This window comes from Macrococcus equipercicus (genome assembly GCF_004359525.2).
GTDB classification, from domain to species: domain Bacteria; phylum Bacillota; class Bacilli; order Staphylococcales; family Staphylococcaceae; genus Macrococcus; species Macrococcus equipercicus.
On sequence record NZ_SCWC02000003.1, the window covers coordinates 57,672 to 173,014 of the forward strand.

Genomic DNA, 115,343 nt, shown 5'->3' on the forward strand with positions numbered 1-115,343 from the left:
CGGAGAACGTCGACAAGAAGATTGAGTCGCTATCAAAAGGTAATCAGCAGAAAATCCAGCTGATCGGTGCTATTATCCACCGGCCGAAATTGCTGATTCTTGATGAGCCGTTCAGCGGCCTTGATCCAGTTAATGTAGAACTTTTGAAAGCAGCGGTTAAAGAAATGAATGACAACGGTACGACTATCGTTTTCAGCTCACACCGGATGGAGCATGTGGAAGAAATGTGTGACCGCGTCTGCATATTAAATAAAGGCAGAACGGTTGTCTCGGGAAATATTAAGCAGGTGAAACACGACTTCGCACGCAAAGAAATCATCATTGCAGGCGAGCATGACTTCAGTCAGCTGCAGAATATTGAAGGAGTGATCAGCTGCAGACAGAACCGTCATGATGTCCGGCTGACGATTGCTGACCAGTCTGTTGCGCCGCTTGTCTTTGAAGCGGTTAAACAACTCGGCTATGTGTCGAAGTTTGAAGTGGCAGAGCCGTCTTTGAACGATATCTTTATTGCAAAGGTGGGGCATCATGAATAAATTCTTTCCGACATTCTGGCTGACTTACTGGAAGAAACTATCGAGCCGCTCGTTTATTTTTACGACTGTCTTATTAATGGCGATACTGCTTGCGCTGAGCAATGCCGACAAAATTATCGCGTTCTTCGATAAGAGTGAGAATGAAGTCACCGCTATTTCCAGTGATGATCAAGCGCTGCAGCATGCATTTGCCACGGCTTATAAGCAGACGAACAAAGCTATGAAGATTAAAGAACTGAACTTTCAAGAAGGCAAAAAAGGAGTCGAAGATGAAACGTATAAGCAGCTGATTGAGCTTACTAGAGACAGAGACCAGCTGAAAGCGAAAGTTTTTACGAAAGATTCGGCAAGTGATGACACGGTAGCGGGCGTCCAGGCGACTCTGACCGCTCTGCAGAGCAGTGAAGCGGCAAAAACGTTGAAACTCTCTCCTGATGACGTACAGAAGCTTACAGCCCAGGCTGACGTTAAAAATGAAGTGCTGGCAGCAGACGACAGTAAAACAGTGAAAGAGGATGTAAAACCACTGAATATAGGAATTGTCTATGTCGGTGTCTTCCTCATTTTCTTTATTACCATCAATTATGGGTCACAGGCTGCGACTGAGATCGCGATGGAAAAATCATCCCGCGTTATTGAGATGATTGTCACGAGCATATCGCCCGTCAATCACATCATGGCTAAAATCGCCGGGATAATAGCAGTGGCACTTACACAAATCGCTATTCTCGTGTTAACAATTCTTGCCTGCATCTACTTCTTTGATTTGAAAGAGAGTCTCGCTGATATGGGGCTTAAATTTACGAACGACTCGTCCCGTATTGTGATTTACGCTGTTATTTTCCTGCTGCTTGGCCTGCTTATCAATATCAGCATATCTGCGATTATTGGCGCGCTGACCAACCGGGTTGAAGACATCGGCCAGGCTGTCATGCCTGTGACGTTTATGAATATTGCAGCCTTTTATATTGTTATTTTCAGTCTGACGAACCCGGATACAACACTTGTCAAAGTGACAAGTTATATTCCGTTTTTCACGCCTATGGTCATGCTGCTGCGCACGTTGTCTCAAGAGACGAGCGATCTGCAGATTATTATTGGTATTATCATTTGTCTTGTTACGGTCATTTTACTGCTTATGCTGGCGGCCCGTGTCTATAAAGGCAGCGTCTTCAGCTACGGCAAAGGACTGATTAAAAACTTCAGACAGGCGCTGCAGATGAAATAGCATTGTCACAGAATAGTAATGATTAAATAGTGGTTTATTGAACCAAGATAGTATAAAATTTATACTATCTTGGTTTTATTATCACTAATTATCTGTAAGGAGAATACAATGAAAAACAGAGGAAATATGATATTTGCAATGATACTTGCACTTATTGTTATCGCAGCTGTTGTACTGATGGTCATCTTCGGTCAGAAGAATAATGATTCGACTGATACGCCAGCTGCAGCAGACAAAGAGATTAAGACAAGTTCTGACTACAGCAAGATTGATACAACAGGGCAGCCGATGCTCGGCGATAAGGATGCACCGGTGACATTAGTCGAGTTCGGTGATTTTAAATGTCCTGCATGTAAATACTTTGATATGAATATCCAGCCTGAACTCGTTAAAAAATATGTGGATAAAGGCGAGCTGAAAATGTACTTTATCAACACACCATTTCACGGCGGAGAATCGCTGACAGGGGCGCATGCTGCTGAAGCGGTACTGAAAAATGAACCGACCAAATACTGGGCATTCCATAATGCACTGTTTGAAGCACAGCCGAATACGAACACATCAACTACCGACGAATGGCTGACATCAGCTGTTGTCAAAGCTGCAGCAAAAAAAGCGGGTGTTAAAGACATCACTAAAATCGTCAAGGCAGCTGAGAATAAAACAGAGACAGCAGCTGTAGAGAAAGATATTGAACTTTATCAAACTTATATGATCAACGAAACACCGACGATTATTGTGAACGGCAAAAAAGTCAGTGACCAGCTGAAAATCAATGCTGTTGAAAAAGCGATTGAGGATGCTAAAAAATAATGGAGCGAAATAATAAACTGTTTTTTATTGCCTGGGTAATAGCTATCATAGCTATGCTTGGCAGCCTTTATTTCTCAGAAATCAGACACTTTGTGCCATGTGAGATGTGCTGGTATCAAAGAATACTCATGTATCCGCTCGTCGTGATTATCGGGTTTGCAGCCCTCAATGACTTTTATCCCTTTAAATACTTAGTGATGACCTTCTCAATCATCGGCCTCGGCTTTTCGGTTTATCACTATATGGAACAGAAAATACCTGGCTTTTCCCCGGTGAAAGCGTGTGTCGGCGGCGTACCGTGTAACGTGCAGTACATTAACTGGGCAGGTTTCATCACGATCCCGTTTCTTGCAGGTACAGCTTTTCTGCTCATTACTATATTGATGTTCCTGATTAGAAAACCAGTTGAATATAAAGCGTAGAAACAGATGGATGAACTGCCATCTGTTTTTTTTATCGGGCTTATTTTTCGCTTGATTAATCCGCTGAAATCAAGGCTTGTGACGTCTTGAAATATAAGTTTGAGTTATATGACTGAATAGGCGGTTTTTTAGTTCAATAACATGCTTTTTTGTGTAAAAAAAGGTATAATTAAATGATGACTGAGACGGATAGGAGTGAACCTGAGATGGTAAAGACAGTACGGTTTAACAATGAAATTACCCTTGGCCAGTTTCTTAAAGCTGAAGGGATTATAAGTACTGGTGGCCAGGCGAAATGGTATTTACAGGATAACCCTGTGCTGTTGAATGGTGAGGAAGAAGCACGACGCGGCAAAAAACTGCATGAAGACGATATTCTTGAAATTGAAGGGGAAGGTAAGTATAAGATTTCTTATCTTTCTGCCCGATGAAGCTGAAAACATTAAAGCTTCTCCATTACCGCAACTATGAGCAGGTGGCTTTATCATTCCATGATGAAGTCAACGTGCTTATCGGTGCGAATGCACAGGGGAAGACCAATCTGCTTGAAGCGATCTATTGTCTGGCACTCGCCAAGAGTCATCGTGCCACACATGATAAAGAGCTCATTAACTGGGACGCTGATTTTGCGTTAATTGAAGGGGAACTTGAGTATAAACATGGCACGATGCCGCTTTCTCTCCAAATATCTTCAAAAGGCAAGAAAGCGAAAGCTAATCACCTGGAACAAAGCAAACTAACCCAGTATATCGGCCATATGAATGTGGTGCTCTTTGCGCCCGAGGACTTAAATCTGGTCAAAGGGAGCCCGCAGATCAGACGCCGTTTTATAGATATAGAAATCGGTCAGATTTCCGCTGTCTACCTCAATGACCTCTCTAATTTCCAGCGTATCCTCAAACAGAAAAATCATTATTTAAAGCAGTTGAAGCAGAACCCGCAAGGCGACCGCACAATGCTTGATGTATTGAATCAGCAGTTTAGTGAATACGCAGCAAGACTGACGCTTAGACGCCATCAGTTTATCAGTCAGCTGGAAGAGAAAGCTATTGATATCCACAGCGGTATTACCAAGACAGCGGAAATGCTGACTATTCATTACCAGGCCAGCCTGCAGCTGCAGGACAATTTGGAAGCCATGATAGCAGCGACTTACAGCAAGCTGTCTGAATCAATGGATAAGGAGATTGATCGGATGGCGAGCCTGTACGGTCCGCATCGCGATGATCTGACCTTCTCCATCAATGGTATAGATGTCCAGACTTACGGCTCACAAGGGCAGCAGCGTACGACAGCACTGTCACTGAAACTCGCTGAAATTGAACTGATTAACGAAGAAATAGGGGAATATCCTATTCTGCTGCTGGATGATGTGCTCAGCGAACTGGACGATACAAGACAGACACATCTTCTGACGACGATTCAACATAAAGTACAAACGTTTGTGACGACGACCTCTGTCGAAGGAATAGAACATGAAACGATTGAACAGGCGAAGCTGTTCTACGTCGATCACGGGCATATTCAAACTAATAAAGAGTAGGTGACCATCTTTGGAAAATAATTTAGAGCAGTACGGAGCGGATCAGATACAAGTACTTGAAGGACTGGAAGCAGTACGTAAACGCCCGGGTATGTATATCGGTTCTACTGCATCAAAAGGTCTGCATCACCTTGTATGGGAAATCGTTGATAACAGTATTGACGAAGCACTGGCAGGATTTGCAGATCATATTAAAGTCATCATCGAGCAAGATAACTGGATTAAAGTCATTGACAATGGACGTGGTATCCCGGTTGATATGCATGAAAAGATGGGACGTCCAGCGGTAGAAGTTATATTGACGGTGCTTCATGCCGGCGGTAAGTTCGGCGGCGGCGGCTATAAAGTATCCGGCGGCCTTCACGGTGTCGGTTCATCAGTTGTTAATGCATTGTCATCAACATTGGAAGTATACGTCCATAAAGACGGAAAAATTCATCATCAGGCTTATCATAAAGGAACACCGGCCTTTGACCTGAAAGTAGTTGGAGACACAGATTACACAGGAACGACAATCCGCTTCAAGGCAGATACTGAAATTTTCACAGAAACAACAGAATATGAATATGAGATTTTACAGAAACGTATTAGAGAACTTGCTTTCCTGAATAAAGGTATTCGTATTGAAATCATCGACGAACGCGATGAAGAAAACATCGTCAGTGATGATTATTTTTATGAGGGCGGTATTAAATCATACGTCGAGCTGCTGAACAAATCGAAGGAAGTATTATTTCCAGAACCGATTTACATTCATGCATCACGGACGGATGTAGAAGTAGAAATTTCCATTCAGTACAATACAGGTTATGCGACTAACTTACTGTCATATGCTAACAATATTCATACATATGAAGGTGGAACGCATGAAGATGGCTTTAAGCGTGCATTGACACGTGTCATTAACAATTATGCAGTGAAAAATAAGCTCATTAAAGAGAGCGAAGAAAAACTGATCGGTGAAGATGTCCGTGAAGGGATGGTCGCAGTCGTATCCATCAAGCACGGTGAACCTCAGTTTGAAGGACAGACAAAGACAAAGCTCGGCAACACAGAAGTGCGTCAAATTACAGATAACTTGTTCTCAGAACATTTTGAGCGCTTCTTGTACGAAAATCCACAAGTCGCGAGAATTATTGTGGAAAAAGGGATTATGGCATCACGTGCACGTCTTGCTGCGAAAAAAGCGCGGGAAGTGACACGTCGTAAAACAGCACTCGATGTCGCAAGTCTGCCCGGTAAACTTGCCGACTGTTCAAGTAAATCGCCGGAAGAGAGCGAACTTTATATTGTCGAGGGTGACTCAGCAGGCGGTTCAGCAAAATCCGGCCGTGACTCTAAAACACAGGCGATTCTGCCGCTGCGCGGAAAGATTCTGAACGTAGAGAAAGCAAGACTGGATAAAATTCTTGGTAATAATGAAGTCCGGGCGATGATCACAGCGATGGGTACAGGTATCGGCGGCGAGTTTGATATTTCAAAAGCACGTTATCACAAAATCGTCATTATGACTGATGCCGACGTCGATGGTGCACATATTCGCGCACTGCTTTTGACGTTCTTCTACCGCTTTATGAGACCGCTGATTGAAGCGGGATATATTTATATTGCCCAGCCGCCGTTATACAAAGTAGAACAGAGCAAGAAAGTCTACTATGTCTATAACGACCGTGAGCTTGATAAGCTAAGAGCAGAACTGAGCCCGACACCAAAGATCCAGCTTTCCCGTTATAAAGGTCTCGGTGAAATGAACGCTGACCAGCTGTGGGAAACAACAATGAATCCGGAAAACAGAAGCATGCTGCAGGTAACCTTGACAGATGCGATTGAAGCAGATGAGACCTTTGAAATGTTGATGGGTGATGTTGTAGAACATCGTCGTCAGTTTATCGAGGAGAATGCTGAATACGCGACATTAGATGTATAGGAGGCGCCTTGATGGCAGAAAATACAGAACGATTAAAAGATAGAAATATCAGTACAGAAATGCGTGAATCATTTCTTGATTACGCCATGAGTGTTATCGTATCGCGTGCACTGCCGGATGTTAGAGATGGCATGAAGCCGGTTCACCGCCGTATATTATATGGTATGAACGATCAGGGGATGACCTCTGATAAACCGTACAAGAAATCAGCTCGTATCGTCGGGGACGTCATGGGTAAATATCACCCGCATGGTGACTCTTCAATTTACGAAGCGATGGTACGGATGGCTCAGGACTTCAGTTACCGCTATCCGCTGGTGGATGGTCAAGGTAACTTCGGTTCAATGGACGGTGACGGCGCAGCGGCAATGCGTTATACAGAAGCCCGCATGTCCAAGATCGCTATGGAATTGATGCGTGATATTAATAAAGATACGATTGACTTCGCTGACAACTATGACGGAAATGAGCGAGAGCCGGAAGTTCTTCCTGCCCGTTTCCCGAACCTGCTTGTCAACGGGGCATCAGGTATCGCAGTCGGGATGGCGACTAACATTCCGCCGCATAACTTGAATGAAGTTATTGACGGCGTGCTGGCACTGAGCTATAACCCTGATATTACAGTGTCAGAACTGATGGATCATATTCATGGTCCTGACTTTCCAACTTCCGGGCTGATTTTAGGGCGCAGTGGTATTCGCCGTGCCTATGAAACGGGACGCGGTTCAGTGATGATGCGTGCGAAAACAATCATCGAAACCCGTCCAAACGGGAAAGAGACCATTATCGTCACAGAAATTCCTTATCAGGTCAATAAAGCGAAACTCGTCGAGAAGATTGCTGAACTTGTCCGTGACAAAAAAGTAGATGGGATTACAGATCTTCGTGATGAGACAAGTCTTAAAGAAGGGGTCCGCATCGTTATTGATATCCGCCGTGATGCCAATGCTAACGTCATTTTAAACAATCTTTACAAGCAAACACCACTGCAGACTTCGTTCGGGATGAACATGCTGTCACTTGTAGAAGGCAAGCCAAGAGTGCTGAACTTGAAGCAGATGGTCTACTATTATCTTGAACATCAAAAAGTAGTCATCCGTCGTCGTACGGCCTACAATTTGAAAAAAGCAGAAGACCGGGCGCATTTACTGGAAGGTCTGCGCATAGCGCTTGATCATATCGATGAAATCATTGCGTTGATCCGTGCAGCGGAGAACGACCACCAGGCAATGGAAAGTTTAATGACGAACTATAGTCTGTCTGAACGTCAGGCACAGGCTATTATGGATATGCGTCTTCGTCGTCTGACAGGTCTTGAACGCGACAAGATTGAAGCGGAATACCAGGACTTGATCGCTTATATTTCGGAATTGAAAGCGATTCTTGCAGACGAGGAAAAAATTCTTGAGATCATCCGCGAGGAATTGACGGATATTAAAGAACGTTTCGGTGATCACAGACGCACTGAAATTACGACAGGCGGCTTCGACCACCTGGAAGACGAAGATCTGATTCCAGAAGACCACATCGTTATTACGCTCAGCCATAATAACTATATTAAACGTCTGCCGGTTTCTACGTATCGTGCCCAGCACCGCGGTGGTCGCGGCATTCAAGGGATGAACACGATTGAAGATGACTTTGTCAGCCAAATCGTGACGACTTCTACACATGATCATGTTCTGTTTTTTACGAATAAAGGGCGTGTGTATAAGCTGAAAGGCTACGAAATACCTGAACTGTCACGTCAGTCTAAAGGGATTCCGATCGTTAACGCCTTGTCCCTGGAAAAAGACGAGACAATCAGTACGATGATTGCTGTGAAAGACTTGGATCGTGAAGATGCCTTTATTATCTTTGCGACGAAAAAAGGTCTGATCAAGCGTTCAAGCCTCGCTAACTTTGCCCGGATCAATAAAAACGGTAAAATTGCGATCAGCTTCCGTGAAGATGACGAACTGATTGCGGTCCGTCTGACTGATGGAACGAAACAGCTGATCATCGGCACTAAAAATGCGTCTCTTATTCGTTTTGAAGAGAGCACACTGCGCCCACTCGGCCGTACAGCAGCGGGCGTGAAAGGTATTTCCCTGCGCGAAGGTGACGCTGTTATCGGACTGGATGTCATCAACTCCAATGATGAGCATGAAGTGCTGATTGTCACTGAGAAGGGTTATGGTAAGCGGACGAAAGAAAGCGACTACCGTATTTCCAACCGCGGCGGTAAAGGGATAAAGACCGCGACGATTACAGAGAAAAATGGTGAGCTGGTCTATATTTCAACTGTAACGGGTGAAGAAGATCTGATGGTCGTGACAAATCAAGGTGTCATCATTCGTCTTGATGTCAATGATATTTCTCAGAACGGGCGCGGCGCACAAGGCGTGAAGCTGATTCGTCTTGGTGAAGGGCAGCATGTCGCAACTGTCGCTAAAGTTGAGAAAGACTTTGACAGGGAAGAAGAAATCATTGAGCCTGAAGATGGTCATTTAGTCGGAACAGTTGATACTGTCGACGAAGAGCCTGAAGAAGATATTTTCGTAGATAGCGGAGATGTTGAGACGATAGATCACTTAAAAGAAGACTATTAATGCTATACAGCAAACGAGCCCGGATAATTATCCGGACTCGTTTTTTAGTTCATAAAGCAGTTATTCTTCCAGCTGCTTCATCATATAAGGAATTTCATCGATAATTTTTGAAGCCGGGATAACATACATGTCCTGTGCCAGCTTATCACCGATTTTACTATGAATATATACGGCGTTCTTAATAGCATCCTCGATTTCAAACTGACCGACGAAGCTTGCGAGAATACCTGCTAATGTATCTCCCATGCCGCCTGAGGCCATAGCGGGGTTCCCCTTTTCGATGCGATAGTCACCGGAAGTCAAGTAAAGCTCTGTATTATGCTTCTTGAGTACGACTTGAGCGCCGAGCGCATCTGCAGCCGCTCTATTACGCTCAGGTGTCTGCTCGTCAATTTGAATACCGCTCAGCCGTTCCCATTCTTTCTGATGCGGCGTGAAGATGACATTGCAGTCGGGCAGCGGATGGCGCAGTTTGCTCAAGATAGTAATGGCATCCCCGTCAATGATGACGGTCTGGTGATTTTGAATATGCTGGAAGAGGAAAGTCAGCGTATTATTGCCCTGGAAATCAAGCCCGAGCCCTGGCCCGATTAAAATACAGTCGGCGTCCGCGACAAGTTTACTGAGGCGCTTAATATCTGCCAGATCACTGACCATCGCTTCCGGACAGCGAGAATGAAGTGCTGTATGGTTCGTCTGATGGGTAACGACCGTCGTTAATCCGCCGCCGCTGTAGACACAGGCACGAGCACTCAGCATAATAGAGCCGCCCATGTTCTGATTACCACCGATTAATAGAATACGGCCGTAGTCTCCTTTATGTGACTCATTTTCTCTTTGCGGAATGCTGATCTGTGAAATAGTTTCCATGATTGTCTCCTTTGGTCTGAATACAGATAGTCTAACAGATTCAGTTGCACATCTAAAGGTGATTTGATAAGATAAGGTTAATTACATAGTCTATTACCCTGGAATAAGTAATTTCTAACGTATTTCAAAGAGAGTCAGTGGCTGGTGAAAACTGATGAATACAGGAGATGAAATCTATCCGGATGAAGCGGGTAATCGGTCTAACCGTTATGTTAATGGAGTGAACAGCTTAGGCTGTTAATTAGGGTGGCAACGCGTAAATACCACGTCCCTTGTACAGGGACGTGGTATTTTTTTGTTCCCGAAAATACACATTAGGAGGCACTATTATGTTAGATATTAAATTATTTAGAACAGAACCAGATTTAGTTAAACAGAAGCTGGAAATGCGGAGCTTCGATGCGGCGGTCGTCGACGAGATTCTTGAGCTCGACAAACAATCACGCGACTTAACAGTTCAAACGGAAGAACTGAAAGCAAAGCGTAATAAAGCAAGTGAAGACATTGCACTGAAAAAACGTAATAAGGAAAATGCAGATGAAGCGATTGCAGCGATGCGTCAAGTCGGCGAAGACATTAAAGCTATCGATGACCAGTTGAACAGCGTGAGCGCAGAACTGCGTGACCGCTTAGTGAGACTACCGAACTTAGTAAGCGATGAAACGCCGGCAGGAAAAGACGAAGATGACAACGTAGAAGTCCGTAAATGGGGCGAACCGCGTGCCTTTGACTTTGAGGCGAAAGCACACTGGGATATTATTGATGACTTGAAAATGGCTGATTTTGAACGAGCAGCGAAAGTATCCGGCGCACGCTTTGTCTTCCTGACTAAAGACGGAGCAAGACTTGAACGTGCCTTAATGAACTTCATGCTTGATATGCATACGACACAGCACGGTTATCAGGAAATGGTGACACCGCAGCTTGTGAATGCAGCATCTATGTTCGGCACAGGTCAGCTGCCTAAGTTTGAGGAAGATCTGTTCAAAGTAGAAAAAGAAGGCTTCTATACGATTCCGACTTCAGAAGTACCACTCACGAACTATTATCGTGATGAAATAATGGATGCTGAATTGTTCCCGGTAAAGTTCACAGCACAGACTGCATGTTTCCGATCTGAAGCAGGGTCAGCCGGTCGTGACACACGTGGTTTAATTCGTATGCACCAGTTCAACAAAGTGGAGATGGTCCGCTATGAATTGCCTGAGAACTCTTATGCAGCGCTTGAAGAGATGACGCAGCATGCAGAGAAAGTACTGCAGACATTGAACATTCCTTATCGTACGATTGCCTTATGTGCCGGCGATATCGGTTTCGGTGCTGCCAAAACGTATGACATTGAAGTATGGCTGCCGAGCTATAATGCATATAAAGAAATCAGCTCATGCTCTAACATGACAGATTTTCAGGCAAGACGTGCCAACATCCGCTTCAAGCGCGACAAAAACAGCAAAACAGCATATGTTCATACATTGAATGGTTCAGGACTTGCAGTCGGCCGGACATTTGCAGCGATTGTCGAGAACTATCAAAATGCAGACGGTACTATTACAGTTCCTGAAGCATTAGTGCCTTATATGGGCGGCCAGACAGTGATTAAATAAACAATTCTTATATTAAAAGAACGTGTACAGAGATAATATCTTCTGTATACGTTTTTTGTTAAGATTGTAAAAAACATATTAATATATTATTTATACTTTACTATATTAATTATATCTGATATATTAATTATATAAAATAAAAATTTATCTTAGAAAGAGGTTATGAAGCAATGACAAACTTTAAATTAGATCCGAATCACAGCTCTATTGAGTTCTCTATCAAACATTTAATGGTTTCAAAAGTAAAAGGGGAGTTCACTGATTACGACGTTCAGGCGACTGGAGATATTAACGACTTATCTACTGTTCAAGTGACAGCAGCAGTGACAGTAGATTCTATCGATACGAATAACAGCGACCGTGATGGTCACTTAAAATCAGCTGATTTCTTCGATATCGAGCAGTATCCTGAAATTAAATTCGTTTCTTCTGCTGTTTCAGAAACATCTGTAACCGGTGAATTAACGATTAAAGATGTGACACACACTGAAACATTCGATGTTGAATTCAACGGTGTTCAAAAAAATCCGATGACTGGTGGAAATGTGACCGGCTTCATCGTATCAGGGAAAATCAACCGCGAGAAATACGGCATTACTTGGAATCAGGCGCTTGAATCAGGCGGCGTAATGGTCGGTAAAGACGTTAAGTTTGAAGCAGGTATTGAACTTGCTATCGAAGAATAAATACTGATGATTAACGACTAACACATTGTCTCGTCTGACAATGTGTTTTTTGTCGTTCAGTGTATTCAATTAACATACATTGAGGTATTGGCTCATAAGTTGTAAAATAGAAACGTTATGAAATTTATATGAGAAAGAGTGTTCAGATTTGAAATTGGATTTAATTAAAACGTTGGCGATAAGTGCTATTATGCTGTTGATCGCTCTACTAATGAACGCGTTGCCTGCACTTATTCTCATCACTGCCCCTTTTCTGTTGATTCCAGGAGTCTATTTATACTACAAAGATAAACTCGGCTTTTATGTGATGAGCGGCATTGTGCTGATTATCTCACTCGTTATGCTGAAGTTATTTGCGCTGCAGGTCATTATAGGTGTTCTGCTCTCGAGCTATTTAATCGGTCAGCTGCTTGAAACGCGTGCATCAAAGGAAACTATGCTGTTTGCGCTGACAGCATTGCTCAGCTTTTACACACTGCTGTCTATTATATCCATGCAGCTATTGAATTTACTGCCGACGACTAAACAATGGTTTGCAGCCGTTAAAGATTCTTACATGACAATGGTTGAAACTGAATTATCAAAAGATAATATTTCTTGGGAAAACATCGCGTTGTTTAATTCGGCGCTGGATCAAATGCAGCTTCAAGTACCGGGGCTTATAGTTTTGCTGATTTTCCTGCTCAGTCTTGTCAGTCTGCTGATTGCACTTCCGTTGTTACGGAGTTTTAAAATTGCGACGCCTAATTTCCGGCCGCTTTACTTCTGGCGGGTACCGAAAATTGCCCTCTATATTTATGTCATCGCTGTTGTCATCAAGCTGTTTCTGACACCAGAGGATGTGGTTCTGCTCGGCATAGTCACAAACTTACAGTATGTGTTAGAATGGATTATATTTATTCAGGGAATTTCATTGATCAGTTTCTATGTTAAAGTGAAACGCACGCCGCTGATCATTAATCTATTGATGTTTATCTTCGCCTTTATTATGGCGCCGATTACACAGCTATTAGGAATGCTGGATCTCATCATCAATTTAAAAGCAAGAATTAAACTATAATGAATAGTGAGGTGTCTTGATGAATCGTAAATATAATAGGCAGACGCTCATATTTCCGTTTGTGGTAATGTGTCTGGCTGCCTTGATTCTCGTTGGTCTGCTATTTACTGTTCATCGGCTGATGGCATTGCTTGCAGGAAGTATCATTATAGCGATTATTATTATTTGTGCTTTTGTGCTGCATAGTAGTATTCAGCGCAATGAACGGTATTTTCAGGAGCTGGCTACCCGGGTTGACAAAGGGAAGTCATATGCAATCACTGAACTGCCGATTGGTGTCGTATTACTGGATGACTTTGACCATGTGGAATGGCATAACCAGTTTATCCACGAGAAGGTTGACCGGCCGATATTGAGCGATTCGATTAACGAAATTTTCCCGAATTTGCTGAATCAGTTGAAAGTGACAGGTATTGATGAAGTGCAGACGCAGTATAAAGAACATCGGTTCAAAGTGCGCTATGCCGAGAAGACGAAAGTGCTTTATTTTCAGGATATTAGCGATAAAGTAGAGATTGACAAGTTATTTGAAGAATCAAAGCCGGTCATCGGTACGATTTTCCTTGATAACTATGACGAACTCACACAAAATATGAGCGATGCCAACAGAACTGAGATGAACAGTATGATGACGGCAGCAATCAACAGCTGGGCTGAAGAGAACAGTGTTTATGTCAAACGTTATTCATCAGATCAGTTCATCATTTTCTTGAACAATCATATTTTAAGCCAGATTGAACAGACGAAGTTTAATTTGCTTGATATCATCCGTGAAAAAAGCCGTGAGAAAAAAACTCAGATTACATTGAGTATTGGTATCGGTGAAGGTGCTGATAACTTAATTGAGCTCGGCGAACTGGCGCAATCAAGTCTGGATCTTGCGCTCGGCCGCGGCGGTGACCAGGTAGCCATCAAAAACTCAGCGGGCGGTGTGCGTTTCTTCGGCGGTAAGACAGACCCGATGGAAAAACGGACCCGCGTGCGAGCACGAGTCATTTCCCATGCTTTAAAAGATATTCTAGCGGAAGGCGACAATGTTATTATTATGGGTCATAAACGGCCGGACATGGATGCGATCGGCGCAGCTGTTGGAGTAGCACGATTTGCTAAGATGAATAATCTGAAAGCCTACATCGTCTTGAATGACTATGATATTGATGACACATTGAGCCGGGTAATGAGTGAAATTGCTGCCAAGCCCGAACTGAATGAGACATTTATCACGTCAGATGAAGCATGGTCGCTCATGACCAACCGGACGACGCTTGTCATAGTGGATACGCATAAACCTGCTATGGTGATAGATGAGAACATATTGAACAAAGCATCGCGTAAAGTCGTCATCGACCATCATCGCCGCGGTGAAGAGTTTATTTCCAATCCGCTGTTAGTCTATATGGAGTCTTATGCAAGTTCGACAGCAGAACTGGTCACGGAACTGCTGGAATACCAGCCGGAGGAACATAAATTGACGCGTCTTGAATCGACAGTTATGCTTGCAGGTATTATCGTAGATACAAGAAACTTCACATTGCGGACGGGATCCCGGACATTTGACGCTGCGAGTTATTTAAGAAGCCACGGTGCGGATACGATTCTCTGTCAGCATTTCTTAAAAGATGATATTACAACATATTTAAAACGAAGCGAACTGATAAAGACGGTTGAACTTGGCCGTGACGGAGTCGCTATAGCATTCGGTAGAGACGATGAAATCTATCATCCGGTTGTCGTCGCACAGGCTGCAGATGAACTGCTCAGTCTTGAAGGCGTTGAGGCCTCATTTGTTGTCGCGAGACGCAGTGAAGATATGATAGGCATCTCTGCGCGGTCGTTAGGTGAAATTAATGTTCAGCTGGTCATGGAAGCGATGGGCGGCGGCGGCCACCTGTCTAATGCTGCAACTCAGCTGGGCAATATCACAGTAGGCGCAGCAATTGACCAGCTTGAAGAAGTTATCGCAGAACAATTCTCAAGGAGTGAAGGATAATGAAAGTAATTTTTACACAAGATGTTAAAGGTAAAGGCAAAAAAGGTGAAGTTAAAGAAGTGCCGGTCGGCTATGCAAATAACTTCCTGCTTAAAAATAACTATGCAGTTGAAGCGACACCAGGCAACTTAAAACAACTTAAAGCGCAGAACTTACGCGTGGAAAAAGACAAAGAACAGGCGCTGATTGACGCGGAACAGCTGAAAGAACGCATTGAAGCACTTGAAGTAGATGTGACAGCTAAAGCTGGAGACGGCGGCCGGCTGTTCGGCTCTGTAAGTACAAAGCAGATTGTTGAAGCATTGAAGCAGCAGCATGACATAAAAGTAGATAAAAGAAAAATGGATTTACCGGACGGAATTAGAAGCCTCGGGTACACGAGCGTACCGGTAAAACTTCACCATCAAGTATCTGCAACACTGAAAGTCCATGTAACAGAAGCATAATATTGAAGGAGGCGCACCGATGGAAGACTACAATCAATCATTGCAGATGCCCCATCATTTAGAAGCGGAGCAGTCTGTCCTTGGTGCGATTCTAATTGATCCGGAGCTGTTGATGCCGGCGCTTGAGCGTTTAATGCCGCATCACTTCTACCGGAAGAACCATCAGCATATCTTCCAGGCAATGCTGTCGCTTGCAGAAAAAAACACAGAAGTAGATGTCGTGACTATTACGAATCAGATGACCGCAGAAGGGACGCTCGATGAAGCAGGCGGTCCCGGCTATCTGCTGGAACTGTCCAATATAGTGCCGACGACCCGGAATATCGATTTCTATACAGAGATTGTCTTCCGTGATGCCGTTAAACGACAGCTGATTACGGTTGCCGACTCTATTGCAAAAGACGGCTACAACAATGAACTTGAACTAGAGTCACTGCTCAGCGATGCTGAAAAACGCATTATGGAAATTTCAGCATCCCGCGGTACAGATGGCTTTAAATATATTAAAGAAATTCTTCAGACGGTATTCGAGAATGCTGAGGAGCTCGACCGCAATCAAGGTCAGACACCCGGCATACCGACTGGTTACCGCGATCTTGACAAGATGACTGCAGGATTTAACCGCAATGACTTAATTATTATCGCAGCGCGTCCATCTGTCGGTAAGACGGCGTTTGCGCTTAATATTGCCCAGCAGGTCGCAACGCATGACAATAGTTATTCTGTCGCTATTTTTTCTCTGGAGATGGGTGCTGACCAGCTCGCCACCCGTATGATCTGCAGCACAGGTAATGTAGACTCTAACCGGCTGCGGACAGGAACGATGGAAAATGAGGACTGGAACCGGTTCACGGTGGCAATCGGTAAACTTGCTAAAACAAATATTTATATCGATGATACGCCGGGCATCCGAATTACAGATATTCGTGCAAAATGCCGCCGGCTCAAGCAGGAACATGGTCTTGATATGATATTGATTGACTACTTACAGCTTATCCAAGGATCGGGCTCACGCAGTTCAGATAACCGTCAGCAGGAAGTTTCTGAAATTTCACGGATGCTGAAAGCACTGGCACGGGAACTGGAATGCCCGGTCATCGCATTAAGCCAGCTGTCACGGGGCGTCGAGCAGCGTCAGGATAAACGGCCGATGATGAGTGATATTCGTGAATCGGGGTCGATTGAGCAGGATGCGGATATTGTCGCTTTTCTTTACCGGGATGATTATTACAATCGCGGGAACGGAGAAGACGGTGAAGAAGGAGAAATTGATGCGGGCGTACAGGATGAGAACGGTGAGATTGAAATCATCATCGCCAAGCAGCGTAACGGCCCGACAGGTACTGTAAAGCTTAATTTTATGAAGCAGTATAATAAGTTCACAGACATCAGCTATGAATATTCAGGATTAGAAGGCTGAGCAATCAATAATCGTCATAAAATAATCACAATTATAAAAAACGTACATTTTTTAGCATAAAATAAAAAACGTACGTTTTTTAATATAGAATACTTGTATTTAAACGGCGGATGTTTGTATAACTTGTTCGGTTAGAATACCTTTAAATCATTGATATATCAATATTTATAGCATGTTTCCATAACACATGAATAAATCGGTCAGCGCTATAAATTTACATTTGAAACGTTCGGTTTTTGTTTGATTTTTATGTCATTCATTGATAGAATAACAAAGGTTGATTAAATTTGGAGGTGCAAGGATGTCATCTATCGTAGTAGTTGGAACACAATGGGGAGACGAAGGTAAAGGTAAGATTACAGACTTCTTGTCAGAACAGGCAAACGTCATCGCACGTTTTTCAGGCGGCAACAACGCGGGTCATACGATTAAATTCGGCGGCGAAACTTATAAATTACATTTAGTACCATCTGGTATTTTTTATTCAGATAAATTATCAGTGATCGGTAACGGGGTTGTTGTAGATCCTGTTGCCCTGCTGAAAGAATTAGATGCATTAAACGAGCGCGGTATCAACACGGATAATTTACGTATTTCAAACCGTGCGCAAGTGATTCTTCCTTACCATTTAAAGCAGGACGAACTGGAAGAAGAAAAACGCGGCGACAACAAGATTGGTACAACAAAAAAAGGTATCGGTCCGGCTTATGTTGATAAAGTACAGCGTATTGGTATCCGTATGGCGGATTTACTGGACGAAGAAACATTCCGTAAATTATTGACGCAGAACTTAGCAGCGAAAAATGAACTGTTCGAAAAAATGTTCAATGCTGAAGGCTTTACGTTCGAAGAAATTTTTGAGCCATACTTCGCAGCAGGACAACGTTTGAAATCATTTGTAACAGATACAGCTAAAGTGCTGGATGATGCTTTCCATGCAGATGAAAAAGTATTGTTTGAAGGCGCACAAGGGGTTATGCTTGATATCGACCACGGAACATATCCGTTCGTCACATCAAGCAATCCGATTGCTGGTAACGTAACAGTCGGTACAGGCGTCGGACCGACGTTCGTTGACCGCGTCATCGGTGTATGTAAAGCTTATACATCACGTGTCGGTGACGGTCCATTCCCGACAGAATTATTCGATGAAGATGGTCATCATATCCGTGAAGTCGGCCGTGAATATGGTACAACAACAGGACGCCCGCGCCGCGTCGGCTGGTTCGACTCAGTCGTGCTGCGTCACTCACGCCGCGTAAGTGGTATTACAGACTTATCTATCAACTCAATTGACGTACTGACAGGTCTTGATACTGTTAAAATCTGTACAGCATATGAGCTGGACGGCAAAGAAATTACAGAGTATCCAGCAAACTTAAATGAACTGAACCGCTGTCAGCCGATCTTCGAAGAGCTGCCAGGCTGGACAGAAGACGTGACAGCATGCAAGACGATGGCAGAACTGCCTGACAATGCCCGCCGTTACTTAGAGCGCATTTCTGAACTGTGTGACGTGAAAATCTCTATCTTCTCTGTAGGTCCTGACCGTACACAGACGAATCTGCTTGAAGATTTATGGCAGAATTAAAAAAATAAACTTCATAAACGAACCCCAAAAGTCAGACTTTTGGGGTTCGTTTCATGTATTTTTAGTGGATATCGCGCTTCTTGAAGCGGCCGCCTTTAACTTCAGAAACGTTACCGATAGCGACGAACGCTGAGTCATCAAAATGATTGATGATATCTTTGAGCTTATACTCTTCCAGCCGTGTAATAACGACAAAAATAATCTTCTTGTTTTCTCCTGTATATGCACCTTCACCTGATAAATAAGTGACACCACGACCTAGTCGATTAGTGATAGCGTCACCGATCTCTTCGTACTGGTCGCTGATGATCCAGGCCGACTTCGATTCATCGAGTCCGAGCTGCACGATATCAATCGCTTTAAAGGCGATGAAGTAAGCAATGACAGAATACATGGCAGATTCCCACGTGAACACAAACCCTGCAGCGATAAAGATGAAGAAGTTGACGACCATAACGATTTCACCGACAGAGAACGGTGATTTCGAGCTGATAAGTATGGCGAGTATTTCAGAGCCGTCAAGCGAACCGCCATAACGGATGACAAGGCCGACACCGATACCAAGGATGGCACCACCAAAAATAGTGACGAGAAACTTCTCATCGATGAACGCAGGCACTGGATGCAGAATGGCTGTCGCAATAGACAGCACCATAATTCCATAAACAGTAGACATGGCGAATGATTTACCAATTTGCTTATAGCCTAGAAAGAAAAAAGGCAGGTTGAGGACGAAGATAAAGAGGCCGAGCGGCAGATGAAGCAGGTGACTGAACATAATGGATATACCGACGATACCGCCGTCTAGTATTTGATTCGGCACTAAAAATAATTCAAGCGCAACCGCCATGAGAATAGCACCGATCGTAATCATGATAAGCCGCTTGATCTTTTCTGTCAGCGGCAATTTTTTATGTGATTTCTCGGATGAAATATCGATCATAAATCTACCTCGCTCTCATTAATAATATTTTGATAGTATACATTTATTATACTAAAAATTTTTAAAATATGCTTGCCAGCTGAATTATACTCATGCTATAATCAATCTTGTGCTGAAAAAACCAAGGCCCCTTGGTCAAGCGGTTAAGACACCGCCCTTTCACGGCGGTAACACGGGTTCGAATCCCGTAGGGGTCACCATTTAAATATAAGGTCCCGTGGTGTAGCGGTTAACATGCCTGCCTGTCACGCAGGAGATCGCCGGTTCGATCCCGGTCGGGACCGCTTGTAAAAGATATGCATTTAATGCATATCTTTTTTTGTGTTAAGAACGGGAGATAGAAAAATTCCCGAAATAATGTTAAATTAAAAGATAGCATATAATGATAGACTCTACTATGAAAAGAGGTTACGCCATGTCTAGGAAAATCGTTGTTGTAGATGATGAAAAACCTATTGCCGATATATTAGAATTCAACTTGAAAAAAGAAGGTTATGAAGTGTCTGTAGCCTACGATGGCGATGACGCCGTCGAACTGATTTATGAAGTGCAGCCGGACATCGTGCTGCTTGATATTATGCTGCCGGGCCGTGACGGTATGGAAGTGTGCCGTGAAGTGAGAAAGAAATATGATATGCCGATCATCATGCTGACTGCAAAAGATTCAGAAATTGATAAAGTGCTTGGTCTGGAACTCGGAGCAGATGACTATGTTACAAAGCCGTTCAGCACGAGAGAACTGATTGCCCGTGTCAAAGCCAATCTTCGTCGCCATTATACACAGGCACAGTCTGAAGAAAAAGAAGAGACGAATGATATTGTCATTAAAGATATCACGGTTTATCCGGATGCTTATTCTATTAAAAAACGGAGCAAGGACATTGAACTGACACATCGTGAATTCGAACTGTTCCATTATCTGGCGAAACATATCGGTCAGGTGATGACGCGTGAACATTTACTGCAGACGGTATGGGGTTATGATTACTTCGGCGATGTCCGCACAGTGGACGTCACAATCCGCAGATTACGGGAAAAGATTGAGGATGATGCTTCTCACCCGGAATATATCGTCACACGGCGCGGTGTCGGTTACTTCTTGCAGTCACAGGAATAATCAATGAAGAAGTTTTTGAAGAATTTACAATCCCTCCATATTAAATTAGTGTTAATTTATGTGCTGCTTATTATCATCGGTATGCAGATCATCGGTCTTTATTTCACGAATAACCTCGAAAAAGAGCTGACAGAGAACTTCAAAGGTAATGTTACACGTCAAGTGAAGCAGATTGACTACGACATACAGAAGGCATATCAGGACAGCGGCAGCGCTGAAAATACTCAAAGTGAGATACAAAACATCGTCGATGAATATTCCTCGCGCTCCGGTATCGGTGAATCACGGTCAGATATCGACGACATAAGAGTAGTCAACAGCGATGAACTGGTCATAGTGTCCAGTAAGAATAATGGCAATTCTCCTTCCATCCAGAAAAATAAAGATACACAAATACAAAAAGCACTGTCATTAGGTACAGGTAATGACCGTATTCAGCTGAGAAATATCGGCAGCTCGAAAGAACGAGTCTGGGTGTTGAACGAACCGATTACGGTCAATGACAGACTTGTCGGCGTTATCCATGTCGAATCAACAATAGAAACGATTTACCAGCAGCTGGATAAGATCAACCAGATTTTCATTATCGGGACAGGATTATCACTCCTCATCACTGGTATCCTCGGATTCTTTATTGCGAGAACCATTACAAAACCGATTGCTGATATGCGTAATCAGGCGTTAGAGATGTCAAAAGGGAACTATACGAACCGCGTTAAAGTATATGGCGGTGACGAAATCGGAGAGCTCGCGCTGACGTTCAACAATCTCGCGAAACGGGTGCAGGAAGCCCAGGCTAACACTGAAAGTGAGAAGCGGCGGCTTGATTCTGTCATCACGCATATGAGTGATGGCGTTATTGCGACAGACAGACGAGGACGGGTGCGTATCGTCAATGATATGGCACTTAAAATGCTCGATATGAACCGCGATGAAATAGAAGGACGTCATGTACTAGATGTCCTTAAAATTGAAGAGCACTATTCCATGGAAGAACTGCAGGATAACTCCGGCGGCATCATTATGGATATCAATGAAAAAGAACAGTTGATTGTGCGGGCGAGCTTTTCTACTATTATTCAGGACACCGGATTTATCAATGGCTATATCGCTGTTCTGCATGACGTCACAGAGCAGCACCACGTTGAAAATGAACGTCGCGAATTCGTCGCGAACGTTTCTCATGAGCTCCGGACACCGCTCACATCGATGCGCAGTTATATTGAGGCGCTGGAAGAAGGGGCATGGCAGAATCCTGAACTTGCACCGCAATTTCTTACAGTCACACGTGAAGAGACAGACCGGATGATTCGTCTCGTCAATGACCTGCTGCAGTTATCTAAAATGGACAACTCCGGCGAAGTATTAAGCAAAGAACTGATTGATTTCAATATGTTCATCCATAAAATCATCAACCGCTTTGAAATGACAGAAGGAAAGAACGCGACATTCGTCAGAGATATTCCGAAGGCGGGTATATTTGTTGAGATTGATCCCGATAAAATGACCCAAGTATTTGACAATGTCATTTCCAATGCATTGAAATACTCAAAAGGTAAGAAAAAAGTAGAATTCCACGTGAAACAGAATATGCTATTCAACCGGATGACGATTCAGATTAAAGATAACGGTATCGGTATTCCACTTAATAAGGTGGATAAAATCTTTGACCGCTTCTTCCGTGTAGATAAAGCAAGAACCCGCAATATGGGTGGTACAGGACTTGGACTTGCGATTAGTAAAGAGATTGTAGAAGCGCATGACGGCCGTATATGGGCTAACAGTAAAGAAGGTCAGGGCACTTCAGTTTACATTACACTTCCTTGTGAAGTGCTGGATGATGGTGATTGGGATGTTTAAAGATGTGATGAAAAGCCTCCTGCTTTTCAGTTTGATTATTTCAAGTGTGATTCTGACTTATAAAATCTGGAATTATACACCTGAACTGACCAATGTAGAAACATCACCAGACGAAAAAACACCGACGATTGGTCCACGAAATAACGATAATATTAGAAGTATATTTATGCCTTTTCAAATGATTTCCTACGAGGAGCAGAATGTGAAAGGGACTTCTGATGTCGATGCCATCATGGATTTCACGGACAAGATTGCCGGCAGTAAAGTGAAGAAGACAACACTGCTCGCTAACAATCTGACATCAGAAATCGGGAAGAAATACATTATTTTTGATTTTACTGTCAATATGCCGAACGATATGTATTTAACAAGTGTGCTGAATTTAAACAATAAGTTTGTCGATAAACATCAGTTCAACCGGCTGATTATCGATAGTGACAGCGGACCGGAACTGACGCTTTACTTATTATCAGCTGATAAAATGCTGAGAGTGGAAACGACCGCTAAAAGTGCGTCGTTCAACAAACTGCTTAAAACATATGACGGCCGTATGATTAAATACAGCGGCATTATTACTAATGAAAAGACAACGGATGAGAAAACAAATGTGTATGCACCGTTCAGTTCGGACCATGCCAAGACTTACCGCTATATGGCTGATAGAATTAATGTTGAGGATATCAATAATGCCGTGCTTGACGAAAAGGAGCACGTGATTGAACGGACGCGTAAAAATGGACCGACGACATATTTCGGCAATACTGGAGTCGTCTCCATTACACAGAATTCGATTTACAAGTACAATAACTTATCAGAAACAGACAGCGTTAAACCGGATCCAGAGGAGAACTTAGTAAATTCGTTCAGCTTTATTAGTAAGCACGGCGGATTCACTGATGATTATCGTCTATTCTCTATACGGCAGGATAATCATGCCATCAACTACCAGATGTTTTTAAGCGGACTTCCAGTCTTCAATCAAAGCGGGTTATCTGAGATCAACGTCACCTGGGGAGAGAATGAAGTCTATGAATATCGACGAGGCCTCTTCTCTACAAGTGTCGCAGTACCTTCGACAAGCACTACTAAAAACTTGCCGACTGCAGAACAGGTGCGCTTTGCGTTAGCTTCTAATAGACGCTATAACTATGAGGACATTACGCATATGATCATCGGCTATGAAATGAAGACATCAGCACCGAATGACCTGCAGCTGCAGACGACACTGCTCTTTGAACCGAGCTGGTATATTGAATATCAAGGTGAATGGAAGAAATACGAAGACGGGAGGCTGAAATAGTGGATTGGAAACATGCAAGTTCACTCTTCATCTTTGTCTTTCTTGTGATGAATATTTGTCTCGGCTACATTTACTATAATAAAGTGCAGCAGTCTCATAAAATTGATACACAAGACGAAAAAACATTGTCATTCACAAAAGAAAACATTAAACTGCCGAAAATGCTGCCGACTAAAGATGTGGAATTAAATTATGTCTCTGGAACAAGCAAAGTATTTTATACGGACGACAAAGATAAGAAGAAAGCGACTGTTGTCTCTACAGCCGTCAACAAAACCATCTATCTTCCTAAAATAGAGGCACCCGTTATAGCTAAAGCACTGGACAGCTATATCGACGACGAAATCTATGAAGGGTCCGAGTATATACTCAGCGGTATTGACCGTAAAAACAAACGCATCTATTATGAGCAGATGTTTGAGAACTATCCGATTTTAAGCAATGAAACGGCACAAATCATGTTTGAATATGACAGCAATAATATGATTAAAAGCTATAAACAGACATATTTAGATGACTTGCAGATTGGACTTGGGAAAAACAATGAGAAGAAGCAGGTCATTGAACCGAGACAAGCACTGGAAACATTGTACTATCAGAATGTCCTTCATTCAGGAGATGAAGTAGAAGCTGTCAGACTAGGCTATTATTCCGTAAGCCCGAATATCGAAGGGCAAGTGCTGAAACCTACATGGCAAGTAGCCATTATTCATAACAGCGGCAAACATGAAACAGTGTATGTCGATGCGCTGCAGCCTGAAGAAACTATATTGAAGTAACGAAGTGAGTGATAATCTTGATAAAAATGTCCGTACTGGCAAGCGGCTCGACCGGTAATGCAACATATGTCGAAAGTGATAAAGGCGCACTGCTGGTAGATGTCGGCCTGACCGGTAAAAAAATGGAAGCACTGTTCAATCAGATTGACCGCGATATTAAAGACTTGAAAGGGATACTTGTGACGCATGAACATGTGGATCACATTAAAGGACTAGGTGTTCTAGCGAGAAAGTATAAACTACCGGTGTATGCCAATGAGAACACGTGGAAGGCAATTGAGCGGAAAGACGGGAATATACCGTCCGATCAGAAGTTTATCTTCAACCCTTATGAGACAAAGTCTATCGCGGGATTTGACATTGAATCGTTCAACGTCTCGCATGACGCCATCGATCCGCAGTTCTACATCTTCCACAACGACTATAAGAAATTGTCTCTTATTACTGATACAGGCTACGTCTCAGACCGCATGAAAGGGATGATTCACGGCAGTGACTGCTTCGTCTTTGAGAGCAATCATGATGTCGACATGCTGCGCATGGGCAGATATCCGTGGAAGACAAAGCAGCGGATATTGAGCGATGAAGGCCACGTGTCCAATGAAGATGCGGCGTATGCGATGCGTGAAGTGATCACCGGGTCGACGAAGCGGATCTACTTATCGCATTTATCGCGGGATAACAATATGAAAGATTTAGCGCGGATGAGTGTGGAGCAGGTGCTGAATGAGCATGATATCGATACGCAAAACGATGTCGTGCTGTATGATACGGATAAAGACTTTGCGACGATGATTTATGAACTGTAGTTAAATATATTTACAATACTTCACATAAGATAGTGGATAACTCTGTGGGTAAGTATCGAGTTATCCACAATGTATAAAGATGTCCGGTAAAATGGGCATCTTTTTTATGTTTATGCAAAGATAACGTTAATAAAAATGACATTAAAGTGATTAAACAGTGTAAAATAAGGGTTGTGAAATGTGAATAACTGAATAACTTGTGGATAACTAGGATAAGTTATGTAAAAAGGATGAATATATATGAAAATAACGATCATTACTGTGGGTAAGTTAAAAGAGAAGTATTGGAAGCAGGCTGTGGATGAGTATGTGAAGCGGTTAGGTGCGTATACGAAAATAGAACTGATAGAAGTACAGGATGAGAAAGACACGGATCATATGAGTGACAAGGATATTGAAATCGCGAAGAAGAAAGAAGCGGAGCGTATATTGAGTAAAGTGAAAGACGACAGCTATGTCTATACACTGGAAATACAAGGGAAGCAGCTGGATTCAGTTGAACTCTCGAATCATATCGAAAACAATATGAATATGGGCAAAAGCCATCTCACCTTCATCATCGGTGGCTCGAACGGCCTGCATAGTAGTGTCAGCGCCAGATCCAATTATAAACTCTCCTTCAGCAAAATGACCTTTCCTCATCAGATGATGAAAGTGATACTGCTGGAGCAAGTGTATCGGAGTTTTAGGATTATGAAAGGGCAGGCGTATCATAAGTGATGAGGTTTTTAACAATCTTCAATAACGTTTTTTGAGTACACTTTACATAAATTATTGAAATAGAGAGTGTGATTTTTATGACGATACTAGAAACAGAACGTTTGATTTTAAGAGAATTACGAACAGAAGATAAATACTCTCTTTCTAAAGTATTGTCTGATTATGACTCTATGCAATACTATGATCATCCGTTTAATGAGCATGAGGTTGAAGAATGGATTAAGTGGAATATCGAAAATTATGCTACATATAATTGCGGTTTATGGGCGGTTATTCTGAAGGAGGATGGGACTTTTTTAGGTGGTTGTGGTATAACGATGCAAAATATTGATGGAGAAGTACTACCTGAGATTGGATTTCATATTATTAAAGGATACTGTAATAAAGGTTATGCAACTGAAGCAGCAAATGCATGTATGGAATATGCTTTTGATGTTTTGGGATTTGAACAAATATATTCATATTCAACTATAGATAATCTACCTTCTCAAAAGGTAGCTGCAAAAATAGGAATGAAGCAACATAATTTATTTGAAAAGAATGGTGTGCATCATATTGTTCAAAGAGCCAGTAGAGAATAGAAAGGGTTTGTAAGTAATGTCATAATAAATTATTTTTGAAACATACGATGAATTTATAGACATAATATTTCTAATAGTGGGGTGAGAATTTATGGATAAATTAAATGAACTTTTAAAAAGTAAAGATGTACCTAGAAATACAAAAGAAATGGTACTATCTATGAATACAGATGGTTTACAATTATTAAATGACTGTTATGATGTAAATTCTAAATTTTATAGAAGTGTACAACCAGAAATAATTGCTCGTCAATTTTATGCTGATCCAAAAGTGGTAAAAAACTTATACCATTATACTAATGTTGAAGCATTTGAAAAAATTATAGTATCTAAGCAATTCTTAATTGGATCTATACACTATATGAATGATACTAATGAAGTGAAATATGTTTATGAGTTAATGGAAAGTGAATTAAAAAACTTGAATGCCCCGGAAGATGTTGTTTCCATGATAAAAAGGTTAAACACCGAGTTACCTTATGATACTTACGTTTGGAGTTTTAGTGAAAATAATTATTCACAGGCATTGTCAAACTATGGTGAACTTGCCTTAGGTTTTGAAAATTCAGAAATAATGCGAAATCTTGGTGAATATTATTCGAGAGGACGATCGACACTTGATGAATATACAATTGGAAATGCTTATGTATTTCCTTTAAAAGTAGAATATAATCTTCAAATACAACTCGATTATATTAAAGAATTAGCTAGAGCATGGATTGTTGCACATGACAATATTAAGTATGATTCACCAGACATGTCGGAAGTGATTTTAGGGATAGTACAAGCATTATATTTCTTCTCTCTATTTTTTAAAAATCCATATTTAAGACAGGAGGAAGAAATTCGTTATATTATACAAAATATAAATAGTGATAGTTCTTTAAATCCTGAAACTCAAATGAACGATAAACCATTTGCAGTTTGTAAAATGAAACCAGAAATGCTCAAGGAAGTAATTGTAAATCGAGCTAAAGCTGATAACAAAAAAGAATTTGAATTACTATTGAAAAATCATATGTTTGAAGGTACAAAGGTTAGTATCACAAAATTACCATATTAATATCATTTCGTTTGTCAAAATAAGCTAGACAACTTCTCATCTTCGATGAAACTCATAAATACTTCCAATGGTGTCCTGTAACCAAGAGATTTTCTAGGTCGATTATTTAGCGAATGTGCAACTTGGATAATATAGTCATCCGTAACTGTGTTGAAATCCATATCTTTGTCCAGGCCATTTCTCCTGAGCATTCCATTTGAATGTTCATTTAGACCACGCTGCGAAAGTGTCCCTGGATCAGCAAAAAAGATAGATATATCGTGTTGGTTACTGATTGACTTCCAGCTGGAAAACTTTTTACCGCAGTCGAATGTAATGGATTTAAAGAGACGATAAGGTAAAGCCGAGAACATACTGTTTAATGCTTTTTCAATGTCGGATGCCTTGCGACCTTCCAGTCGTAGGGTGATGATCATCTTAGAAACTCGTTCAACAAGGGTGATGACTGCGCTACCATGACGACGACCAACAATCGTATCGCCTTCAAGATGACCGAACTCTCTATCAAAGTCGGGAAATTCAACTGTTCTTTCTGAAATGTGACGTTTGAAAGTCTGACGACCTCTTTTCTCATGATGACCGTTAGGTTTTCTTTTCCCTTTCATCGGAAGTGATTGAACAGGAAGAATATCTTCCCTGAACATTCTGTACAGAGTTTTGACAGAACAGCTGATAGGTTCTTCATTTCTGCCTATGATAGTGTCAGGTGTCCAGCCGTCGGCTATTCTTTCTCGAATATAACTGATCTGACGATTAGGAAGGACGATTTTATGTCTTCCACAAAGGGATTTTCTTTTCTTATAGTTTTGATAGAACTCTAGTGCAGATACTCCTTTTTTGAAAGCATTAATCACATTATAGACGGTCTGTCTTGAACGCTTAATTCTTCGGCAAATCTCACTGACCGGAAGATTCTGGTGATAATATGATTCTATGAACGCAAGTTCATCCGTGGTAAGACATGTATAGGTCATTTGTGCTAACTCCTTATGTTTTCTTTGGTCGGAAATACATATTGAGTTTAGCTCAGAAGGCTTTTTTAGTTGTCTAGCTTAATTTTACAATCGGCGAACAGTCTCTTTTTTGCATTTAAAAACGGAAATTCCAATTTGGAATTTCCGTTTTTTATTAAAGTACGTCCTAAATCAAAGAATTAGTTATTTTTATCCCAGATTCTTTCATTTGATAATAACCTATAAAACTGCTACTTGCTCTTGTAGGAGTTCATGGGTTGGATCTGTCTAGTTTTTTAACTTGAAAATTGTTCTGACCGTTCAGAAGTTCGCATACGTATTAGCGACTGAGACATCTCAGTATAGTTGGAGACAAACGCATCAGGTTCTTCGTTCTATTATTTGTTTTTCTATTTAATCACGGGAACGAGTAAATGCGAATCGTAGTGTTTACCTGTATGAATGTGATAGCGTCCATTGTTTACGGTTTCTGTATGTTCGTAACGTGTTTTAGCACCAAATGTACTGCTTCCTTTAATCACTTCGCTTGCTTTGATAACCACTTGAATACTTTCGCCTACTTTAAACAAAGTCCCTGATGGTAAAATCTCTACTTCTGCTGAAACGATTTCGCCAGGTTTCATTAATTGTCGTTCCTCATGTTTCAACCATGGTTGCAATGGAGTGGATCTTTCTGTATCAAGTGCTCTGTGAGATACACGTAGCCAGCCTGCAGCCACCTGTCCTTTTTCAATGTGGTTAAAGTCAGGGAAATGAACTTCAGCACCATTTCTGTCAAGTTTTTTAATACCGATAAATAAATCCATATCATCAGCTTCTTCAGAAGATACCCACAGTTTCAACTTCATATTGCCTGTGAGCTCTGTTTTCTGGTCAAATGTTTTTGTAAAGCGTACTTCATCATTTTCTGATGAGCTATCATATGAAATAACTGCTTCTTCAGCTGGACACTGCTGTTCCATCATTAAGCTGTCAGCATTTAAGTAATAAGCTTCTGCTGTAGTTTCAGGCAGTGGCCATGCTTTAGCTTCTTTTCGTGTTCCTTTATAGAATTTGTCTCGTAATTCATAGCTGACGGCAGGTGTTTCAGTCCAGTCATTCTCTATGCCTTTAAGGAAATAATCAAAGAAAGCTTTCTGCATTTCTAATGCTTCACGTGTATAATATGTTTCCCATTCTTTTCTGCCATGAACATACAGCCATTTTTGGTGAGAAGCTGCCTGCTTAAATCCTTCGAAGCTGCCTCTGTTGTGAAGACCTTGCGTTGACCAGCTAGCACATGCAAGGATAGGGATGTGAATGGCACTTAAATCAGCTTGTTTACCTTTCCAGTAATCATCGAACAATGGGTGATTCTGCTGTTGGGCCGGCAAGTTTTCAATCTGTTGATTGTCCGGCCATCTCATCATAAGCCCTTGATGCCAGAAGCGATAAAATCCGGTATCAGGAATTCCGCCGTGGAAGGCGATTTCACGGTACATATCATTGAGACCTTCCCATGGAATCATTGCTTTTAAATGTTTCGGTTGAAGTGAAGCAACCCACCACTGTGTGACAGCAAGATAAGATACACCGTTCGTACCGACATTGCCATTACTCCACTGCTGACGGCCGGCCCATTCAATCACTTCGGCGTAATCTTTCGCTTCGTCTAATCCCCATGGTTTTAATGCGCCCAGCGAACCTGCGCTGCCGCGAAGTGCAACTTTTACAACGACATAATCATTAGGAACCCAGAAACCTGGATCAGGCGACTCTTCAGGAGTGAAACTAGAAGTTGGGATAGGACCGAGTGTCGGCCATACCGGTCCCATATTTGTTATTTTAGGTTTATTGTCTTTACCGTATGTATCTGCTGAGATAACAACGGGAAATTGTCCGGCTTTATTTGGTCGGAAGACATTCACATATAATACGTGGCCGTCTACCATCGTAACAGGAAGATCTTTCTCCATGATCATTTCCTGATAGCCGTACTGGATGCTATCTACTACGATATGATTAAGTCCTTCATGCAATTCTGCTGCATCAGTTACAGTGAGTTCAGGATTGCCCATTAATTGCTGGTTCATGATAATCATTCCTTTCTTTACCTTATGTTGATGTCATCATCATAAGACTTAAGCAAACGTGTTACAATCATCAATATCAGGTGTATTGTAGGTTTTCCAACAGATTGACTATCATTGTAGGACAATGAAATGAAATATATACTCTGCAGGAGGCGTAATGAAACAAGACAGAAGAATTAATAAATCACAGGAAGCGATTAAACAAGCATTTTTCGAAATTTCCTCTACTAAACAATTCGAACAAGTTACTGTGCAGGCCATCGCAGATCAAGCAAATATTAATCGAAGTACATTTTATGCGCATTATTATGATAAATACGATCTGCTTGATAAGATTGAAGATGATTATATCAAGTTGATTCATCACGCTATCGGACATACAGCCGTTCAAAGCACCTACGCTGTTGTAGATGTAATCGACGGGCTGGTAAATCATATAGATGAGCACATGGATTATTATTACTTTGCTTTTAATTTAAAGGATAGTAATATCGAAGATAAACTTTATCGGCTGATCAATGTGCATTTGAGTCTATTTAGAAAGAAAGATGATACGATAGGTGCTATTCCCTTTGATTACTTTATGAGTTATGTATCCGGGGCAGGGATTGCACTTATTAAGCACTGGGTGCAGGATACAGATAGAATGAGCAGTGAAGATTTAGCGCAGCATTTCTATAAATTGATTACGCATGGCCCGGCAGGCATTATTGAGGAAGAAGTTGAAATGAAAGGAAGAAGATGATGGGCTATTATATCGTAGCAATTTATACACTAATCAGTACGAATGAAGAGGTGGTTTTAAATGTATCGGCTGGCAGAAGTGAAAGATTTAGATGAGATTATGATTATCGTCCATCATACTGTCAATGAGATGAAAGATTCCTATAATCCTCAATGGGATGAGCATTATCCGTTGAGAGAAGACTTTCTAAAAGATATTCGGGAGCGGACGCTGTATATATTGGAAGACAGAGAAGAAATTAAAGGATTTATTGTGCTTAACCAAGAAACCCCTGAAGAATATGATGAACTTGATTGGCATAAAAGAGATTATCTGGTTATACATCGGCTGGCTGTTAATCCCGCTGATCGTCAGGGAGGATATGCGACACAATTAATACAGTTTGCTGAACAATCAGCTGTTGATCAGCATATTACAGTTATAAGATCTGATACTTCATCAATGAATATCGAAATGAATAAGATCTTTCAGCGTTTAGATTATCAATTGAAAGGACAGATTAATTTTCACGGAAAACCGTTTAAGTTTAACTGTTATGAAAAGCTGCTGAATAAGTAAAAATACACACGCTGTGGCGTGTGTATTTTCATTTGCATGTATTAAAGTTTAAGCAGTCTTTCAGCATTACGGAAAGCAATACGTTCCTGGTCTTCATAAGTTAAATCGAGACTTTCAAGGAACGATGCCATATTATCTGGACGAATATATGGATAATCAGCTGCATAGAGAATACGTTCAATACCAAATGCTTCCCTTACCATATCAAATTGCGGACGAGTTAACATGCCACTCGGTGTAATATAGAAATTGTTTTTAAAATAATAGCTAATAGGGTGTTCTAAGTGATCTGCCATCAAAGCTTCGTCCATTCTTTCAAGGAAGAATGGAGTGAATTCTCCCCAGTGTCCGATAATCATCTGCAGATTTGGATGACGGTCAAAGAGTCCGCTGAGGACGAGGCGGATGGCATGCAGTCCAACTTCAACATGCCAGCCATAACCGAATGACGCAAATGATGCAGCTGTTTCATCAGAATAGGCATCACTTTTATAATAATGTTGGTAAGGCAGAGAACCGATTGGTGCTGGATGCAGATAGATAGGGATGTCAAGTGCTTCAGCTTTAGCAAATATACCTGCATATTGTGGTTGTTCAAGAAAACCGTCTGCAGGATGTCCTGCAATAAGGACACCTTTAAATCCTAGTTCTTTAATGGCACGTTCCATTTCCTGGACTGCAGCTTCAGGTTCATTGATAGGCAGGACTGCGAAACCTAAGAAACGATCAGGGTGCTGCTGAATATATTCAGCAAGCCGGTCGTTTGACAATCTGCATAGCTCAACGGCTTGTTGTCCTGTCAGACCGGATGGGGCACGGTTACCATAAGAGAGGACTTGAACACCGATTGATTGTTCATCCATGAACTGCAGTCGTTCTTGATGATGGCTTGTTAATTCATCCTGGTCAGTAAAACCTGTCTTAAATTCCAGTGCTTTCAACATCTTACCTAACGGCACACCATCAGCATCTGGTTTAATATCGGGCCATGCATCCTGCACTTCCTGTAAAGTAAAATGTTCTTCAAATGTAATAGATTTCATGAATAACACCCCTATTCAAATAATAAAAAATATAATTTTAAAGCTTTGTGGAGTTTTCTTATAAACTTACTATCATTAGAAAACGTAGATATTATCGATGTTTATTATTGATTTTTCAAAATTAATAGATAGTAGTGATATCCTCCTGGAATTGAACTTTATATTTCAATCTGGGGGGTGACAAAGTAAATACTTTTTTATTGCCATAGCTCTTTGAGAGTGGCTGCAAAGCCACTAGTTTTTTGAATATATCCTAAATGTCCGCCCGGGATATCTACTAACTTTAATCCTGCTTCTTTCTCCAAATAGAAGTTAACATCTTGTGGAAAAGAACCTGTTGAATCCGTACCGTTGAGTAGCGTGATTCGCTCTTTATATTGTTTTAAATCATCGACAGTTATATCAGATGTTGTATATTGTCTGATTTCGTATTTCATCCAGTTCTTCATCTCTTCGCGTCGGATTTTTTCCTCTTCAGGTGTAGGTGCTGGCGCAGCCATCATTTCTTCATCAATAGGAGCGATATGTAATGTCTCTCCGAAGAGTTGCATCGCGCCAGGCATATCACCGGATAATCCCATATCAACGATTTCGTTATTTTTCTGCTGCCAGTGAACTTTATCAGGTAAGAATGAATTGATTGGTGGCTCATGAAACGCAATTTTCTTCACGATTTCCGGATGATTTTTTAAAACGTGCATAGCAACAATAGAGCCCGAGCTTGAACCCATGATGTAGACGGGCTCATCGCTAAGCTCTTCCGCAAGTGCTGCGATATCTGCTGCATCACGTGTCACACGGTAATCATCTACTGCATTTTCAGCAGATGCAGGTAGTGGTTCAGTCAGTTCACTTGCACCATACCCTCTGCGGTCTACTGCAACGATCGCAAAATCATTTGCTAGTTCTTTAGCCAGTGGTAAAAAGATATCACCTGTGCCATTTGCACCCGGTATACAGATGAGGACTGGACCATGACCCATCTTATGATAATTTAAATTTGCGCCTTTTAACTTTAATGTTTCCATTTATATTCCTCCTATATTTAATTTACCAGGACATAGTGCCATGTTGATTTTCAAAAGTGCCTGTGGGGCCATTGGCATCTATAGTTGCTAATCTGATGATTGGAATGATTCCCTCAGATGCAGGTTTAGCATTATTGCTGGCATCTCCGACTAAATCAGTATTAGTAGCACCAGGGTCGGCTGAGTTAATCTGTATATGTGGAAGTCCTTTTGCGTACTGAAGTGTCAGCATATTAACGGCTGACTTCGATGAACAATAAGCAAGTGAATTAACTTTAGATTCCATCGTTTCAGGGTTTGTAACCATATCGAAGGAACCAAGGCCACTACTGACATTAACGACAACAGGCTGTGCAGATTGTTCAAGTAATGGGATGAAATGTCTCATCATACGAACAATACCGAAGACATTTGTGTTATAGACAGCTGTCATCGTTTCGACAGTGATATCACGGGGCGGGTTAAACCCACCAGAAATGCCTGCATTGTTAATTAAAATATCAACTTTACCTTCTATCTGATTAAGCCGATCAGCTGCTTTTTGAACAGATATCTCATCAGTTACATCTACTTGTATGGCGTATGCTCCGATTGTTTGAGCGGTCTCTTTACCACGAACTAAATCGCGGGAGCCGATATAGACTTTATAACCTTTCGTTACAAGTTGCTTCGCAGCTTCATAACCTAATCCTTTATTACCGCCTGTTATAAAAACAACTCTCAATGTTAATCCTCCTCATGCATAAATAAATTTATAAGCTGCTCGCGAAATCCTTCATTTGTTAAATGACGTTTTTCTTTCTGATAATGATAGCTTTGTGTAGTCATGGCAGTCATCAGCATATCTGCCTTGAATGTAGCTGCTTCATTAAATAGTTCAAAGAAATAGCCGTAGAGTTGACTATAAATTTCAGTCTCCCTAAAATCATTTTTTTTCTCATCCTGTTCCACGCATCTAAGCAGTTCGATGTGATCTGATTTGAATGTGAGGAAGAGGTCGATGTAACGTTGCAATTTAACTTTGTTACTTAAGGATGATTGCTGTATCTTGTCAAACTGTTCAAACAAGTCACTGAAATCATTGACAATCAACTGGTAGCAGAGAGCTGCTTTATCGGAAAAGTTACGATAAAGAGTTGCCATACCAATATTTAATTCCTGTGAAATACGATTCATACTCACTGCGTCTACACCATTTTCGTGAAACAGCATCACCGCCTTTTCTTCAATTCGTTTTCTATTTTCCAAAGCATCTTTTCTCAAATTAGAAACTCCTATACTAATAAAATTGACAAGTGGATAACTATCCGTTTATTATATACAAGAAATTTAGAAAGTTCAAATGTTTGAACGCAATTAAAGGAGCATACTATGACAACAGAAAAAGTACTAGTCACAGGTGGATCAGGATTTCTCGCAATGCATACCATACTGCAGTTACTAAATAAGGGATATCACGTTAAGACCACTCTTAGAAATCTGAAAAAACAAGACGAAGTCATTCAGACGATGTAGGCAAATGGTGTAAAGGATGTAAGTCATCTCGAATTTGCTGCAGCAGATTTATCAAAGGATGACAATTGGGAAGAGATTATTCAGGACTGTGATTATGTATTAAGTATTGGATCACCAGTCTTCTTTCATCATCCTAAGAATGAAGAAGAAATCATTAAGCCTTCTCAAGAGGGGATTATCCGGATTTTAAAAGCCGCAAAAAATACACATGTGAAGCGAGTGGTCATGACTTCGAACTTTGGGGCGGTTGGTTTTAGTAAGAAAACAGGTGAAACAACTGAAGAAGACTGGACAGATGTTAATGAGCCGGGAATTTCTGTCTATGAGAAGTCGAAATTACTTGCTGAGCAGCGTGCATGGGCATATGTTAAAGAGCATGATATTGAACTTGTAACAATCAATCCGGTCGCTATTTTAGGACCATTCTTGGGTGAACATGTAACAGGAAGCTTTGGACTTGTTAAGAACCTACTAAACGGCAGTATGTCAAGAGTTCCTAATATTCCACTTAACGTTGTTGATGTACGAGATGTGGCTGACTTGCATATCCGTGCTATGATAACTCCAGCTGCTAAGAATGAACGATTTATAGCTTCAAGTGACGGCGCTATTTCAATGCCTGAGATTGCACAACTGTTAAAACGTGATCGCCCTGAAATAGCTGATAAAATCTCTGATTAAAGTGTGCCGGACTGGATTTTGAATGTGATGGGTAGAGTGGTTCCTAGTGCAAAAGAAGGAAGGCTACTACTAAACATGAATAGAAATGTCAGCAATCAGCATGCTAAAGAAATACTCGGCTGGACACCGGTATCTACTAAAGAAGAAGCGATTCTACATGCAGCAGATAGTCTAGTAAAGTATCAGCTGCTCGAGGAAAAGTAACATGTAAATAGACAGGAAACTGAAGATACGAAATTTGAACTGCAGGAGATTTCATTCGTCTCGGTTATTCAGAAGAACAAGTAGCAAGTGAAATGTCCGTGACGATAGCGCAGCTGCAACAGGTGCTTTCTATGGACTCACCTAACCCTGCTCATGTATGGATGCTAAGAGAATACTTGGAGGACGAACTCAAAGAGCATCACCTACCCATGCGCCCCTTTACAAAACTGGCGGATGTCAAATCAAATCGATGGTTTTCATATGAAACACCTTGGAGAAACTGAAGAAATGAAAAAAGCTTTCTGTATTTATTACAGAAGGTTTTTTCCTGTTTGATGAGATTAATCTTTAATGCTCCAAACACCAAATATGACATCTCTGACAAATGAAGCATTGGTACTACTTAATTCCAGGTCCATTTCTTTCTCCAGTAAGTCTAGATTCAATTGTTCATCAATGACATGATGCTCGAGCATACGTGCATGCATCACCTGAGTTAACCAGAATAAATCGCTGCCAGAAGATGAGGATTGAATAATGACTTCTGACATGACTTTGGGCTCATCGTAACCCGACTCAACAAATTTACTATATAGCTGCTGGCCGATATTGATATTGCCACCCTCACATTCTATTGTCTTCAAAACACGTTTTAGCGCAAGGGGAGATGGAGGGGAAAGGAATCTGCTCCTATGCCGGAAGCTAATGCATCACTTTCCTGAAAAGCAATGACTCCACCAGTTTTGAGATGCTTGTTTAATTCACGCAGTACTTTAACTGCATCAGGCAAGTACATTAAGATTCTGCGACCGACTATGGCATCGTACTGATCTAGCTCGTCTAGCTGCTATATATCCATTTGATGATATGAAACGTTATTGAAGTGATTATTTGCTTCTGCCATTGTTAGTAGCTGCTCGTTCATATCAATGCAGTTACACTGCCTGATTTACCAACCAGTTCCAGAATCACCTGAGTGACTTCACCATGCCCACATCCAACATCTAATACATGCATGCCCTCTGAAATACCAGCTTGTTGTAATAATCTTAATGTAAAATCATTTCTCATGTTATTCATCCTTTGTCGTTAAATCATTTAAAATTTGATTAGTCTTATGAATATATAGTTCATTATTGATGGAGAAAAATCAATTCATATCATTATAACAACTGAACCCGTACTTTATAGATAAGGTGCAGCAACTTTATTTATATCTCCATTAATTCTTTTGTATCAACTGTTAATTCTTTGCGTAAACTGTAGACAATTACTATAGCGAGTAATGCAATAAGTGTTTCTGCGACGAGTAATGACCAGATGACGCCGTGCAAATTAAAAAAGTGATTCAATACGTATAAAGTTGGGATAATAATGACGCCCTGCGCAATGGCCATCACCATCGATGCCTTTCCTTGCCCTGTTGCTTGTAACATTCCAATCAACATAAAACCTACGCCGTTCAAAAAGAGTGAAGTAACTGTTACACGCAGCATATAAACTGTCAAATTAATAATTGCTGAATCTGTTGTAAACAGTCCGACTAAAGAGTGTCCAAATATAAATACAACAGCAATGCTAACAACGACTAATGCTAAAATCATCACAATAATTGTTTTCACTGTTTGATTCATTCGTTTCTTATTAGACATAAAGTTATAAGCGATAAGCGGTACAACACCTTCACACAATCCCATCACAATTAATTCAGGGAACTGAACTAGACGAAATTGAATGCCGTATGACGCTACTGCTTCGTTACCGTAGTTGACTAGGAACAGATTAAATACTAACCCTACAAACCCCATTAAAACACTCATTACGAAAGCTGGAATACCTATTTTAAAGATTTCAGTCAACACTTCTTTACTCACCTTTAAGTCTTTCCATTTTACAGATAAAGTTGTACTCTTCGTCATAATATATCCGATGTAATAAGCACTACCTATCAAGTTGGCAAGTAACGTGCCTAATGCTGCTCCGGTTACGCCCATATCAAATTGAAAAATGAGTAATGGATCCAAAATTATATTGAGTATGACGCTTGCAATCATACCTATCATACTGATAATGGGTGATCCCACTGCTCGAACAAGTTGTTCCAGTGCAAAGAACAGTAAGACAAAGGGAGCACTGATGAGCATGATATTCATATATTCATTCGTATACGTCAGTGTCATCCCTGTTGCCCCTAAATAGGTTGAAATTTGATTGACGAAAGGGAGGGACGCTATGATAATAACAATTCCTAGTAACAGGGCCCCGTAAAATGCAATGCTGGACACTTGTTGGCTCTTAGTATAGTTCTTCTCTCCCATTAAACGTGAAATATATGTTCCTCCTCCTACACCAAACAAATTACCAAGGCCCATAAATAGAGCGAATATAGGCGTTGTTAAAGTAAGTGCTGAAATCATATGACTATCGTTTAAAAAACCGATAAAATATATATTGAGAATGCTGTAAATAACGCTAAGTAATGTTCCTATAATCATCGGTAATGAGAAATGCATAATTGATTTTGTAATTGGTGCTTCTTCGAAATAATATAAACTTTTATCTTCCATTGATATAATCTCCTTAAAATTAATTAGATATCTAAATTAAATATGTGTAAAAATGAGATGGCCATACAGCCATCATTTTAAATTATCAATCATTTGATTAAGTAGTTCTTCAAGCATTGCTTGTTGGCCAGGTGTCATGTTTTTGGTAAGAGTCGTTTCCATCTCCTCAAAAACCGAATTAAAATCTTCTACCAGTGCTTTTCCTTCGTTAGTAATAAACAGTAATTTACGTCTTTCATCACTTGGATCTGTCTCTCTATATATTAGATGCTTCTTCTCGAGGTTCTTTAATATACTACTGATGGTCGATCCTCTTCTTCCGAAACGTTGTTGCAGTTCATTTTGTGTCAATCCCTCTTGTTGTCGATCATTGATAAAACCTAGTGCATGCCCTTGTTCTCCGGTAATATCATATTCCAAAAGTTTTTGATTACCCTTTTGAATTTGTAAGTGACCTAAAGTACGCAAGAGCATTTGAAATTTAAGTTCCATCCATAACACCTCTTATTTAATTAGAATTCTATTAGTTCGGTATCTAAATAAATAATAGCACATATTTACAGCGTGTCAACAATAATAATTAGATACGCCGATGGTAAAATTAAGCTAGACAACTAATAAAGCCTTCTGTGCTAAACTCAATATGTATTTCCGTCCAAAGAAAACATAAGGAGTTAGCACAAATGGCCTATACACATCTTACCACGGATGAACTTGCGTTCATAGAATCATATTACCACCAGAAAATTTCGGTCAGTGAGATCTGCCGGAGAATTAAGCGTTCAAGACAGACCGTCTATAATGTAATTAATACATTTAAAGCGGGTATATCTGCACTGGAGTTCTATTTTTCTGACACTTATATTATAATGGGATGATAATCATCTGCCGCGCTTTAAAGGATGATATTGAATTTTTCAATAACCAGATAATTGAATACACCTTAGGAGTAATATCTATGAAAACAAAACTAACTTTTAAAGAAAACCTTTTTATCGGTTCGATGTTATTTGGTCTGTTTTTTGGGGCGGGGAACTTGATTTTTCCCATCCACCTTGGTCAGACCGCAGGCTCAAATGTCTTTATTGCTAATCTCGGCTTCCTGATTACAGCGATTGGTCTGCCGTTCCTCGGTATTATTGCAATTGGAATCTCAAAGACAAATGGTCTATTCGATATTGCGAATCGCGTCAATAAAACATATGCCTATATATTCACCATTCTGCTCTACTTAGTTATCGGGCCATTCTTCGCATTACCGAGACTGGCGACGACTTCTTTTGAGATTGCGTTCGGCGCGTCTTTACCAAAAGGATCAGCGGGCTTATATTTAAGTTTATTCAGTGCAATATTCTTCTTAACAGCATGGTTCTTCGCACGTCGTCCATCGAAAATTCTAGATTATATCGGTAAGTTTCTGAATCCAGTCTTTCTGATTCTCTTAGGACTTCTCATTCTGCTGGCTATGATTCATCCGATGGGTGGCGTGACAACCGCAGCAGTGTCCGCTGATTATCAGGATTCTGTTCTTTTGAAGGGCTTTGTGGATGGTTATAACACGCTGGATGCACTCGCGTCACTGGCATTCGGTATCATCATCGTGACAACGATTAAGAAACTCGGCATCACGGAGCCGAGAATCATTGCGAAAGAAACCGTCAAGTCAGGTCTTATAACGGTTATTCTAATGGGGCTTATCTATACATTACTCGCAGTCATGGGGACGATGAGTCTAGGGAAGTTTGCAGTGAGTGATAACGGTGGAATTGCGCTGGCACAGATTGCTCAGTACTACTTAGGTGGTTATGGTATCATTCTCTTATCATTAATTATTATCGTTGCCTGTCTGAAAACAGCTATCGGCTTAATCACTGCCTTCTCGGAGACATTCGTTGAGCTATTCCCGAGTCAGAAGTATATTATGTTCGCGACAGTTGTGAGCTTCGCTGCTTTCATTATCGCAAATTTCGGCCTAACTCAGATTATCGCCTATTCTGTGCCGGTCTTAATGTTCCTCTATCCGTTATCGATTGTACTGATTCTGCTGACTTTATTCGGCGGGTTTTATCACCATTCAAGAACTGTTTATCAGACAACCATTTACTTCACATTGATTGCAGCACTGATTGATGGTATTAAAGCCAGTCCTGCATTTCTCAGTCAGACAAGATTCGCCGAAAGTATTATAAATTTCGGAAATCACTATTTGCCATTCTTCTCGATCGGCATGGGCTGGGTGCTGCCGGCATTGATTGGCTTTATTATCGGATATATTATCTATAAAGTGCGCAAACAGGATGACAGAATATCTTAACAGTTTCTTGTGAAACGTCTCATCCATTGATGGGTCGTTTTTTTATTTCAATAGCATCTTAATTATCATCTCTGGACGATTGATAATATTTTGGTATCGACATGCGTCTAAATATAGGTTGATGTACTGATGTTCATAATGACCGTCGGCAGAGCAGACATACTATAGGAAAACAATGAAAAATAGTAATCAGTGGTTACACAGAATAGAATATAAGTAAGCCTCATAACAATGGTATTACAATTGAAAGCACCCTGGACGTTAGATTTAAATCTAACGTCCAGGGTGTATTTTAAGGAGAAGATAATTTTATGCAGGTACTTCAGCACGTTTGTCGCTATGCTTGCGCAGTACAGCAGCGAGTAACGTAATCACCATACCGAATGTTGCAAGGCCGGTCATGACAATGATCGGTGTATTGAGTGTCAGATCTTTATGGAGATATATCAGTTCACGTAAACCATCGACATAGAAACCAAAAGGAATCCAAGTCAGGACATAGGTCTGGTAGAAATCATTCAGCATTTGTTTAGGTAACGTCAGCATCTGCATGCTGAAGAATAACAGCAGCACAAATAGCGGAATGGCTTTCATGCCGAGCCATGACATGACTCCAAGGATCAGCATAATGAAGCCGAACATTGAAATTGCGATGAATATCGTTGTCTGCGTGATGTTTGGCATATAGAAGTCGAGAACTTGCGTGATAAACCATACGCCAAGCACACTTGAGACGATGGCCGCTGAAGCCGCCATCGCAAACTGCATGAATGTCGCTTTCAGACGTTCACCTTGTGTCACAAGATGTGAAGTACGGAAAGCAAAGAATAACACAACTGCTGATACAAGTGAACCCATCCAGATAGGTGTGAAGAGCAGCATGCCGCCCATACCATTTCCCTGATGGTCGTGAATTTTATTCATTGTTGTATGTTTCACTGTCACAGGATTCATCAGTTGGTCCATGTGATCAGCTGATACTTTAATTTGATTGTCGGACAGATTTTTTACAGCCTGTTTGCTTAACATGATATTGATATTGTTACCCATACTAGACAGCATTTTGTCACTAATCTGTGCCGCCTGTACTGAGGCACCTTGATTGATAATAACTTCCAGCTGACCTTTTTCAACAATGATCGGTTTTAGCAGGTCAGCGTTCTTTTTCTGCATTTCTTTCATTTTCGCCTGCATCTGCTGGACGATGATTTGTGCCTGCTGCGGCGAGATGACGCCACTTGCGACTTTAGCTTTTAAATCAGTCTGAGATTTTTTCGCCTGCGCCGCTGCTTCAGCTTTTTTCGCAGTCTGTATTTCGTGACGCATAGCGCTTGTGGCATTCTCAGTGAAGTTCGCTGGAATTACAAGAGCACTGTAATATTTGTTGTTGTCAAAACCGTCTTTCAAATCTTTCTCGCTCTTTATAGTGACAAAATCAACTGTTTCATTTAAGTCTTTGTTATCTTTAATTTTATCGGTAAAAGTCTCGCCGATGTTCATCTGCTTGCCTTGAATCAGCAGTCCTTTATCCATATTGACGATAGCAATCGGCAGATCTTTTGGCTTCGGATTGAAAGCTGGGGAAAAAGCTAATGACATAATCCAGATGAGCAGTGAGCCGGTAATAAGCGGTAAGTAAAATAGTTTATTTTTTAAAATATTCATATGTTTTCTCCTTATTGAATATAATGTTGATTAATGATTACGATGTATATTATAATTCGAATAATAAAGAACACAATAACCAATAATATATAATGTGATGATTAATGAACACATAATTATTATATGTTCATCATTTCTGGAAAGAAGGAAAAATAATGGAGGATAGACGCGTCAGAAAAACAAAAGAAAGTATTAAATATGCTTACTTCAGCTTATTAGCGGAGAAACCATTCAAAGATATCACGATCAATCAGATTACAGAGAAAGCAGACATCAACCGCGGTACTTTCTATCTGCATTATCTCGATAAGTTTGATTTACGTGATCAGCTGGAAGATGAAGTCATGCGTGAACTGGAAGAAGCCTTGCAGGACCGCAAATATCCTCAAGTTGATGTTAATCTGGAGCAGCACTCAACACAGCTGATTGAGATCATATTGCAGGTCATCATCAATCATAAAGAATTTTTCAATGTGACGTTAATCAATCAAGATGCAGGACTGCCGCAGAAATTTTCACGTATCATCAGAAGTTATGTACAGAGTAACATTGATTTGCCTGAGCAATTGAACATCGTGCCGATTGAATATTACTTTGCTTTTATCGTCAACGCACAGACAGGGCTGATTAAAGAATGGGTGAAAAATGGCATGCAGGAATCAAAAGAGAATATAGCCAAGTACGCATTCACACTCGCTTATAATGGTCCGCTTAAACTTATGTACCAGCACTTAAAGGAACAACAGCACTAAAATAATTGCAGTTTATCATTGCTTGATGTTGATATAAGGAGGACTTTATGAACAATATATTGATTACGGGTGTCAGTCGTAACGGTGGAATCGGTGCGAATTTAGTCCGTCGTTTCTTAAAGGAAGGCTACAAAGTTTATGCCCATGGTTCAAGTGAATATGACCAGGAGAGGGGTTATGCTGATGCTGGAGATGTGTATCAGGGTCAGTTTGTTCGCCTGAAAGATTGTGATTTATCGATAGCGGACAACGTACAGTCGCTCATTAATGAATTAGCGCCATACGAAATATCACACATGATTATTTGTCATGCTTATAGTACACAATGTGGGCTTGACGACTGGAATGCAGAAGAGATTAATAAACATCTGACAGTGAATGTAACAGCTGCTATGCTGCTGATTAAACACTTCAAGGCACAATTACAAGCAGAAAAAGGATGCATTACTTTGTTCACGTCAGGTCAACACCTAGGACCGATGACTTCTGAGATTCCTTATGCGGTATCAAAAGCAGCTGTCACAAACTTAGGCATGCAAAGCTCATATGCACTGGCACAACGGAATATCAGAGTGAATGTTGTTAATCCAGGGCCGACAGATACAGGTTATATCGAGCAGAACAGTGAAGTCTATCATCAGATTTCGAATCAATTCAATGACAAACGCTGGGGGCAGCCTGACGATATTGCTAACTTAGTATTATTCCTGCACAGTGATAAAGGCCAGTGGATTACTGGTCAGCTGATTAACAGCGAAGGCGGGTTTAATAGGTATCTTGAATAAGAAAGAAGTGCACTGAATTTATAGCTCGGTTAAATTTTCCTCTGTAATATTTTTAATCATCGTTATTGCTACCAATGCACCTCTATAGTTTAATCCAATAAAAAGTAAATTATTATAAAATTAATAATTTGCTTCCAATTCCAGACGTTACATATTATGATGTAATTATATATAAAAAATTAGAATATTGTAATATTTCTGTGAAATTAAATAATGGAGCTGTGGTGATTAATGAAGAGATTAGTTGTCATCATCATATTACTGATAGTTATAACAGGTTGCAGCCAGCATAGGGAACATGCCAAAGTTCAAAAACAACAAGAAGAGGTAACAACTGAGCAGGCCAAAAAAGCAGAGGAAACTCCTGCAGTTAATAAAGCATTAACAGTAGAAGACTTATTTATTCAGCCGCACTTTATGATTAAAGATTTTAATGTTAAAACAGCAAATAACAATGTGCAGTACATTATTAAATATGTTATAGATCCAAGTGCTAGTAGTTACATAGAAAAACATCATCCAGTGCTATATATAAATATTTTGTATCCGGATGAAATACTAAAATCCGGTCATAAAAGCACGTCGAAAACGCTTAAACTAACGCCTGCTGCCGGTGATGTGCTGGACAAGGAAATGATTATAAATGATACGTTTAAACCGGACTTTAATGTTAAATCATTAACAGATCCTTCTCATCAGCTGCAGTTACAAATCTTTAAAGAAAACAAACAACTGATGCATGTGTTCGAGAATCTAAATGATTATAGACGTCACTAGTATTCTGAGTGGATCCATATGAAAGATACACGATTCATTTCATCGATAGTTGTGATTAATCATATATTTTTTAAATAAAATATTAGAGGTGACGAGATGATGATAAAAACAGCATGTAAAATAAAAACTTTTAATTTTAGAATGGTTAACTTTCCAGGTGAGTTAATATTAGATACAACGAACCAATTAATTATTTTTAACCCATTATTAGAAGCAGCAGTTAATTCTCACAGCATTCCGATTGATGAGATTGAAACATATCGATTTAAAAAAGGCATGTTAAAAAGCAAATTTGAAATATATTATCGTTCAGAGTGGTATATATTTACAGATTTTACTGACGAAAATTATTTACAGATTGTTAGTTATTTAGAAGAAATAAAAGATGAAAGACATTTGAGGATAACATAACAGGAGTGGATATACATGCTTTCATACAAAATTGATGATGAACTAGAACTTGCTCTCCCTCGTCCGGAAATAGATGGACCGGTCGTCTATCGTTTAATTGAGAGACAGCGTGATTATTTGAAAGAATTTCTGCCATGGCTTGATCATCTTCAAAACGAAGATGAGGAGATCATTACTTTTAAAGAAATGATGAAAAATTTCGGCGCTGGAAAGTCGGTGACTCTCGTTATCCGCTACCAGCAGATGGTAGCTGGAATGATTGATTTTCATAATATTAACCAATCTAATCGGTCTGCTGATATCGGTTACTGGTTGTCTGAAGACCTGCAGGGCAACGGGATTATGACTAGAGCCGTGACTGGTATATGCAGTCTTGGTTTTAACAGCTTTAATTTCAACAGAATTACTCTGATAATAGAGTGCGATAATATTCCAAGTCAAAAAGTAGCTGAGAGAAGCGGGTTTACGCTGGAAGGAAAGCTGAGAAGTTATTTGAAAAATAGAGATGACTATAAGGATGCTTATATTTATTCCTTGTTAAAACATGATGGTCAGTCCAGTTAATGGGCTGGCTTTTTAATTGATAATAGAAGAAGAGGGAAAGGATCACCTAAAGTTAATTCTCATGAGTGTCAATCGTAGCAGCTTCGTTTATAATGGTAAGCAGTGGAAAGAACGTACTCATAAGATAATAAGGAAGATGGATAGTAAGGTAAGTTCCATTAAAAAGGTGGCTATATGAATAAAAGTTTAGAAGAAATTAATGGCACTGTTTCCTTTGATGCGCAGACGACTGGATTGAAAAAACTGCTGATGTACATTGGTCCGGGCCTGCTTGTAGCGGTAGGTTATATGGATCCCGGCAACTGGATCACGTCGATGACGGGCGGCGCACGATATGGTTATATTCTGCTGTTCGTGATTCTGCTGTCTAGTCTGTCAGCGATGCTGCTGCAGGCGATGAGCGCGCGGCTCGGCATCGCAAGTGGCATGGATCTCGCTCAGGTGACAAGGCAGATGACAGGGAAAAAATTAAGTGTATTCGCGTGGTTAATTACCGAGCTCGCGATTATGGCAACTGATATTGCGGAGATTATCGGCAGTGCGATTGCGCTGAATCTGCTCTTTGGTCTGCCGTTAGCAGTTGGCGTTGCGATTACGATTCTCGATGTTTTCTTATTGCTGATGATTATGCATCTCGGCTTCAGAAAGATAGAGGCGATTGTCGGTGTCCTTATCTTTTCAGTGCTTCTCATCTTTACTTACGAAGTGATAATGGCATCACCAGATATGGGTGCTGTTCTCAAAGGATTCATCCCGCACAAAGCAGTGGTCACTGATCAGGGCGCTCTGTACATAGCACTTGGAATTATCGGTGCAACGATTATGCCGCATAACTTGTATCTTCATTCGTCGTTAGTGCAGTCGCGTAACTATGAACGAAATGATGAAGGGAAACGTCAGGCTATTAAGTATGCCATGATAGACTCCAACATTCAGCTGTCTGTTGCATTTGTTGTCAATTGTCTATTGCTAGTTTTAGGTGCTGCCCTGTTTTATGGCAGCCAGCAGTCACTTGGACGTTTTTATGAGCTTTATAACGCACTCCTTCATTCACATGTCGGCGGAGCTGCAGGCGGTGCCGCGATGAGTACGCTGTTTGCTGTTGCACTACTGGCAAGCGGGCAGAACTCGACGATTACCGGGACACTGTCTGGTCAGATTGTCATGGAAGGTTATCTGCACATTCGGCTGCCGCAGTGGGCAAGACGCCTGATCACTAGAGTAATAGCTGTTGTTCCTATATTTGTCTGCCTGCTGTTCTACGGCTCTAGTCATGATAAGATTGAAGACTTGCTGATATTCACACAAGTTTTTCTTAGCTTAGCTTTACCGTTCAGTATTATCCCGCTTGTCATCGCGACAAGCAGAAAAGAAATCATGGGGGAGTTCATCAGCTCTAAACTTGTAACAGCTGCTGCCTGGCTCTTGGCAGTGGTTCTCAGTCTATTGAACGTTTACCTGCTGGCTGCCACTGTAAGAGAATTCATTGGTTAAGCTTGAATATATTAATAAATACTCACTTTACTCACCTTACCATTTAATAAGCAAAATGAATTAATAGCACGGTCATCACATGACCGAAAGGACGTATATAATGAACAGAAGAAATGGCCGTGACGCCGCATGGGAAGTACACGAAGCAACAGAACTACTCAAGTTTTTATTTGAAGTAATGCCGGAGAGAAGTAAGAAGACAGTGAAGACAATGCTCGGTAGAGGCCATGTCTTTATTAACAATGAATCAACGAGTCAGTTCAATGCACCACTCGCACAAGGTGATATCGTGGAAATCCGTACAAGCGCACCGAACAAAAAAGCGAAAATCAAGGGGATTGAAATACTGCATGAAGATACAGATGTCATCGTAGTGAACAAAGAAGCGGGGCTGTTATCTATTGCATCAGAAAAAGATAACGAAAACACAGCATTCCGCCTGCTGTCAGACTATGTTAAAAGAGCACATCCACAAAACCGTATATATGTAGTCCACCGGCTCGACCGCGAGACGTCCGGTGTCATGATGTATGCGAAAAACAAAAAAGCGCAGCAAGTGCTGCAGCACAACTGGAAGCAGTTAGTAAGTGAACGGACTTATATCGCACTTGTAGAAGGCCGCATGACAGAAGATGGCACTATTACAACTTGGCTCACTGAAGATAAAACGTTGACCATGCATTCCAGCAAAACTCCGAACAACGGCAAAAAGGCTGTGACGCATTATAAAGTGCTGAACACTAATCGCACGCAGACATTATTAAAAGTCAATCTGGAGACAGGACGTAAAAACCAGATACGGATTCATATGAAAGAGCTTGGGCATCCGATTGTCGGTGACAAAAAATACGGAGCTGTAACAAACCCGTTCAGACGTATCGGCTTGCATGCAAACGTTCTGGCATTCACACATCCGACGACCAATAAAGCAATGCGCTTTGAGGCAGAACTGCCGAAAGTATTTAAGATGTCATTTAAATAAATAGATGGTCTATGATATCATCCGAGGAGGAATAGTAATGGCATATGAAGTAAGAGAACTAGCAGAGACACGGGTCATCGGAGAGAAAAGAAGCTACGACAGTATAGAAGAAGCACAGGAAAAAATACAGCAGTTCTGGACTGACTTTAAGCAGTCAGACCAACGCGCGCGCTTAACGCTTGAAGCAGATGAACAGTTTCAAGGATTTTTCGGTATATATTTTCCGACGGACAACGGTGTCGATTATATGATCGGAGTAAGTTCTGACCGGGAAACGTCAGAATGGGCTTCTCATAACATCCCGGCAGGTAAATATATAGTATTTGAGGCAGGACGCCCCGTTTCGCGTGAAATTCAGCGTGTCACTAATGAAGCTTATGAAGTCATTATACCTGCTTCCCAGCATGACTTAAGACAGGCTCCAGAATTTGAATACTATCCTTTCGGTAATGTCACAGCAGCTGACTATACAGCTGAAATGTGGATACCGGTTGAATAACATAGAAGAGTCTAGGACATAAGTAGTTCTAGACTCTTCGTTTATATGACTAACTTTGAGTGTTTCAACTATTGATTTATTTTACATTTTACTTTTTGGGTCGTTTACTTTATTAAAGGAATCAGGATAAAAATTAATATGGAATTGATTGAATGGCCAAATTCGTAATACTACTTTTCCGACTATTTGATCTTTATCTATTAATCCTAATGATCTTCTACTATCTATACTTACTTCTCTATTATCTCCTAATACTAAATATTTATTTTTGGGGATTCTGTCTTTACCATTGGAATGAATAAGGTCTTTCACAGTAAAATTTTCAGTAAGCATCATATCATTTTTATTTAACTTATTTTCTTTTAAATAATCTTCGTCAACTTTTATATTATTTATATACAAAACATCATTTCTTGATTCAATTTTATCTCCTGGTACTCCAATCAATCTTTTTATATAGTCATGTTTTTTATTTGCATGGAATACAATAACATCGCCTCTCGAAATAGTATGAGTCGTGTTAGAAATTTTACTTACAATGACTTTATCTTTATCTTTAAAAGTTGGAAACATAGAGTCACCACTAACTTTATAAACTACTCCGATGAAAGTACTAATAATCAACCAGGCGAATACAACAATTATGATAGAAAGAAGCCACTCTTTGATCTCTTTATTCATTTTTTTCCTCCAATATATAAAGTTATTATATGGTGTTTACAATAAATTTAACATTAATTCCAGTTATTTTGTGTAATTATCATATATTTCAATAATCTTCATTGCATGATTGTTATTCAGCTTAAATATTTGAAAGCAGTAGTATAGTAAGCATAGAATAACTTTTAGTAGAGAAAGCTGATAAAAACAATGGTTAAGTTAGTATAATAAAGAAAAGTCAGTGGGCACGACTACATAGTTGACGAGGCGGGGTGCGTTATGAAGGTTTTATTGATTGAAGATAATGAGACATTAGGTGGATTTTTAAAAGATATATTAACGCTCAAAAATTATACGGTGGAGTGGCTGACCGATGGTGAGGACGTGGAGCTGTATTTCAATCACAGCAGTTATGATATTGTACTTGTCGACTGGATGCTGCCGTCAGTAACCGGCATAGAGATCATTCAGCGGCTGCGCGCACAGCAGATTAATGTTCCTGTAATTATGCTCACGGCAAAGTCGGAGCTTCACGACAAAGTGGAGGGTCTCACTGTCGGTGCAGACGATTATTTGACGAAGCCGTTTGAAATGGATGAACTGGAAGCGCGGATGCTCGCTGTCATTAAACGTTATCAGCAGATCAATCTTAATCAGAAGCAGCTTGGGAATGTCTCCTTTGATTTGACCCGGCATGAGTTCACAGCGCGTCATGTGGAGATGAACTTAACGCGCAAGGAGTATTTGCTGCTGGAGCTGCTGTTCTTAAATCACACGGTGTCACGTGAAAATATTCTTGATAAAATATGGACATCAGATCAGTTGGTTGGAGATAACAATATCGATGCGCTTGTCAGATTGTTGAAGAAGAAGCTCGAGCAGTATGACAGTGATCTTAAAATAAAGAGTATTCGCGGTGTAGGCTATAAACTGGAAGTCATCTCATGAACCCATATAACTTCAGGAAAGTATTCATAAGATATGTCGCACTGTTATTTGGACTCATGCTGTTCATCTATTTATTCATTATTCTCATCTATTCATGGCAGGTCAATAAAGAAGTGGAAGAGACTTCTCGCAAACAGCTGCAAAGTGTAGTGGAAACATTAAATAACGGTCAATCAGTGAACGAAGGGCATCCTTATTTTATTGTGCAGTCGAATTATATAGTCAGCAATCATACGCCGTTTTCAACGGACGCTCTTCAATCAGATATTACAGCTGACCGGCGTACTTCTTTCATGTGGAAACACCATCATTTTTATTATCAAATAGATAAAGGGCTGCTGAATGACGGCTCAATGGTCTATAGTTTGTCGGACTCGTCAGATTATGAGGAGACGAAGATACTTCTTTATAACTTGCTGCTTGTACTATTGTTGATTACATTGGTTCTTATCGTCGGTGCGGCTTATTATTTAGCGATTAAACCAGTCAGAGCCTATGAATTAATGCTTGAGCGGCATCGTGTGTTCATTCAGAATGCCTCTCATGAGATGAAGACACCGCTTGCTTCTGTATCGCTTGGCATTGACTATGTGAATGCACTTGAAGGAACGCATCTATCTGATGGCAGTAAGAATGCTTTGAGTAAGATGAAGAACGAAGTCCGTTATTTGCAGTCGCTTATTACAAGAACGTTGAATATTCGTCAGGAAGATGATGCTGTTATGATGATTAATGCAGCAGAAGTACTTGATGAACTGATTGAACAGCAGAATGACTTATATGCAGTCAAAGTTCGACCGGCGTATGAACATCCGCTCTATTATATGATCGCTCCCGATAAGTTGAAGCAGATGGTGACCATACTGCTTGATAATGCTGTTAAGCATAATAGTCCTGAAGTATCGATTGAGCTGCTGGCAAAAGTAGAAGGTGGACTCCGCATCGAAGTGCTGGATAACGGTCAAGGCATTGATGCTAAGCGTATTGAACGAATATTCGACCGGTATTACCGGGGAAATCCATCCATTGATGGTTCTGGAATCGGTCTGACGCTGCTGAAGGAATTAGTGACGGAGATGGGCGGCACTATTGAAGTGAAATCAGAACTTAATAAAAAAACCAGCTTTATCTTAAATCTTTAAGATAAGCTGGTTTTTTCAGTTTCGTTTCAGTATAAGCTGATATATTCAGTCTATCAACTTAAAGGAGATGGCATTCATGCAGGAATCTCAAAATAAACCCGTTGAACTGCTTAACAAAGTCCCACAGATCACCTTATTTTTCTGGCTGATTAAAATATTATGTACAACAGTAGGAGAGACATTTGCAGATTTTATCAACTTCAATATCGGTCTCGGATTAACGGTCACGACTATCATCATGGGTATAGCACTTGGCATTGCCTTGTTCTTTCAGTTTAGAGTTGACCGCTATAAACCTTTCCTTTACTGGATTTCAGTCGTGCTGTTAAGTATGTTCGGTACATTGGTCACAGATAACTTGACAGACAATATGGGCGTACCACTGGAATTAAGCACAGTCATTTTCTCATTATCACTGGCACTGACTTTCTTATTCTGGTATAAAAGTGAAAAAACATTATCGATTCATTCGGTATTCACTAGGAAGCGGGAAGCTTTTTACTGGCTGACGATTTTATTCACTTTTGCATTAGGAACAGCGGTCGGCGATTTGTATTCTGAACAGCTCGGTTTCGGTTACTTGTATACAGGAATCGGTGTTGTCATTATTATCGCGCTTGTTTATCTGGCATATCAATATATGAATTTAAACAGTATTCTTGCGTTCTGGGTTGCCTACATTTTGACGCGTCCGCTCGGTGCTTCGCTCGGCGATTTATTGTCACAGTCAAGAGCAAACGGCGGCTTTGGCTTTGGTACAACAGTGACAAGTGTGATTTTCCTGGTCGCTATATTAGCCATTATCATCTATCTTGCGATTACTAAAATAGATTATGTTGATCATACGGTCACATCAACTACAGTCAACGGCACAAACAGAATTGCAGTATTGATGCAGACCATTGCAGTTTTACTTGTCTTCCTGATTGGCGGGCTCGGCATTTATCAGTGGCGAATGAATAGTATCGCCCCGAGTTCTGCGACATTGTCAGGTAAACTCAATAAATTTATAACGATAGAAAAGAGCATTAAGCAGGCTGCAGCTCATAAAGATTATACTGCTGCCAAAACAAATGCAGATCAACTAGAGCATGACTGGGATGCAGATGAGCCGAAACTGCGCGCTATCGATAACAAGCAATGGACGCAGGTGGATGGAACAATCGATTCTGTGCTGGCAGCAGTTCGCGCTTCTAATCCTGATACCGCAAAAATTAATAATGCGGTGACGCAATCACAGTCTACGATCAATCAAGTCAATAAATAACAGTTAGTGCAGAACCTGCACTAACTATGGGTTAAGAGGTTAAAGTCTTGAATAAAGAAACAGCAATTAAACATACAACCGTTAATATCATTATGATTCTATCATTTATTATATTTGCCCTTGTGTCGCTCGGCATAGAACTGAAAGTCCATACACTGCATTTATTAGATTTATCAATATTCAACTGGTGGCTGACGCAGACAGGAGAGCCGCAGATGAATTTCACGAGCGGGTTGATCGACTCGTACTTTACATTCTTTGCCCGATATTTCGATGTCATAACAGTGGTCATTATTACTTTAAGCGCGGCTATTGTCATGCTGAAAAAACGCTATTACTCATTTGCTATATGGGTGCTGTTTGCGGTTGGTTCAGGAGGCATACTCGGTATTGTATTGAAAGATTTATTTCATCGTGCAAGACCGTATGACCATCTTTTGGCAGACACTGGGTTTTCTTTCCCGAGCGGTCATTCACTGGCCAGCAGTTTGCTATTTACTATAATCGTTGCTATATTTGTCCCTAAAATCAAACACAAAATTTATCGGATTATAGTCAATACAGTCTCTTATATATGCTGGATGAGCATATTGTTAAGTCGGTTATACTTCCATGCGCATTTTATTACGGATATTATGGGCGGCGTAGCATTCAGCATATTCTGGGTAATGCTGCTCATCAAACTATATGATTCACTACTTAATCCGTGGTTAAGTCATAAAATCACTGGCAGCAAGTCATTCGCTGTGACGGCCAGCAGTTTAGAGAATGGGGATTGATGATGACTTATTTATTAGACTTAATGCTCCATATTGATCAGTATCTCGTTAATCTTGTCAAAGATTACGGGGTGCTGACGTATGCCATTTTATTTTTAATGATTTTTATTGAAACAGGACTCGTTGTTATGCCATTTCTGCCGGGAGATTCACTGCTCTTTGCAGCTGCTGCTCTTGCGCCGCAGGGAGCGCTCAACATCGTGCTGTTATTCATTATATGTACACTTGCCGCAGTCATTGGGGACACAGTGAACTATCAAATCGGCAAGTATGCAGGACTTGGTATTACGAAATCTCGTAATGCAGGACGGTTCATTAAAGGCGAGCACTTAGAGAAAGCAACCCGATTTTTTAACGCTTATGGTGGCAAGACAATTATTATGGCACGGTTTATGCCATTTATCAGAACATTTATTCCATTCGTGGCCGGGGCGAGTCATATGCAGTACCGCTATTTTCTTACCTACAATATAATCGGTGCACTGCTTTGGGTCAGTATATGCCTCGGGCTGGGTTATTTCTTCGGAAATATTCCGGTCGTAAAAAATAATTTTGAAATCGTGCTTATTGTTATCGTCCTCATCTCTGTTCTTCCGGCAGTGATCAGTGGAATAAGCGCATGGCTGGGCAGCAGAAAGCAGAGTGAATAAGCGGCAGCTGCAGTGACAATGTTATACTAATCAATAATATTGATTAAAGGAGCTGCCTATGAATAATTTTAACCAGTTTATCGCTGAATTTAATTCACTCCATAAAGCTATGCAGAAAATCACCGGGAGAGAAGATGACTTCGGTTCATTGTTCCATGAGATGAAAGAGGGCATTCTAACCTTGTCGTGCTTATTACGCCGCTCGGCAGACTCACAAAAAAAGAGGATGTCATCGGTATTATTACACCGTGGGATATGCCTCATATCGTCAAACATTTATAATGAGTGTAAAAAAAGAAAATCTTGATGATAGTTCATCAAGATTTTCTTTTTATTTAGTTTCTCTATGCAGTGTATGCTTCTTCAGTCGTGGGCAGTATTTCATCAGTTCGATACGTTCAGGATTATTTCTTTTGTTTTTCTTGGTGATATAGTTACGGTCTCCGCATTCTGTGCATGCGAGTGTCACATTAACTCTCATGATTGGTCCTCCTTATGATAATATAGTGTCCGGCTGCTCGACTTCGGTATAAGGCGGCAGTGGATCCTTCATGGCAGTCCAGTCCATCGTCATCTCTTCATCAGTCAGTAACGCAGCGTCAAGCGTACGAGTAATCTCTTCCTGATCCATATCAATTCCGATGAAGACAAGCTCTGTCTGACGGTCTCCGTACGTGCTGTCCCAGCGAGATTGTAACGTTGGATCCATAGCGAGTGCGCTGTTAATATCTTCCGGGGAACCCGCTGCGACCCATTCGCCTGCACCTTGTATCTGCAGGGAATTGCCGGCTTGAGATAACAGACCGCACGTGTCATGACGCGTGGCGAGCCAGTAAAATCCTTTTGATCTGACGATATCAGCAGGAAAATTCATCAGCCAGTCCATAAAGCGTTCTGCGTGAAATGGACGTTTTCTTTTGTACACAAATGAGGCGATACCGTATTCTTCTGTTTCTGGTATGTGCTCTTCATTCAGCTCTTTAATCCAGCCGGCACTTTGACTCGCTTTATCGAAGTCAAATAGTCCTGTATTCAATATTAAATCAAGGTCGATCGTTGAATAAGCTGTTTCATAAACTTTAGCTTCAGGATTCAGCTGTTTTAATAGTGCTTTAAGCTCACCGACATCTTCAGCGCTGACAAGATCTGCTTTATTAAGCAGAATAACATCAGCAAACTCAATCTGGTCTATCAATAAGTCGATGATCTCACGTGTATCATACTCGTCAGCTGCGAGCTTTCTATCAAGCAGTGACTCGCCCGCTTCGTAATCAGTCCAGAATCGGTTGGCATCTACTACTGTCACCATCGTATCAAGACGCGTCTGTTCAGCAAGATTAATGCCGAGCACTTCATCGTTTAATGTCAATGTTTGAGCAACGGGAACAGGCTCGGATATTCCAGTTAATTCAATAACGATGTAATCAAGCTCTGACCGGGCAACAAGGTTGTTAATTTCTATCATCAAATCCTCACGGAGTGTGCAGCATATACAGCCGTTCTGCAGTTGAATCATCTTTTCGTCTGTCCGCCTCATATCGACTAAATCAGCATCAATATTTACTTCACTCATATCATTGACAATAACACCAATTTTCTTGTTTTGAGTGTTCGTCAGTATATGATTCAATAAAGTGGTCTTACCAGCGCCAAGAAATCCACTGAGTACTGTAATCGGAACTTTCATCTGTCTTCCTCCAATACGTAATCATTACGATTTATAATATTACTATGGACGAAATCATTTGTAAAGCATTTCATTAATATTTTTATAGAGTAAAATGTATGGATTAATATAATAAAATGAATGATTTCACTCATATTACTGTCGCTCACTTCCCACTCGTAGAAGGCGCATTTCTAGCCAGTGTAGGAAGTAAAGTAGGCAAATCACAAGAGCAGATATTAGCTCCCCTTAAAAAGAATTTTAAAGAAAAAGAATAGTTTACAATTAATTTTTATGAAGCCATTGACGTAAAAATTTCCTCATGCTAAGATAAAACCAATTTAATAACGTTAACTCTTATCAAGAGTGGTGGAGGGATGTGCCCTATGAAACCCGGCAACCGTCGTTTAACGACATGGTGCTAATTCACATAAAGTAGCAATACTTTAGAAGATGAGAGAAAGGATTTTATACTTTCTCTTATATTGGAGGAAGTATTTTTTATTTTGCTGTGAACTGATGAGTTGATCGTTGTTAAGACAATCAATCAAAAGGTGGGAATTCAACATGAAAAGATTCATCAGCTTAGCAGTATTATTAGTGTTATCAGTAGTTCTAGCCGCTTGCGGCGAAGAAAAAACAGCAGCAGACAAGAAAATTGTTGTCGCAGCTTCACCTGCTCCTCATGGGGAAGTTGTTAAACATACAGCGATCGCTATGAAGAAAAAAGGTTATGATGTCGAAGTGAAGATCGTTAATGACTATAAAATTCCTAACAAATTACTCGCAGCAGGGGATGTTGATGCGAATTTGTTCCAGCACGTGCCTTATTTGAATGAAGAGAAGAAAACGCATGGTTACAAAATAGAAGAAGTCGGAAAAGTATTCACAACACCAATGGGCGTCTACAGCAAAAAGCATAAGAGCTTAAAAGACCTGCCTGATCACGCCAAGATTTTTGTCTCAAGCAACCCGGCTGAAGAAGGACGCTTTCTGTCGTTTTTCGTCAATGAAGGTTTAATTAAAATTAAAAAAGGCGTTAAAATTGAAGATGCTAAGTTCACTGATGTTGTAGAAAACAAGAAAAATATTGAGTTCAATAATGATCAGAGTGCGGAATTCCTTCCTAAAACTTATAAAAATAATGAAGGAGATGCTGTCATCATCAATTCCAACTATGCAATCGATAATGGGATTATCCCGTCACGTGATGCGATTGCTATAGAAAATGAGTCATCACCGTTTGCCAATATTCTTGCGGTCCAGAAAGGCCATAAAAATGATAAGAAGTTTCAGGACTTACTCAAAGTGCTGCAATCTGATGAAATGAAAGCTTTTATTAAGAAAGAATACGGCAAAGACGTGATTCCTTATAAAGGGAAATAAGAGGTGTTCATATGACTAAACCTGGTGCAGGAAGCCAGCTTACGATTATATTAACCAGACGATAGCTCATGCGCGTTAAATAGTTTTAAAAGCTGCCGATAGGCGGCTTTTTTTTGTATGAAGGACTACTGACAGTTAATAAAAAATGCATAAAAATAAATTTAATTTGCAAATAATTTTTTGCATAAAATGTTAACTCTTAATAAAATAAGAAAAAAACTGTGAATAATTATTATTATCTGCACTTATTATTCTAAAAAAGATAATAATTATTAAAGTCAGAATAATTAAAATATTTTGTTGTATAAATGATGATGTATATATATAATATTAAATAATAATCTATGCAAATTGTATTGTATACAAAAGGAGATGAGTTAGATGGAAAGTTTAGTAAGCTGGCTGTTGGATTTAGTTTGGAGTAAACCATTAGTTTACGGCTTGTTACTTACAGGTATTGTCTTTTCACTCATGATGCGGTTTTTCCAGGTCAGGCATATCGGCGAAATGGTTCGCTTAATGTTCCAGGGTGAAAAATCTGCTGCTGGTATTTCCAGCTTTCAGGCAATCGCCTTATCGCTTGCAGGTCGGGTCGGAACAGGGAACATCGTCGGCGTCTCTACTGCCATCTTTATCGGTGGTCCCGGTGCAGTGTTCTGGATGTGGGCAACTGCTTTTCTTGGTGCGAGTTCTGCGTTTATCGAATCAACGCTCGGTCAGATTTATAAGCGTCAAGAAAAAGGCGAGTACCGCGGAGGTCCTGCTTATTACATAGAACAAGGGATCAAAGGGAAATTCGGTAGAATATACGGAATCGTCTTCGCTATTGTTACTATTTTATCAACAAGTCTATTATTGCCAGGTGTTCAATCCAATGCTATCGCGAATTCCATGAATAATGCTTTCGGTCTTAATAAGTGGATTGTTGGTGTCATTCTTGCATTGATTCTTGCGTTAATCATTTTCGGTGGTGTTAAATGGATTGCAAGTGTTGCGACAGCAGTTGTCCCGTTCATGGCGATTTTATATATTTTAATGGCATTGATTATTCTTGTGTTGAATATTAATGAAGTGCCGGGATTAATCGCATTGATTTTTAAATCAGCATTTAATTTAGAATCAGCATTCGGCGGTATTTTCGGTGCGATGATTGAAATTGGTGTAAAACGTGGTCTTTATTCTAATGAAGCGGGTCAAGGGACAGGGCCTCACGCGGCAGCTGCGGCTGAAGTTTCTCACCCGGCGAAACAAGGTCTTGTGCAGGCATTCTCAGTATACGTAGATACATTATTTGTCTGTACAGCGACAGCATTAATCGTGCTGTTAGCAGGTACTTACAATACAACAGATGGCACAACGGATAAAAGTGGTGCTCCGCATTTAATTAAAGATGGCGGCATTTATACACAGGCAGCTGACGGTACTAAAGATTACTCCGGTACGGCGATGTACGTGCAGGCAGGGGTAGACAAAGCGTTGCAGGGAAGCAACTACACATTTGATCCGAATTTCTCTGGTTTTGGTTCATACTTTGTTGCAGTGGCATTATTCTTCTTCGCCTTCACAACTATTCTTGCCTACTCGTATATTGCGGAGACAAACGTTTCCTACTTGATGCGTGGACAAAGTGAGGGAGCAACAAAAATTGGCTTTAATATCGCCCGGTTATTATTAATTGCTGCAACGCTTTACGGAGCAGTGAAAACTGCTGAACTTGCCTGGAATCTAGGGGACTTAGGTGTCGGCTTGATGGCCTGGCTGAATGTCATTGCCATCTGGATTCTTCATAAGCCTGCTGTTAAAGCACTTAAAGATTATGAAGCCCAGAAGAAAGCGCTTGGATCAGGACGGAATGCAGTTTATCGTCCGGATCCTGCAGAATTACCAACTGCAAAGTTCTGGCTGGAAGACTATCCGGAACGTTTAAGACAGGAAAACTTGCAGAAATAATAGTACAGCGTCTGTAGTTGATGGACAACCCTTCGTCCGGAGGGTATTGTTAAATCAATTACAGACGTTTTTAATTTGTTATAGAGGATGAATGAAGATGAAAGTTTATTACTTAGGACCGGAAGGAACATTCAGCTATCAGGCAGCAGTGAAATATCAACCTCATGCTGATCTTGTTCCATGTCAGTCGCTGTATGAAGTCGTTGAACAGTTCAATCAACATACGAACAGTCAAGCCATCGTACCGATTGAAAATGCCATCGAAGGGACTATTAATTTAATAGCTGATGAATTGATAGAAAATCAGCTGCATGTGATCGGTGAAGTGTATTTGGATATTGCGTTTGATGTCGTCGGACTGACACCATCGATGGAACACATCTCATCGGTTGTCTCAATCGCCCCGATCATCAGTCAGACGAAGCGGTTTATTACGGACTATGAACTGGACGTTAAACATTCCGATTCATCACTAGACAGTCTGAATTACATCGATCACGAAACAGTGGCGATCATTCCACATCAAAGCACGACAGCTTATCCGGTTATTACAGAACATATAGAGGACTATCCTTATAACAAGACACGTTTTTTAGTGCTGTCTCATCAGGAAACCAGTCATCCGACGACGCAGGCACTGCTGTTATTGACACCGAAAGTCGATAAACCAGGGCTGCTCGCTAATATATTGAATGTCTTTAATCTGTATAACATCAACTTATCATGGATTGAATCAAGACCGACGAAGCAGCAGTTTGGCTGCTATCACTTTCTTATTCAATGCCAAATTGCTGCGTCTTCAGACGATTATAAGCAAGTCTTAAAAATATTTGAGGCGCTGGAAATTACGGTCCGCACTATTGGAGCGTTTTAATGATAACGGCTTAACTAACTGAAACTTAAGTTATTGTAAACACTATTATAATAATGCTGATGAATACTGATTTTTTTCATAAAATGATTCTTTAAATATGCAAAGTTTGAAAAAGTTTGCGATTTTAGCCCCTTAAAGCGGAAACGCTTTCAAGTAATTGTTTCATTTTTGTAAAGATTATGTATAATAGAGAGGTAGAAAATAGTCACTTATGATTTATCAATTGAAGAAAGAAGGCAAATATCTTATGGAAGATAATCAATTACACAGAGGACTTAGTTCCCGTCAAGTACAAATGATAGCATTAGGCGGGACAATTGGTGTTGGTTTATTTATGGGTGCTTCAAGCACAATTAAATGGGCAGGACCTTCAGCAATTTTCGCATATCTTATCGCAGGTCTGTTTTTATTTTTCATTATGCGGGCAATGGGCGAGTTAGTATACCTGTTTCCGACCACTGGGTCTTTCGCGAATTATGCCAGTGATTATATCCATCCTGTCGCAGGTTACATGACTGCCTGGAGCAATATATTCCAGTGGGTTGTTGTCGGAATGAGTGAAGTTATCGCAGTCGGCCAGTACATGCAGTTCTGGTGGCCGGATTTACCGACATGGATTCCGGGTCTTATCGTTATTGTGACACTCGCTGCTGCTAACATGATTTCTGTTAAAGCATTCGGTGAGTTTGAATTCTGGTTCGCTATGATTAAAGTAGTAACTATCATTTTAATGATTGTTGCTGGTTTCGGTTTAATCTTCTTTGGTCTAGGCAATGGCGGACACGCCATTGGTTTTGGCAACTTAACAGCACACGGTGGTTTCTTCCCGAACGGCTGGACAGGCTTATTCTTTGCATTATCATTAGTAGTCGGTGCGTATCAAGGGGTTGAGCTAATCGGTATTACTGCCGGTGAAACGAAAGATCCACAAAAGAACATTACTAAAGCTGTTAACAGCATTGTATGGCGTATTCTTATTTTCTACATTGGCGCTATCTTTGTTATTGTTACAGTCTATCCTTGGGATGAACTCGGCAATGTAGGCAGCCCGTTTGTTGCTACATTCGCTAAAATCGGTATTACTATTGCTGCTGGTTTAATCAATTTCGTAGTAATTACAGCTGCCATGTCAGGCTGTAACTCAGGTATTTTCAGTTCAAGCCGTATGGTCTTTACATTGTCTCAAGAAGGCAAAATGCCACGTACGTTCGCTAAAGTCATGAAAAATGGTGTTCCTGTTTATGCGGTACTTGCTATTTCAATCGGTATTTTTGTCGGAGTTATACTAAATGTTATTTTACCAATGTTTATTGAAGGGTCATCTAACATCTTCGTCTATGTATATAGTGCTTCTATCTTACCGGGTATGGTTCCTTGGTTTATGATCTTAATCAGCCATATTCAGTTCAGAAAGAAACATCCGGAACTGATTGAAAACCATCCGTTCAAGATGCCGGGTGCGCCATTTACTAACTATTTAACGATTGCATTTTTAGTAATGGTATTAATCGGCATGCTGATCAACGTAGATACACGCGTCTCAGTAATCATCGGCTTTATTTTCCTTGGTGTTGTTGCAGCTTACTTCTTTATAAGAGGCTACCACAAACAGGAAAGTGTGAAATAAATAACTATCAATAAGAGCGAAGTGAAAACAACTGTTTTCACTTCGCTTTTTTATATTTTACAGGAGCGGCTATAGTGTATTTTCATGTACGGGGATAAGGCTCAGCCAGTTTGCAAATAGCTGTTTGCCGCTCTGTTGCCAGTAGTTGACCGGTCGCCTTGTCGTATCATTTTCCGGGAAATAATTATAAGGTAAATCAATCGTCTGTCCTTTGCCGACATCTCTCGTGTATTCGTTCTGTAACGTGTCTGCCTCGTATTCGAAATGTCCAAAAATATATAAGTCATGTCGTTCTCTAGCGACAATAATGTCCGGTCCGAGCACTGGATGATAGGCTAACGCGTCAAGCGGTGCTTGAGCAAGCTGAGTCTCGTCAATTTGTGTATGACGAGAAGTCGGTATAGTCATAGGTCCTTTGATTGCTGCAGCGTATGGATGTAAAGTATCTATCCAGTCGAATGGATAAAGACCAAATAGTTTCTGCGGTACGACTACTTTATCGATGCCGTAATTCACATGAGGCCCCAGTATAGAAATAACCGGTGATGAATCTTTTTATCCGCCCATTTAAGAATAGTAGTCAATTCCTCGTAGTAAGTCACATCAACGAAATCTATTTTTTTACTACTCTGGATAAGTTTGTTATTTAAATATTGTTTATCATACGCGGTTAAATTCATAATTGTCAAACAACTCATACAAAGGCTTTTTATAAAATTTCCATGAGCATTTTAATGGCAGCTGATGCAATCAAAACAGCAAGAATATAACGCAATACATTTTGATTGGTCTTCTGGGACATACGTGTGCCAATAGGTGCAACGATAAGGCTTGAAATAATAAGTGGGAGCATTAAGAAGAAATCTACGTCTCCAGTCATCGATTTCATCAGAAAAGTTCCTGTTGATGAGATAAAAGCGATAACGATGCTGCTTGTCACAACAGTTCTAAAAGGTGCCTTAAACAACGCCAGTAGAACGGGTACAAGAATGAATGCACCGCCTGCTCCGACAATGCCGGATACATAACCGATTATTAAGGCAGTGATAAACAATAAAATAGCGTTAAAGCGATATTTTGTCTGTTCAGGTCGTACTTTCCAGAACATTAAAACGACCGCAAGAAGAGCTAAAAATGTATAGACTGTGTTAATAAGAGCAGCATCAAAAAGTGATCCACTATATGCTCCTAATAAACTGCCAAGAAGAATACCTGCTCCCATTGGGATAATAATTGAACGGTTTAAGTCCGGACTTTTCCGCTGACTGTAACTTCCGCTCATCGTACTGAAAAATACTTGAGCTGCTGTAAGTCCAGAAGCGGTGTGGGCATTTATCGTATTTATGCCGAACAGGGGCGGGATAAAGAGCACCAGTGGATATATAATAATAGCTCCTCCAATTCCCACAAGGCCCGAAATAAATGCACCTACTGCTCCAATAAGGGCTAACAATATAACAGTTGCAGCCATTGTAGACGATTCCATTCTATCATGCCGCCTGCGACATTTGTTACGTTAACACTATGAGCATTCAATAATTGACAAGCAGTATTACTTCTATTTCCTGAGCAGCAAATAATGATATAGTCATCTTCTTTGTTAAATTCATGTATTCTGTTTTCCAGTTCAGAAAGCGGAAAATCATTAGGAGCAGTTCCAGTGACGACGTTAGGTTATGAACGTATTAACAGCTGGGCATTTCAATACCAAGATGAAGAGCAGTTCATCGCTGCATTAACAAGTGAACAACCGGAACCACCTTATTATTTCAAAGAAATGAAACGCATTAACCGTGATGGCGTAAAGCCGTATCATCTGGGTGTTATTGCACCTGTTGATCAGTTGGATCCGGCAGCAAGAACGATTGATTTACGTGCTAAAGAAGTGTTTGCTGAGAACACAAGTGATGGTATTAATATTCCTTATAACAGTAAATTTTTAAGTTTCGCCGGCTGGTATGTCGACTATGAAAAACCGCTTCAATTTATAGGTGACTTTGAGCAAGTGCAGCAAGCAGCAGCAGAATTAAAATTAATTGGATTTGATAAAGTGATTGGTTACACTACAGCAAACAAGGTCAAGGAAAAAAGCTATCAACAAATTCAACCAGATGAATTCAAAGCACTGAATAAACAGACTATTAATATTCTGGACGTTAGAACAGCTCAAGAATGGAATGATTCTCACTTCGAGGAAGCGGAGCACTTGCATTATGGTAAACTTTTAAAAGAGGTAGTACCTTACGATAAAAATGAAATCATCTATGTTTATTGCCAGACAGGTGTGAGAAGTGCTATTGCAATGAGTTTATTAAAAGCAAAAGGATATAAAAACATTGTTAATATTAAAGGTGGTTATGATGTGCTTGAAATTTATTATAGGACGTCTTAAGCTGAAGCTAACAAATAACCAAGTTAAAATTGAAATATTCTTTGACAAAGACAGTCAGTGGTAAGAACAGAACTTGAAGAAGATTTCAAATGGAATACGTAGGAGAGACAATCATAACTCTTTTCAGTGACCACATCCCGCTCTTCGTATTGTGATATTGACTTTAGTATGATAATAATATAATGAAAACCTTTACATAGGTATTAATAGGAGGCATAAACAATGGGCTATTTATGGCAGACAGCAGCAGACAGAGAGGCATTACTTAAACAAATTGTTAAACATGACAGTATTACGCTTTCTGAAGGGGAAAAGACATTCCCGTATTTAGTGAAAGCACTGCTGCAGCAGCTTGATTACTTTAAACAACACGAGGAGCAGGTCATTCTTGCGCCGACCGGTGACGGCAGACATTCTGTGATGGGTTATTACAAAGCACCTGCTTCTAAACAGACCATTGTTCTGATCAGCCACTATGACACAGTAGGTATTGATGATTTCAGTGACTATCAGGAGCTTGCCTTTGATATGGATGCAGTGACAGAAGCTTTCAAAAAGGATGCTTCTTATCTTGATGAGTCAGCTGTAGAAGATTTGGAGAACGACGCTTATTTCTTCGGCCGCGGCTCTATGGATATGAAGCCGGGACTAATGCTGCACTTATCATTGATTGAAAAAGCCATCGCAGAGTCATGGGATATTAACTTAGTGCTGTTGACTGTGCCGGATGAAGAAGTCAATTCACTCGGGATGCGTACAGCGATGACACGGCTGAATGAGCTCCGTCAGGCAGAAGGGCTGGAGATTATGCTGCACTTAAACAGCGAACCGACATTCCAGCAGTCATCGACTGACCATGCGCATTATGTTTATTCCGGTTCTATCGGTAAGATTATGCCGTCTGTCTTATGCTACGGTAGAGAAACGCATGTCGGTACACCAATGAGCGGTGTCAGTTCAAACTTCATGCTCAGCTACATCAACCAGGCGATGGAGTTCAATGCACAGTTTAAAGAACACTTTGAAGACGAAGCAACACCGCTTCCTGTATCGTTGATGAACAAAGATTTGAAAGATTACTATGATGTGCAGACGCCATTCCGTTCGGCAGCATTATTCAATGTCTTCTTATTCAAGCAGACAGCGGCAGATGTGTTCAATACGTTTAATAACATTGTCAGAGATGCAGTGACAAGATGCGCAGCAGATTACAATAATATTATGGCAGCGGAAGGCGTCGATTATACGATTGATATCCCGGTGCTGACGTATGAGGAACTGGTGAAAGAAGCGGTCAGTCAGTTCGGTCAAGCGCGTGTTGACGAGGAAATCGACAATGTACTGAAAACTTATCCAGAGCTTTATCTGCAGAATATTCATGTCGTTGATCATTTATTGACATTATGCAAATCTATTACACCGGCTGTTGTCACATTCTTTGCACCGCCTTATTATCCGGCGGTCAATTCATCATTTGAACCACTGATTGAATCATTAGTGGCGACTGCCAATGCAACATCAGTGCGTGAGTTCGGCCGTGAAAGCAAACGACTTCATTACTTCAATGGCATCAGTGACCTCAGCTACGCGAAATATGATGCGGACAGTACAAGTGATGCTATTTATGAACATAATACGCCGTCATTCAATAAAACATATCATATTCCATTTGATGATATTAAAGCTAATAATGCCCCTGTGCTGAACTGCGGGCCGATCGGCAAAGATGCTCATAAAGTGACTGAGCGCCTCAATAAGAAAAATGCCTTTGAAGAACTGCCCGTACTGCTGGAAACGTTAATTAAAGAACACTTTCTTGTTACAGTTAAATAATTAAAAAGCTGCAGCGGACTGCAGCTTTTTTTATAATGTACAACTATTGGTAAATGAGGGTATGAGTGCAATAAGAAAACGGAGGGATCATTATGAACCAACTTTCCAGTGAACATACCGCATCCGCTTATACGAAACAGAGCCGCTGGTCAGGCTTTTTGTTCGGCTTAGGGCTCGTTGCATTTCTTGATGAAACAGTATTTCATCAGCTGCTGCATTGGCATCATTTCTATGATAAGTCTACGGAGACAATCGGTATTGTCTCAGATGGGTTATTAAATTCAGGAGCAGGATTTGTGCTGATTTTCGGCTTGTTTCTTCTGGCTGATTTCAGGCGCCGTCATTTAATGGACTGGAAATTCTGGATAGGACACGTGCTGATGGGGATGGGAACCTTTCAGCTGTTTGATGGGACCATCAACCATAAGCTGTTCGGCATTCATCAGATTAGATACGTTGACAATTTAATCGTCTATGATATTGGCTGGCATATTGTAGCGCTGCTGTTACTCATTGGCGGCTTTATGCTCGCTAGACATGCTGAGAAGCAGGGCACGAAATGAACCATATGAACCACATGTTGCCGCTGCCGTTGTCATTAGTTATACTAGCGGCAGCCGGCATACTCATTATTTACTATCTTCATCTGATGATTATGAGCCAGCAGCGACTTCGAAAATGGCCAATCTACCGGCTGCTGTGCTGGGTGACAGGTATTGTGATGGCCACGGCTGTAATGGTCGGACCATTAGCTGACCGGATGCATAGCAGCTTCATTCTTCATATGTATGGCCATTTAATGCTTGGCATGCTGGCGCCTTTATTGTTAGTGCTGTCTGCGCCGATGACACTATTGCTGCGCAGTCTGCAGGTCAAACATGCCCGGCAGGTGACGAGGCTATTATCAGCACGTTACGTCAAATTTATTACTCATCCTGTCACTGCCGCTATATTAAATGTTGGCGGGTTATGGGTGCTTTATCGGACGGATTTATATCACTTGATGCATGAGTCGCTTATTATACTGCTGCTCGTTCATCTGCATATTTTTCTGGCGGGTTATTTATTCACCGCAGCCTTCGTCTATATCGATCCTATCGCTCATCGCTTCAGCTTTAAATATCGGGCTATCGTCCTGATCATTTCGCTGGCAGCCCATCAAATATTAGCAAAGTCGCTTTATCCTTACCCGCCGGCAGGTGTAAGCAGACCTGATGCACAAGTCGGAGCGCAGGTGATGTACTACGGTGGTGATCTCATTGATTATGCGATCATCTTTCTATTGTGCCTCGAATGGTACAAAGCAGTAAGACCGGGGAAAGTCATAAGACAACAATAGGGAGCCCTCGGGCTCCCTATTGTTTTTTATTGATAGTGATGCTGACTCGGATAAGATTCCAGGCAAGAGACGTATACTTCCGGTAAACTAAATAACGGCTCTCCCATAATGGATTGAATTTTTGTTTGTACTTCCTTAGCCCTTGAAAACTATAGTAGTTATTGAAATGTTCAAAAACATTGCCTGCTACTTTTTCCCGTATGTAGGCATGCCGGTTCTGACCGACATTCGATAATGTTGCCATCCCCATATTGAAGTAAGTATATTCTTGCTGCTGGGCATACTGCAGCATATAAAGATAGAGTGCATCCATCATCGGCATGTCCATTTCTGGGCGCCAGCGAATTAAGTCCACTGACAATGTGCCGTTATAATAAGTCGGCATTAAACTGCAGAAACCCGCAATTTCCGTGTCACTCGCAATAACAGCGATCGGTGCCTGATTAAGATAATCACGGTTAAATGAGCCAACAGAGAAACTCATTTCCTCTTTTCCGCTGAGCCAGCGGTCACTGACTGCTTTTAGTTGTGAATAAACCGCATCTGTTAATGGTGGTTCGATGATTTTAAAATGATAGCCTTCTTTTTCTACTTTGTTCATCGTCGCCCGGAATGCGCGCTGTTTTTTGCCGCTGACGGTGAATGTGCTTAAATCAATCAATGCTTCTTCACCGAGCTTGAAGAAGCTGTTGCCGTATTCATGATAAAGCGACATATATTTTTCCTGGACTTGGTAGAAGACAACATCGTGACCGAGAAAAGTGGTTTTATCATAAAAGTTGTTGAGCAGCTCTATGAACTTATCGGAATTACCGATTGGATCACCAAGCACAATGCAGGCGTTCATTGTTTTTCTGTACATCAAGAAAGCATCGGCCTCTTCATTGATGAAGAATGATTTATCGCCGCTCAGTGAAAGATGGCTGACATAATTGCCGCCGTATTCCGATATAATGCCGCATAACGTCTCATAACTAACAGGACAATTCAGCAGGCTGTCATATCTTTTTGAATAGGAACGTGTGATAATCATTCCAACCAGTAAGTACAGCAGGATGGCTATCCACGCCAGTACATTGAGTAATGTCAGGTTGAAATTGTTGATTTTAGAGTTGTATAAATCAAGAATATTAACAGTCAGCCATTGATTGATTATTAAAATAGCTGCAATGACCACAATGCTTATAAGTACGGTAATAGGGGTGATGCTTCGCTTGATTGACTTTGCTTTACTGTACCGATAGCCGAGCATCAGCGTCAACAGCGCAAGCCAGCTGTAAGAAATAATAGTACCATACGATAGGGCGGTCGTTGCAATCAACATCAATGTTGAAATAATGCTCATCAAAATACCACGTTTTGTGTTGTGCATCACACCATTTGAGCAGATCAGCAGCGCAAGACTCGCAGTTATATGGAACACAATAATGATGGAATGATAAGTGTATTGATTTGTATAGAGTGCATCATAAATAATTAGAAAATGATTGAAATAATAAATGACGCTGGTAATAATGCAGAACAATGCCAGCAAAATACCTTGAAACTGATAAGGCATATCTTTTTGCAGTCCTTTAAAGAAAGAGGTTGTTTCCATTGCTGAATTAATAAGTCTGTTCTCTTCTAAATAAGATTTTGCAGGTTCCTTATAGACAACAATAGAAAGGACAAGTGCTACGAGCGACGGAAAGAAATAATAGACAGCTCGATACAGCAGTAGTGAAAGTAATACCTTATCTTCAGGAATACCGTATGCTTTAAGGTTAATCAGTATAACAAGGTCAAACGTGCCGAATCCACCAGGCATCATACTAAGTATGCCGGCCAGAGCGGCTGTGACAATCATGCCGGCAAGCACAGTGAAACTGATTTTAATATCAAGCGTCAGCAGAATGAAGTAGAACAATAAAATAATGCTCAACCAGTCAAGGAGAGACACCATGATAAACTGCAGGCCGAGCCAGCGGTTGCCGGGAATGGCAGGCTTGATGATAGACCAGAGAATATAAAATATTAAGTATAGACTGCCGACATAAATAATATACTTACTCCAGTAAACATGATGAGTAAGTGAAGAAATATCAAAGACATCGAACACCATCAATAGAGATAAGACACTGAGACCGCTGAGCATGGAAAATAGTAACAAAGTAATGGATTTTGACAATTGCTTTTTGTCAGTTGTAAACGGTGAATAAGCAAAAAATCTTAAACCCGCCCCTATAAAGCCACCGAGGCCGAGAATATTATTGAGTGTGCAAATAATGTAACTGACAGCCGCCGTATGTTTGACCGGCATATTGATTTTCAGTGCACGCGTCAGAATGAAATCGTAGAGTGTCAAAACCATGACCGACAATAGACCGAGCAAAATCAGCTCGACTAAAGATAAGGTGGACATGTCTCTAAAGGCATTAATCGTCTGCCGTAAATTAATGGCAGAAAGTTCTTTTACCAGCATGACGGTGACAATAATGCTGATTAAAATAACAGCTGTCAGCTGCAGTGGTAATTTGATTTTGTTACTGTTGAAATTCATAAAGCACCTCGTTAAATTGGGTTAAGATTGTTTGTAAAGGCACATGCGACCAGGTGCGTCATAGCTCTTTGTCAGTTGTTGTTTACGCATTCTATGAATCTGCCGTTTGCTTGGCCATAGTGCAGGCAGCAACAGCTGGTGAAACTGCATCCATAATGGATCAATGAAATAATAATAGCGATCATCGTAACCGATCAGCACGGTTACATGAATATTGGATACCCAGTGTTTCAAGCCGCTGCTTGTTTTAAAGCGTCGTCTCATAGGCGGTACACCGAGATGAGTATGGTACAGCATGACCGGCTGTCCGCCGTCCAGCACGGTTTCAAGATAAGACAAAGGCTGACCAGAGCCATCGATGATAGCCGAATCGAATTGCTGTAAGTAAGGAACAAGCGCAGACGGGAAAATCGTCTGATGGACGCCGGGTTTAATCATCAAAGGATGTCCTACATAGCCGATTTCGGGGTTGTCAGGATGCGTCGGCCACTGTTTCATTAAGTCACTCGCAGGAATTGAATGGTGATTATACTGCAGAATCATAGCAGCAGCAACGCCTTCACAGCCCATAATCATAGGTTTAGGAGCTAATTGACTGATAGGTTTAACGGGCAGAAGTGATGGTCTCATAAGAAACAGCTCCTTTATTGAAATATGATATATATTCTTCAGTATATGTCTATTCTATAGTTCATGCAATAAAGGTAGTAGTGTCTAATGACTATACTGTCGGTTATAATAAGGGGGAATAACTACTGACAAATGATAGGAGTTTTATATGAAACGCGATATTAGATTGATGCTGTCTGTACCTGTATTAAGTTGGGCATTATACGATTTCAGCAATACGATTTTCAGCGCGAATATCATTACATTATTCTTTCCTCAGTTTGTCACCGAACAGCTTGGCAAAGATCCGGTGACCGAGCAGCTGGCTTCTACGTGGATTGCCTATTCGGCCAGTGCTGCCGCCCTGCTGCTGATCATTTTAAGTCCGATTTATGGTGTTTACATCGACCGGACGAACAAGAAGAAGCAGTGGATTATCTGGTTCAGTCTTCTCGTATTTATCAGCACAGTGTTAATGGGTATAACATACGATTCACAGTTAAATGGAAAAGTTTTCGGTGTGCCGTTATCTTTTCTGCTGATCATCATTTTATTTACCATCGCTAAATTCAGCTATAACTCGAGTCTTGTCTTTTATGATGCCATGATGAGCAGACTCGCACCGAAAGAAGATCATGCGATTATTTCTGGATTCGGCGTTGCACTCGGCTATCTCGGAACACTTGTAGGCGTATTAAGCATCATGTGGCTTGTCGGTATGGACCATCCAGGTGACACATTTATTCCGACAGCACTGCTCTTTCTGTTATTCAGCATCCCGATATTTTTGTACGGCAGAGACGGTGCTGACCCATCGACTACTGTTCAGCAGTCATCTTCTTTATTGTCAGGCTATCAGGAAGTAGTTACCACTTTTAAAATGGCAAAGAACGAGCCGGCCATTTACTTATTTTTAATTGTTTATTTCTTTTTAAATGATGCGCTGGCAACTGCCATCAGCATGATGCAGCCTTATGCCACAACAGTCGTCGGTTTCTCAAACAGTGCGTTTATCGGAATATTTATGATGGCGACAGTGTTCAGTATTATCGGTGCCTTTGTCTTCGGCTATATTTCTAAACGAATAGGCTCAGTCAAGGCGCTGCAATGGGTTGCTTTAATATTAATGCTGGCATTAGTGCTTGCCAGTCTGCCGCTTGCGAAAGAGTGGTTTTACCTGTGTGCCATATTATTCGGCATTGCGATGGGATCAATATGGGTGATTTCAAGAACATTGATTATTGAATTATCTCCTGAAGGCCATGAAGGTCAGTTTTTTGGGCTGTTTTCGATGAGCGGCAGATTATCTGCTGTCATGGGACCGTTTATTTACGGTACGATTACCTGGGTCTTCAGTGATTACGGACCGCTGGCAAGCAGATTAGCAATACTGTCGCTGTTTGTCATGGCATTATTTGCATTTTTTATGCATTTTAGAGTAATTAAAGAAACGAGGAATATGAAGCTTTAAGGACGATAAAATGAGGGGTTAATAATGAAGATAGGAGTTATTTCTGATTTGCACTTTGACCGGGACACGAAGCGGACCTTTGATGATTATGTCAAAGTGCTGTCAGCAGAAGTGAGCCGGCGGGATGTCACGTTGCTGTTAGTCGCGGGAGATATGTCGAATGATTATGAGTTGTCCTATCGATTTATTGTGGCACTAAAACATCAGCTGAATATGGATGTGCTGTTCGTACCTGGCAACCATGACTACTGGCAAAGTGAAGACGAGCTCAATACATTAGCCGTCCATGATTATTTCAAGCAGCTGCCGGAATGTCTGATTGAGCGGCCTTATATTATCAATGATCAATGGGCGGTAGTCGGTCATAGCGGCTGGTACAATTATAGTTATGCGGACACGCGTTTTGATGAGGCTAAGCTTGCTGCAGGGAAGTTTAAAGGAAGCACTTGGCAGGACAAACTGTATATAGATTGGAAGGCGCCGGATAAAATAGTGTCCAGAGCATTTGCGGAAACAGTGCGGCGAGATATCGAACAAATGGGTGACCGGCATATTATTTTGATGACGCATATGGTGACAGACAAGAAATTTACTGTGCCGCTGCCTCATAGAATCTTTGATTTTTATAATGCTTACATTGGAACATCTGATTTTGATGACATTTATAACAAGTACGCTGTTAAATACAGCATTATGGGTCATGTCCACTTCCGAAAAACACTAGTTGAACGGGGTATTACTTACATTTGTGCGTGTCTCGGCTATACAAGACAGTGGCGGTCTGATGATTTACAACAAGAAGTAGCGAATGCGTTGTATGTCATTGAAATTTAAGGAAGTGAAATGGAACCAGTCATGCGCGCTTATCACTGCACATACATTATCGGTTTCGCATTATGTTTTCTGAAAACGTAGGCTATGACTTGTTGACAGAAATCATTAACTTCAATATTGAAGATAAAAAAGATTGTAAAACATTCTGGAGAAAATAAGAGCATTCCTAAACAATAGGAATGCTCTTATTATTTGAAAATGTTAATGGCCAAACTGCTGTTCCGTGAAAACTCGGTACATATCATGTGAGGCAATGAGCTGTTGATGTGTGCCGCTGCCTGTTAAATGACCGTTATCAATAAAATAGATGTTGTCGGAATTAATAATCGTTGACAGCCGGTGCGCAATGACCAGCACTGTTCTTCCCTGCATCAATTCAGTCAAAGCATCCTGCACATACTTTTCGCTTCTTGCATCCAGGCTTGCCGTCGCCTCATCCAGCATTAAAATTTTGGGGTTGCGCAGAAATGCTCGAGCGATGCTGATCCGCTGCTTCTGACCGCCTGATAACTTAATACCGCGTTCACCGACCTCTGTCTCCAGTCCGTCTTCCAGCTCATCGATGAATTCTTTAGCGTATGAACGTTCAATGGCTTGTTCAATATCCGCTTCCTTGTATTCGCCCAGACGCGAACCGTATAAAATATTGTCGCGAATCGTACCAGATGTAATAGCGCTTTCCTGGGCGACAAAACCGATATTGTCACGCAGCACGTTCATAGGAATATCTTTAATATTGACACCATCTATTTCAATAGCGCCGCTGTCGACCTCGTAATAGCGTTCAATTAAAGAAAAAATAGTTGATTTACCGCTGCCGCTCGGTCCGACAAAAGCAACCGTCTGATTGCGGTCGGCATCAAATGTAATATTAGTAAGCACCGGTGTACCGTCAGTATAACTGAAACTTACTTGATCAAAATGCAGTGCACCGAATTCGAGGGATTCATGATGTGTCCCGGTATTCGGTTCCTCCTCATGTTTTAAAATATCAGCAATCCGTTCAGTAGCACCGAGTGCTTTGTTGTACTCATTGAAAAACAAACCGAACGTCGTCAGCGGCATAATGATTTGAAATAAGTAAAGCAGGAAAGCGACGAGTTTACCGATCGTTAAAGTACCGTCCGCTACACGGATACCGCCGTAACCAATAATCAATAAAATCATAAGCATCATAACCGTCGACATTAAAGGGGATAAGTAAGCGTTAATTTTAGCTTCCTGCATCCCGAAATGATAGAGATTTTGAATGCCGCGACGTGCTTTAAGCCGTTCCTCGTCTTCTCCATTAAACGACTTCATTAATCTTACTTCGCTCAAAGTTTCCTGTAGATTTCCCGAGAAATCTGCTGTTTCGTTTTGCAGTGACCTTGATACTTTCGTCATTTGTCTGCCTAATGGAATAATGACCGCAATAGCGAGAGGGACTGCGATGAACATTAAGAGCGACATTTTCCAGTCAAGTATGAAAAGAACGATGACTGAGCCGACAATAGTTAGTATACCGCTGATGACAGACGGAAAGTGTCGTGTGATTAAATCTTTTAGAACAGAAGTGTCATTAACGATACGGCTGACAGATTCACCGCTTTTTGTCATGTCAAAATAGCTGACGGGCAACCTTAAAAATTTATCCCATATTAATTCACGCAGCCCTTTAATGATGCTTTGGCCGACGTTTGCTAACACATAGTTCGAAATACCGGTAAAGACGGCACTGAGCAGGAAGACAAAGACGATTAATAGAATCAACTGTGTCGTAACAGAGTCTGCATCAAATCCGTCGATAAACCGCTGAGTCAACATCGGTACAACGAGTGAACTGAAAGTCCCTATTAAAGTCAGTACGATGCCTAATATAAATAACCCTCTTTTAATCCCTGACCGTTTTAATAACTGATAAAAATCTGAAAACGTTGCGGACGGTCTTTCTCTTACTCTTTTTTCACGCGCCATATTATTCCTCCGTTAGTCCTTATATTCATGTGATTAATTGATTCTTACTTTAATCAGCCTGTAAATTGATGTCAAATCATTAGAATGACGTGAAAAGTAATGTTTTACACTTTTAATCAAATTACAAATTTTAGACTTGCATCAGTAATTTAAATTGGTATAATAAATATATCAAATATAATAAATATATAAAGGCGGTTAATACTATGACTCAAGTTTTATACATTACAGCACATCCAAACGATGCAGCTATTTCATTCTCTATGGCAGCTGGTCAATCATTCATCGACAGCTACAAAGCAGCTAATCCAGATCATGAAGTCGTTCACATCGACTTGTACAATACATTCATCCCGTTGATCGACAGCGACGTTTTCTCCGGCTGGGGTAAATTACAGTCTGGTGAAGAGTTCACAAAATTATCTGAGACAGAACAGCAGAAAGTCAATCGTTTAAATGAATTAAGCGATCAGTTTGCTGCTGCTGACAAATATGTATTTGTGACACCATTCTGGAACTTCTCATTCCCAGCAGTAATGAAAGCATATATCGATGCAGTCGCAGTCGCTGGTAAAGCGTTCAAATATACAGCTGAAGGCCCAGTCGGCTTATTAACTGACAAAAAAGCACTGCACATTCAAGCACGCGGTGGTTATTATTCAGAAGGCCCAGCAGCTGAACTTGAATTTGGCAACCGTTACTTAAAACAGATCATGAACTTTACAGGTGTGCCGTCATATGAAGAACTGATTATTGAAGGCCATAACGCAAATCCTGACAAGGCAGAAGAAATCAAAGCGGATGGTATTGAACGCGGCGAAGCATTAGGTAAAACATTCTAATACTACACAAATAGAAGGTAGTATGATACAATCACTTTACAAATTAATAGCTCGTATCTTATTCAGAGCAGGTGGAGGGATTTGGCCCTATGAAACCTCAGCAGCAGGCTTATGCACTGTGCTAATTCCAACAAGTATATCTTGAAAGATAAGAAGATTCTCTAATAGCTCTTCTTGATTTTAAGATGAGCTATTTTTTTGTGACTAAAAATAACCAGGGGGCAAAAAGATGAGAACAAGAGCAGATATTTTAGCGGATTTAGAACTAGTGGAAAACTATAAACCAGTCAATTATAGCAGTTCAATGATGAAGACAGCAGATAGAAACCGTCTCGAGCGAGAACTAGAAGAAGTCGAAAAGAGTGAGCGTAAGATGGACTTCTACCGCCTCAACCAGGTGGAGAGGGCAGCACGTCAAAAAGCAGTAGAGGCTATTGCAGCACAGGATATAATTAACGATAGAGAACTGAAGCTGGAACTGGATGGCTATACAATAGCGATTAAAATCTATAAAACGAAACAGCACGGCTAAATAGGAAAAGATTTAACGTGAAAATTGTCGAGAAGTGGCCTTCAAACTACTCTTGAAGGCCACTTTTTTAATAAAATAAGATTTTTCATTACAGTTCAGTTCGCAGCTGCCATAGTTCAGGGAAGAAGTATTGATCAAGCACTTTCTTCAAATAATTGACTCCTTGCGAACCACCGGTACCGACTTTAAATCCAATGATGCGTTCTACGGTTTTCATATGTCTGAACCGCCACTGCTGAAATAAATCTTCTATATCGACAAGTTCTTCGGCAAGTTCATACAACTGCCAGTATTTTTCGCTGTTTCTATAGACTTCTTTCCAAGCTTCTTTCACGCTGTCGTTCGCTGTATGAGTAATAGCGGGATCTTTTTCAAGGACATCAGCATCGATATTAAATCCAGCACGATGCAAGGCATGAATCGCCGCATCATAAAGGCTCGGTGTATTGTAGGCTTCAAGCAGCTGCGCATGAATTTCCGGTTCATGTGAATAAATCTTCAGTATATAATCTGTCTTATAGCCGAGATAAAATTCAATCACCCGGTTTTGATAGGACTGGAAGCCTGAAGAATGGCCCAGCTTATCACGGAACTCTAAATATTCGCTTGGCGTCAATGTAGAGAGCACATCCCACACATTTTTGATCTGCTGCTGAATTTGTGACACACGTGCAAGTTTCTTGAATGCTTCGCCGAACTGATCGTGCTGAATGTTATGGACGGCAGCTGTCAGTTCATGAATCAGCTGCTTCATCCATATTTCACTGACGTGATGGACAGTGATAAACAGCATTTCATCATGATGACCGCTAAGCGGATGGTGACTGGCAAGCAATGTTTCCAGACCGAGATAACTGCTGTATGTCATGTCTTTCCTGAAATCTGTATGAATGTTCGGCTCATCTTCAAATACTTGATGCTGCTTGGTCATGACACCACTCCTTTTGGTCGGATGACTGCACGGACAGGACTGCCATCAGCGTCTTTTAAAGCAAGAGGCAGGGCGATCAATTCATAGTTGCCGGGCGTGACGTTGTCCAGCATAACATTTTCAAGAATATATATATCATGCTCATAAAGCGCATGATGACCTTCTAAAGCTTTACTTGAAATATCATCAACTGAAGGTGTATCGACACCGATGAGTTTAACACCGAGCGAATTCAAATATTCAGCCCCGTCCCGAGTGACACCGGGAACATTTTCCGGGAAATGTTCCGGATTGTTAGGAAGTGATGTTTTGATCAATACACGTTCCACTCGTTCAGTCAGCTGTGATTGAAGGGCTGCTGCTGAAATGGCATCATAGCCACTCAAGTCAATGACGGTGCAGTCACCGATATAACGGTTGATGTCTAAGTCAAGAATTCGTCGGCCGTCTGTATCATAATGAAAAGGTGCATCGACGTGTGTTCCTATATGAGTGCTCGTTGTAATGCGGCCGATGTTCACAGAACCGGAATTGGCCTTTGTCACTGTTGTCTCATAAATAAAAGGCTGGTCTTCCGGCCAGTGGGCGATATGATTCGTCAGTGGCTGCGAGATATCAATCCAGCTCATTATGCGACGATCTCTCTTTCATTTTCGAATTCCTTATATTTCTCCTCAGTCATAATCGTCTTGATAATCATCACTGCATCATACAGTTCCGTAAAAGTATTATATAAAGCAACAGGGGACATTCTAATACCTTTTGGTGCACGGAAATCAGGGATTACACCTGCTGCTTTCATTGCTTTTGTAATACGTGCTGCTTCCTCATGCTCAATATAAAGATGGCCGCCGCGCATATTATGGTCAAGTGGTGTAGTAATAACAAAGCCGAACGGCACTAAATGTTCAGTCACAAGCTCTATCAATAAATCGGTCATAAGCAGAGACTTAGCACGTACGGCATCAATTCCTGCTTCAGTCATCATTTCAAGTGCGCCGATCAGCGGTGCGGTACTCAGCATATGAGGCGTGCCGATCTGATAGGCGCTGGCGTCAATTGCTTTCTCGAAAACATGCTCCATATCAAACTGCTTGTTCTTATCAGAACCGAACCAGCCCGCAAGGCCCGGTGCATGGTTGTGATGCTTATTGTTTAAATATAAACCGCCGACGCTGCCAGGGCCGCCGTTTAAATGTTTATACGTACACCAGACCGCGAAATCAACGTCCCATTTACTGAGTTCATGAGGGACAGAACCGATTGAATGGCATAAGTCAAAACCGATAATAATACCACGCTTATGTGCTGCAGTAGTCAGCTGTTTCATATCAAGTATCTGGCCGCTCCGGTAGAGCACGCCCGGCAGCAGGATAAGAGCGACATCGTCTGTCATCTGAGCTACAATATCTTCAGTCAACAGTGTCTGGCCGTCTCTTGATTGAACTTGAACTAAAGCAGTATCATCAAATCCTTTCAACCGCAGCTGGGATTTCAGTGCATAAATATCAGAAGGAAAATTTAACTCATCCGCTAAAATTTTGTAGCGATCTTCTGTCGGCTGATAAAGCGTTGAAATCATCTGATGAATATTCGTTGTCGTTGAGCCGGTCACACATATTTCTTCGGGCGCAGCACCAACAAGCGGTGTCATCAGTTCAGCCAGTTCATCGTTAAAGTAAAACCACGGCCGTTTTCCTTTCATCCAGCCGTCTATACCGTACTGTTTCCACGTCTCCATCACTTCATAAAGTGAAGACTCGGCACGCTTGCTCATTAAACCAAGTGAGTTTCCGTTAAAATAAATGACATCATCCGTCAAATAAAATTCATCTCTGAACTTAGCGAGCCCGTCTTTTGCATCGAGCTGTTTTAAATAATTCCTCGTAATTTCTGTCATCTTGTCATCTCCTTTATTCAATTGTATAAGTAATCAGTAGAAGTTCAAGAGAAAACGCTTTCTTTTCTAATATGAGAAGCTGACCTATAGGCCAGCTCATTGTTATTCTGCTACGATTAAGTCCTTATCATCTAGATTTTCTCCACGCCTTAATTAATAATCATTTTAAATGGGTAAAAACTACTAACTATATCAATTTGCCCGTTCGTGTTGAATTGAACCATAGGTATTTGAAAGGGAGAGATTTGATGATTATTAAACGTGCTGAATCTACTGATCAAGCCGGAATTATTAACTATATAGCAATCGGTGAGATGTGTGAAGCTATGTTCGGCACTACCAATCGCCTTCAGTCGATTAAATATATGCAGCAGTTGTATGAACAGCCCGGGAATCGTTTCAGTCATGAATACACATGGGTGGCAGAAGAGAATGGTGTGGCAGCAGGTGCTGTTACTGTGATGCCGGCTAACATGTTAAGACGAACGACGTTAATGACTGTATGGCATATTATGAGGCTGAAAAAGCTGCGAATTATTCCACAGTTATTTAATTACCCTAAACATATTACAGCACTGCTGCGGTTGGACGAAGCTGAGAGGAATGAGTGTCATATCAGTATGATTGCTGTACTGCCTGAATTTCAAGGAGTAGGGTTAGGGACACTGCTGCTTAAAGCAGCAGAAGATTATGCCGCTGCTAACGGTCATAATATTTGCTCTCTCACTGTCAAGCAGAATAACTATGGTGCTCAGAAGCTGTATAAAACTGTTGGTTATGAAATTGCCGGTGTAATCAATCAGCCGCCGTTTCGACTTTATAAAATGAGGAAATATTTGAATGGATGAGGATATACTGAATTTATCAAACAATACCCCGGCTTTGGCCGGGGTATTGTTATGTTCCGCAGAATGTCTGGAATACTTGCTCTTCAGGTTCAGGACCACATAAATATTTCTCAGCATGTGCTTCGTTATAAGGGTCAGTGACGACTTCAACGAGTTTATTGAATTGAGTGTAATCGTTATGTTCTGCCGCATCTTGCAATGCTTCTTCAACAAGATGATTTCTAGGGATGACGACCGGGTTAACTGATTTCATCAGCTCATAAGGACGGTCTTCTGTTCTGATCCGCTTCTGCCAGCGCTGATACCAGTCAGTAAATGCCTGCTCGTTACGGATTGTAATATTTTCAACTTTATTCTCAGCGAGCGTCCGCAATGTACCAGTATAATCCAGTTCATGTTCTTCCATTAACGTCAGCAGGTCGATGACTAATTGATCATCATCTTCTGCTATAGAATGAATTCCAAGCTTGCGGCCCATCTCAGTTAAATAATAGTTCATATAGAGTTTTTCATACTGCTGTAATGCCTGCTGAGCATGTTCTAGCGCTTTTGCTTCATCACGGTCGATAAGCGTGACTAATGTTTCGGCGAAGCGCGATAAGTTCCACAGTCCGATGGCCGGCTGATTCTGATACTGATAGCGGCCCTGGACATCGATAGAGCTGAATACTGTGCCCGGGTTGAAGGCGTCCATGAACGCACAAGGCCCGTAATCGATTGTTTCACCGCTGATAGCCATGTTGTCTGTATTCATCACACCGTGAATAAATCCGACGGCCTGCCATTTAGCAATTAAAGCTGCCTGCTGGTCGATGACTTTATCGAGCAGGGCGAGGTATTTGTTCTCTTCACGATTGAGTTCTGGATAATGGCGGTTGATCGTATAATCTGCCAGTGCTTGAATAACCTCGCTGTCTTCCAGCCGGACAGCATATTCAAACGTTCCGACACGAATATGACTCGCTGCGACACGTGTCAATACAGCACCTGGCAATGTCACTTCGCGTCTGACTTGTTCGCCTGTCGTCGCCACTGCGAGACTTCTCGTTGTCGGAATAGCTAAAGCATGCATCGCTTCGCTAATAATATATTCCCGCAGCATCGGTGCAAGCGGTGAACGTCCGTCGCCCATTCTGGAGTAAGGCGTTCTACCGGAGCCTTTCAGCTGGATATCAAAGCGCTCGTTGTCCGGTGTCACATGTTCACCGAGCAGCAGTGCCCGGCCGTCTCCAAGTATTGAGAAATGGCCGAACTGGTGCCCGGCATAAGCTTGAGCAATCGGTTCAGCACCTTCAGGCAGTGAATTGCCTGCAAATATTTCTTGTGAATCGAATATAGCTATGTCAAGACCGAGGTCGTGTGCGAGTTGTATATTTTTTACTACAATTTCAGGCTTACTGACTAAATGAAGCTGTTCACGGGTATAGAGGTCATCAGGAAGTGTGAGATAAGTATTGTCAAAATTCCATTGATTACTACTCATGATATATCCTCCGATCATCTTAATATATCATTAGTTTAACATCCGTATGACTGATGAGTGAGTAAAAGGCTCACGCAGCTGTTAATAATAAAAATTCCAGCTATAACAGGTTATGATAGAGGAATATTGCATAAATGAAAGGAAGTATGATGATGAAGCAGCTGGTACTTCGTAATATTGCCGCATGGAGCCTTATTAATATAGGAAATTCATTTGTTATGAGTAAACTCCCTGTCAAACTGTTCAGCACAAGGAAATTGTTCAAAACTTACAGGTGGGAGCACGGCGGTGAATTATGGCAGATAGTGTTCAATGTGAAAGCCTGGAAACATAGACTGCCGGATGGCACACTGTTTATTAAAAGTGGTCATAATAAATCTGTTCTTCCTGACTACCGTGCTGCTACTCTTAATACATTCTTCCTTGAAATGCGGCGTGCTGAACTGACGCACTGGATTACAATGACTGCAGGTCTCTTGTTTTTCTTCTGGAATCCAAGATGGGCTGCCCTATTGAACATTTTGTTCGGCATTATAAGTAACGCGCCTTTTATCATCACACAGCGTTACAATAGACCAAGAATTGAGAAACTTTATCACCAAAAACAACATAACCGTATGTAAGGCGAGGAGACGAGACAAAATGAATTCAGAAACAAATAAAAGAGCCCGGCGCAAAAATGAGCATATTCAGCTGGCGATCGACCATCCCGGTGCTTCCAGCTCTGATTTTGATGATGTGCGCTTTGTCCATCAATCTATTCCGTGCATTGATGTCGATCAAGTCTTCTTGTCTTCTATGGTCGGAAGCCTCACTTTTGACCATCCGCTCTATATCAATGCAATGACTGGCGGAAGCAGCCGGGCCGGGAAAATCAATGAAAAATTAGCTATTGTTGCACGTGAAACAAATATTGCGATGGCTGTCGGTTCTATGCATGCTGCTTTGAAGGACGACACGCTTAGTGAGTCATATACAATCGTCAGAGCACAAAATCCACAAGGAATTATTTTTAGTAATGTTGGAGCAGATGTAAGTGTGGAGCTTGCACTTAAAGCAGTTGAGATGATTAAGGCTGATGCGCTCCAGATTCATGTCAACGCGCCGCAGGAACTAATCATGCCGGAAGGGAATCGGCAATTTTCATCTTGGCTCAGCACAATAGAAGAAATTGTCAAACAAGTCGAAGTTCCTGTTATAGTGAAAGAAGTAGGATTCGGCATGAGTCAGGAGACGTTCAGCCAGCTGCGTCATATTGGTGTTAACATTGTTGATGTCAGCGGACGTGGCGGCACAGATTTCATTCATATCGAGAACGAGCGCAGAAGTTTAAAAGAGATGACCTACTTGACAGGCTGGGGACAGTCGACTGTTGTCTCGCTGCTGGAAGCACGGTCCTCTCCGGATTTTGATGTGCTGGCAAGCGGCGGTATCCGTCACCCGCTGGATGCCGTCAAGTGCTATGCACTTGGTGCAAAAGCGGTCGGTATGTCACGGACAATGCTGCTGCTCATTGAGGAGCAGGGCGTGGAAGGCGCAATCCAGTATATTGAATCATTTAAAGAACAGTTGACCATTATCGCAGCAATGCTTAACGCACGGAATTTACAGGAGTTAAAAGAGAGACCGATTGTGTTCAGTCCGGAGTTACTGTCATGGCAGGAACAGCGCGGTTTACAGTGAGGAGAATGAAGATGACTAGAGTGATTGTAATTGGAGCCGGCGTTGCCGGACTTGCCTGTGCCATTCGGCTGCAGCATGCAGGATATGAAGTGGAGATCTTTGAAAAAGAGGCACTTCCAGGAGGTAAGATGCATCGTATATCAAGGGATGGTTACTCATTTGACCTTGGACCGACCATCGTCATGATGCCGGATTTATATAAAGAAATATTTGAGCTCGCCGGCCGTAACCCTGACGATTATATTCCGATGCAGCAGCTGAGCCCGATGTACAGCGGCTATTTCAAGCAGGGAAAAGAAAAACTGGATGTATCGAACGACCTTGTACAGCTGACAGCCTTGTTTGAAGCCGTCGACGAGAAAGATGCAGAAGGATTCCTGCGCTATATCAGCGACTTATACGGCAGGTTCAATATAGCGAAAAACCACTTTCTGCAGCGGCCGTTCAGACATAAGCGTGATTTTTACAATATAAACATGCTGAATCAAGGATTGAAGCTGAAAACGCTCGGCAACGCTGAAAATATGATGAACAGCTATATCAAGGATAAACGGCTGCGCGACATCATCAGCTTCCAGACCCTTTATATCGGTGTGTCACCTGCTAAAAGCCCATCACTTTATACGATTATACCGATGATAGAATTCCTGTATGGTATATGGTTCATTAAAGGCGGCATGCATACAATGGCTGCAGGGATGGCAAGATTATTTGAAGAACTGGGAGGCGTCATCCATTATAACGTGCCGGTCGATGAAATTATTATTCATAATGGGCAGGCAGTCGGTGTCAAAACGCCTGTCGGCATGTTCAGTGCAGATTATGTCATGTGCAATGCTGACTTTCCTTATGCCGTGAAACATCTTGTGAATGATGAGGCAGCAAAAGGGAAATATACAGATAAAAAGATAGATAATATGGATTATTCGTGTTCATGTTTTGTCATGTACCTTGGTATGGCTAAAAAATATGAAGAGATTACAAACGTCCACAACTTTGTCTTCTCAGAAGACTTGGACCGTAATATTCAGCAAATCTTTGACGGCAGTCCACTTGAAGACCCGTCGCTCTATATGTACATCGCCTCTAAAATAGATCCGACACTTGCACCTGAGGGAAAAGATGGGCTCTATGTATTGATGCCGATATCAGAGCTGAAGACAGCGCAGTATGAGTGGAACGACGAGACTGAGCAGTACTACAGAGAAAAAATGCTGGCGAAACTCGAGCAGCTGCCGGGTATGGAAAATATAAGAGAAGAGATTGTGACGGAGACACGCGTTACACCAGTTGATTTCAAACATCGTTTCAATGCCTATAACGGAGCAACATTCGGTCTTCAGCCGACGCTATTCCAGAGCAATCATCTGCGGCCGCAGAGTAAAGCGGTGTCCTGCGAGAACTTGTACTTCACAGGAAGCAGTACGCACCCGGGGGCAGGAGTGCCTATTGTCCTGCTATCTTCAAAAATTGCGGCGGGAGAACTGATGCTCGATGATAAAAATTACAGGAAGTGATCACTATGGATCGCAACAAACTTAATAAAGATTATGAGTATTGCCAAAAAGTCATCAAACAACATTCTAAATCATTCTACTATGCGTTTAAAGAGCTGCCGGCTGAAGATGCGAATGCAGTTTATGCAGTCTATGCTTTCTGCCGGTTTGCTGACGATGTCGTCGATGAAGCAGAGAGCATCGAGCAAAGCATCAGTGGACTGAACCGCTTAAAAGAAGACTTGAAGCGTTTCGCGGCAGGTGCGGAGATTAATCATCCGATGTGGCGTGCGCTGCGTGACGTCCATACACGTTATTCGCTGGACCTTGAAATGTTCACGTGGCAGCTTGCCGGTCAGGAGCAGGATATTAATTTCCGTCAGCCCGACACATTGGCAGATTTAATAGATTACAGTGTTAAAGTTGCGGGTTCAGTAGGGCGAATGCTGCTGCCGATATTAGCTCGTCATCCGAATGAGGCGATGAAGAAAGAGGCAGAGCAGCTCGGTGTTGCGATGCAGATCACTAATATTCTCCGTGATGTCGGTGAAGACTACAGAGAGCATCAGCGTATTTATATTCCGGTTGAAGTAGTAGAGAAGTATGGCTGCGCACGCGCGATTGAAGAGGGGAAAGCGAACTCTGCATTTATCGAGATGTGGGAATACTTGGCATGCTACGCTGAAGACATTTATGACAAGTTCTATCATTCCATCAAATATTACAACAAAGAAGGACAACTACCGTTACTGCTGTCTGCTATGGTTTACCGTGCGATACTTGATGAAGTAAGAGCGAATCAGTATGACTGCCTGACATGCAGAAATAAAGTGTCATTAGCCAACAAGCTGATGATCAGGAATCGAGCTGTGACTTATTTGTCCGGTCTGCAGAAAGGAGAAACATTATGAAGAAAGTAGTAGTCATCGGCGGAGGACTCGGCGGTATTTCGGCTGCTGTGACATTAGTGCAGCAGGGATTCTCTGTAGCGCTTTATGAAAAGAATGACCATATCGGCGGTAAACTGAACCGACTTGAGCAGGATGGCTTTGGCTTTGACCTTGGTCCTTCTATTTTGACCATGCCTTACATATTTGAAGAACTGTTCCAAAAAAGCGGGAGGAATATGGCCGATTATGTGAACATCGTCAGGCTCCCGCTGGAATGGCGTGCTTTTTTCCCGTCCGGCCATACATATAACTTATACGGTGACTTAAATGTCATGACAGACAACAATCCGTATTTAACGGCTGAAGACATGAAGGATTACGAGCGCTTCTTGAAATATGCCGGCAAAATTGATGCATTGACTCAGGACAGTTATTTTGCGCGCGGTATTGATAAGAAACTGCCGCTGATTAAACATCACGGGCCGCTGACAGCTTTGAAGGGATTTGATTACTTCAGCACGATGCAGCAGGCGATCAACCGTTACATCAGTAATCCTGAATTCCGAGATATGCTCGGTTACTTCATCAAGTATGTCGGTTCATCGTCTTATGATGCACCGGCTGTACTTAATATGATGATTCATATGCAGCATGAGCAAGGCGCGTGGTACGTTCCAGGCGGTATGCATAAACTAGCACTAGCTATAACACAGCTGGCCCGTGAAATCGGAGTTGAGATTCATACAGGCATTGAAGTCGTTCATATGAACCAACGCGAAGACGCTATTGACTCGATTGTATTAAGTGACGGTTCTGTAGTGACGGCTGACTATTTTGTATCCAATATGGAAGTTATTCCGTTATATGAACGGCTGCTGGACAACCCGCCTAAACATATCAATAAGCTGAAGAAAAAGTTTGAACCGACGAGTTCCGGGCTGGTCATGCACATCGGTGTCAATAAAGAATATCCGCAGCTGGCCCACCATAACTTCTTCTTCTCAAATGATTCAAAGCGCAATTATAGTCAGGTCTTTCACGACAAAGTACTGCCGGATGATCCGACGATCTATTTGGTGAACACAAATAAGACCGATCCGTCACAAGCACCAGCAGGACATGAAAACATTAAAATCCTGCCGCATATTCCACATCTGCAGGACAAGGACTTTACTGCACAGGATTACGCACAGTTACGGGAACGTGTATTGATCAAGCTTGAGAAGATGGGCCTCACAGACCTCAGACAGCACATCATCACAGAGGATTTATGGCTGCCTGCCGATATTGAACGGACTTACGGCTCTGACCGTGGCGCCATCTACGGGACGCTATCTGACCGTAGGAAGAATAATGGTTTCAAGCATCCGAAGCATAGCGACTACTTTCAGAACTTATACTTCGCCGGTGGGACTGTTAACCCGGGAGGCGGCATGCCGATGGTCACACTTAGCGGTCAGCAGGTCGCAAAAATGATAACAGAGCGCGAAAAGCAATGACGATACTATTCATCGTACTGACACTTAGCTCTTTGATATGCGGCTATTTAATGTATGTGCATCACCCTGTTGTCAGCAGAAAAGAAAGCAATAATATGCCGTCCGTCACTATCATTATCCCGGCAAGAGATGAAGCAGATAATCTGCCGCGTCTGCTGACTTCTATTCAGCAGCAGACGATGGCAGCAGAGGTGATTGTTGTGGATGATGGTTCAACAGATGATACAGCTCGTATTGCTTCACAGCACGGTGCTTATGTTATCCAGTTCAACAACGTCTCTGATTGGAAAGGGAAGACTGCCGCGTGTTACGAAGGTGCGTGGCATGCACAAGGCGAACTGCTCGCGTTTATGGATGCAGACACATGGTTTAGTGAGCGTACTGCACTGACGAGGATCGTATCGACTTACAAAGAGGGACTGCTGACTATACAGCCGTATCATATGACGTCTGCATGGTATGAACAGCTCTCTGTGATATTTAATATACTGACAATCGCCGGCATGAACATCTTTTCTGTTGTCAGACCACAGCGAAAGCCAGGCGCATTCGGTCCTTTTATTCTATGCTCGAAAGAAGATTATATAAAGACAGGTGGTCATAAAGCAGCAGCGGGCAACATGATTGAAGGCTTTGGTCTTGCGGCTAATTTTCATCAGCAGCAGCTGCCGGTGACATTGCTGCTCGGTAAAGACACACTGAACTTTCGCATGTATCCGCATGGTATAAAGTCGATGGTTGCAGGTTGGGCTAAGCACTTCGCGTCAGGAGCTGCTAAGACCGAACCCATTGTTATGACCTTTATTGTAAGTTGGATGATAGGCACTGTCATATTACCGTTATTTGTACTATGGGGATTAGTGACGCAGCCGTTTAATCTAATTATAGCAGTTTTGAGTTATTTAATTTATTCGAGTTATTTTTATATAATTTCAAGAAGGACAGGAAACTTCACTAAGTTAACGGCCTTATTGTTTCCAGCCGCTTTCTTATTTTTCATTTATGTTTTTATACGTTCAGCTTTTGCTACATATGTACGGAAGGAAGTAAAGTGGAAAGGACGAAATATTAAATTTTAGAAAGGGCGGATAATGATGAATATTGTCACTATTGAACTTAACGGCATTAGTTATCATGTAATTGACGAAGGAGCGGGCATACCGATATTGCTGCTTCATGGTTTTCCAGATTCAAACAAATTATGGCATAGAATGATACCGCTGTTAACTGGCCGGGGATACCGGGTGATTGCCCCTGACTTAAGAGGCTACGGAGATACAGCGATGGCAGGGGACGCTGAAAATTACAGCGTCGCTTTATCGGCTAAAGATCTGTTCGACTTGCTGTTAGCGCTCGACATCCGGAAAATAAAAGTTGTCGGCCATGACTGGGGAGCGATACTCGGCTGGTATTTAGCGGCGCATTACCCGACGATAGTAGAAAGTTATACGGCGCTGAGTGTCGGTCATCCGAAAGCTTATTTCAGACGCGGAACGATTAAGCAGCTCTTTAAAGGCTCATACGTCGGACTGTTTCTGCAGCGGGGCCTTGCTGAAAAGGTATTCAGTGCAGGCAACTACTTTGTACTGCGTAAAATGGCCGTAGAGTCAGAGGAATTGAAGCGGCGGTGGCTGCATGATATGACCCGTCCAGGTAGACTGACAGCGGGATTTAACTGGTACCGCGGCAATTTCAGCTTGAAAAATAGCGGCCATCTTTTCAATCTGCCGAATGTAGCTATGCCGGTGCTTGGCATTATCGGTCAGAATGACCCTGCACTGACAACTGAACAGATGGTCCGCTCCGGTCATTATGTCAACGGTTCCTTCCAGCATCATATAATAGAAGACGAAGGACACTGGCTGCCGGAGACATGTCCAGAACAGCTCGTAGAACTTATTACAGCCTTTCATCAGAGCTATTAAATAAACGCCCCTGCTGGTTAGCAGCAAGGGCGTTTATATTATAGATCTAATGTCTGGTTCGTTTCTGAATCATTCGTTCTGTCCGTGCTGACTAATCGTTTAAGGCCTTCAATAAATGTTTTAGCTTTCTGGTCTGTTCCCCAGTACTCAGCTGAATCTGCTTCGACTTTAATGAGGACGACATTTGGATCATCATAAGTTGTGTTAAGGAACGCATCCATCGCTTTGTTCCAGTATTTTTTCTTCAGTTCTAAGTCATCTACTAATCGTGCAGTTCCTGAAATGGAAATATACCCTTCTTTAGAGAATGCAATGTTCACTCTCGGATCTGCAAGCAGCTCATCAGCTTTCTCTGTATCGCGCATCGTGATAAACCACAAGTTGCCGTCTTCTTCAGCTTCCTGATAACTCATAGGACGTGACACCAACTTATCGTTTGATAATGTTGTCATCATCGCCACATCATTTTTCTTAATAAGTTCGTATAGACGTTCTCTTTTTTCTTCGTGTGATAATTGTTCTGACATTACAGCACCTCCATATGTGATTACACTCAGCCTACTAGAGTTAACAGGCAAATACAACTATATTGCAGTGCAGACCATTAATTGCCTTAAACACTTTTTATCGCTGTTAATTAAGGGTATTGAATAGGCTGGAGCATACATTAAACATACCGAATTATAAGGAAGCAGGTGAATCCATGCAGATTTTCAGACCATTCGAAAGCCATGAACAATCAGCGTTATATCTCGATAATAGACGGCTTTCCAAACAAGTGCTTGAACTGTACCAGATCATTCGTGTCTGTCTGGCAGAGCTTGGAATTATAGAGGGCAACACACGTTATTTATCACATCCGATTGTGAAGCATATTTATAATGACGGTCATCCTTACTTAGCGGATGCGCTTCATTTTCTGCACGCTTGTGATATTGAACATCAGCGCAGAGGAGGTAACAGAAATGATGCTTTTAGAAACGACCTTGTCCGTCTGACAGACCTGATTCATAATAATTACAGCAAGTTCAATAACAACAAAATACCACCATTTTATGTGTATGGTGATATGAAAGTTTATGGAGAAGAGGTATACGCGCTTTATCGGTCGCTGCTCTACGATAAATGGCTGAACGATACGATAGCACCGAGATGTGGTGTAAAACTACCAGCGCAATGAGCAAGTTAAAACGGCCGCCAGTTTGAGTCGTCGCGTATTAAAATGAAGTAATGCGTCTGATGTTTTGAAATTGTTGTCTCATCGACCATCCCGAGAAGCGTGTTGTCATCAATTTTCTTCAAATAATCAATCAACGGCTTCTGGTCATAAATCATTGCAGCGGTCGGAGTACCATTGTAATCCATCATCCGCAGCCTTGCCTTTGACGACTTCGTTTTAAAGAGCGGTTTAATCAGAGTGACACTCATGTCGAAGAAACCTTTAGAAAGCAGTTTGACAAGCTTGAGTGGTGCTTTCAGTGGCAAGATACCTGGATTTGCTGCAAACAATTCGCCGTTTTTATCCTGCATGACGATCGGCGTGACATTGTTGTCATCTTGAAAGTATTTCCCGTACCAGTTCGCTTTCTTGAGTAAGCTGGTCATTGGATGCGGCGTATTCACTTCTTCGCCGCGCCATAAGCCGTATATCATATGGGTAGAGATAGGTTCCAGACTATCGAAATAAGCCTTAATCTCTTGCTGCGGCCATTTTCTGTTCATCAGTTCATTAAGTTCCATCATTGTCACACTCCTTTTGTAACTCTATTCCCTGTTTGAAGCTTCTTAAAGTGAAAAATATTAATAAAACAGGAGTCTGGACAGCTGTCTTCATAGATTAAACAAGAAGATGGCTGTTTCAGACTCCTGATCAGCTTTATGGATGGTTATGTGCAAAGTTCCCATGGACTTCTGTCGTTTCATATACGTGAATGAAGCTGTCGCCATCAATCGCTTTACAGATCTGTATGACATCTTTCAGCTCATAGCGTGTCAGCACCATCATAATGACCTGACGTGGTTCGTTCGAATAGCCGCCATGTGCATCCATTATTGTCATACCACGATATATATTATCGATTAGTGCAGCTTTAATGGCTTCTCCTTGCGTTGTGACGATATTGACGGTCAGTTTGATGTGAGATGTATAAATCGTGTCTATCGTCTTCCCGGAAATATAGATGGACAGCAGTGTCAGCAGTGCGATTCCCCAGTCGAAGAAATAGCCGGAACTTAAGACGATGATACCGTTCAGCAGCGTTAGTATTAAGCCAATCGGTACGTTACTGCGCTGTGAGATGAGAATAGCGATAATATCCATACCGCCGGTTGTCCCGGAGAACTTCAGTATAATGCCGATGCCGATGCCGAGAATAACACCGCCGAATACGACATCAAGCAGTGGATTGTCGGACACCTGGATGACAGGAACAATCGACAGAAATACCGAGACCATGATGACGCAGAAGATCGTATTCCACATCATTGATTTCTGCAGCTTCATATAGCCGAGTATTAGCAGCGGTAAATTCAGCAAGATGTTGAGCAATCCGGTGTCAATATTGAACAGAATATGAAACAGCAGTGCAAGTCCGCTGATACCACTGCTTAATACACCATGCGGCAGCAGAAAAACATTAAAACTGATAGCAATTATGAGAGAACCTATGACAGTAATCATGTACTTAAGAACGGTAGATTTCATAAATATTACCTCAACTGTTTTCTTTATATTATACCAGTGAGAAGAGCTTGGAGATTTCTGACAATTTCATTTACTTCAGAATCAAGGATAGAAAAACACCGATAATGACGAGCGGTATAACAAACTTCAGCAGGAAGATCCAGAGCTTAAACAGCGGCTCCTGATAGGGCTTTGTAACAAGCTGCTGATGCGATAGTCGTTGATCGAGCAGATAACCTGTAAATATGGAGAATAAGAAAGCACCGAGCGGCAGCATAATGTTTGACACTAAGTAATCCATGTTATCGAAAAATGTACCGGCAAGGAATTTGACGTCGCCAAGGAGTCCGGACGATAAAGTTGACGGAATGCCTAGTACAAAAAGTCCGATAGCAAGTAACGCGACAGCCTTCACACGCTTATTGTTATTATTCTTTGTCACGTTTGCGACATTAATTTCGAGCAGCGAAATAGAAGAAGTAATCGTTGCAAAGAAAAACAGCAGTAAAAAGATCAAATAGAACAACTGACCGAGCGGCAGCTGGTCAAAGACATAAGGCAGCACAATGAATAACAGACCTGGACCTTGCGCCGCTTCAATTCCGAGTGATGCAGTGGCCGGAAAGATTGCGAGCCCTGCAAGAATAGTGATGACCAGGTTCAGCAGTACAACAGACACCCCGGACTGCGTGAGATCCGTCTTGCGGTCAAGATATGATGCATAAGTCAGCATGCCGCCGAATCCGACAGACAACGAAAAGAATGACTGACCGAGCGCGAACAGTATGCTGTCTGCAGACAGTTTGCCGAAGTCAGGTTTTAAGAAGTAACTGACACCAGCCATTGCATTGTCCAATGTAAGTGAACGGATGATGATAATGATAAAAGCGGTGAACAACAGCGGCATCATTATTTTTGAAGCGCGCTCGATGCCGTTCTGGATACCGTTGGCGACTATAACTGCCGTCAATACGATAAATAATGCCTGGCCACCGAGTGCATAGAACGGATTACTGATCAAACTGCCGAACAAGCCCTCATAATCATGCTGACTACTTCCCGCTACAAGCACATAGATGGTCCGGATCATATAAAGTAAAATCCAGCCGCCGATAACGCTGTAAAAACTAAGCAGAATAAATACGCCGATATTGCCGAGATGACCGATCAAGTCGTGATATTTCTTACCGGTCAGCTTGCTGAAGCTTCTTGTGCTGTACGTCTGACTTTGCCGGCCGATGACGAATTCTGACAGTAGCAGAGGGAAGCCGATCAGCATAGTAAATAGAATAAAGATAAATAAGAAGGCAGCACCACCGTTGTCAGCCATGACGTACGGGAATTTCCACATCGCACCGAGTCCGATTGCTGACCCGGCACTTGCCAGAATAAATCCTAACTTAGAACTCCATTGCGATTGTGTTTCCATTGTCCTACCTCTTTTCTTGAATGATTGTTCCAACAAAAAAGACCCCGGCATTGCTGCCCGGGTCCAGTAATAGACAAAAAAGAGGCCGGGCAGTTAAAGCTTCCGGCCGCTATAATCAAGAAGCCGTCATAGATGACTTATATCTATGACGGGCATAAATATAAGCATTATGACAGCTGCCAACCTTTATTAAGCTGAGTGCATAATGACTTAATCATTGATCAATACCTCTTTTATTAGAATTGTACTTATATTAACAATGATAAAAACAACCGTCAAGTTTAACAAGTAGCAGAAGTTAGAAGAGTTTATAGTTGATATCATTATTAAATATATGTATAATTCATTAAAATATTTTAGTAGCTGTACCTATGAGGTGATAATATGGAATTAAATAGAGAACTGCTGATTTTTATTCTTCAGACGATCAACCTTCATCAATCGAATCAATTATCTCTGGAACAGTTGAAGACACTTACTGTCAATCAATTCTCTAATGTGTCGGAAGAATTATTTATTTCTCATTTCAATCATTTGTCAGATAAATGTTATCTTACTTATCATAATACACTGGAAGGTAATGACCGCTATATTTATGATCTCGGCTTAACCTTTTACGGAGCAACAGCGTTAAGACAGCATATTTCAAACAGACAGTTTAAATAACAACCGGAATACTATCAGCCTAATAAACTTTTAAAACGATTTTCTGCTAGAGGAAAATCGTTTTTTTTTCTGCTAACTTTCTTCAATAGGGGTATAGGCTAAGAAACAGAATGAAGGAGGAAAAGATGTGAGAAAAGAAAACGTATCGTACTGGACGAAATCATCGACTTTTACACAGTTCCCGCAGCTCTCTCAAGATTTACAGGCAGATGTACTGGTCGTCGGTGGTGGTATTGCGGGTATTCTTGCTGCTTATCAACTCGCTAAAGCAGGACGGGAAGTTACCGTGCTTGAAGGGCAGCGGCTTGCTCAAGTGACGACAGCAGGAACAACAGCTAAAATTACAGCGCAGCATCATCTGCAGTATCAGGATTATATTAAACAGCGCGGTGAAAAAGAAGCGCGGTTATTTTACGAATCACAGTGTGACGGTATTGAAATTCTTAGAAATTTAGCGGATCAGTATGATATCGACTGTGATATGGAGACGTTATCAAGTATTCAAGTCACTATCGGTGAGAGTGAAAAGAAAATAAAAAAAGAATACAAAGCTTATCAGCAGCTCGGTATCAACGGGACGCTGCACGAAAAAGATATGGGTCTGCCATTTGAAACGACGATGGGCCTTGAGATGTTTGATCAGGCGCAGTTTCATCCATTGAAGTTTCTTGCTGCTATGGTCGATGTCTGTGTAGAACTCGGTGTCACATTTTATGAAGAAACGATGGTCAAAAAAATAGACGGCAATACGGTTGAAACTGAAAATGGTATGGAAGTGGCATTCAATCAGTTGATCTGTGCTACGCATTATCCGATTGCCAACCTAAAGCATAATTTACTGCTGCATCTTGAGATTGAGCGCTCTTACATTGTAGCCGCCAAAGATTATACGCCAATCCCTTATGCCATGTTCCAGGTCGCTGATATGCCGGAGCGTTCATTGCGCCATTATATAACAGAAGATGGTATCGGCTTATTAATCGGTGGTGAAAACCATGTGGCAGGTGCTAAGGATGACGTCAAACTATGTTATGAGCGACTGGCTTATGATGCTGAACACCTCTTTAACGCACATGATATTGCTGATCAGTGGTCAGCGCAAGATATGATGACGCAGGACAAAATGCCGTTGATCGGCCGCTACAGTAAAAGCGATGACCATATTTTTATTATTACAGGCTTCAATAAGTTCGGCATTGCAACTTCTGCAGTCGGGAGTGTCGTGCTGCGTGATTTATTAATGGGTCAGCCGAACAAATATGAAGAGCTGCTGCAGCCGGGAAGAATTGATACAATCGGCAGTCAAGCGAAGGCTACCGCTAAAAAGGCAGTTAATGCGATAAGAGGACAGGGTAAAGCGATTAAAGACTACCGGACAGACCGAGAAGCACTTAAAGAAGATGAAGCAGGAATCTTTCTGCATGACGGCCGCTTTGAAGCTGTATATAAAGATGACGAAGGTACAGAACATGCTGTTAGTCCGTTCTGTACACATATGGGCTGTGTGCTAAGTTTTAATAACGGTGAAAAAACATGGGACTGTGCCTGTCATGGTTCACGGTTTGACTGTGACGGTAAAGTGCTGCACGGCCCGGCATCAGTTGATTTGAAACAGCAGTAAAATAGAAGCTGCGCGCGTCAAGACATAGGATATTATATCTCTAGGAGGAAAGAAAGTAGTATGTCACATCGGGAAGCATTTGTCACAGCGAGAGAAATATATGACATGGGTGTACCGCCGCATGTATTGTCACTCTGGCTGACAAACGACCTCCTGCAGGTCGTCCATAAAAATAAGCTCGAACGATTCTTCTGGAAACACGAAGTAGAAGAATTGATCAAGCGTTATCTTTAAGTAATGTGCTGTCCAGTAAATACTGGACAGCATATTTTTGTGCGAGTGTAGACAAGTGTTCCTTAAGTTCCTGCTCACATCGTTCAAGGTCTTCCATCAGTTGCAGCGCCTTCGCTTTCTCTTCAGAAGATGCCTGACGTTTAAAGTAACCCCAGACATGCTGATAAGCGTTCATTTTGGAGCCAGGCGTCGGTGTTATATTTTTTGCTGCTTTGATCATAGCATCCAGCGCCTCGTAGCTCGGTTGACCTTTTAAGAGCGTCCGTATGGCTTCGTAACTTTTCTGACTGTGATACATGACGGTGTATTTTTCTTCCCGCCAGTATTTTTCCAGCTGCTGACGTTCAGCTGTCATCGTGAATAAACCTCCTGCAGCGCTGACTGAATATCAGGATATTTAAACGTAAATCCTGCCTCCAGTAATCTTGCCGGCAGTACACGCTGTCCTTCAGTGACCATGACTGCCTGGTCGCCGAGAATAGCGTTCATGACAGGTTTAGGAACGATTGTCCAGTGCGGCCGGTGCAGCGCTTTGCCGAGTTCACGACCGAATTCGTTTTGAGTCACAGGATTCGGTGCAGTGAAGTTGAGTATCCCCGTTAACCGCGCGTTGTAACTATAGAGTATACCCTCTGTCAAGTCGTCAATATGAATCCATGACAACACTTGTCTGCCGTCAGCAATCCGGCCTCCTGCACCGAATTGATAAGGTTTCGCCATGACCGGCAGCGCACCGCCCTGCTGTGACAAAATGACACCAAAGCGGCATCTTGCCGTATCGATACCGAGCGCTTTAATTTGACAAGCTTCTTCTTCCCACTGACAGACAACATCTGACAGGAAGTTATGAGGTGTGAAGACATCTTTCTCTGTGAATGTCAGCCGCTTTGCTGTCGGATAATAGCCGACAGCACTCGCATTGATGAAGTAAGGCTTGTCACCTGACTGCTCAAGATAATCGTGCAGTTTTTTTGTAGATTCGAGCCGGCTTTTTAAAATATCTTTTTTGTATGTCTTTGTCCAGCGTTTACTTAACGAAGCACCGGCTAAATTGATGATCAAATCTGCTTTTGGCATCTGCTGCGTCCAGCCGTCTTTCGACCAGTTGATATAGGAGATGTGTGCTTCATTGGGATGATTGGAACGTGACAGGATGACGACATGAAAATGATGAGCAATGAGCTTTTCAGTGAGCGCTCGTCCTACAAGACCGCTTCCTCCAGAAATAACTGCTGTTTTAGACATAGAAATCACTCCTTAGTTAAGTATTCTGTATAGAAAGTCATCGATAAGTTAGTAAGCTGTTCGCATAATTCTTCAATAGGCATGGCATAATCAGTGGTGATCCAGTGCTGATAGGCGGAAATGATACCTGATAAATAGAAAGCGACGAAGATGTCTTTATTCATCTTAGGGTCGATGTCCAAATGGTTCAATTGCTGCAATAACACAGGCTTAAATGCGTGAATTTCCTTTTCAAGCATACGAGTGCGTATGTCGGGGCCGATCTGAGTAAAGATATGCTTATTGCTGTACAACGTAGAAAGTACTTGCCAAATATTGTCATATACACTTTTTCTGACTTGGGAAGGTGTGACACGAGCGGGTACATATCTAAGAGCATAGTAAATCTGGCGGGTGCATTGATCAATTAAATCTTCGAACAGTGCATATTTATCTTGATAATATGTATAGAAAGTAGAACGGGTGATGCCTGCCTGCTGAACCAGTACTTTAATAGTAATGTCTTCAATCGACGCAACGCGCAGTAAATCGCTCATGACATCGATGAGAAGTTGCCGTGTTTTGTGGAAAGGTTTGTTGCTCAATGTCATAGTGTATTCCTTTCTGAGGCTCATCCGTAAGCTTTTAGTTAAATTTTACTCTATTGCTGGAAATAATAAAATATTTTTAATATTGATGTTTTAGCTGTTGAACGGGTATAACTTTGTAGCAGGGGAGGACTGTCAAATGGAAAATAAGGCATTCAACGTCATCCGGTCGATAGAACGGCTCGGCGTTACAGATAAAGGTAAAAAAAGAGCTCATGCAAGAGGGCGCAGCTACCGGGCAGCAGTTCAGCTCAATGACGCTGGCAGAAAGTTATTAGGTGATATGACGCATGCATTCGTCAGACTCTCTGATGCGCCGCCCAGCACTAAGTATCCTGCCTGGACTGTGTCGATAAAAGGTCTCTCGCTTCATTTCACTGGAAAAAAGGGAGCAGTTAATCTTGTCTTTGTAACCTTTCCCTATTTCCCATGGGTTAAAGCAGATTCAATAGTAAATTTAGGAACTTATGCAGTAGCACTGAAAGAAGAACTAGATTGGCAGGTCAAGCTGAACCTCTGGCGTAAAATATTACAGACAGAACATTTTCATCGTCACCTCGGCAAATTTTTTCTTCATTTCCCATTGATTACTTATCGCAGCAACAGGAAATACAGTAACCTGCATTACTTTGCAACTGAACAGCACGATTATGTCAGGTTTCACGTGAAATATATTGGTAACGATATATTATTATTTGCAGAATATTACGACAAACCTGCTTCCATCGAGCGCATTAGAAGAGATGCAGTGATTGAACAGATTGGTACGGTTCACCTTGAAGAGCGAACTGATGAAGTCATTCCTTATTTTGATGTTTTGCAGACAGGGGCGCATCTCAAGCCGCTCGAAGACGATGAAATAATAAAGTTAAGGCATGATATGTATAGAATTTCATGTGAGCGACGATTAATGGAGCGGGAGGAGATAAAGAATGAATAAAGATAGAGTAGAAGCGTTAGTTGAAGACGTCATACAAGCGAGCTTAAGCGGCGACAGAAGTCGAGTGTTCCAATATTTAGACCCTGAACTTGCAGATTCTTCGAACATTGATAACGAGATCATAAAGCCGATACGGCGCGTGCTCGATGAACCGAACGCCAGCTATAGTCTATCTTTTGAACATCATTATCCGTTCATCCGTGCATTAATTATGACAGATTCAAAGCAGCCGCTCACACCCGTTCCAATGAACCAGCAGATTGCAGGACTGGACATCGTCTATGATGATGAAACAGACAAATATTTTATTACATTAACATGACTACACAATCAAACATCAAAAACCGGACGGGATAACGCGTCCGGTTTTTGATATAGAAAATTTTAATGAAGAGTAGAAGATGACTTAAGATAACGTTTTATGGCGTCTGCTTGTGATAATACCGACTGCCAGTATACCGAGCAGCACAGCCCAGAAGATGACCTGCCACTGCCATGAATGCGGAAATGCATGAGGTAAGATGTGGATTTTGTCATGAGCGAGTACAAGTACAACTAATTTAATACCAATCCAGCCGACAATAGCAAAAGCCGCTGCCTCAAGACCAGGATACTGTTCCAGCACTTTGACGAAGTAAGTGGCTGCAAAACGCATTAAGATGACGCCGAGCATACCACCGATAAACATGACAGCAAACTGACCGGCATTAATGCCGCCGATCTGGCCGCCGATTTCCGGCAGTGTGACCGCAATGGCGATAGCAGCAAGCATTGAATCGATAGCAAAAGCAATGTCAGCCAGTTCTACTTTCAGCACGGTCAGCCAGAAGCCGCTGCCTTTCGGTAATTCCTGTTCTTCTGCGATGTCCGGTGTATGGACGTCATCAGGATGATGCTTTTTTCTGAAGTAGGCGTATAAGTTTTTAACTGACATAAACAGCAGGTACGCTGCACCCAATGCCTGGACCTGCCAGATGTGCACGAGTAGTGTGATCATAAATAGTGAAGCCAGCCTGAAGATGAAGGCGCCGACTAAGCCGTAGAACAATGCGCGCTTACGCTCTTTTTCCGGCAGGTGTTTGACCATCACTGCCATAACGATAGCGTTGTCTGCTGCCAGCAGCCCTTCAAGTAATACTAGAACTAAAATGACCCATGCGTAGGAAATAATGATACTCGGATCCATAGTAACACTCCTTATTCATTGATTAATGAACATAAAAAGACCCATGCCAAAAAAGATTGGCAAAGGTCTCGCTGAACGTAAGTTCTATAATCCCGGAAGCAGATGCTTCGTAATGACGGAATGATACAAGGTGATGTTCCTTATGAGCTACTCCCCTTCGACATAAGTCTCAGGTATTCATTTAATATAATTATAGCAGACAACAGCCAATTAAAAAAGAGCATTGCGTCATGTTTTTCATTTCGGCTAAAGGGTAGAAATGAAGTAGACTTTTAAAGATATGAAATGAAACTAAAAAACTAATAATCGAAGGAGAACATTATTAATGACTAATGACAAAGATAGACAGTTAGAATCAGTAACAGTTGATACGACTCAAGATGCCGCCTTAACGACTAATCAAGGGCTTAAAATGGCAGAAGATGAATTCTCGTTGAAAGCAGGAGAACGTGGTCCCACTTTATTAGAAGATTTTCATTTCAGAGAAAAAATGACGCATTTCGATCATGAGCGTATTCCGGAAAGAATTGTCCACGCACGTGGCTTTGGTGCACATGGTGAATTTGAATTATATGAATCACTTGAAAAATATACAAAAGCTAAATTTTTGAATGATACAACTAAAAAAACACCGGTCTTTGTTCGTTTCTCTACAGTAGCGGGATCTAAAGGCTCCCCTGAAACAGTACGCGACGTACGAGGTTTCGCAACGAAATTTTACACTGAAGAAGGAAACTATGATTTAGTGGGCAATAACATTCCTGTCTTCTTTATTCAGGACGCAATCAAGTTCCCTGATTTAATCCATGCAGCTAAACCAGAGCCTCATAACGAAATTCCGCAGGCGGGTACGGCTCATGATACATTCTGGGATTTCTTTGCCCAGAATCCGGAAGCTACGCATATGGCGATGTGGACGATGAGTGACCGGGCACTTCCGAAAAGTTTCCGGACAATGGAAGGGTTCGGCGTTAATACATTCCGTTTCGTCAATAAAGAAGGCAAATCACATTTCGTGAAATTTCACTGGAAACCGTTATTAGGGACGCATTCTTTAGTATGGGATGAAGCACAGATTATTGCCGGTAAAAATATCGACTTTAACCGTGAAGATTTATATGAAGCAATCGAAAAAGGTGACTATCCTGAATGGGAGTTTGGTGTCCAGCTGATTGCTGAAGAAGACGAGTTCAATTTTGACTTTGATATTCTTGACCCGACAAAGATCTGGCCGGAGGAAGAAGTGCCGGTGCAGCGTGTCGGTAAGTTGACGTTAAACCGTAACGTCGATAACGTATTTGCTGAAACGGAGCAGGTTATGTTCAGTCCGGCGCACGTTGTACCAGGTATTGACTTCAGTAACGATCCATTATTACAAGGACGTCTGTTCTCTTATACTGATACGCAGATTTTACGTCTCGGAGGTCCGAACTTCCACCAGATACCGATTAATGCACCGATTTGTCCATTTGCGAACAACCAGCGTGACGGGCTGCACCAGCATCAGATTCATAGAGGCATGACAAGTTATCATAATAATGGAATCAACAATAATAATCCACATACGACGCCCGTTGAAGAAGGAGGATTTGAGAGCTACCATGAACGCATTGACGCGCATAAAGTACGTGCGAGAAGTGACAGCTTTACAGACTTTTATTCACAGGCGAAGATGTTCTTGAACAGTTTGACCGAACCAGAACGTCAGCATATGATAGATGGCTTCAGTTTTGAAATTGGTAAATGTAAGCTGGATTTTGTTAAACAAAACGCCGTCAACAATTTGAACAAAGTAGATAAGAAGCTGGCTGAAGAAGTAGCGATTCGCGTCGGTGCTGAAGTGCCGGCTGCTGATGAAGAAGTGAAATCTGATAAAGCATCTCCTGCTGTCAGCATGGAAAATACGATTAAGAAATTAGATACGCTGTCAGTTGCAGTCGTTGTGACAGAAAATACAGATGTCGTGCAGATTGAAACATTTATTAAAGAGTTCGCAGCGAATAAAGTGAACTATAAGTTGATCGCTGACCGTCCGCTGAAACTGTCAGAAGGCGTTAAAGTCACTGAAACATTTGAGACGGTGCACTCCACGTTGTTTGATGGGCTGCTTGTACTTGATGCAGTGTCACCACTTGCTCCACCATTGAAAGACTATATTGAAGCAGCGAATCGTCATTATAAAACTATCGGTTTTACCGATAGAGTGGCACCGTTAATTGACACAACTTCTGTTAAGAAAGGTCAGCCGGGTATCATAGAAGTAAGTACACCTGCTGAGTACTTGAACCAGTTAGTCGTGCAGCGTCACTGGGATCGTCAGCTGTAATGAAGTAATTTCATTATTAAAACACTCGAGCATTAATGCTCGAGTGTTTTTTAGCGTTAATTGAGTTCAGCTGCGGCCTTTTAACATGCCATACCAGTACATGATAGGTAATAACCGTTTCTTGAATAAATAAAGAAATTTACTGTTTCTCGCTTGATTAAACGGCAGCGTTTCTTTCGGCTTCAGACTATAGTCAAACTCAGCCATGATTGCCTCGCCGTACTCTGTCGCAATCGGACAGGCTGTCATACCTGTGTAGTGGGCTTTCAGTTTTCTTCCTTTCATCTGTGAAATAAGGTTTTTAGGAAGAATGTGAGCCTGCTTTCTGACGGCCGCACCCATCTTGACAGTCGGTAGATTCGTGCAGTCACCGATACCAAATATATTCTGATGTCTGACGTGCTGCAGTGTAAAAGGGTTCACATCAAGCCAGCCCGCCTCATCTGCCAGAGTTGATTCTTTAATGATGTCAGGTGCACTCATCGGCGGCGTCACTAACAGCATGGAGAACGGGACTTCTGTTGTAGTCCTATTTTGATAATTAAAGAAAGTAGCCGTCTGCCGTGGACCATCAACTTTCACCAGTTCGTCATTCAGCGTATAATCTATCTGTTTTTGTGTGAACAGTTCGATAAGTGTATCACGGTATTTCTCGACAGGAAATAATGTATGATTGCCGGAGCGGAGCATCAGTTTAACATCGCGAACACCCTGCTTATGGAAGAAATCGTGGAACGTGAATAATGAATTTTCAGGAGCAACGCCACCTTTAATAGGTGAATTGGGTTTCGTTGCAATGACGTTGCCGGCTGTTACATGGCGTAATGTGTCATATGTGTAGTCCACATAGTCGTAAAGATAATTGGTGCAGACATTATTCTTTCCGAGTGTCTCAGTGAGGCCTTCTATTTGGTCGAAATCCAGCTGTATACCTAATGCCACAACAAGAAAGTCATAACTAACTGTTTGACCATGGTCTAATGTCACTAGGCGTTCAATCGGCTGAATCCGGCTGACTTTATGCTGCATGAACTCAGCACCATGCGGCACGACCCGGCGCATCTTTTTACGGGTATGCTCTTTCTTTTCTGCCCCGCTGCCTACTAGCGGCCAGGACGGCTGAAAAGCATGGTAATCTGCATGGTCGATAATCAGTATTTTATTCTTTAAACTTACTTTTTTAGCGAGACGGCTTGCGACAGCGATGCCGCCTGACCCGCCACCTAATATCACTACTTTATAATGCTGTTTCATGCTGTTTCCTCCTTTACAATTTGCGTTTTCTTAAATAGACGATGCTGATCATAATCATTATCCCGATGACGACATATAATACATGAGAATACGTATCAAACAGATGAAGCAGCTGTTCCCAGTTCTCACCGAGTCGGACACCTGAATAAATGAGAGCACCGTTCCAGATGAGTGTACCAAGTGCTGAATAAATAATAAACGGTATAAGCTTCATATGATTCATGCCGGCGGGAATAGAAATCAAGCTGCGCACAACAGGGACGAAGCGGCAGAGAAACACAGTGATGCCGCCATACTTTGAGAACCAGCTGTCAGCTCGGCGGACGTCCGCAGTTGTTAAGCGCAGAATTCTGCCGTAGCGTTCGACAAGACGTTCGATACGCTGCAGACCGAGTACTTTTCCTACGTAATAAAGCAGCACAGCGCCGGCTAGTGCTCCGAGTGTCGAAGCAGTCAGCATACCGATGTAGGAGAGGCCGTGTGACTTAGTTACCATGAACCCGCCGAACGTCAAAATGACTTCAGAGGGAATCGGAGGAAAGACATTTTCAAGTAATATTAACAAAAACACACCGAAGTAACCAAACTGCTCCATTACTGCTGTAATCCATTGCTGCATCAATTAACTCCTTAAAAAGTGTATGACTATCCATTACCCTGAAAAATATGTTATTTACATACCGTGCTAAAATAACAAAAAAAAGACACAAAACTCATTTGAGCAGTAGAGATGACTTCTATCATATAATGACTACATCGATTGTTAATTCTGCTATAATTTCTTGAGTAAAGGGTATAGAAATATGATAACTAAAGGAGGATTCAAAATGTCAGAACTATTTAATGAGAATGAACTGAGCCCATCCGAAAAAAGAGGACCCGGCGTAGTGGGGACGATAGAATTCAAAATGGGGAATCAGACAGAATTTCCCGGAGAATATATGCCGACTAACAAGCGGTTCTTTATGGTTGTAGATATGAACGGCCAGCCTTATCAGCGCGTTATGAGCTATGATGAGATTAAAAGTGTCGAAGTTGAAGATGATGCTGTCACTGTCGAGTTTTCAGTCGGGAAGATTAAGATGAGAGACATCGGTAATGGTACGGCACAAGTGTTTGCTGATTACGTGAACGCACAAATTGGTAACTAAAAGATAAGAACGCCCCAGTGATTATGTTGGGGCGTTCTCTGATTAATACATCTTATTCTACAATTTCCAGAGCGATTTCCATCATTTTAGTGAATGATGTCTGGCGCTCTTCAGGTGTTGTTGCTTCATGAGTCAATAAATGGTCACTTACTGTGAAAATGCCTAATGCTTTTACATCTCCGCCGGCATAAGCTGCATTCATGTAGAGACCTGCTGATTCCATCTCAACAGCAAGAATGCCCATAGAACGCCATTTATCAGTTGCTTCTGTATTCGCATTGTAGAAAATGTCAGATGACAATACGTTACCGACATGGTTTGGTACTCCTTTTTCGTCTGCTAATTGTTTAGCGCGGGCAAGCAGGCTGTAGTCAGCAATCGGTGCAAAGTGACCCGGTAGACCATACTGTGCCACGTAGTTAGAGTCAGTTGATGCACCTTGCGCGATAATGACGTCATAGACATTGATGCCTTCCTGCATCGCACCGCATGAACCGACACGGATCAAATTTTTAACGCCGAACGTGTGAATCAGTTCATAAGAGTAAATACCGATAGATGGAATACCCATCCCTGTCCCCATGACAGAGATTTTTTTGCCTTTGTAAGTTCCTGTATAACCGAACATATTACGTACTTCGTTGAACTGGACAACGTCTTCTAAATAAGTGTCCGCGATAAATTTTGCACGCAGCGGATCGCCTGGTAAAAGGATTGTTTCAGCGATTGGATTGTTTTCAGGTTTAATATGTGGTGTAGATTGAGTCATGATGATTCTCCTTTAATGAATGATTTTTCATTTCAACTTTAGTATATATAACTATATAAGAGATTTCAAAAAAAGATCATAAGGTATAATCATTGACCAGTGAAACCTGGATGTTTAAAATCTTCAATTTGTGCAATAACTATTAAAGTAAATCATATTAAATATTGGAGTGATTGCAGATGAGCAACAATCAAGATCCGTTAACTAAACATTACCCAGGTAAATTCAAGAAGCAGGAACAGGAAGCACCAGGTCTTCAGCAGAAAATGACACCGGTCCCTGACTGCGGCGAAGAATCTTATACAGGAACAGGCAAGCTAAAAGGTAAACGTGCACTGGTTACTGGAGGAGACTCTGGTATCGGTCGTGCAGCAGCTATTGCTTACGCTAAAGAAGGCGCAGATGTCGCCATCAACTATCTCCCTGCAGAAGAAGCAGATGCACAGGAAGTGAAAACTGTCATTGAAGCGGCTGGACAAAAGGCCGTATTAATCCCGGGTGACTTGCGCAATGAAGATTTCAATAAAGAAATGGTCGAAACAGCCGTTAAAGAATTAGGCGGCCTTGATATTTTATGTAGTGTCGCAGGTGAGCAGACAGCTGTCGACAAAGTAGAAGATTTATCGACTCAGCAGTTACGTTCAACATTTGAGACGAACGTCTTTTCGTTAGTATGGACAGTGCAGGCTGCACTTCCACATCTGGATAAAGGGGCAGCGATTATCACAACGTCTTCCGTACAGGCTTACAATCCAAGCAAAAACTTGCTGGATTATGCAGCGACAAAGACGGCGATTGTCTCTATCACTAAGTCACTGGCTTCTCAGCTCGGTGAAAAAGGTATTCGTGTGAACTCAGTAGCACCAGGCCCAATATGGACAGCACTGCAGATTACAGGCGGACAGCCGCAGGAGAAAATTCCGGAATTCGGTCAAAAAGTAACGCTGCAGCGTGCAGGTCAGCCGGTTGAATTGTCTGATGTCTATGTTTTCCTTGCTTCTGACAATGCAAGCTATGTGACTGGACAAGTATACGGCGTGACAGGCGGCGTAGAAATCAACTAATAAAGAAAAGCTGGAACTTTAAGTCCCAGCTTTTTTTATTGCGCATCTTTTCTGATCATCTGAATGATAAGCATTAAAACAAAGGATAATAAAACCATCATCGCCACCCATATGCCTGCAAGCAGCAGTTCGTTGTTTTCAATCGCTACATAAATTGCTGTCGGTAATGTCTGGGTGATTCCAGGTATATTGCCCGCGAAAATAAGAGTGGCACCGAACTCACCAAGGGCTCTCGCGAACGCAAACAAAATACCGGTAAGCAGTGCATTCTTTGATAAAGGCATGATGATAGACTTGAAGATTACGATACTATTAGCACCGTCTAATTGTGCAGCCTCCAGGACATCGCTGCTGACATTGTCGATGCCGATTTTAAGGGACTGATACATCAAGGGCACCGCAACAACAGTCGAAGCGATAATCGCTGCGTAAATACTGAATAACATTGTAGTATTAAAGAGCGAATATATCCACTGGCCGAGAATGCCATAGCGTCCGAACAAGTAGAGCAGCAGGAAGCCGACGACAGTAGGCGGCAGTACCATAGGCAGCATAATGACAGTCTCCACAAATGATTTCCCTGGAAATGTTTGTTTAGACAGCGTGAAAGCGAGCATAATGCCGATGAGAAAGCTGAGCAGTGTCGCTGTACATGCCACTTTCAGTGAAATGACGATGGGAGAAAAAAATTCTTCACTGAACAGTAAATCCATACGATTGATATACCTTTTTGGAGTGGGCGGACTGCATATACTGATAGAAGTCATGTGCTGCCTGTCGATGCTTCGTTGCCCGAACGATGCCGAGCGGATAAACAATCGGCTCATGAAGATTATCAGCAAGTGTTAACCGCGCTGACTTTGAAGTGAGTGCATCGGTTAAATAAACAATTCCAGCATCTACATTTCCGGACTCCACATAAGTGAGCACTTGCCGCACGTCTTTTGTATAGACAATTTTCGGTTGAAGCTGCGACCAGAGATGAAGATGAGTCAGAGCGGACTTAGCATACATGCCGGCAGGTACCGTTTCAGGAGTACCGACAGCAATTTTGTTGACCGCTGAATCCGTTAAATCTGCAGGAGAGGTCAGTTTTTTGCTGGAGATGATGACCAGCCGGTTTTTTAATAGCGGTGTACTATCTTCTTGTTTGATGTCGCCGCCTGCTGTTAATTTAGTCATGTCTTTAGTAGAAGCTGAGAAAAACAGATCAGCAGGTGCACCCGCCTGAATTTGATTGCTCAGCGTTCCTGAGGCACCAAAGTTATAGACGATATTGATATTGGGATGTATTTTCTCATAATTTTTCTTAATATCACCGAGTGCGTCTTTTAAACTGGCAGCAGCAGATACAGTGATAGTTGTTTTTTTGACGGGCTGATGGCCGCAGCCGGCAAGCATAATCAAGCAGATCATGGTCAGTAAATATTTCAAGTGTATTCCTCCTATCTTTTGTCCAGTATACAATAGTTTCATATAAATAAAGATGAATAATACATGAACCTTATATTGGTTTTATAAGCGGCAGGGTTTAACTGAGAGTAAAAAGGTTATTAATAACTAGTGTTAAAAATTACAAAAGGGGTGTTATGAATATGAGAGCAGTAACTTTCCAAGGTAAAAAGAAAATGGAAGTGAAACAAGTTAAAGACCCGATCATTGAAGCACCGACAGATGCGATTATTAAAATTACAGCAACTGGTATTTGTGGTTCAGATTTACACTTATATCACCAAGGTGATTTAATGATGGATCCTGGATTTGTCATCGGTCATGAGCCGATGGGAATTGTTGAAGAAGTCGGCAGCGAAGTGACGAAGCTGAAAAAAGGTGACCGTGTTGTTATTCCTTTCAACATTGGCTGCGGTGAATGTTTCTACTGTGTGAATGAAATGGAATCACAGTGTGATAACTCAAATCAAGAACAGGCAAACTGGAAGATGGATAACGGCGGCTTATTCGGTTTCGGTAAAATGCATGGTAACCACTGGGGCGGACAGGCAGAGTATTTGAGAGTGCCTTTCGCTGACTTCTCCTCCTTTATAGTACCGGACAGCGATATGAAAGATGAGCAGGTGCTCTTCTTATCAGACGTTGTGCCGACAGCTTACTGGAGCGTAGAAAATGCCGGTGTGAAACCAGGTGATACAGTTATTATTCTCGGCTGTGGGCCAATCGGTCTGATGGCGCAGAAATTCGCCAAGCTAAAAGGCGCTGAGCGCGTCATTGGTGTAGATAATGTAGAGCATCGTCTTGAACATGCCATCAGAACAAATCCAGTTGAAGTCGTCAACTTCGATAAAGAGAAGGAAGTCGGCAAGCTGCTCCGCGAAGAAACTAAAGGCGGTGCTGATGTTGTCATTGACTGTGTAGGGATGGATGGTCAAGTAACGATTACCGAACGTGCGACTAATTTAGTGACGCCGCAGCGCGGTACAATCAGTCCGATTGAAACAGCAGCAGAAGCTGTTCGTAAATTCGGTACGATTCAGTTGACCGGTGTTTATGCAACGCCTGCTGCTAACTTCCCGTTACCGCTGATCTTCAACCGTAATGTCCAGGTGAAGACCGGACAGGCACCAGTGATCCACTTAATGCCGAAATTATATGAGATGATTCGTGACGGCGTCTTTGACCCGACAGATATCATTACGCACACAATGTCACTGGATGACGCAGCAGAAGCTTATGACATCTTTGATAAGAAGAAAGACAATAACATCAAAGTCGTCTTGAAACCATAAGTGATGAGTTAATTTAACGCCTTGGTCTGCCTTTAGGACAGTATGTTCTTGAAGGCAGACCGAGGCGTTTTACTGCATTATAGTGACGAGAGATGATACATAATATAATAAGGTTGTTAGTATAATGAAGAGGTGATAGGAATGGACCGTGACTTATTTATCGAAACCGCTGTTGAGCGCGAATGGTTAGCGCGTTTTGACGAGAATCAACAATGGATTAAAACATCGGCGAAGCAGGCTGATAAAGAAAGTAGACTGAATCATGAACTGATCGACTGGCTGCTTGAACATGGCTATAATCGATTGTCACTCCCGGCAGCAAGAGGGGGGTTCGGCTGTGATATTAAATCTGTCATACTGCTGCAGGAAGTGCTGGCGTCTTATGATGAATCGACAGCTTTGGCAATCGGCTGGCATCTTGGTATCGTCGGTGAAGTATTCGGCGGCAATCTCTGGTCGGCTGAGATGATGGAGCAGTTTACAGAGGATATAGTGAACGGTGGAATTGCCAACCGCGTTGTCTCTGAAGCAGAGACAGGCAGTCCGACACGCGGCGGCAAACCGGCTACCCATGCAGTAAGACATGAAGATGGCTGGCTTTTGAACGGCGTTAAAACATATGTATCGATGAGTCACCGGCTGACGCATTACATAGTAGGGACTTTTGTTGAAGAGAAAGAAGCCATGTGCTTTTTCTACGTGCCGGCCCATACAGCGGGTGCGGAAATTGTTGAAACGTGGAATGTTATGGGTATGCGTGCGACTGCAAGTCATGACTTAATATTGACCGATGTTTTTGTACCGGATCGATATTTAGTGGAAGTAAGCCGTAGAAGACAGGGAAATGCATGGCTCATGCATATTCCAAGTGTTTATCTAGGCATCGCTCAAGGCGCTCATGATGATGCGGTTCATTTTGCTGTGGCACATTCGCCCAACTCTATTCAAGGCGTGATTGCCGACTTGCCGCATATAGAGATGAAGCTCGGAGAAATGGAGCTGAAACTCATGACTGCCCGACACTTTCTCTACCATGCAGCACAGCTGACAAGTGAGAATAATCTCGGGCCGACTTTCAGCGCAGCGAAATACATTGTCGTTAACTACGCGCAGGAGATTGTCGATATCGCGATGCGTATTATGGGAGCTAAAAGTCTGGAGCAGGACGGTGTGACCGAGCGCCGTTACCGAAGTGTCCGGGCCGGGCTTCACAATCCGCCGATGGATGACGCTGTTATTCGTCTGCTGGCTGAGCAGGCAAAAAATCAATTATCTTAAAAAAATAAGTTGCGAAAGCATTTTTTTACTAGTATGATGAAAAAGAATTATAAATGAGAATGAATCTCAATTAGGAGGAAGACAATGAAGAAGTGGCTTATACTAATGATTGCATGCTTGTTAACACTGGCTGCATGTGGCAATACATCAACGGATAAGAAATCAGGCACAGCTGATAGTTCAAGCAAAGTTAACTATAAACTGGACAACGGGAAAACAATCAAAATTCCTAAACAACCGAAACGTATTGTACTGATGGGAGCAAGCTACACAGGTAACCTGCTTGACCTTGGCGTGAAACCAGTAGGCGTTGATGCTTACGCGTTTCAATCAGACATTTTGAAACCGAAACTGGACGGCGTAGTGCAGCTCGGAGCAGGTGATGTTGAGAAGATTGTTGAGTTAAAACCTGATCTGATCATTTCATTCGATACCGATAAGAACAATGCAAAGTATGCAAAAATTGCTCCGACGATACCGGTGAACTATGCGAAACACGGTTATCTTGAGATTCATGAAGAACTTGGAAAAATATTAGGGAAAGAAAAAGAAGCGAAAGCATTCGTTGATCAGTGGAAAGAGAAGACCGCTCAAGACGGCAAGGAAATCAAAGCTAAAATCGGTGCGGATAAAACAGTCGCTATCTATCAGATCTTCCAGAAAAAAATCTATGTCTACGGCGATAACTGGGGCCGTGGTTCAGAAATCATCTATCAGGCATTCGGGCTGAATATGCCTGAAGCGGTGACGAAAGACGTCAAACCTACAGGCTGGAAAGAAATTTCAGCTGAACAGATCGGGAAATACTCAGGGGATATTTTGATGATCTCAAGCGATACAGGCAAAATTTCAAACAGCATCGTTGAGTCAAATGTATGGAAAAACTTAGATGCCGTGAAAAACAACCATGTGATTCAATATGATTCAGAAGACTTCTGGTTCAACGATCCGATCTCTCTTGAATACCAGCGAGACGTACTGAAAAAAGAACTATTAAAAGTAGCGGAATAATATAACAAGGACGCTTATCTGAATTTCAGATAAGCGTTTTTGTTTATTGTAAACTTTTTATTTATTTAAGTTAACAATATTGCTATAATCATATTAATTGAAAAAGGGGGATTTGTTAATGAAGACGAAAGACATGGTTATTGTCGCGATGTTTGCGGCTGTTATTGCAGTGCTTGGTATATTACCGGCTATTCCGATTCCGGCAATCGGAGTGCCGTTTACATTTCAGAACTTAGGAATTATTTTAGCGGGCTGTCTGCTTGGTAGAAAGCTCGGCGGATTGAGTGTCTTATTATTTACGGTTTTAGTCGCATGCGGCCTGCCGTTGTTGTCAGGCGGCCGGGGTGGTCTGGCATTGTTCTTCGGTCCAAGCGGCGGCTATATTTTATCGTTTCCTATCATCGCTTATTTAATCGGCTGGTTGACTGAGAAACGATTCCAGCAGATGAATGTGTGGCAAGTATTTTTAGTGAATGGTCTTATCGGTGCCTTTTTATGTAACCTTATCGGTGGTACGTTCATGGCATTTAATATCGGCATGCCATTATTAACAGCGTATAAATCCGTCTTAGTGTTCCTTCCGGGCGACCTTGTGAAATCACTCGTTGCAGCTTTTGTCGCCGTGAAACTGCGTGCAGTTCCTTCAGTCAGACGCTATATTGAGCCGGGTGTTCAGTATGGCAGTCGCTGAGCGTATATTGCAGTATGACGGGGCGGCCATCCAGTTTGATGATCAATGCATGAGCTATAGTGAACTGCAGCACATCATGCGTCTGACAGCGGGTTATTTGGATAGTTACAACAAACCGCTCAAAGTCGCTTTTACACTGGCCAATGAACGGCTGTATGTCCCATTGTTTTTAGGATGTGTCCTTCAAGGAGCACGTCCTTTTTTGCTTCATCCTGAACACCCTTATAATGACCAGCTGCTGCAGCAGATTAAGCCGGATATAATGATAGAGGACGGAGAAGCATTTCTGGCGAAGGTACAGCAGATGGGTGAAATTTATGAAGTAAGAGCGATTCGCGAGGATAAAGAAGAGTTGTTTACAGGATTTACTTCCGGAACGACCGGGATACCGAAAGGCTACCGGCGGAGCGAAGCATCATGGCTTGCAAGCTTCACAATGAATGACGAAGTTTTCCAGCTGCAGGATGTCGATCTCTTTATCGCCGGCGGGCCGCTTTACCATTCACTGACATTGTTTGCAGCGGTCAGCGCCTTATATGCCGGGAAAGAAATACGGCTCATGTCATCCTTCCAGGCGGGGCGAATGATCAGCGGCACAGAACAAACGGCCATATTTGGTGTTCCTTCCATGCTGGAACTCATGACAGAGCATACGACGGATGCACCGCTCATCTTTTTGTCTTCTGGTGCGAAGCTTGAAAGTCACACGCTGCATAAGGCAGCTGAACAGTTCCCTAATATGACTGTCTATGAATACTTCGGTTCAAGTGAAGCGAGTTATATCAGCTATTTGACCCCTGAAGACAGAAAGCGATTTCCGGCGAGTGCTGGTCGATTCTTTCCGGATGTTACCTATCGGTTAATTGATGAAGAGCTGGTTGTCAGCAGTCCTTACATATTCACCGGTTATTTCGGACAGCAGGATAATAAAGGAATGATTGCAACGGGTGACATTGCAGACGTCGAAGAAGGCATGCTCTACTTAAAAGGGCGGCGTAACAATCGACTGATCGTCGGCGGCAGAAACGTTTATCCGGAAGAAGTAGAAAGCATAATTCAGCGCGAACTGGATGTTCATGAAGTACTGGTCACAGGAAAAAGACATTATCTGCTCGGTGAAGTCGCAGTGGCTATTGTTCATCCGCGCGGGAATTTTGACAGACAGTTCGCTGACTTGACCATAAGAAAGCAGTTGGAGAAATATAAATGGCCGTTAAAGTGGATTGTTGATACAAATTTTTTATATACTGACAGTGGTAAGATTGCACGTTTTGCGATGCAGGAAAGGTATGGTCTGAATGAATATAGCTTACATCGTTGACTGCAAAAGAATTCCTACAGGATTACTGGGCGGCCGGTATCAAAATATGGAGCCGGAACAGCTGCTTAAACCGCTGTTTGACTATTTCATTGCAAGTTATCCTGAGCTGACTGCTCAAACTGATGATGTCATTATCGGCAATACGGTTGGACCGGGCGGCAATATTGCAAGATTATCCTTATTATATGCGGGGCTTCCTGCACATATCCCGGGTGTCACAGTGGACCGGCAGTGCGGCTCAGGATTAGAAGCAGTCAATCAGGCATGCCGGCTTGTGCAGAGCGGTGCAGGAGATATTTATTTTGCGGGCGGCGTTGAATCGGTCAGCCGTGCACCGTGGAAGATGATGAAACCGAAGACATTATATGGTAGTGAGCCGTTATCTTTTTATACGAAAGCTCGTTTTGCTCCGAGTGATATCGGCGACCCGACAATGATTGAAGCGGCTGAAAATGTTGCGCAGACTTATAACGTTTCACGGGAAGCACAGGATCATTATGCTTTCTTGAGTTATCAGCGGGCCGCGTTGAATAGCCGGCTGATGGTAGAAGAGAGTATTCCGGTTAAAGTGAACGGTGAGTGGCAGACACATGATGAAGGGCTGAGAAGTGACATTGCGCAAGTAAAGTTAGCACGATACAAGCCGCTATTACCGGGCGGCACGGTGACTATTGGTAATGCCTGCCGTCTGAACGACGGCGCAGCACTGGCACTAGTCGTCTCCGAGAAAGTTGTGAACGCATTCGGTCTGCAGCCGAAGCTTAAGTTCATCGATTCAGCAGCAGCAGGTGTATCACCGAATGTTGCGGGCATCGGTCCTGTAGCTTCCACGGAAAAACTGCTCGGCCGGCTGCAGCTGACTATCAATGATATCAACTATGTGGAGTTTAATGAAGCATTTGCCTCTCAAGTAGTAGCGAGCTGCAGCAAACTTGGCATTAAAGATAATAAGTTGAATGTGTCGGGCGGTGCACTCGCATTTGGACATCCGTATGCAGCGAGCGGCGCTATGCTTGTCGCAAGAAGCTGTCAGCGGCACGGCCGGATATTAGCAGCAATCGGCATCGGCGGAGGGCAGGGTATTTCAACATTATTTGAAAGTGTGGGCTGAAATTGGAAACCGTGAAGATTTGCTTTAAAACTGAAGAAATCTCGGAGTTTTTACTGCATGAAAATGCAGTGCCTGATGCACTGCTGCCGAAAGCCTGGTTTATGAGCGAGACGTCGGCAGCTTTCAATAATATCATCTATCATACAAGACAGCGTGTGATTCATAACAATGTCAGACCGGATAAAACTTACACTGTAAAAATTATGCTGAAAGACAGTCGTAAAATAAAGCAGTTTCAGCAGTATACGTATGAGCTGGTTTATTATGATGGGCCGGTCGTGCGGGCAAGAGTCCATTCTACGTTTGTGCAGGAGGGCCATGATGAAAATTGAGATCACGACCGAGCAGGTGACAGCTTACACATCGCTTTTAAATGATGGAAACAGCATTCACCAAAAAGACATCCCTGTCATTCCGGGAAATCTTCTCGTCCATTATATTATTCATAGTCTGGAACTGCCGCTGCTGAAAAGTAATCAAAGTACGTTTAAAAAGCCGGTTTTAGTCGGTGAAGATATTGCGCTGGATTACCATCAGACTGGTAACATTATA

The 115,343-nt window shown here is 41.8% G+C and carries 117 protein-coding genes, 2 tRNA genes, 2 pseudogenes, 2 riboswitches and 1 other annotated feature (2 of these 124 cut by a window edge); of the genes and pseudogenes, 82 read left to right on the forward strand and 39 right to left on the reverse strand.

Annotated elements, in window-relative coordinates:
- From ERX35_RS05400 to gyrA, 8 genes are all read left to right on the forward strand, one after another.
- Positions 1–536: the 3' portion of an ABC transporter ATP-binding protein gene (locus ERX35_RS05400; protein ID WP_149458912.1), read on the forward strand. Its footprint begins 358 nt before the window's first position; 536 of the gene's 894 nt are visible here — the last part of the coding sequence; its start codon lies beyond the left edge, outside the window; the stop codon is at positions 534–536.
- Positions 529–1,764, forward strand: coding sequence for an ABC transporter permease (locus tag ERX35_RS05405; protein WP_149458913.1), 1,236 nt, complete (start codon positions 529–531; stop codon positions 1,762–1,764). The genes ERX35_RS05400 and ERX35_RS05405 overlap by 8 nt, the downstream gene beginning before the upstream one ends.
- A gap of 108 nt (positions 1,765–1,872) precedes the next feature.
- Positions 1,873–2,577, forward strand: a complete 705-nt coding sequence (locus ERX35_RS05410; RefSeq protein ID WP_149458914.1) for a DsbA family protein — start codon at positions 1,873–1,875, stop codon at positions 2,575–2,577.
- Entirely contained in the window at positions 2,577–2,999 is a 423-nt protein-coding gene (locus ERX35_RS05415; protein ID WP_149458915.1) for a disulfide oxidoreductase, read from the forward strand. Before ERX35_RS05410 ends, ERX35_RS05415 begins: the two co-directional genes overlap by 1 nt.
- A gap of 206 nt (positions 3,000–3,205) precedes the next feature.
- On the forward strand, positions 3,206–3,430 hold the full coding sequence (gene yaaA, locus ERX35_RS05420; protein ID WP_149458916.1) for a S4 domain-containing protein YaaA: 225 nt from the start codon (positions 3,206–3,208) through the stop codon (positions 3,428–3,430).
- Positions 3,427–4,542, forward strand: a complete 1,116-nt coding sequence (gene recF / locus ERX35_RS05425; protein WP_149458917.1) for a DNA replication/repair protein RecF — start codon at positions 3,427–3,429, stop codon at positions 4,540–4,542. Before yaaA ends, recF begins: the two co-directional genes overlap by 4 nt.
- A 10-nt stretch (positions 4,543–4,552) precedes the next feature.
- Entirely contained in the window at positions 4,553–6,469 is a 1,917-nt protein-coding gene (gene gyrB, locus ERX35_RS05430) for a DNA topoisomerase (ATP-hydrolyzing) subunit B (RefSeq protein WP_149458918.1), read from the forward strand.
- Positions 6,470–6,480: 11 nt separating this feature from the next.
- The gene (gyrA, locus tag ERX35_RS05435) at positions 6,481–9,060 is read left to right on the forward strand and encodes a DNA gyrase subunit A (protein WP_149458919.1); all 2,580 of its coding nucleotides are present in this window, start codon (positions 6,481–6,483) and stop codon (positions 9,058–9,060) included.
- Between the two features lie 60 nt (positions 9,061–9,120).
- Here gyrA and ERX35_RS05440 read toward each other — a convergent pair whose 3' ends face one another.
- A complete protein-coding gene (locus ERX35_RS05440) occupies positions 9,121–9,930 on the reverse strand; it encodes an NAD(P)H-hydrate dehydratase (RefSeq protein ID WP_149458920.1) in 810 nt (269 codons plus the stop codon).
- Positions 9,931–10,021: 91 nt separating this feature from the next.
- Positions 10,022–10,206 (forward strand) — a binding site (T-box leader).
- A gap of 53 nt (positions 10,207–10,259) precedes the next feature.
- On the opposite strand from ERX35_RS05440, the gene serS reads away from it, so the two are divergent.
- From serS to ERX35_RS05475, 7 genes are all read left to right on the forward strand, one after another.
- On the forward strand, positions 10,260–11,534 hold the full coding sequence (gene serS / locus ERX35_RS05445; RefSeq protein ID WP_149458921.1) for a serine--tRNA ligase: 1,275 nt from the start codon (positions 10,260–10,262) through the stop codon (positions 11,532–11,534).
- A gap of 170 nt (positions 11,535–11,704) precedes the next feature.
- A complete protein-coding gene (locus ERX35_RS05450) occupies positions 11,705–12,220 on the forward strand; it encodes a YceI family protein (protein WP_149458922.1) in 516 nt (171 codons plus the stop codon).
- A gap of 190 nt (positions 12,221–12,410) precedes the next feature.
- Positions 12,411–13,280 carry a DUF2232 domain-containing protein gene (locus tag ERX35_RS05455; RefSeq protein WP_170234552.1) on the forward strand — a complete coding sequence of 290 codons (870 nt, stop codon included), beginning with the start codon at positions 12,411–12,413 and terminating at the stop codon, positions 13,278–13,280.
- Between the two features lie 19 nt (positions 13,281–13,299).
- Positions 13,300–15,270: a DHH family phosphoesterase gene (locus ERX35_RS05460; protein ID WP_149458924.1), complete on the forward strand. Its 1,971-nt coding sequence runs from the start codon at positions 13,300–13,302 to the stop codon at positions 15,268–15,270.
- Entirely contained in the window at positions 15,270–15,716 is a 447-nt protein-coding gene (gene rplI, locus ERX35_RS05465; RefSeq protein WP_149458925.1) for a 50S ribosomal protein L9, read from the forward strand. The genes ERX35_RS05460 and rplI overlap by 1 nt, the downstream gene beginning before the upstream one ends.
- Before the next feature lie 19 nt (positions 15,717–15,735).
- Positions 15,736–17,136: a replicative DNA helicase gene (dnaB, locus tag ERX35_RS05470; protein WP_149458926.1), complete on the forward strand. Its 1,401-nt coding sequence runs from the start codon at positions 15,736–15,738 to the stop codon at positions 17,134–17,136.
- A 301-nt stretch (positions 17,137–17,437) separates the two neighbouring features.
- Positions 17,438–18,727, forward strand: coding sequence for an adenylosuccinate synthase (locus ERX35_RS05475; RefSeq protein ID WP_149458927.1), 1,290 nt, complete (start codon positions 17,438–17,440; stop codon positions 18,725–18,727).
- A gap of 61 nt (positions 18,728–18,788) precedes the next feature.
- On the opposite strand, the gene ERX35_RS05480 is transcribed toward ERX35_RS05475, so the two are convergent.
- Positions 18,789–19,670 (reverse strand): YitT family protein, encoded by an 882-nt coding sequence (locus ERX35_RS05480; protein ID WP_149458928.1) that lies wholly within the window; start codon positions 19,668–19,670, stop codon positions 18,789–18,791.
- 125 nt (positions 19,671–19,795) lie between these two features.
- Here ERX35_RS05480 and ERX35_RS05485 point away from each other — a divergent pair.
- The 10 genes from ERX35_RS05485 to ERX35_RS11535 all read left to right on the forward strand — a co-directional run bounded on the left by ERX35_RS05485 (position 19,796) and on the right by ERX35_RS11535 (position 27,899).
- A tRNA-Glu gene (locus ERX35_RS05485) sits at positions 19,796–19,870 on the forward strand.
- 11 nt (positions 19,871–19,881) lie between these two features.
- Positions 19,882–19,954 (forward strand) — tRNA-Asp (locus ERX35_RS05490).
- A gap of 131 nt (positions 19,955–20,085) precedes the next feature.
- Entirely contained in the window at positions 20,086–20,787 is a 702-nt protein-coding gene (gene yycF, locus ERX35_RS05495; RefSeq protein WP_149458929.1) for a response regulator YycF, read from the forward strand.
- Between the two features lie 3 nt (positions 20,788–20,790).
- Positions 20,791–22,647 carry a cell wall metabolism sensor histidine kinase WalK gene (gene walK, locus ERX35_RS05500; protein WP_149458930.1) on the forward strand — a complete coding sequence of 619 codons (1,857 nt, stop codon included), beginning with the start codon at positions 20,791–20,793 and terminating at the stop codon, positions 22,645–22,647.
- On the forward strand, positions 22,640–23,947 hold the full coding sequence (locus tag ERX35_RS05505) for a YycH family regulatory protein (RefSeq protein WP_170234553.1): 1,308 nt from the start codon (positions 22,640–22,642) through the stop codon (positions 23,945–23,947). The genes walK and ERX35_RS05505 overlap by 8 nt, the downstream gene beginning before the upstream one ends.
- On the forward strand, positions 23,947–24,726 hold the full coding sequence (locus ERX35_RS05510; protein ID WP_170234554.1) for a two-component system regulatory protein YycI: 780 nt from the start codon (positions 23,947–23,949) through the stop codon (positions 24,724–24,726). Before ERX35_RS05505 ends, ERX35_RS05510 begins: the two co-directional genes overlap by 1 nt.
- A gap of 26 nt (positions 24,727–24,752) precedes the next feature.
- On the forward strand, positions 24,753–25,535 hold the full coding sequence (locus tag ERX35_RS05515; RefSeq protein ID WP_170234569.1) for an MBL fold metallo-hydrolase: 783 nt from the start codon (positions 24,753–24,755) through the stop codon (positions 25,533–25,535).
- A gap of 240 nt (positions 25,536–25,775) precedes the next feature.
- A complete protein-coding gene (rlmH, locus tag ERX35_RS05520; protein ID WP_149458934.1) occupies positions 25,776–26,255 on the forward strand; it encodes a 23S rRNA (pseudouridine(1915)-N(3))-methyltransferase RlmH in 480 nt (159 codons plus the stop codon).
- 77 nt (positions 26,256–26,332) lie between these two features.
- Positions 26,333–26,836 carry a GNAT family N-acetyltransferase gene (locus ERX35_RS05525; protein ID WP_149458935.1) on the forward strand — a complete coding sequence of 168 codons (504 nt, stop codon included), beginning with the start codon at positions 26,333–26,335 and terminating at the stop codon, positions 26,834–26,836.
- A gap of 91 nt (positions 26,837–26,927) precedes the next feature.
- A complete protein-coding gene (locus ERX35_RS11535) occupies positions 26,928–27,899 on the forward strand; it encodes a hypothetical protein (RefSeq protein ID WP_211359985.1) in 972 nt (323 codons plus the stop codon).
- Between the two features lie 14 nt (positions 27,900–27,913).
- Here ERX35_RS11535 and ERX35_RS05535 read toward each other — a convergent pair whose 3' ends face one another.
- Together ERX35_RS05535 and ERX35_RS05540 are read right to left on the reverse strand one after the other, a co-directional pair.
- Complete coding sequence (locus ERX35_RS05535; RefSeq protein WP_281290583.1) at positions 27,914–28,909, reverse strand: IS30 family transposase; 996 nt, start codon at positions 28,907–28,909, stop codon at positions 27,914–27,916.
- 353 nt (positions 28,910–29,262) lie between these two features.
- Positions 29,263–30,945, reverse strand: coding sequence for a CocE/NonD family hydrolase (locus tag ERX35_RS05540; RefSeq protein ID WP_149458937.1), 1,683 nt, complete (start codon positions 30,943–30,945; stop codon positions 29,263–29,265).
- A gap of 157 nt (positions 30,946–31,102) precedes the next feature.
- On the opposite strand from ERX35_RS05540, the gene ERX35_RS05545 reads away from it, so the two are divergent.
- Positions 31,103–31,690 carry a TetR/AcrR family transcriptional regulator gene (locus ERX35_RS05545; RefSeq protein WP_149458938.1) on the forward strand — a complete coding sequence of 196 codons (588 nt, stop codon included), beginning with the start codon at positions 31,103–31,105 and terminating at the stop codon, positions 31,688–31,690.
- A gap of 60 nt (positions 31,691–31,750) precedes the next feature.
- Entirely contained in the window at positions 31,751–32,248 is a 498-nt protein-coding gene (locus tag ERX35_RS05550) for a GNAT family N-acetyltransferase (protein ID WP_149458939.1), read from the forward strand.
- Positions 32,249–32,289: 41 nt separating this feature from the next.
- Here the strand turns inward: ERX35_RS05550 and ERX35_RS05555 are convergent, their stop codons facing one another.
- From ERX35_RS05555 to ERX35_RS05570, 4 genes are all read right to left on the reverse strand, one after another.
- Positions 32,290–33,291, reverse strand: a complete 1,002-nt coding sequence (locus ERX35_RS05555) for an amidohydrolase family protein (RefSeq protein WP_149458940.1) — start codon at positions 33,289–33,291, stop codon at positions 32,290–32,292.
- Between the two features lie 197 nt (positions 33,292–33,488).
- The gene (locus ERX35_RS05560; RefSeq protein ID WP_149458941.1) at positions 33,489–34,319 is read right to left on the reverse strand and encodes an alpha/beta hydrolase; all 831 of its coding nucleotides are present in this window, start codon (positions 34,317–34,319) and stop codon (positions 33,489–33,491) included.
- Positions 34,320–34,341: 22 nt separating this feature from the next.
- Positions 34,342–35,043 carry an SDR family NAD(P)-dependent oxidoreductase gene (locus ERX35_RS05565; protein WP_149458942.1) on the reverse strand — a complete coding sequence of 234 codons (702 nt, stop codon included), beginning with the start codon at positions 35,041–35,043 and terminating at the stop codon, positions 34,342–34,344.
- A gap of 2 nt (positions 35,044–35,045) precedes the next feature.
- Positions 35,046–35,582: a TetR/AcrR family transcriptional regulator gene (locus ERX35_RS05570; RefSeq protein ID WP_149458943.1), complete on the reverse strand. Its 537-nt coding sequence runs from the start codon at positions 35,580–35,582 to the stop codon at positions 35,046–35,048.
- 108 nt (positions 35,583–35,690) lie between these two features.
- Here ERX35_RS05570 and ERX35_RS05575 point away from each other — a divergent pair.
- Positions 35,691–36,719: pseudogene (locus ERX35_RS05575) on the forward strand (NAD-dependent epimerase/dehydratase family protein).
- Positions 36,720–36,772: 53 nt separating this feature from the next.
- A complete protein-coding gene (locus ERX35_RS11695) occupies positions 36,773–37,003 on the forward strand; it encodes a DUF2316 family protein (RefSeq protein ID WP_425463256.1) in 231 nt (76 codons plus the stop codon).
- A 57-nt stretch (positions 37,004–37,060) separates the two neighbouring features.
- On the opposite strand, the gene ERX35_RS11570 is transcribed toward ERX35_RS11695, so the two are convergent.
- From ERX35_RS11570 to ERX35_RS05595, 4 genes are all read right to left on the reverse strand, one after another.
- Positions 37,061–37,363, reverse strand: coding sequence for a hypothetical protein (locus ERX35_RS11570; RefSeq protein ID WP_246143125.1), 303 nt, complete (start codon positions 37,361–37,363; stop codon positions 37,061–37,063).
- Between the two features lie 277 nt (positions 37,364–37,640).
- Positions 37,641–37,790 (reverse strand): class I SAM-dependent methyltransferase, encoded by a 150-nt coding sequence (locus ERX35_RS11575; protein ID WP_246143126.1) that lies wholly within the window; start codon positions 37,788–37,790, stop codon positions 37,641–37,643.
- A 140-nt stretch (positions 37,791–37,930) separates the two neighbouring features.
- Positions 37,931–39,286, reverse strand: a complete 1,356-nt coding sequence (locus ERX35_RS05590; protein WP_149458945.1) for an MATE family efflux transporter — start codon at positions 39,284–39,286, stop codon at positions 37,931–37,933.
- Positions 39,287–39,358: 72 nt separating this feature from the next.
- A complete protein-coding gene (locus tag ERX35_RS05595; RefSeq protein ID WP_149458946.1) occupies positions 39,359–39,778 on the reverse strand; it encodes a MarR family winged helix-turn-helix transcriptional regulator in 420 nt (139 codons plus the stop codon).
- Between the two features lie 191 nt (positions 39,779–39,969).
- Here ERX35_RS05595 and ERX35_RS05600 point away from each other — a divergent pair.
- Both ERX35_RS05600 and brnQ read left to right on the forward strand, forming a co-directional pair.
- A pseudogene (locus ERX35_RS05600) lies at positions 39,970–40,134 on the forward strand (helix-turn-helix domain-containing protein); the annotation flags it as partial.
- Positions 40,135–40,244: 110 nt separating this feature from the next.
- Positions 40,245–41,600, forward strand: a complete 1,356-nt coding sequence (gene brnQ / locus ERX35_RS05605) for a branched-chain amino acid transport system II carrier protein (protein ID WP_149458947.1) — start codon at positions 40,245–40,247, stop codon at positions 41,598–41,600.
- A gap of 309 nt (positions 41,601–41,909) precedes the next feature.
- On the opposite strand, the gene ERX35_RS05610 is transcribed toward brnQ, so the two are convergent.
- A complete protein-coding gene (locus tag ERX35_RS05610; protein ID WP_149458948.1) occupies positions 41,910–43,265 on the reverse strand; it encodes a YhgE/Pip domain-containing protein in 1,356 nt (451 codons plus the stop codon).
- Positions 43,266–43,420: 155 nt separating this feature from the next.
- On the opposite strand from ERX35_RS05610, the gene ERX35_RS11580 reads away from it, so the two are divergent.
- The 8 genes from ERX35_RS11580 (at position 43,421) to ERX35_RS05650 (ending at position 49,529) form a co-directional block, all read left to right on the forward strand.
- Positions 43,421–44,017 (forward strand): TetR/AcrR family transcriptional regulator, encoded by a 597-nt coding sequence (locus ERX35_RS11580; RefSeq protein ID WP_246143127.1) that lies wholly within the window; start codon positions 43,421–43,423, stop codon positions 44,015–44,017.
- Positions 44,018–44,064: 47 nt separating this feature from the next.
- Complete coding sequence (locus ERX35_RS05620) at positions 44,065–44,802, forward strand: SDR family oxidoreductase (RefSeq protein WP_149458949.1); 738 nt, start codon at positions 44,065–44,067, stop codon at positions 44,800–44,802.
- Between the two features lie 231 nt (positions 44,803–45,033).
- Positions 45,034–45,579: a hypothetical protein gene (locus tag ERX35_RS05625; RefSeq protein WP_149458950.1), complete on the forward strand. Its 546-nt coding sequence runs from the start codon at positions 45,034–45,036 to the stop codon at positions 45,577–45,579.
- 99 nt (positions 45,580–45,678) lie between these two features.
- Positions 45,679–45,990 carry a PH domain-containing protein gene (locus ERX35_RS05630; protein WP_170234555.1) on the forward strand — a complete coding sequence of 104 codons (312 nt, stop codon included), beginning with the start codon at positions 45,679–45,681 and terminating at the stop codon, positions 45,988–45,990.
- Between the two features lie 15 nt (positions 45,991–46,005).
- Positions 46,006–46,554 (forward strand): GNAT family N-acetyltransferase, encoded by a 549-nt coding sequence (locus tag ERX35_RS05635; protein WP_149458952.1) that lies wholly within the window; start codon positions 46,006–46,008, stop codon positions 46,552–46,554.
- Positions 46,555–46,728: 174 nt separating this feature from the next.
- Positions 46,729–48,048, forward strand: coding sequence for an Nramp family divalent metal transporter (locus tag ERX35_RS05640; protein ID WP_149458953.1), 1,320 nt, complete (start codon positions 46,729–46,731; stop codon positions 48,046–48,048).
- Between the two features lie 100 nt (positions 48,049–48,148).
- Positions 48,149–49,030, forward strand: coding sequence for an RluA family pseudouridine synthase (locus ERX35_RS05645; protein ID WP_149458954.1), 882 nt, complete (start codon positions 48,149–48,151; stop codon positions 49,028–49,030).
- A gap of 37 nt (positions 49,031–49,067) precedes the next feature.
- Positions 49,068–49,529 carry a GyrI-like domain-containing protein gene (locus tag ERX35_RS05650; RefSeq protein ID WP_170234556.1) on the forward strand — a complete coding sequence of 154 codons (462 nt, stop codon included), beginning with the start codon at positions 49,068–49,070 and terminating at the stop codon, positions 49,527–49,529.
- Positions 49,530–49,610: 81 nt separating this feature from the next.
- On the opposite strand, the gene lepB is transcribed toward ERX35_RS05650, so the two are convergent.
- Positions 49,611–50,210, reverse strand: a complete 600-nt coding sequence (gene lepB / locus ERX35_RS05655) for a signal peptidase I (RefSeq protein ID WP_149458956.1) — start codon at positions 50,208–50,210, stop codon at positions 49,611–49,613.
- A 258-nt stretch (positions 50,211–50,468) separates the two neighbouring features.
- Here lepB and ERX35_RS05660 point away from each other — a divergent pair, with 258 nt between their 5' ends.
- The 5 genes from ERX35_RS05660 (at position 50,469) to ERX35_RS05680 (ending at position 54,975) form a co-directional block, all read left to right on the forward strand.
- Positions 50,469–51,137 carry a response regulator transcription factor gene (locus ERX35_RS05660; RefSeq protein ID WP_149458957.1) on the forward strand — a complete coding sequence of 223 codons (669 nt, stop codon included), beginning with the start codon at positions 50,469–50,471 and terminating at the stop codon, positions 51,135–51,137.
- Positions 51,134–52,279, forward strand: coding sequence for a sensor histidine kinase (locus ERX35_RS05665; protein WP_149458958.1), 1,146 nt, complete (start codon positions 51,134–51,136; stop codon positions 52,277–52,279). The genes ERX35_RS05660 and ERX35_RS05665 overlap by 4 nt, the downstream gene beginning before the upstream one ends.
- Before the next feature lie 76 nt (positions 52,280–52,355).
- A complete protein-coding gene (locus ERX35_RS05670; protein ID WP_149458959.1) occupies positions 52,356–53,546 on the forward strand; it encodes a COG4705 family protein in 1,191 nt (396 codons plus the stop codon).
- 47 nt (positions 53,547–53,593) lie between these two features.
- Complete coding sequence (locus ERX35_RS05675; protein ID WP_149458960.1) at positions 53,594–54,325, forward strand: phosphatase PAP2 family protein; 732 nt, start codon at positions 53,594–53,596, stop codon at positions 54,323–54,325.
- On the forward strand, positions 54,325–54,975 hold the full coding sequence (locus ERX35_RS05680; protein ID WP_211359990.1) for a VTT domain-containing protein: 651 nt from the start codon (positions 54,325–54,327) through the stop codon (positions 54,973–54,975). Before ERX35_RS05675 ends, ERX35_RS05680 begins: the two co-directional genes overlap by 1 nt.
- A 331-nt stretch (positions 54,976–55,306) precedes the next feature.
- On the opposite strand, the gene rpmG is transcribed toward ERX35_RS05680, so the two are convergent.
- On the reverse strand, positions 55,307–55,456 hold the full coding sequence (gene rpmG, locus ERX35_RS05685; protein ID WP_133416523.1) for a 50S ribosomal protein L33: 150 nt from the start codon (positions 55,454–55,456) through the stop codon (positions 55,307–55,309).
- 12 nt (positions 55,457–55,468) lie between these two features.
- Positions 55,469–56,662: a GTP-binding protein gene (locus ERX35_RS05690; protein ID WP_149458962.1), complete on the reverse strand. Its 1,194-nt coding sequence runs from the start codon at positions 56,660–56,662 to the stop codon at positions 55,469–55,471.
- Positions 56,663–56,778: 116 nt separating this feature from the next.
- Between ERX35_RS05690 and ERX35_RS11415 the strand changes: the two genes are divergently transcribed.
- From ERX35_RS11415 to ERX35_RS05710, 5 genes are all read left to right on the forward strand, one after another.
- Entirely contained in the window at positions 56,779–56,919 is a 141-nt protein-coding gene (locus ERX35_RS11415; protein ID WP_170234557.1) for a PTS sugar transporter subunit IIA, read from the forward strand.
- A 76-nt stretch (positions 56,920–56,995) separates the two neighbouring features.
- A riboswitch (SAM riboswitch) is annotated at positions 56,996–57,101 on the forward strand.
- Between the two features lie 107 nt (positions 57,102–57,208).
- Entirely contained in the window at positions 57,209–58,027 is an 819-nt protein-coding gene (locus ERX35_RS05695) for a MetQ/NlpA family ABC transporter substrate-binding protein (protein ID WP_149458963.1), read from the forward strand.
- A gap of 381 nt (positions 58,028–58,408) precedes the next feature.
- Positions 58,409–59,977 (forward strand): alanine/glycine:cation symporter family protein, encoded by a 1,569-nt coding sequence (locus tag ERX35_RS05700; RefSeq protein WP_149458964.1) that lies wholly within the window; start codon positions 58,409–58,411, stop codon positions 59,975–59,977.
- A gap of 97 nt (positions 59,978–60,074) precedes the next feature.
- Complete coding sequence (locus ERX35_RS05705; protein ID WP_149458965.1) at positions 60,075–60,851, forward strand: prephenate dehydratase; 777 nt, start codon at positions 60,075–60,077, stop codon at positions 60,849–60,851.
- A 247-nt stretch (positions 60,852–61,098) separates the two neighbouring features.
- Positions 61,099–62,478: an amino acid permease gene (locus tag ERX35_RS05710; RefSeq protein ID WP_149458966.1), complete on the forward strand. Its 1,380-nt coding sequence runs from the start codon at positions 61,099–61,101 to the stop codon at positions 62,476–62,478.
- A gap of 69 nt (positions 62,479–62,547) precedes the next feature.
- Here ERX35_RS05710 and ERX35_RS05715 read toward each other — a convergent pair whose 3' ends face one another.
- From ERX35_RS05715 to ERX35_RS11700, 3 genes are all read right to left on the reverse strand, one after another.
- Positions 62,548–62,994 (reverse strand): homoserine O-acetyltransferase/O-succinyltransferase family protein, encoded by a 447-nt coding sequence (locus tag ERX35_RS05715; RefSeq protein ID WP_170234558.1) that lies wholly within the window; start codon positions 62,992–62,994, stop codon positions 62,548–62,550.
- A 193-nt stretch (positions 62,995–63,187) separates the two neighbouring features.
- Complete coding sequence (locus ERX35_RS05725; protein ID WP_246143128.1) at positions 63,188–63,964, reverse strand: sulfite exporter TauE/SafE family protein; 777 nt, start codon at positions 63,962–63,964, stop codon at positions 63,188–63,190.
- Positions 63,925–64,104, reverse strand: coding sequence for a rhodanese-like domain-containing protein (locus ERX35_RS11700; protein WP_149459106.1), 180 nt, complete (start codon positions 64,102–64,104; stop codon positions 63,925–63,927). Before ERX35_RS11700 ends, ERX35_RS05725 begins: the two co-directional genes overlap by 40 nt.
- A 34-nt stretch (positions 64,105–64,138) precedes the next feature.
- On the opposite strand from ERX35_RS11700, the gene ERX35_RS05735 reads away from it, so the two are divergent.
- The 4 genes from ERX35_RS05735 (at position 64,139) to ERX35_RS05750 (ending at position 68,042) form a co-directional block, all read left to right on the forward strand.
- Positions 64,139–64,870 (forward strand): rhodanese-like domain-containing protein, encoded by a 732-nt coding sequence (locus ERX35_RS05735; protein WP_246143129.1) that lies wholly within the window; start codon positions 64,139–64,141, stop codon positions 64,868–64,870.
- A 222-nt stretch (positions 64,871–65,092) separates the two neighbouring features.
- A complete protein-coding gene (locus ERX35_RS05740; RefSeq protein WP_149458970.1) occupies positions 65,093–66,703 on the forward strand; it encodes a M20/M25/M40 family metallo-hydrolase in 1,611 nt (536 codons plus the stop codon).
- 92 nt (positions 66,704–66,795) lie between these two features.
- Positions 66,796–67,266: a DUF2243 domain-containing protein gene (locus tag ERX35_RS05745; RefSeq protein ID WP_149458971.1), complete on the forward strand. Its 471-nt coding sequence runs from the start codon at positions 66,796–66,798 to the stop codon at positions 67,264–67,266.
- 5 nt (positions 67,267–67,271) lie between these two features.
- Positions 67,272–68,042: a cytochrome c oxidase assembly protein gene (locus ERX35_RS05750; protein ID WP_246143130.1), complete on the forward strand. Its 771-nt coding sequence runs from the start codon at positions 67,272–67,274 to the stop codon at positions 68,040–68,042.
- 16 nt (positions 68,043–68,058) lie between these two features.
- On the opposite strand, the gene mprF is transcribed toward ERX35_RS05750, so the two are convergent.
- Both mprF and ERX35_RS05760 read right to left on the reverse strand, forming a co-directional pair.
- Complete coding sequence (gene mprF / locus ERX35_RS05755; RefSeq protein WP_149458973.1) at positions 68,059–70,581, reverse strand: bifunctional lysylphosphatidylglycerol flippase/synthetase MprF; 2,523 nt, start codon at positions 70,579–70,581, stop codon at positions 68,059–68,061.
- A 21-nt stretch (positions 70,582–70,602) separates the two neighbouring features.
- The gene (locus tag ERX35_RS05760; protein WP_149458974.1) at positions 70,603–71,211 is read right to left on the reverse strand and encodes a C39 family peptidase; all 609 of its coding nucleotides are present in this window, start codon (positions 71,209–71,211) and stop codon (positions 70,603–70,605) included.
- Between the two features lie 148 nt (positions 71,212–71,359).
- Here ERX35_RS05760 and ERX35_RS05765 point away from each other — a divergent pair, with 148 nt between their 5' ends.
- The gene (locus tag ERX35_RS05765; RefSeq protein WP_149458975.1) at positions 71,360–72,661 is read left to right on the forward strand and encodes an MFS transporter; all 1,302 of its coding nucleotides are present in this window, start codon (positions 71,360–71,362) and stop codon (positions 72,659–72,661) included.
- Between the two features lie 24 nt (positions 72,662–72,685).
- On the forward strand, positions 72,686–73,495 hold the full coding sequence (locus ERX35_RS05770) for a metallophosphoesterase (RefSeq protein WP_149458976.1): 810 nt from the start codon (positions 72,686–72,688) through the stop codon (positions 73,493–73,495).
- Positions 73,496–73,696: 201 nt separating this feature from the next.
- On the opposite strand, the gene ERX35_RS05775 is transcribed toward ERX35_RS05770, so the two are convergent.
- Positions 73,697–75,451, reverse strand: a complete 1,755-nt coding sequence (locus tag ERX35_RS05775) for an ABC transporter ATP-binding protein (RefSeq protein ID WP_149458977.1) — start codon at positions 75,449–75,451, stop codon at positions 73,697–73,699.
- 206 nt (positions 75,452–75,657) lie between these two features.
- On the opposite strand from ERX35_RS05775, the gene ERX35_RS05780 reads away from it, so the two are divergent.
- Positions 75,658–76,293, forward strand: coding sequence for an FMN-dependent NADH-azoreductase (locus tag ERX35_RS05780; RefSeq protein WP_149458978.1), 636 nt, complete (start codon positions 75,658–75,660; stop codon positions 76,291–76,293).
- Positions 76,294–76,348: 55 nt separating this feature from the next.
- Positions 76,349–76,448: riboswitch (SAM riboswitch) on the forward strand.
- 74 nt (positions 76,449–76,522) lie between these two features.
- Positions 76,523–76,825, forward strand: a complete 303-nt coding sequence (locus ERX35_RS05785) for a hypothetical protein (protein WP_149458979.1) — start codon at positions 76,523–76,525, stop codon at positions 76,823–76,825.
- An 88-nt stretch (positions 76,826–76,913) separates the two neighbouring features.
- On the opposite strand, the gene kynA is transcribed toward ERX35_RS05785, so the two are convergent.
- From kynA to kynU, 3 genes are read right to left on the reverse strand one after another with little or no spacing between them, the layout of a single operon-like run.
- The gene (kynA, locus tag ERX35_RS05790) at positions 76,914–77,756 is read right to left on the reverse strand and encodes a tryptophan 2,3-dioxygenase (protein WP_149458980.1); all 843 of its coding nucleotides are present in this window, start codon (positions 77,754–77,756) and stop codon (positions 76,914–76,916) included.
- Complete coding sequence (kynB, locus tag ERX35_RS05795) at positions 77,753–78,385, reverse strand: arylformamidase (RefSeq protein ID WP_211359992.1); 633 nt, start codon at positions 78,383–78,385, stop codon at positions 77,753–77,755. Before kynB ends, kynA begins: the two co-directional genes overlap by 4 nt.
- Complete coding sequence (gene kynU, locus ERX35_RS05800; RefSeq protein ID WP_149458982.1) at positions 78,385–79,656, reverse strand: kynureninase; 1,272 nt, start codon at positions 79,654–79,656, stop codon at positions 78,385–78,387. Before kynU ends, kynB begins: the two co-directional genes overlap by 1 nt.
- A 248-nt stretch (positions 79,657–79,904) precedes the next feature.
- Between kynU and ERX35_RS05805 the strand changes: the two genes are divergently transcribed.
- A complete protein-coding gene (locus tag ERX35_RS05805; protein WP_149458983.1) occupies positions 79,905–80,504 on the forward strand; it encodes a GNAT family N-acetyltransferase in 600 nt (199 codons plus the stop codon).
- Positions 80,505–80,553: 49 nt separating this feature from the next.
- Here the strand turns inward: ERX35_RS05805 and ERX35_RS05810 are convergent, their stop codons facing one another.
- On the reverse strand, positions 80,554–81,987 hold the full coding sequence (locus tag ERX35_RS05810; protein ID WP_149458984.1) for a protein adenylyltransferase SelO: 1,434 nt from the start codon (positions 81,985–81,987) through the stop codon (positions 80,554–80,556).
- A gap of 152 nt (positions 81,988–82,139) precedes the next feature.
- Here ERX35_RS05810 and ERX35_RS05815 point away from each other — a divergent pair, with 152 nt between their 5' ends.
- The 7 genes from ERX35_RS05815 to ERX35_RS05845 are packed head-to-tail and all read left to right on the forward strand — an operon-like array spanning position 82,140 to position 89,480.
- Entirely contained in the window at positions 82,140–82,610 is a 471-nt protein-coding gene (locus tag ERX35_RS05815) for a glycosyl-4,4'-diaponeurosporenoate acyltransferase CrtO family protein (protein WP_149458985.1), read from the forward strand.
- Between the two features lie 19 nt (positions 82,611–82,629).
- Entirely contained in the window at positions 82,630–83,670 is a 1,041-nt protein-coding gene (gene fni / locus ERX35_RS05820) for a type 2 isopentenyl-diphosphate Delta-isomerase (protein ID WP_149458986.1), read from the forward strand.
- An 11-nt stretch (positions 83,671–83,681) separates the two neighbouring features.
- Positions 83,682–85,187 carry a phytoene desaturase family protein gene (locus ERX35_RS05825; protein ID WP_170234560.1) on the forward strand — a complete coding sequence of 502 codons (1,506 nt, stop codon included), beginning with the start codon at positions 83,682–83,684 and terminating at the stop codon, positions 85,185–85,187.
- 5 nt (positions 85,188–85,192) lie between these two features.
- Positions 85,193–86,077, forward strand: a complete 885-nt coding sequence (locus ERX35_RS05830; protein WP_149458987.1) for a phytoene/squalene synthase family protein — start codon at positions 85,193–85,195, stop codon at positions 86,075–86,077.
- Entirely contained in the window at positions 86,074–87,555 is a 1,482-nt protein-coding gene (locus tag ERX35_RS05835; protein WP_149458988.1) for a phytoene desaturase family protein, read from the forward strand. Before ERX35_RS05830 ends, ERX35_RS05835 begins: the two co-directional genes overlap by 4 nt.
- Positions 87,552–88,634 (forward strand): glycosyltransferase family 2 protein, encoded by a 1,083-nt coding sequence (locus ERX35_RS05840; protein WP_149458989.1) that lies wholly within the window; start codon positions 87,552–87,554, stop codon positions 88,632–88,634. The genes ERX35_RS05835 and ERX35_RS05840 overlap by 4 nt, the downstream gene beginning before the upstream one ends.
- 15 nt (positions 88,635–88,649) lie before the next feature.
- On the forward strand, positions 88,650–89,480 hold the full coding sequence (locus ERX35_RS05845; protein ID WP_170234561.1) for an alpha/beta fold hydrolase: 831 nt from the start codon (positions 88,650–88,652) through the stop codon (positions 89,478–89,480).
- A 38-nt stretch (positions 89,481–89,518) separates the two neighbouring features.
- On the opposite strand, the gene ERX35_RS05850 is transcribed toward ERX35_RS05845, so the two are convergent.
- Positions 89,519–90,007, reverse strand: a complete 489-nt coding sequence (locus ERX35_RS05850) for a pyridoxamine 5'-phosphate oxidase family protein (RefSeq protein WP_149458991.1) — start codon at positions 90,005–90,007, stop codon at positions 89,519–89,521.
- Between the two features lie 176 nt (positions 90,008–90,183).
- On the opposite strand from ERX35_RS05850, the gene ERX35_RS05855 reads away from it, so the two are divergent.
- Positions 90,184–90,660 carry a pyrimidine dimer DNA glycosylase/endonuclease V gene (locus tag ERX35_RS05855; RefSeq protein WP_149458992.1) on the forward strand — a complete coding sequence of 159 codons (477 nt, stop codon included), beginning with the start codon at positions 90,184–90,186 and terminating at the stop codon, positions 90,658–90,660.
- 5 nt (positions 90,661–90,665) lie between these two features.
- On the opposite strand, the gene ERX35_RS05860 is transcribed toward ERX35_RS05855, so the two are convergent.
- The 3 genes from ERX35_RS05860 to ERX35_RS05870 all read right to left on the reverse strand — a co-directional run bounded on the left by ERX35_RS05860 (position 90,666) and on the right by ERX35_RS05870 (position 93,592).
- Entirely contained in the window at positions 90,666–91,223 is a 558-nt protein-coding gene (locus ERX35_RS05860) for a GXWXG domain-containing protein (RefSeq protein ID WP_149458993.1), read from the reverse strand.
- A gap of 133 nt (positions 91,224–91,356) precedes the next feature.
- Positions 91,357–92,184, reverse strand: a complete 828-nt coding sequence (locus ERX35_RS05865) for a YitT family protein (RefSeq protein ID WP_149458994.1) — start codon at positions 92,182–92,184, stop codon at positions 91,357–91,359.
- Between the two features lie 70 nt (positions 92,185–92,254).
- Positions 92,255–93,592, reverse strand: coding sequence for a sodium-dependent transporter (locus ERX35_RS05870; RefSeq protein WP_149458995.1), 1,338 nt, complete (start codon positions 93,590–93,592; stop codon positions 92,255–92,257).
- Between the two features lie 384 nt (positions 93,593–93,976).
- Here ERX35_RS05870 and ERX35_RS05875 point away from each other — a divergent pair, with 384 nt between their 5' ends.
- The 3 genes from ERX35_RS05875 (at position 93,977) to ERX35_RS11420 (ending at position 96,113) form a co-directional block, all read left to right on the forward strand.
- The gene (locus ERX35_RS05875) at positions 93,977–94,258 is read left to right on the forward strand and encodes a hypothetical protein (protein ID WP_149458996.1); all 282 of its coding nucleotides are present in this window, start codon (positions 93,977–93,979) and stop codon (positions 94,256–94,258) included.
- 127 nt (positions 94,259–94,385) lie between these two features.
- A complete protein-coding gene (locus ERX35_RS05880; RefSeq protein ID WP_149458997.1) occupies positions 94,386–95,879 on the forward strand; it encodes an FAD-dependent oxidoreductase in 1,494 nt (497 codons plus the stop codon).
- 60 nt (positions 95,880–95,939) lie between these two features.
- Positions 95,940–96,113, forward strand: coding sequence for a hypothetical protein (locus ERX35_RS11420; protein WP_170234562.1), 174 nt, complete (start codon positions 95,940–95,942; stop codon positions 96,111–96,113).
- Here ERX35_RS11420 and ERX35_RS05885 read toward each other — a convergent pair.
- Genes ERX35_RS05885 through ERX35_RS05895 form a run of 3 tightly spaced genes read right to left on the reverse strand, consistent with a single transcriptional unit; the run spans position 96,097 to position 97,942 of the window.
- Positions 96,097–96,468, reverse strand: coding sequence for a YbgA family protein (locus ERX35_RS05885; protein ID WP_149458998.1), 372 nt, complete (start codon positions 96,466–96,468; stop codon positions 96,097–96,099). The genes ERX35_RS11420 and ERX35_RS05885 overlap by 17 nt on opposite strands.
- Complete coding sequence (locus ERX35_RS05890) at positions 96,465–97,358, reverse strand: TIGR01777 family oxidoreductase (RefSeq protein WP_149458999.1); 894 nt, start codon at positions 97,356–97,358, stop codon at positions 96,465–96,467. Before ERX35_RS05890 ends, ERX35_RS05885 begins: the two co-directional genes overlap by 4 nt.
- Positions 97,359–97,363: 5 nt before the next feature.
- The gene (locus ERX35_RS05895) at positions 97,364–97,942 is read right to left on the reverse strand and encodes a TetR/AcrR family transcriptional regulator (protein ID WP_170234563.1); all 579 of its coding nucleotides are present in this window, start codon (positions 97,940–97,942) and stop codon (positions 97,364–97,366) included.
- A gap of 142 nt (positions 97,943–98,084) precedes the next feature.
- On the opposite strand from ERX35_RS05895, the gene ERX35_RS05900 reads away from it, so the two are divergent.
- Together ERX35_RS05900 and ERX35_RS05905 are read left to right on the forward strand one after the other, a co-directional pair.
- Entirely contained in the window at positions 98,085–98,885 is an 801-nt protein-coding gene (locus ERX35_RS05900; protein WP_149459001.1) for a hypothetical protein, read from the forward strand.
- Positions 98,878–99,207 carry a hypothetical protein gene (locus tag ERX35_RS05905; protein WP_149459002.1) on the forward strand — a complete coding sequence of 110 codons (330 nt, stop codon included), beginning with the start codon at positions 98,878–98,880 and terminating at the stop codon, positions 99,205–99,207. Before ERX35_RS05900 ends, ERX35_RS05905 begins: the two co-directional genes overlap by 8 nt.
- Positions 99,208–99,291: 84 nt before the next feature.
- Here the strand turns inward: ERX35_RS05905 and ERX35_RS05910 are convergent, their stop codons facing one another.
- Complete coding sequence (locus ERX35_RS05910) at positions 99,292–100,071, reverse strand: TerC family protein (protein ID WP_149459003.1); 780 nt, start codon at positions 100,069–100,071, stop codon at positions 99,292–99,294.
- 325 nt (positions 100,072–100,396) lie between these two features.
- Between ERX35_RS05910 and ERX35_RS05915 the strand changes: the two genes are divergently transcribed.
- Entirely contained in the window at positions 100,397–102,397 is a 2,001-nt protein-coding gene (locus tag ERX35_RS05915; RefSeq protein ID WP_149459004.1) for a catalase, read from the forward strand.
- A gap of 66 nt (positions 102,398–102,463) precedes the next feature.
- Here the strand turns inward: ERX35_RS05915 and ERX35_RS05920 are convergent, their stop codons facing one another.
- Both ERX35_RS05920 and ERX35_RS05925 read right to left on the reverse strand, forming a co-directional pair.
- Positions 102,464–103,651, reverse strand: coding sequence for an NAD(P)/FAD-dependent oxidoreductase (locus ERX35_RS05920; protein ID WP_149459005.1), 1,188 nt, complete (start codon positions 103,649–103,651; stop codon positions 102,464–102,466).
- 13 nt (positions 103,652–103,664) lie between these two features.
- Positions 103,665–104,270: a DedA family protein gene (locus ERX35_RS05925; protein WP_149459006.1), complete on the reverse strand. Its 606-nt coding sequence runs from the start codon at positions 104,268–104,270 to the stop codon at positions 103,665–103,667.
- Positions 104,271–104,478: 208 nt separating this feature from the next.
- Between ERX35_RS05925 and ERX35_RS05930 the strand changes: the two genes are divergently transcribed.
- On the forward strand, positions 104,479–104,802 hold the full coding sequence (locus ERX35_RS05930) for a PH domain-containing protein (RefSeq protein WP_149459007.1): 324 nt from the start codon (positions 104,479–104,481) through the stop codon (positions 104,800–104,802).
- Positions 104,803–104,854: 52 nt separating this feature from the next.
- On the opposite strand, the gene deoD is transcribed toward ERX35_RS05930, so the two are convergent.
- Entirely contained in the window at positions 104,855–105,571 is a 717-nt protein-coding gene (gene deoD, locus ERX35_RS05935; protein WP_149459008.1) for a purine-nucleoside phosphorylase, read from the reverse strand.
- Between the two features lie 179 nt (positions 105,572–105,750).
- On the opposite strand from deoD, the gene ERX35_RS05940 reads away from it, so the two are divergent.
- Positions 105,751–106,635, forward strand: coding sequence for an SDR family oxidoreductase (locus ERX35_RS05940; RefSeq protein ID WP_149459009.1), 885 nt, complete (start codon positions 105,751–105,753; stop codon positions 106,633–106,635).
- Positions 106,636–106,670: 35 nt separating this feature from the next.
- On the opposite strand, the gene modB is transcribed toward ERX35_RS05940, so the two are convergent.
- Positions 106,671–107,348 (reverse strand): molybdate ABC transporter permease subunit, encoded by a 678-nt coding sequence (gene modB / locus ERX35_RS05945; RefSeq protein ID WP_149459010.1) that lies wholly within the window; start codon positions 107,346–107,348, stop codon positions 106,671–106,673.
- Complete coding sequence (modA, locus tag ERX35_RS05950; protein WP_425463257.1) at positions 107,329–108,051, reverse strand: molybdate ABC transporter substrate-binding protein; 723 nt, start codon at positions 108,049–108,051, stop codon at positions 107,329–107,331. The genes modB and modA overlap by 20 nt, the downstream gene beginning before the upstream one ends.
- Positions 108,052–108,230: 179 nt before the next feature.
- Here modA and ERX35_RS05955 point away from each other — a divergent pair, with 179 nt between their 5' ends.
- The 8 genes from ERX35_RS05955 to ERX35_RS05990 form a co-directional block, all read left to right on the forward strand.
- Positions 108,231–109,379, forward strand: coding sequence for a zinc-dependent alcohol dehydrogenase (locus ERX35_RS05955; protein WP_149459011.1), 1,149 nt, complete (start codon positions 108,231–108,233; stop codon positions 109,377–109,379).
- Between the two features lie 141 nt (positions 109,380–109,520).
- Positions 109,521–110,657, forward strand: a complete 1,137-nt coding sequence (locus tag ERX35_RS05960) for an acyl-CoA dehydrogenase family protein (RefSeq protein WP_149459012.1) — start codon at positions 109,521–109,523, stop codon at positions 110,655–110,657.
- Between the two features lie 84 nt (positions 110,658–110,741).
- The gene (locus tag ERX35_RS05965) at positions 110,742–111,668 is read left to right on the forward strand and encodes an iron-hydroxamate ABC transporter substrate-binding protein (protein ID WP_149459013.1); all 927 of its coding nucleotides are present in this window, start codon (positions 110,742–110,744) and stop codon (positions 111,666–111,668) included.
- A gap of 118 nt (positions 111,669–111,786) precedes the next feature.
- A complete protein-coding gene (locus tag ERX35_RS05970) occupies positions 111,787–112,359 on the forward strand; it encodes a biotin transporter BioY (protein WP_149459014.1) in 573 nt (190 codons plus the stop codon).
- On the forward strand, positions 112,346–113,680 hold the full coding sequence (locus tag ERX35_RS05975; RefSeq protein WP_170234564.1) for an AMP-binding protein: 1,335 nt from the start codon (positions 112,346–112,348) through the stop codon (positions 113,678–113,680). Before ERX35_RS05970 ends, ERX35_RS05975 begins: the two co-directional genes overlap by 14 nt.
- Positions 113,658–114,791, forward strand: a complete 1,134-nt coding sequence (locus ERX35_RS05980) for a thiolase family protein (RefSeq protein ID WP_149459016.1) — start codon at positions 113,658–113,660, stop codon at positions 114,789–114,791. The genes ERX35_RS05975 and ERX35_RS05980 overlap by 23 nt, the downstream gene beginning before the upstream one ends.
- Positions 114,792–114,802: 11 nt before the next feature.
- Positions 114,803–115,123, forward strand: coding sequence for a hypothetical protein (locus ERX35_RS05985; protein WP_170234565.1), 321 nt, complete (start codon positions 114,803–114,805; stop codon positions 115,121–115,123).
- On the forward strand, positions 115,113–115,343 hold the 5' portion of the coding sequence (locus tag ERX35_RS05990; RefSeq protein WP_149459018.1) for a hypothetical protein. Its footprint extends 66 nt past the window's final position; 231 of the gene's 297 nt are visible here — the first part of the coding sequence; the start codon lies at positions 115,113–115,115; the stop codon falls past the right edge of the window. Before ERX35_RS05985 ends, ERX35_RS05990 begins: the two co-directional genes overlap by 11 nt.

What these genes read in the sequence shown, in the direction of transcription:
- ERX35_RS05865 (WP_149458994.1), bottom strand. Translation starts at nt 92,184, where the DNA reads ATGAAATCTACCGTTCTTAAGTACATGATTACTGTCATAGGTTCTCTC.
- lepB (WP_149458956.1), bottom strand. Translation starts at nt 50,210, where the DNA reads ATGAATAAAGAGATCAAAGAGTGGCTTCTTTCTATCATAATTGTTGTA.
- kynA (WP_149458980.1), bottom strand. Translation starts at nt 77,756, where the DNA reads ATGACCAAGCAGCATCAAGTATTTGAAGATGAGCCGAACATTCATACA.
- kynU (WP_149458982.1), bottom strand. Translation starts at nt 79,656, where the DNA reads ATGACAGAAATTACGAGGAATTATTTAAAACAGCTCGATGCAAAAGAC.
- ERX35_RS05930 (WP_149459007.1), top strand. Translation starts at nt 104,479, where the DNA reads ATGTCAGAACTATTTAATGAGAATGAACTGAGCCCATCCGAAAAAAGA.
- ERX35_RS05850 (WP_149458991.1), bottom strand. Translation starts at nt 90,007, where the DNA reads ATGTCAGAACAATTATCACACGAAGAAAAAAGAGAACGTCTATACGAA.
- ERX35_RS05760 (WP_149458974.1), bottom strand. Translation starts at nt 71,211, where the DNA reads ATGAGACCATCACTTCTGCCCGTTAAACCTATCAGTCAATTAGCTCCT.
- ERX35_RS05450 (WP_149458922.1), top strand. Translation starts at nt 11,705, where the DNA reads ATGACAAACTTTAAATTAGATCCGAATCACAGCTCTATTGAGTTCTCT.
- ERX35_RS05920 (WP_149459005.1), bottom strand. Translation starts at nt 103,651, where the DNA reads ATGAAACAGCATTATAAAGTAGTGATATTAGGTGGCGGGTCAGGCGGC.
- ERX35_RS05690 (WP_149458962.1), bottom strand. Translation starts at nt 56,662, where the DNA reads ATGAAAGTTCCGATTACAGTACTCAGTGGATTTCTTGGCGCTGGTAAG.
- ERX35_RS05955 (WP_149459011.1), top strand. Translation starts at nt 108,231, where the DNA reads ATGAGAGCAGTAACTTTCCAAGGTAAAAAGAAAATGGAAGTGAAACAA.
- brnQ (WP_149458947.1), top strand. Translation starts at nt 40,245, where the DNA reads ATGAAAACAAAACTAACTTTTAAAGAAAACCTTTTTATCGGTTCGATG.
- ERX35_RS05650 (WP_170234556.1), top strand. Translation starts at nt 49,068, where the DNA reads ATGGCATATGAAGTAAGAGAACTAGCAGAGACACGGGTCATCGGAGAG.
- rplI (WP_149458925.1), top strand. Translation starts at nt 15,270, where the DNA reads ATGAAAGTAATTTTTACACAAGATGTTAAAGGTAAAGGCAAAAAAGGT.
- ERX35_RS11415 (WP_170234557.1), top strand. Translation starts at nt 56,779, where the DNA reads ATGAATGATTTCACTCATATTACTGTCGCTCACTTCCCACTCGTAGAA.
- ERX35_RS05775 (WP_149458977.1), bottom strand. Translation starts at nt 75,451, where the DNA reads ATGGCGCGTGAAAAAAGAGTAAGAGAAAGACCGTCCGCAACGTTTTCA.
- ERX35_RS05960 (WP_149459012.1), top strand. Translation starts at nt 109,521, where the DNA reads ATGGACCGTGACTTATTTATCGAAACCGCTGTTGAGCGCGAATGGTTA.
- ERX35_RS05740 (WP_149458970.1), top strand. Translation starts at nt 65,093, where the DNA reads ATGGGCTATTTATGGCAGACAGCAGCAGACAGAGAGGCATTACTTAAA.
- ERX35_RS05940 (WP_149459009.1), top strand. Translation starts at nt 105,751, where the DNA reads ATGAGCAACAATCAAGATCCGTTAACTAAACATTACCCAGGTAAATTC.
- mprF (WP_149458973.1), bottom strand. Translation starts at nt 70,581, where the DNA reads ATGAATTTCAACAGTAACAAAATCAAATTACCACTGCAGCTGACAGCT.
- ERX35_RS05860 (WP_149458993.1), bottom strand. Translation starts at nt 91,223, where the DNA reads ATGATGGAACTTAATGAACTGATGAACAGAAAATGGCCGCAGCAAGAG.
- ERX35_RS05805 (WP_149458983.1), top strand. Translation starts at nt 79,905, where the DNA reads ATGATTATTAAACGTGCTGAATCTACTGATCAAGCCGGAATTATTAAC.
- kynB (WP_211359992.1), bottom strand. Translation starts at nt 78,385, where the DNA reads ATGAGCTGGATTGATATCTCGCAGCCACTGACGAATCATATCGCCCAC.
- ERX35_RS11535 (WP_211359985.1), top strand. Translation starts at nt 26,928, where the DNA reads ATGGATAAATTAAATGAACTTTTAAAAAGTAAAGATGTACCTAGAAAT.
- ERX35_RS05975 (WP_170234564.1), top strand. Translation starts at nt 112,346, where the DNA reads ATGGCAGTCGCTGAGCGTATATTGCAGTATGACGGGGCGGCCATCCAG.
- ERX35_RS05915 (WP_149459004.1), top strand. Translation starts at nt 100,397, where the DNA reads ATGACTAATGACAAAGATAGACAGTTAGAATCAGTAACAGTTGATACG.
- modB (WP_149459010.1), bottom strand. Translation starts at nt 107,348, where the DNA reads ATGGATTTACTGTTCAGTGAAGAATTTTTTTCTCCCATCGTCATTTCA.
- ERX35_RS05640 (WP_149458953.1), top strand. Translation starts at nt 46,729, where the DNA reads ATGAATAAAAGTTTAGAAGAAATTAATGGCACTGTTTCCTTTGATGCG.
- ERX35_RS05780 (WP_149458978.1), top strand. Translation starts at nt 75,658, where the DNA reads ATGACTCAAGTTTTATACATTACAGCACATCCAAACGATGCAGCTATT.
- ERX35_RS05875 (WP_149458996.1), top strand. Translation starts at nt 93,977, where the DNA reads ATGGAATTAAATAGAGAACTGCTGATTTTTATTCTTCAGACGATCAAC.
- ERX35_RS05440 (WP_149458920.1), bottom strand. Translation starts at nt 9,930, where the DNA reads ATGGAAACTATTTCACAGATCAGCATTCCGCAAAGAGAAAATGAGTCA.
- ERX35_RS05830 (WP_149458987.1), top strand. Translation starts at nt 85,193, where the DNA reads ATGGATCGCAACAAACTTAATAAAGATTATGAGTATTGCCAAAAAGTC.
- ERX35_RS05455 (WP_170234552.1), top strand. Translation starts at nt 12,411, where the DNA reads ATGCTGTTGATCGCTCTACTAATGAACGCGTTGCCTGCACTTATTCTC.
- ERX35_RS05545 (WP_149458938.1), top strand. Translation starts at nt 31,103, where the DNA reads ATGAAACAAGACAGAAGAATTAATAAATCACAGGAAGCGATTAAACAA.
- ERX35_RS05725 (WP_246143128.1), bottom strand. Translation starts at nt 63,964, where the DNA reads ATGGAATCGTCTACAATGGCTGCAACTGTTATATTGTTAGCCCTTATT.
- ERX35_RS05745 (WP_149458971.1), top strand. Translation starts at nt 66,796, where the DNA reads ATGAACCAACTTTCCAGTGAACATACCGCATCCGCTTATACGAAACAG.
- deoD (WP_149459008.1), bottom strand. Translation starts at nt 105,571, where the DNA reads ATGACTCAATCTACACCACATATTAAACCTGAAAACAATCCAATCGCT.
- gyrA (WP_149458919.1), top strand. Translation starts at nt 6,481, where the DNA reads ATGGCAGAAAATACAGAACGATTAAAAGATAGAAATATCAGTACAGAA.
- ERX35_RS05555 (WP_149458940.1), bottom strand. Translation starts at nt 33,291, where the DNA reads ATGAAATCTATTACATTTGAAGAACATTTTACTTTACAGGAAGTGCAG.
- ERX35_RS05405 (WP_149458913.1), top strand. Translation starts at nt 529, where the DNA reads ATGAATAAATTCTTTCCGACATTCTGGCTGACTTACTGGAAGAAACTA.
- ERX35_RS11575 (WP_246143126.1), bottom strand. Translation starts at nt 37,790, where the DNA reads ATGAGAAATGATTTTACATTAAGATTATTACAACAAGCTGGTATTTCA.
- ERX35_RS05925 (WP_149459006.1), bottom strand. Translation starts at nt 104,270, where the DNA reads ATGCAGCAATGGATTACAGCAGTAATGGAGCAGTTTGGTTACTTCGGT.
- ERX35_RS05665 (WP_149458958.1), top strand. Translation starts at nt 51,134, where the DNA reads ATGAACCCATATAACTTCAGGAAAGTATTCATAAGATATGTCGCACTG.
- ERX35_RS05415 (WP_149458915.1), top strand. Translation starts at nt 2,577, where the DNA reads ATGGAGCGAAATAATAAACTGTTTTTTATTGCCTGGGTAATAGCTATC.
- ERX35_RS05785 (WP_149458979.1), top strand. Translation starts at nt 76,523, where the DNA reads ATGAGAACAAGAGCAGATATTTTAGCGGATTTAGAACTAGTGGAAAAC.
- ERX35_RS05770 (WP_149458976.1), top strand. Translation starts at nt 72,686, where the DNA reads ATGAAGATAGGAGTTATTTCTGATTTGCACTTTGACCGGGACACGAAG.
- ERX35_RS05750 (WP_246143130.1), top strand. Translation starts at nt 67,272, where the DNA reads ATGAACCACATGTTGCCGCTGCCGTTGTCATTAGTTATACTAGCGGCA.
- ERX35_RS05625 (WP_149458950.1), top strand. Translation starts at nt 45,034, where the DNA reads ATGAAGAGATTAGTTGTCATCATCATATTACTGATAGTTATAACAGGT.
- yaaA (WP_149458916.1), top strand. Translation starts at nt 3,206, where the DNA reads ATGGTAAAGACAGTACGGTTTAACAATGAAATTACCCTTGGCCAGTTT.
- ERX35_RS05480 (WP_149458928.1), bottom strand. Translation starts at nt 19,670, where the DNA reads ATGATCGATATTTCATCCGAGAAATCACATAAAAAATTGCCGCTGACA.
- ERX35_RS05885 (WP_149458998.1), bottom strand. Translation starts at nt 96,468, where the DNA reads ATGACAGCTGAACGTCAGCAGCTGGAAAAATACTGGCGGGAAGAAAAA.
- ERX35_RS05630 (WP_170234555.1), top strand. Translation starts at nt 45,679, where the DNA reads ATGATAAAAACAGCATGTAAAATAAAAACTTTTAATTTTAGAATGGTT.
- ERX35_RS05970 (WP_149459014.1), top strand. Translation starts at nt 111,787, where the DNA reads ATGAAGACGAAAGACATGGTTATTGTCGCGATGTTTGCGGCTGTTATT.
- ERX35_RS05705 (WP_149458965.1), top strand. Translation starts at nt 60,075, where the DNA reads ATGAAAGTTTATTACTTAGGACCGGAAGGAACATTCAGCTATCAGGCA.
- ERX35_RS05515 (WP_170234569.1), top strand. Translation starts at nt 24,753, where the DNA reads ATGTCCGTACTGGCAAGCGGCTCGACCGGTAATGCAACATATGTCGAA.
- ERX35_RS05680 (WP_211359990.1), top strand. Translation starts at nt 54,325, where the DNA reads ATGATGACTTATTTATTAGACTTAATGCTCCATATTGATCAGTATCTC.
- ERX35_RS05710 (WP_149458966.1), top strand. Translation starts at nt 61,099, where the DNA reads ATGGAAGATAATCAATTACACAGAGGACTTAGTTCCCGTCAAGTACAA.
- ERX35_RS05965 (WP_149459013.1), top strand. Translation starts at nt 110,742, where the DNA reads ATGAAGAAGTGGCTTATACTAATGATTGCATGCTTGTTAACACTGGCT.
- ERX35_RS05890 (WP_149458999.1), bottom strand. Translation starts at nt 97,358, where the DNA reads ATGTCTAAAACAGCAGTTATTTCTGGAGGAAGCGGTCTTGTAGGACGA.
- ERX35_RS05905 (WP_149459002.1), top strand. Translation starts at nt 98,878, where the DNA reads ATGAATAAAGATAGAGTAGAAGCGTTAGTTGAAGACGTCATACAAGCG.
- ERX35_RS05765 (WP_149458975.1), top strand. Translation starts at nt 71,360, where the DNA reads ATGAAACGCGATATTAGATTGATGCTGTCTGTACCTGTATTAAGTTGG.
- ERX35_RS05525 (WP_149458935.1), top strand. Translation starts at nt 26,333, where the DNA reads ATGACGATACTAGAAACAGAACGTTTGATTTTAAGAGAATTACGAACA.
- ERX35_RS05595 (WP_149458946.1), bottom strand. Translation starts at nt 39,778, where the DNA reads ATGGAACTTAAATTTCAAATGCTCTTGCGTACTTTAGGTCACTTACAA.
- ERX35_RS05810 (WP_149458984.1), bottom strand. Translation starts at nt 81,987, where the DNA reads ATGAGTAGTAATCAATGGAATTTTGACAATACTTATCTCACACTTCCT.
- yycF (WP_149458929.1), top strand. Translation starts at nt 20,086, where the DNA reads ATGTCTAGGAAAATCGTTGTTGTAGATGATGAAAAACCTATTGCCGAT.
- ERX35_RS05635 (WP_149458952.1), top strand. Translation starts at nt 46,006, where the DNA reads ATGCTTTCATACAAAATTGATGATGAACTAGAACTTGCTCTCCCTCGT.
- rlmH (WP_149458934.1), top strand. Translation starts at nt 25,776, where the DNA reads ATGAAAATAACGATCATTACTGTGGGTAAGTTAAAAGAGAAGTATTGG.
- walK (WP_149458930.1), top strand. Translation starts at nt 20,791, where the DNA reads ATGAAGAAGTTTTTGAAGAATTTACAATCCCTCCATATTAAATTAGTG.
- ERX35_RS05560 (WP_149458941.1), bottom strand. Translation starts at nt 34,319, where the DNA reads ATGGAAACATTAAAGTTAAAAGGCGCAAATTTAAATTATCATAAGATG.
- ERX35_RS05590 (WP_149458945.1), bottom strand. Translation starts at nt 39,286, where the DNA reads ATGGAAGATAAAAGTTTATATTATTTCGAAGAAGCACCAATTACAAAA.
- ERX35_RS05700 (WP_149458964.1), top strand. Translation starts at nt 58,409, where the DNA reads ATGGAAAGTTTAGTAAGCTGGCTGTTGGATTTAGTTTGGAGTAAACCA.
- serS (WP_149458921.1), top strand. Translation starts at nt 10,260, where the DNA reads ATGTTAGATATTAAATTATTTAGAACAGAACCAGATTTAGTTAAACAG.
- ERX35_RS05620 (WP_149458949.1), top strand. Translation starts at nt 44,065, where the DNA reads ATGAACAATATATTGATTACGGGTGTCAGTCGTAACGGTGGAATCGGT.
- ERX35_RS05540 (WP_149458937.1), bottom strand. Translation starts at nt 30,945, where the DNA reads ATGAACCAGCAATTAATGGGCAATCCTGAACTCACTGTAACTGATGCA.
- ERX35_RS05910 (WP_149459003.1), bottom strand. Translation starts at nt 100,071, where the DNA reads ATGGATCCGAGTATCATTATTTCCTACGCATGGGTCATTTTAGTTCTA.
- ERX35_RS05475 (WP_149458927.1), top strand. Translation starts at nt 17,438, where the DNA reads ATGTCATCTATCGTAGTAGTTGGAACACAATGGGGAGACGAAGGTAAA.
- ERX35_RS05980 (WP_149459016.1), top strand. Translation starts at nt 113,658, where the DNA reads ATGAATATAGCTTACATCGTTGACTGCAAAAGAATTCCTACAGGATTA.
- ERX35_RS05550 (WP_149458939.1), top strand. Translation starts at nt 31,751, where the DNA reads ATGTATCGGCTGGCAGAAGTGAAAGATTTAGATGAGATTATGATTATC.
- ERX35_RS05410 (WP_149458914.1), top strand. Translation starts at nt 1,873, where the DNA reads ATGAAAAACAGAGGAAATATGATATTTGCAATGATACTTGCACTTATT.
- ERX35_RS05855 (WP_149458992.1), top strand. Translation starts at nt 90,184, where the DNA reads ATGCAGATTTTCAGACCATTCGAAAGCCATGAACAATCAGCGTTATAT.
- ERX35_RS05840 (WP_149458989.1), top strand. Translation starts at nt 87,552, where the DNA reads ATGACGATACTATTCATCGTACTGACACTTAGCTCTTTGATATGCGGC.
- ERX35_RS05670 (WP_149458959.1), top strand. Translation starts at nt 52,356, where the DNA reads ATGCAGGAATCTCAAAATAAACCCGTTGAACTGCTTAACAAAGTCCCA.
- ERX35_RS05870 (WP_149458995.1), bottom strand. Translation starts at nt 93,592, where the DNA reads ATGGAAACACAATCGCAATGGAGTTCTAAGTTAGGATTTATTCTGGCA.
- ERX35_RS05825 (WP_170234560.1), top strand. Translation starts at nt 83,682, where the DNA reads ATGACTAGAGTGATTGTAATTGGAGCCGGCGTTGCCGGACTTGCCTGT.
- ERX35_RS05645 (WP_149458954.1), top strand. Translation starts at nt 48,149, where the DNA reads ATGAACAGAAGAAATGGCCGTGACGCCGCATGGGAAGTACACGAAGCA.
- ERX35_RS05505 (WP_170234553.1), top strand. Translation starts at nt 22,640, where the DNA reads ATGTTTAAAGATGTGATGAAAAGCCTCCTGCTTTTCAGTTTGATTATT.
- fni (WP_149458986.1), top strand. Translation starts at nt 82,630, where the DNA reads ATGAATTCAGAAACAAATAAAAGAGCCCGGCGCAAAAATGAGCATATT.
- modA (WP_425463257.1), bottom strand. Translation starts at nt 108,051, where the DNA reads ATGATCTGCTTGATTATGCTTGCCGGCTGCGGCCATCAGCCCGTCAAA.
- ERX35_RS05900 (WP_149459001.1), top strand. Translation starts at nt 98,085, where the DNA reads ATGGAAAATAAGGCATTCAACGTCATCCGGTCGATAGAACGGCTCGGC.
- recF (WP_149458917.1), top strand. Translation starts at nt 3,427, where the DNA reads ATGAAGCTGAAAACATTAAAGCTTCTCCATTACCGCAACTATGAGCAG.
- ERX35_RS05660 (WP_149458957.1), top strand. Translation starts at nt 50,469, where the DNA reads ATGAAGGTTTTATTGATTGAAGATAATGAGACATTAGGTGGATTTTTA.
- dnaB (WP_149458926.1), top strand. Translation starts at nt 15,736, where the DNA reads ATGGAAGACTACAATCAATCATTGCAGATGCCCCATCATTTAGAAGCG.
- ERX35_RS05845 (WP_170234561.1), top strand. Translation starts at nt 88,650, where the DNA reads ATGAATATTGTCACTATTGAACTTAACGGCATTAGTTATCATGTAATT.
- rpmG (WP_133416523.1), bottom strand. Translation starts at nt 55,456, where the DNA reads ATGAGAGTTAATGTGACACTCGCATGCACAGAATGCGGAGACCGTAAC.
- ERX35_RS11420 (WP_170234562.1), top strand. Translation starts at nt 95,940, where the DNA reads ATGTCACATCGGGAAGCATTTGTCACAGCGAGAGAAATATATGACATG.
- ERX35_RS05695 (WP_149458963.1), top strand. Translation starts at nt 57,209, where the DNA reads ATGAAAAGATTCATCAGCTTAGCAGTATTATTAGTGTTATCAGTAGTT.
- ERX35_RS11580 (WP_246143127.1), top strand. Translation starts at nt 43,421, where the DNA reads ATGGAGGATAGACGCGTCAGAAAAACAAAAGAAAGTATTAAATATGCT.
- ERX35_RS05610 (WP_149458948.1), bottom strand. Translation starts at nt 43,265, where the DNA reads ATGAATATTTTAAAAAATAAACTATTTTACTTACCGCTTATTACCGGC.
- ERX35_RS05835 (WP_149458988.1), top strand. Translation starts at nt 86,074, where the DNA reads ATGAAGAAAGTAGTAGTCATCGGCGGAGGACTCGGCGGTATTTCGGCT.
- ERX35_RS05815 (WP_149458985.1), top strand. Translation starts at nt 82,140, where the DNA reads ATGAAGCAGCTGGTACTTCGTAATATTGCCGCATGGAGCCTTATTAAT.
- ERX35_RS05460 (WP_149458924.1), top strand. Translation starts at nt 13,300, where the DNA reads ATGAATCGTAAATATAATAGGCAGACGCTCATATTTCCGTTTGTGGTA.